The sequence below is a fragment of the Salaquimonas pukyongi genome, from assembly GCF_001953055.1.
GTDB classification, from domain to species: Bacteria; Pseudomonadota; Alphaproteobacteria; order Rhizobiales; family Rhizobiaceae; genus Salaquimonas; species Salaquimonas pukyongi.
This window is the reverse complement of record NZ_CP019044.1, coordinates 2,836,688-2,950,000: the sequence shown is the minus strand read 5'-3', so window position 1 is coordinate 2,950,000 and position 113,313 is coordinate 2,836,688. Positions and strand designations below refer to the sequence as shown.

106 protein-coding genes, 3 tRNA genes, 2 rRNA genes and 5 pseudogenes (2 of these 116 only partly in view) are annotated in these 113,313 nt (G+C 58.9%); 77 read left to right on the top strand and 39 right to left on the bottom strand.

The window, feature by feature from the left end:
* The 3 genes from BVL55_RS14210 to BVL55_RS14200 form a co-directional block, all read left to right on the top strand.
* Positions 1 to 1,165: ribosomal RNA gene (locus tag BVL55_RS14210) — 23S ribosomal RNA — on the top strand (it extends 1,641 nt beyond the left edge of the window).
* A gap of 114 nt (positions 1,166 to 1,279) precedes the next feature.
* Positions 1,280 to 1,394 (top strand): 5S ribosomal RNA (gene rrf, locus BVL55_RS14205).
* Positions 1,395 to 1,609: 215 nt separating this feature from the next.
* A tRNA-Met gene (locus BVL55_RS14200) sits at positions 1,610 to 1,686 on the top strand.
* A 278-nt stretch (positions 1,687 to 1,964) separates the two neighbouring features.
* On the opposite strand, the gene BVL55_RS14195 is transcribed toward BVL55_RS14200, so the two are convergent.
* Positions 1,965 to 2,378 carry a nuclear transport factor 2 family protein gene (locus BVL55_RS14195; RefSeq protein ID WP_075997452.1) on the bottom strand — a complete coding sequence of 138 codons (414 nt, stop codon included), beginning with the start codon at positions 2,376 to 2,378 and terminating at the stop codon, positions 1,965 to 1,967.
* A gap of 102 nt (positions 2,379 to 2,480) precedes the next feature.
* Positions 2,481 to 3,071 (bottom strand): TetR-like C-terminal domain-containing protein, encoded by a 591-nt coding sequence (locus BVL55_RS14190; RefSeq protein ID WP_075997451.1) that lies wholly within the window; start codon positions 3,069 to 3,071, stop codon positions 2,481 to 2,483.
* A 48-nt stretch (positions 3,072 to 3,119) separates the two neighbouring features.
* Between BVL55_RS14190 and BVL55_RS14185 the strand changes: the two genes are divergently transcribed.
* The 3 genes and pseudogenes from BVL55_RS14185 to BVL55_RS17340 all read left to right on the top strand — a co-directional run.
* Positions 3,120 to 3,566 (top strand): VOC family protein, encoded by a 447-nt coding sequence (locus tag BVL55_RS14185; protein ID WP_075997450.1) that lies wholly within the window; start codon positions 3,120 to 3,122, stop codon positions 3,564 to 3,566.
* On the top strand, positions 3,563 to 4,000 hold the full coding sequence (locus BVL55_RS14180; protein ID WP_075997449.1) for a cupin domain-containing protein: 438 nt from the start codon (positions 3,563 to 3,565) through the stop codon (positions 3,998 to 4,000). Before BVL55_RS14185 ends, BVL55_RS14180 begins: the two co-directional genes overlap by 4 nt.
* A gap of 143 nt (positions 4,001 to 4,143) precedes the next feature.
* Positions 4,144 to 4,188 (top strand): annotated as a pseudogene (locus tag BVL55_RS17340) (hypothetical protein); the annotation flags it as partial.
* A gap of 77 nt (positions 4,189 to 4,265) precedes the next feature.
* Here BVL55_RS17340 and BVL55_RS14170 read toward each other — a convergent pair.
* The 6 genes from BVL55_RS14170 to BVL55_RS14145 all read right to left on the bottom strand — a co-directional run bounded on the left by BVL55_RS14170 (position 4,266) and on the right by BVL55_RS14145 (position 7,216).
* Positions 4,266 to 4,958 carry a DNA alkylation repair protein gene (locus BVL55_RS14170; RefSeq protein ID WP_075997448.1) on the bottom strand — a complete coding sequence of 231 codons (693 nt, stop codon included), beginning with the start codon at positions 4,956 to 4,958 and terminating at the stop codon, positions 4,266 to 4,268.
* A 58-nt stretch (positions 4,959 to 5,016) separates the two neighbouring features.
* Positions 5,017 to 5,187 (bottom strand): hypothetical protein, encoded by a 171-nt coding sequence (locus BVL55_RS14165; RefSeq protein ID WP_428977263.1) that lies wholly within the window; start codon positions 5,185 to 5,187, stop codon positions 5,017 to 5,019.
* 101 nt (positions 5,188 to 5,288) lie between these two features.
* On the bottom strand, positions 5,289 to 5,669 hold the full coding sequence (locus BVL55_RS14160; RefSeq protein WP_244530527.1) for a DUF1801 domain-containing protein: 381 nt from the start codon (positions 5,667 to 5,669) through the stop codon (positions 5,289 to 5,291).
* A gap of 54 nt (positions 5,670 to 5,723) precedes the next feature.
* Positions 5,724 to 6,131, bottom strand: coding sequence for an SRPBCC family protein (locus BVL55_RS14155; RefSeq protein WP_075997445.1), 408 nt, complete (start codon positions 6,129 to 6,131; stop codon positions 5,724 to 5,726).
* A complete protein-coding gene (locus BVL55_RS14150) occupies positions 6,128 to 6,451 on the bottom strand; it encodes an ArsR/SmtB family transcription factor (RefSeq protein WP_075997444.1) in 324 nt (107 codons plus the stop codon). Before BVL55_RS14150 ends, BVL55_RS14155 begins: the two co-directional genes overlap by 4 nt.
* A 120-nt stretch (positions 6,452 to 6,571) precedes the next feature.
* Positions 6,572 to 7,216 (bottom strand): TetR/AcrR family transcriptional regulator, encoded by a 645-nt coding sequence (locus tag BVL55_RS14145; protein WP_075998182.1) that lies wholly within the window; start codon positions 7,214 to 7,216, stop codon positions 6,572 to 6,574.
* A gap of 42 nt (positions 7,217 to 7,258) precedes the next feature.
* Here BVL55_RS14145 and BVL55_RS14140 point away from each other — a divergent pair, with 42 nt between their 5' ends.
* Entirely contained in the window at positions 7,259 to 7,852 is a 594-nt protein-coding gene (locus BVL55_RS14140; RefSeq protein ID WP_244530526.1) for a GFA family protein, read from the top strand.
* Positions 7,845 to 8,168, top strand: a complete 324-nt coding sequence (locus tag BVL55_RS14135; protein ID WP_075997442.1) for a DUF6958 family protein — start codon at positions 7,845 to 7,847, stop codon at positions 8,166 to 8,168. Before BVL55_RS14140 ends, BVL55_RS14135 begins: the two co-directional genes overlap by 8 nt.
* Positions 8,169 to 8,203: 35 nt before the next feature.
* Here the strand turns inward: BVL55_RS14135 and BVL55_RS14130 are convergent, their stop codons facing one another.
* Positions 8,204 to 9,067, bottom strand: a complete 864-nt coding sequence (locus tag BVL55_RS14130) for an alpha/beta fold hydrolase (protein ID WP_156892633.1) — start codon at positions 9,065 to 9,067, stop codon at positions 8,204 to 8,206.
* Entirely contained in the window at positions 9,063 to 9,254 is a 192-nt protein-coding gene (locus BVL55_RS14125; protein WP_075997440.1) for a hypothetical protein, read from the bottom strand. Before BVL55_RS14125 ends, BVL55_RS14130 begins: the two co-directional genes overlap by 5 nt.
* An 87-nt stretch (positions 9,255 to 9,341) precedes the next feature.
* On the opposite strand from BVL55_RS14125, the gene BVL55_RS14120 reads away from it, so the two are divergent.
* Both BVL55_RS14120 and BVL55_RS17335 read left to right on the top strand, forming a co-directional pair.
* A complete protein-coding gene (locus BVL55_RS14120; RefSeq protein WP_075997439.1) occupies positions 9,342 to 9,848 on the top strand; it encodes a winged helix-turn-helix transcriptional regulator in 507 nt (168 codons plus the stop codon).
* 244 nt (positions 9,849 to 10,092) lie between these two features.
* On the top strand, positions 10,093 to 10,356 hold the full coding sequence (locus BVL55_RS17335) for a HipA N-terminal domain-containing protein (RefSeq protein WP_075997438.1): 264 nt from the start codon (positions 10,093 to 10,095) through the stop codon (positions 10,354 to 10,356).
* Positions 10,357 to 10,434: 78 nt separating this feature from the next.
* Here the strand turns inward: BVL55_RS17335 and ygiD are convergent, their stop codons facing one another.
* From ygiD to BVL55_RS17130, 3 genes are all read right to left on the bottom strand, one after another.
* A complete protein-coding gene (gene ygiD, locus BVL55_RS14110; RefSeq protein ID WP_075997437.1) occupies positions 10,435 to 11,259 on the bottom strand; it encodes a 4,5-DOPA-extradiol-dioxygenase in 825 nt (274 codons plus the stop codon).
* A 103-nt stretch (positions 11,260 to 11,362) separates the two neighbouring features.
* On the bottom strand, positions 11,363 to 11,578 hold the full coding sequence (locus BVL55_RS17135; protein WP_244530525.1) for an NAD(P)-binding domain-containing protein: 216 nt from the start codon (positions 11,576 to 11,578) through the stop codon (positions 11,363 to 11,365).
* 65 nt (positions 11,579 to 11,643) lie between these two features.
* Complete coding sequence (locus tag BVL55_RS17130; protein WP_244530524.1) at positions 11,644 to 11,895, bottom strand: NAD(P)-binding domain-containing protein; 252 nt, start codon at positions 11,893 to 11,895, stop codon at positions 11,644 to 11,646.
* Positions 11,896 to 12,068: 173 nt separating this feature from the next.
* Between BVL55_RS17130 and BVL55_RS14100 the strand changes: the two genes are divergently transcribed.
* Positions 12,069 to 12,965: a LysR family transcriptional regulator gene (locus tag BVL55_RS14100; protein WP_075997436.1), complete on the top strand. Its 897-nt coding sequence runs from the start codon at positions 12,069 to 12,071 to the stop codon at positions 12,963 to 12,965.
* Positions 12,966 to 13,420: 455 nt separating this feature from the next.
* On the top strand, positions 13,421 to 14,008 hold the full coding sequence (locus BVL55_RS14095) for an ester cyclase (protein WP_075997435.1): 588 nt from the start codon (positions 13,421 to 13,423) through the stop codon (positions 14,006 to 14,008).
* Positions 14,009 to 14,238: 230 nt separating this feature from the next.
* Here the strand turns inward: BVL55_RS14095 and BVL55_RS14090 are convergent, their stop codons facing one another.
* The gene (locus BVL55_RS14090) at positions 14,239 to 15,108 is read right to left on the bottom strand and encodes a LysR family transcriptional regulator (RefSeq protein ID WP_083649556.1); all 870 of its coding nucleotides are present in this window, start codon (positions 15,106 to 15,108) and stop codon (positions 14,239 to 14,241) included.
* 104 nt (positions 15,109 to 15,212) lie between these two features.
* On the opposite strand from BVL55_RS14090, the pseudogene BVL55_RS14085 reads away from it, so the two are divergent.
* The 5 genes and pseudogenes from BVL55_RS14085 (at position 15,213) to BVL55_RS14065 (ending at position 21,562) form a co-directional block, all read left to right on the top strand.
* Positions 15,213 to 16,663: pseudogene (locus BVL55_RS14085) on the top strand (aldehyde dehydrogenase family protein).
* Positions 16,660 to 17,679, top strand: coding sequence for a membrane dipeptidase (locus tag BVL55_RS14080; protein ID WP_075997434.1), 1,020 nt, complete (start codon positions 16,660 to 16,662; stop codon positions 17,677 to 17,679). The pseudogene BVL55_RS14085 and the gene BVL55_RS14080 overlap by 4 nt, the downstream one beginning before the upstream one ends.
* The gene (locus BVL55_RS14075) at positions 17,630 to 19,375 is read left to right on the top strand and encodes a hypothetical protein (RefSeq protein ID WP_244530523.1); all 1,746 of its coding nucleotides are present in this window, start codon (positions 17,630 to 17,632) and stop codon (positions 19,373 to 19,375) included. The genes BVL55_RS14080 and BVL55_RS14075 overlap by 50 nt, the downstream gene beginning before the upstream one ends.
* Positions 19,372 to 20,112, top strand: coding sequence for a DUF3726 domain-containing protein (locus BVL55_RS14070; RefSeq protein WP_083649555.1), 741 nt, complete (start codon positions 19,372 to 19,374; stop codon positions 20,110 to 20,112). The genes BVL55_RS14075 and BVL55_RS14070 overlap by 4 nt, the downstream gene beginning before the upstream one ends.
* Before the next feature lie 175 nt (positions 20,113 to 20,287).
* Positions 20,288 to 21,562 (top strand): NAD(P)/FAD-dependent oxidoreductase, encoded by a 1,275-nt coding sequence (locus tag BVL55_RS14065; RefSeq protein WP_075997433.1) that lies wholly within the window; start codon positions 20,288 to 20,290, stop codon positions 21,560 to 21,562.
* Between the two features lie 6 nt (positions 21,563 to 21,568).
* Here the strand turns inward: BVL55_RS14065 and BVL55_RS14060 are convergent.
* Positions 21,569 to 22,551 (bottom strand): annotated as a pseudogene (locus tag BVL55_RS14060) (zinc ABC transporter substrate-binding protein).
* A 221-nt stretch (positions 22,552 to 22,772) separates the two neighbouring features.
* Between BVL55_RS14060 and BVL55_RS14055 the strand changes: the two are divergent.
* The 8 genes from BVL55_RS14055 to BVL55_RS14020 all read left to right on the top strand — a co-directional run bounded on the left by BVL55_RS14055 (position 22,773) and on the right by BVL55_RS14020 (position 33,472).
* The gene (locus BVL55_RS14055) at positions 22,773 to 23,648 is read left to right on the top strand and encodes an ATP-binding cassette domain-containing protein (RefSeq protein WP_075997432.1); all 876 of its coding nucleotides are present in this window, start codon (positions 22,773 to 22,775) and stop codon (positions 23,646 to 23,648) included.
* Positions 23,641 to 24,480: a metal ABC transporter permease gene (locus tag BVL55_RS14050; protein ID WP_075997431.1), complete on the top strand. Its 840-nt coding sequence runs from the start codon at positions 23,641 to 23,643 to the stop codon at positions 24,478 to 24,480. Before BVL55_RS14055 ends, BVL55_RS14050 begins: the two co-directional genes overlap by 8 nt.
* Positions 24,473 to 24,880: a Fur family transcriptional regulator gene (locus BVL55_RS14045; protein WP_075997430.1), complete on the top strand. Its 408-nt coding sequence runs from the start codon at positions 24,473 to 24,475 to the stop codon at positions 24,878 to 24,880. Before BVL55_RS14050 ends, BVL55_RS14045 begins: the two co-directional genes overlap by 8 nt.
* A gap of 128 nt (positions 24,881 to 25,008) precedes the next feature.
* Positions 25,009 to 27,414 carry a GcvT family protein gene (locus BVL55_RS14040; protein ID WP_075997429.1) on the top strand — a complete coding sequence of 802 codons (2,406 nt, stop codon included), beginning with the start codon at positions 25,009 to 25,011 and terminating at the stop codon, positions 27,412 to 27,414.
* Positions 27,415 to 27,485: 71 nt separating this feature from the next.
* Positions 27,486 to 28,955, top strand: coding sequence for a trimethylamine methyltransferase family protein (locus BVL55_RS14035; RefSeq protein WP_244530522.1), 1,470 nt, complete (start codon positions 27,486 to 27,488; stop codon positions 28,953 to 28,955).
* A 4-nt stretch (positions 28,956 to 28,959) separates the two neighbouring features.
* Entirely contained in the window at positions 28,960 to 29,655 is a 696-nt protein-coding gene (locus BVL55_RS14030; RefSeq protein WP_075998178.1) for a TetR/AcrR family transcriptional regulator, read from the top strand.
* Positions 29,652 to 30,959: an NAD(P)/FAD-dependent oxidoreductase gene (locus BVL55_RS14025; protein WP_075997427.1), complete on the top strand. Its 1,308-nt coding sequence runs from the start codon at positions 29,652 to 29,654 to the stop codon at positions 30,957 to 30,959. Before BVL55_RS14030 ends, BVL55_RS14025 begins: the two co-directional genes overlap by 4 nt.
* Before the next feature lie 89 nt (positions 30,960 to 31,048).
* A complete protein-coding gene (locus BVL55_RS14020) occupies positions 31,049 to 33,472 on the top strand; it encodes a heavy metal translocating P-type ATPase (RefSeq protein WP_244530521.1) in 2,424 nt (807 codons plus the stop codon).
* A 42-nt stretch (positions 33,473 to 33,514) separates the two neighbouring features.
* Here the strand turns inward: BVL55_RS14020 and BVL55_RS14015 are convergent, their stop codons facing one another.
* Positions 33,515 to 33,856 (bottom strand): ArsR/SmtB family transcription factor, encoded by a 342-nt coding sequence (locus BVL55_RS14015; RefSeq protein WP_075997426.1) that lies wholly within the window; start codon positions 33,854 to 33,856, stop codon positions 33,515 to 33,517.
* Positions 33,857 to 34,003: 147 nt separating this feature from the next.
* On the opposite strand from BVL55_RS14015, the gene BVL55_RS14010 reads away from it, so the two are divergent.
* The 4 genes from BVL55_RS14010 to pyc all read left to right on the top strand — a co-directional run bounded on the left by BVL55_RS14010 (position 34,004) and on the right by pyc (position 38,725).
* Positions 34,004 to 34,429, top strand: a complete 426-nt coding sequence (locus tag BVL55_RS14010) for a YeeE/YedE family protein (protein ID WP_075997425.1) — start codon at positions 34,004 to 34,006, stop codon at positions 34,427 to 34,429.
* 3 nt (positions 34,430 to 34,432) lie between these two features.
* The gene (locus tag BVL55_RS14005; protein ID WP_075997424.1) at positions 34,433 to 34,867 is read left to right on the top strand and encodes a DUF6691 family protein; all 435 of its coding nucleotides are present in this window, start codon (positions 34,433 to 34,435) and stop codon (positions 34,865 to 34,867) included.
* Positions 34,868 to 34,962: 95 nt separating this feature from the next.
* Positions 34,963 to 35,039, top strand: a tRNA-Pro gene (locus tag BVL55_RS14000).
* Positions 35,040 to 35,263: 224 nt separating this feature from the next.
* A complete protein-coding gene (pyc, locus tag BVL55_RS13995; protein ID WP_075997423.1) occupies positions 35,264 to 38,725 on the top strand; it encodes a pyruvate carboxylase in 3,462 nt (1,153 codons plus the stop codon).
* A gap of 8 nt (positions 38,726 to 38,733) precedes the next feature.
* Here pyc and BVL55_RS13990 read toward each other — a convergent pair whose 3' ends face one another.
* Complete coding sequence (locus BVL55_RS13990; RefSeq protein ID WP_075997422.1) at positions 38,734 to 39,171, bottom strand: Lrp/AsnC family transcriptional regulator; 438 nt, start codon at positions 39,169 to 39,171, stop codon at positions 38,734 to 38,736.
* A gap of 158 nt (positions 39,172 to 39,329) precedes the next feature.
* Here BVL55_RS13990 and rocF point away from each other — a divergent pair, with 158 nt between their 5' ends.
* The 6 genes from rocF to BVL55_RS13960 all read left to right on the top strand — a co-directional run bounded on the left by rocF (position 39,330) and on the right by BVL55_RS13960 (position 44,684).
* Positions 39,330 to 40,259 (top strand): arginase, encoded by a 930-nt coding sequence (gene rocF, locus BVL55_RS13985; RefSeq protein WP_156892631.1) that lies wholly within the window; start codon positions 39,330 to 39,332, stop codon positions 40,257 to 40,259.
* Between the two features lie 35 nt (positions 40,260 to 40,294).
* A complete protein-coding gene (locus BVL55_RS13980; RefSeq protein ID WP_075998176.1) occupies positions 40,295 to 41,374 on the top strand; it encodes an ornithine cyclodeaminase in 1,080 nt (359 codons plus the stop codon).
* A gap of 108 nt (positions 41,375 to 41,482) precedes the next feature.
* Positions 41,483 to 42,295 (top strand): ABC transporter ATP-binding protein, encoded by an 813-nt coding sequence (locus BVL55_RS13975; RefSeq protein ID WP_075997420.1) that lies wholly within the window; start codon positions 41,483 to 41,485, stop codon positions 42,293 to 42,295.
* Positions 42,296 to 42,349: 54 nt separating this feature from the next.
* On the top strand, positions 42,350 to 43,126 hold the full coding sequence (locus BVL55_RS13970; protein WP_156892560.1) for a transporter substrate-binding domain-containing protein: 777 nt from the start codon (positions 42,350 to 42,352) through the stop codon (positions 43,124 to 43,126).
* Positions 43,127 to 43,242: 116 nt separating this feature from the next.
* Complete coding sequence (locus BVL55_RS13965; RefSeq protein ID WP_083649554.1) at positions 43,243 to 43,986, top strand: ABC transporter permease; 744 nt, start codon at positions 43,243 to 43,245, stop codon at positions 43,984 to 43,986.
* A complete protein-coding gene (locus tag BVL55_RS13960; protein WP_075997417.1) occupies positions 43,986 to 44,684 on the top strand; it encodes an ABC transporter permease in 699 nt (232 codons plus the stop codon). Before BVL55_RS13965 ends, BVL55_RS13960 begins: the two co-directional genes overlap by 1 nt.
* 11 nt (positions 44,685 to 44,695) lie before the next feature.
* On the opposite strand, the gene BVL55_RS13955 is transcribed toward BVL55_RS13960, so the two are convergent.
* Complete coding sequence (locus BVL55_RS13955) at positions 44,696 to 45,415, bottom strand: aspartate/glutamate racemase family protein (protein ID WP_075997416.1); 720 nt, start codon at positions 45,413 to 45,415, stop codon at positions 44,696 to 44,698.
* Between the two features lie 110 nt (positions 45,416 to 45,525).
* On the opposite strand from BVL55_RS13955, the gene BVL55_RS13950 reads away from it, so the two are divergent.
* Positions 45,526 to 46,821 (top strand): NAD(P)/FAD-dependent oxidoreductase, encoded by a 1,296-nt coding sequence (locus tag BVL55_RS13950; protein ID WP_244530520.1) that lies wholly within the window; start codon positions 45,526 to 45,528, stop codon positions 46,819 to 46,821.
* A gap of 93 nt (positions 46,822 to 46,914) precedes the next feature.
* Here BVL55_RS13950 and BVL55_RS16645 read toward each other — a convergent pair whose 3' ends face one another.
* Positions 46,915 to 47,424: a hypothetical protein gene (locus BVL55_RS16645; protein ID WP_205410807.1), complete on the bottom strand. Its 510-nt coding sequence runs from the start codon at positions 47,422 to 47,424 to the stop codon at positions 46,915 to 46,917.
* On the opposite strand from BVL55_RS16645, the gene BVL55_RS13945 reads away from it, so the two are divergent.
* The 5 genes from BVL55_RS13945 (at position 47,393) to BVL55_RS13925 (ending at position 52,030) form a co-directional block, all read left to right on the top strand.
* Positions 47,393 to 48,364: a TRAP transporter substrate-binding protein gene (locus BVL55_RS13945; RefSeq protein WP_075998174.1), complete on the top strand. Its 972-nt coding sequence runs from the start codon at positions 47,393 to 47,395 to the stop codon at positions 48,362 to 48,364. The two genes, BVL55_RS16645 and BVL55_RS13945, sit on opposite strands and share 32 nt — an antisense overlap.
* Positions 48,365 to 48,420: 56 nt before the next feature.
* Positions 48,421 to 48,936, top strand: coding sequence for a TRAP transporter small permease (locus tag BVL55_RS13940; RefSeq protein ID WP_075997415.1), 516 nt, complete (start codon positions 48,421 to 48,423; stop codon positions 48,934 to 48,936).
* A 10-nt stretch (positions 48,937 to 48,946) separates the two neighbouring features.
* Positions 48,947 to 50,260 (top strand): TRAP transporter large permease, encoded by a 1,314-nt coding sequence (locus BVL55_RS13935; RefSeq protein ID WP_075997414.1) that lies wholly within the window; start codon positions 48,947 to 48,949, stop codon positions 50,258 to 50,260.
* A 100-nt stretch (positions 50,261 to 50,360) separates the two neighbouring features.
* Positions 50,361 to 51,071: a sulfite exporter TauE/SafE family protein gene (locus tag BVL55_RS13930; RefSeq protein ID WP_075998173.1), complete on the top strand. Its 711-nt coding sequence runs from the start codon at positions 50,361 to 50,363 to the stop codon at positions 51,069 to 51,071.
* A complete protein-coding gene (locus BVL55_RS13925) occupies positions 51,068 to 52,030 on the top strand; it encodes a hypothetical protein (RefSeq protein WP_075997413.1) in 963 nt (320 codons plus the stop codon). Before BVL55_RS13930 ends, BVL55_RS13925 begins: the two co-directional genes overlap by 4 nt.
* Before the next feature lie 16 nt (positions 52,031 to 52,046).
* On the opposite strand, the gene BVL55_RS13920 is transcribed toward BVL55_RS13925, so the two are convergent.
* Positions 52,047 to 52,997: a GlxA family transcriptional regulator gene (locus BVL55_RS13920; protein WP_083649552.1), complete on the bottom strand. Its 951-nt coding sequence runs from the start codon at positions 52,995 to 52,997 to the stop codon at positions 52,047 to 52,049.
* Between the two features lie 84 nt (positions 52,998 to 53,081).
* On the opposite strand from BVL55_RS13920, the gene bcoG reads away from it, so the two are divergent.
* The 10 genes from bcoG (at position 53,082) to BVL55_RS13870 (ending at position 63,402) form a co-directional block, all read left to right on the top strand.
* On the top strand, positions 53,082 to 53,993 hold the full coding sequence (gene bcoG, locus BVL55_RS13915) for a 3-dehydrocarnitine:acetyl-CoA trimethylamine transferase BcoG (RefSeq protein WP_075997411.1): 912 nt from the start codon (positions 53,082 to 53,084) through the stop codon (positions 53,991 to 53,993).
* Between the two features lie 81 nt (positions 53,994 to 54,074).
* A complete protein-coding gene (locus BVL55_RS13910) occupies positions 54,075 to 54,611 on the top strand; it encodes a cytochrome b/b6 domain-containing protein (RefSeq protein ID WP_075997410.1) in 537 nt (178 codons plus the stop codon).
* Positions 54,612 to 54,651: 40 nt separating this feature from the next.
* Complete coding sequence (locus BVL55_RS13905; RefSeq protein ID WP_075997409.1) at positions 54,652 to 56,082, top strand: carnitine 3-dehydrogenase; 1,431 nt, start codon at positions 54,652 to 54,654, stop codon at positions 56,080 to 56,082.
* 14 nt (positions 56,083 to 56,096) lie between these two features.
* Positions 56,097 to 56,474 (top strand): hypothetical protein, encoded by a 378-nt coding sequence (locus BVL55_RS16640; RefSeq protein ID WP_156892558.1) that lies wholly within the window; start codon positions 56,097 to 56,099, stop codon positions 56,472 to 56,474.
* Between the two features lie 87 nt (positions 56,475 to 56,561).
* Positions 56,562 to 57,737 (top strand): acyl-CoA dehydrogenase family protein, encoded by a 1,176-nt coding sequence (locus tag BVL55_RS13900; RefSeq protein ID WP_075997408.1) that lies wholly within the window; start codon positions 56,562 to 56,564, stop codon positions 57,735 to 57,737.
* Positions 57,738 to 57,744: 7 nt separating this feature from the next.
* The gene (locus BVL55_RS13895; protein ID WP_075997407.1) at positions 57,745 to 58,434 is read left to right on the top strand and encodes a DUF2161 domain-containing phosphodiesterase; all 690 of its coding nucleotides are present in this window, start codon (positions 57,745 to 57,747) and stop codon (positions 58,432 to 58,434) included.
* Positions 58,431 to 60,524 (top strand): acetate--CoA ligase family protein, encoded by a 2,094-nt coding sequence (locus BVL55_RS13890; RefSeq protein ID WP_075997406.1) that lies wholly within the window; start codon positions 58,431 to 58,433, stop codon positions 60,522 to 60,524. Before BVL55_RS13895 ends, BVL55_RS13890 begins: the two co-directional genes overlap by 4 nt.
* Positions 60,521 to 61,462, top strand: coding sequence for a MaoC family dehydratase (locus tag BVL55_RS16290; RefSeq protein WP_083649551.1), 942 nt, complete (start codon positions 60,521 to 60,523; stop codon positions 61,460 to 61,462). Before BVL55_RS13890 ends, BVL55_RS16290 begins: the two co-directional genes overlap by 4 nt.
* 27 nt (positions 61,463 to 61,489) lie before the next feature.
* A complete protein-coding gene (locus tag BVL55_RS13875; protein ID WP_205410880.1) occupies positions 61,490 to 62,272 on the top strand; it encodes a carnitinyl-CoA dehydratase in 783 nt (260 codons plus the stop codon).
* A 14-nt stretch (positions 62,273 to 62,286) separates the two neighbouring features.
* A complete protein-coding gene (locus BVL55_RS13870; RefSeq protein ID WP_075997404.1) occupies positions 62,287 to 63,402 on the top strand; it encodes a glycerate kinase type-2 family protein in 1,116 nt (371 codons plus the stop codon).
* A gap of 59 nt (positions 63,403 to 63,461) precedes the next feature.
* Here BVL55_RS13870 and aroQ read toward each other — a convergent pair whose 3' ends face one another.
* Positions 63,462 to 63,899: a type II 3-dehydroquinate dehydratase gene (gene aroQ, locus BVL55_RS13865; RefSeq protein ID WP_075997403.1), complete on the bottom strand. Its 438-nt coding sequence runs from the start codon at positions 63,897 to 63,899 to the stop codon at positions 63,462 to 63,464.
* A gap of 217 nt (positions 63,900 to 64,116) precedes the next feature.
* Between aroQ and BVL55_RS13860 the strand changes: the two genes are divergently transcribed.
* The 4 genes from BVL55_RS13860 to BVL55_RS13845 all read left to right on the top strand — a co-directional run bounded on the left by BVL55_RS13860 (position 64,117) and on the right by BVL55_RS13845 (position 67,376).
* The gene (locus BVL55_RS13860; protein ID WP_075997402.1) at positions 64,117 to 64,764 is read left to right on the top strand and encodes a glutathione S-transferase family protein; all 648 of its coding nucleotides are present in this window, start codon (positions 64,117 to 64,119) and stop codon (positions 64,762 to 64,764) included.
* A gap of 606 nt (positions 64,765 to 65,370) precedes the next feature.
* Positions 65,371 to 66,237, top strand: a complete 867-nt coding sequence (locus tag BVL55_RS13855) for an N-acetylmuramidase domain-containing protein (protein ID WP_075997401.1) — start codon at positions 65,371 to 65,373, stop codon at positions 66,235 to 66,237.
* 60 nt (positions 66,238 to 66,297) lie between these two features.
* On the top strand, positions 66,298 to 66,933 hold the full coding sequence (gene eda / locus BVL55_RS13850; RefSeq protein WP_075997400.1) for a bifunctional 4-hydroxy-2-oxoglutarate aldolase/2-dehydro-3-deoxy-phosphogluconate aldolase: 636 nt from the start codon (positions 66,298 to 66,300) through the stop codon (positions 66,931 to 66,933).
* Positions 66,930 to 67,376 carry a GNAT family N-acetyltransferase gene (locus tag BVL55_RS13845; protein WP_075997399.1) on the top strand — a complete coding sequence of 149 codons (447 nt, stop codon included), beginning with the start codon at positions 66,930 to 66,932 and terminating at the stop codon, positions 67,374 to 67,376. The genes eda and BVL55_RS13845 overlap by 4 nt, the downstream gene beginning before the upstream one ends.
* A gap of 20 nt (positions 67,377 to 67,396) precedes the next feature.
* On the opposite strand, the gene BVL55_RS13840 is transcribed toward BVL55_RS13845, so the two are convergent.
* From BVL55_RS13840 to BVL55_RS13830, 3 genes are all read right to left on the bottom strand, one after another.
* On the bottom strand, positions 67,397 to 68,566 hold the full coding sequence (locus BVL55_RS13840) for a pyridoxal phosphate-dependent aminotransferase (RefSeq protein ID WP_075997398.1): 1,170 nt from the start codon (positions 68,564 to 68,566) through the stop codon (positions 67,397 to 67,399).
* A 21-nt stretch (positions 68,567 to 68,587) separates the two neighbouring features.
* Positions 68,588 to 69,607, bottom strand: a complete 1,020-nt coding sequence (locus BVL55_RS13835) for a LacI family DNA-binding transcriptional regulator (protein ID WP_075997397.1) — start codon at positions 69,605 to 69,607, stop codon at positions 68,588 to 68,590.
* Positions 69,608 to 69,763: 156 nt separating this feature from the next.
* Positions 69,764 to 70,285 (bottom strand): MarR family winged helix-turn-helix transcriptional regulator, encoded by a 522-nt coding sequence (locus BVL55_RS13830; RefSeq protein WP_162841514.1) that lies wholly within the window; start codon positions 70,283 to 70,285, stop codon positions 69,764 to 69,766.
* Positions 70,286 to 70,429: 144 nt separating this feature from the next.
* On the opposite strand from BVL55_RS13830, the gene BVL55_RS13825 reads away from it, so the two are divergent.
* The 13 genes and pseudogenes from BVL55_RS13825 to BVL55_RS13765 all read left to right on the top strand — a co-directional run bounded on the left by BVL55_RS13825 (position 70,430) and on the right by BVL55_RS13765 (position 85,527).
* A complete protein-coding gene (locus BVL55_RS13825) occupies positions 70,430 to 71,788 on the top strand; it encodes an 8-oxoguanine deaminase (protein WP_075997395.1) in 1,359 nt (452 codons plus the stop codon).
* Positions 71,785 to 72,609, top strand: a complete 825-nt coding sequence (locus BVL55_RS13820) for a creatininase family protein (protein WP_075997394.1) — start codon at positions 71,785 to 71,787, stop codon at positions 72,607 to 72,609. Before BVL55_RS13825 ends, BVL55_RS13820 begins: the two co-directional genes overlap by 4 nt.
* Before the next feature lie 93 nt (positions 72,610 to 72,702).
* Positions 72,703 to 73,818, top strand: a complete 1,116-nt coding sequence (locus tag BVL55_RS13815; protein ID WP_075997393.1) for a CobW family GTP-binding protein — start codon at positions 72,703 to 72,705, stop codon at positions 73,816 to 73,818.
* Between the two features lie 11 nt (positions 73,819 to 73,829).
* Positions 73,830 to 74,839 (top strand): annotated as a pseudogene (locus tag BVL55_RS13810) (WD40 repeat domain-containing protein).
* 56 nt (positions 74,840 to 74,895) lie between these two features.
* Positions 74,896 to 75,789, top strand: coding sequence for a LysR family transcriptional regulator (locus tag BVL55_RS13805; protein ID WP_075998171.1), 894 nt, complete (start codon positions 74,896 to 74,898; stop codon positions 75,787 to 75,789).
* Positions 75,790 to 75,807: 18 nt separating this feature from the next.
* The gene (locus tag BVL55_RS13800; protein WP_075997392.1) at positions 75,808 to 76,503 is read left to right on the top strand and encodes a DUF1007 family protein; all 696 of its coding nucleotides are present in this window, start codon (positions 75,808 to 75,810) and stop codon (positions 76,501 to 76,503) included.
* On the top strand, positions 76,476 to 77,552 hold the full coding sequence (locus tag BVL55_RS13795; protein WP_075997391.1) for a nickel/cobalt transporter: 1,077 nt from the start codon (positions 76,476 to 76,478) through the stop codon (positions 77,550 to 77,552). The genes BVL55_RS13800 and BVL55_RS13795 overlap by 28 nt, the downstream gene beginning before the upstream one ends.
* 246 nt (positions 77,553 to 77,798) lie before the next feature.
* Positions 77,799 to 78,893: a TRAP transporter substrate-binding protein gene (locus tag BVL55_RS13790; protein ID WP_075997390.1), complete on the top strand. Its 1,095-nt coding sequence runs from the start codon at positions 77,799 to 77,801 to the stop codon at positions 78,891 to 78,893.
* Between the two features lie 104 nt (positions 78,894 to 78,997).
* A complete protein-coding gene (locus BVL55_RS13785; RefSeq protein ID WP_075997389.1) occupies positions 78,998 to 80,017 on the top strand; it encodes a TRAP transporter small permease subunit in 1,020 nt (339 codons plus the stop codon).
* A gap of 11 nt (positions 80,018 to 80,028) precedes the next feature.
* Positions 80,029 to 82,683: an SLC13 family permease gene (locus BVL55_RS13780; protein ID WP_075997388.1), complete on the top strand. Its 2,655-nt coding sequence runs from the start codon at positions 80,029 to 80,031 to the stop codon at positions 82,681 to 82,683.
* Positions 82,684 to 82,773: 90 nt separating this feature from the next.
* Positions 82,774 to 83,856: a ferrochelatase gene (gene hemH, locus BVL55_RS13775; RefSeq protein WP_075997387.1), complete on the top strand. Its 1,083-nt coding sequence runs from the start codon at positions 82,774 to 82,776 to the stop codon at positions 83,854 to 83,856.
* 148 nt (positions 83,857 to 84,004) lie between these two features.
* Positions 84,005 to 85,060 (top strand): SPFH domain-containing protein, encoded by a 1,056-nt coding sequence (locus tag BVL55_RS13770; protein WP_075997386.1) that lies wholly within the window; start codon positions 84,005 to 84,007, stop codon positions 85,058 to 85,060.
* Positions 85,057 to 85,527: an NfeD family protein gene (locus tag BVL55_RS13765; RefSeq protein WP_075997385.1), complete on the top strand. Its 471-nt coding sequence runs from the start codon at positions 85,057 to 85,059 to the stop codon at positions 85,525 to 85,527. Before BVL55_RS13770 ends, BVL55_RS13765 begins: the two co-directional genes overlap by 4 nt.
* A gap of 3 nt (positions 85,528 to 85,530) precedes the next feature.
* Here BVL55_RS13765 and galE read toward each other — a convergent pair whose 3' ends face one another.
* Positions 85,531 to 86,526 carry a UDP-glucose 4-epimerase GalE gene (galE, locus tag BVL55_RS13760; RefSeq protein ID WP_075997384.1) on the bottom strand — a complete coding sequence of 332 codons (996 nt, stop codon included), beginning with the start codon at positions 86,524 to 86,526 and terminating at the stop codon, positions 85,531 to 85,533.
* A 163-nt stretch (positions 86,527 to 86,689) separates the two neighbouring features.
* Between galE and galU the strand changes: the two genes are divergently transcribed.
* Positions 86,690 to 87,592 (top strand): UTP--glucose-1-phosphate uridylyltransferase GalU, encoded by a 903-nt coding sequence (gene galU / locus BVL55_RS13755; RefSeq protein ID WP_075997383.1) that lies wholly within the window; start codon positions 86,690 to 86,692, stop codon positions 87,590 to 87,592.
* Positions 87,593 to 87,605: 13 nt separating this feature from the next.
* Here galU and BVL55_RS13750 read toward each other — a convergent pair whose 3' ends face one another.
* Positions 87,606 to 89,237 (bottom strand): outer membrane beta-barrel protein, encoded by a 1,632-nt coding sequence (locus tag BVL55_RS13750; protein WP_075997382.1) that lies wholly within the window; start codon positions 89,235 to 89,237, stop codon positions 87,606 to 87,608.
* A gap of 165 nt (positions 89,238 to 89,402) precedes the next feature.
* Between BVL55_RS13750 and BVL55_RS13745 the strand changes: the two genes are divergently transcribed.
* The 3 genes from BVL55_RS13745 to BVL55_RS13735 all read left to right on the top strand — a co-directional run bounded on the left by BVL55_RS13745 (position 89,403) and on the right by BVL55_RS13735 (position 93,223).
* The gene (locus BVL55_RS13745) at positions 89,403 to 90,383 is read left to right on the top strand and encodes a KpsF/GutQ family sugar-phosphate isomerase (protein WP_156892557.1); all 981 of its coding nucleotides are present in this window, start codon (positions 89,403 to 89,405) and stop codon (positions 90,381 to 90,383) included.
* Between the two features lie 108 nt (positions 90,384 to 90,491).
* On the top strand, positions 90,492 to 91,721 hold the full coding sequence (locus tag BVL55_RS13740; RefSeq protein ID WP_075997380.1) for a lytic murein transglycosylase: 1,230 nt from the start codon (positions 90,492 to 90,494) through the stop codon (positions 91,719 to 91,721).
* Positions 91,722 to 91,849: 128 nt separating this feature from the next.
* On the top strand, positions 91,850 to 93,223 hold the full coding sequence (locus BVL55_RS13735; RefSeq protein ID WP_075997379.1) for an SGNH/GDSL hydrolase family protein: 1,374 nt from the start codon (positions 91,850 to 91,852) through the stop codon (positions 93,221 to 93,223).
* 128 nt (positions 93,224 to 93,351) lie between these two features.
* On the opposite strand, the gene BVL55_RS13730 is transcribed toward BVL55_RS13735, so the two are convergent.
* Positions 93,352 to 93,816 carry an Hsp20 family protein gene (locus BVL55_RS13730; RefSeq protein WP_075997378.1) on the bottom strand — a complete coding sequence of 155 codons (465 nt, stop codon included), beginning with the start codon at positions 93,814 to 93,816 and terminating at the stop codon, positions 93,352 to 93,354.
* 293 nt (positions 93,817 to 94,109) lie between these two features.
* On the opposite strand from BVL55_RS13730, the gene BVL55_RS13720 reads away from it, so the two are divergent.
* Positions 94,110 to 95,123, top strand: a complete 1,014-nt coding sequence (locus BVL55_RS13720) for an alpha/beta fold hydrolase (protein ID WP_075997376.1) — start codon at positions 94,110 to 94,112, stop codon at positions 95,121 to 95,123.
* Positions 95,124 to 95,135: 12 nt separating this feature from the next.
* Here BVL55_RS13720 and BVL55_RS13715 read toward each other — a convergent pair whose 3' ends face one another.
* Positions 95,136 to 96,188, bottom strand: a complete 1,053-nt coding sequence (locus BVL55_RS13715; protein ID WP_075997375.1) for a threonine aldolase family protein — start codon at positions 96,186 to 96,188, stop codon at positions 95,136 to 95,138.
* An 883-nt stretch (positions 96,189 to 97,071) separates the two neighbouring features.
* Between BVL55_RS13715 and gltB the strand changes: the two are divergent.
* Both gltB and BVL55_RS13705 read left to right on the top strand, forming a co-directional pair.
* Positions 97,072 to 101,703, top strand: a pseudogene (gltB, locus tag BVL55_RS13710) (glutamate synthase large subunit); the annotation flags it as partial.
* 9 nt (positions 101,704 to 101,712) lie between these two features.
* Positions 101,713 to 103,161: a glutamate synthase subunit beta gene (locus tag BVL55_RS13705; RefSeq protein ID WP_075997374.1), complete on the top strand. Its 1,449-nt coding sequence runs from the start codon at positions 101,713 to 101,715 to the stop codon at positions 103,159 to 103,161.
* A 21-nt stretch (positions 103,162 to 103,182) separates the two neighbouring features.
* Here BVL55_RS13705 and BVL55_RS13700 read toward each other — a convergent pair whose 3' ends face one another.
* From BVL55_RS13700 to BVL55_RS13675, 6 genes are all read right to left on the bottom strand, one after another.
* Entirely contained in the window at positions 103,183 to 103,758 is a 576-nt protein-coding gene (locus BVL55_RS13700) for a DoxX family protein (protein WP_075997373.1), read from the bottom strand.
* Positions 103,745 to 104,425, bottom strand: a complete 681-nt coding sequence (locus tag BVL55_RS13695) for an HvfC/BufC N-terminal domain-containing protein (RefSeq protein ID WP_244530519.1) — start codon at positions 104,423 to 104,425, stop codon at positions 103,745 to 103,747. Before BVL55_RS13695 ends, BVL55_RS13700 begins: the two co-directional genes overlap by 14 nt.
* A gap of 165 nt (positions 104,426 to 104,590) precedes the next feature.
* The gene (bufB, locus tag BVL55_RS13690) at positions 104,591 to 105,502 is read right to left on the bottom strand and encodes an MNIO family bufferin maturase (protein ID WP_075997371.1); all 912 of its coding nucleotides are present in this window, start codon (positions 105,500 to 105,502) and stop codon (positions 104,591 to 104,593) included.
* A gap of 65 nt (positions 105,503 to 105,567) precedes the next feature.
* Entirely contained in the window at positions 105,568 to 105,873 is a 306-nt protein-coding gene (locus BVL55_RS13685; protein ID WP_075997370.1) for a BufA1 family periplasmic bufferin-type metallophore, read from the bottom strand.
* A gap of 182 nt (positions 105,874 to 106,055) precedes the next feature.
* Positions 106,056 to 106,817, bottom strand: coding sequence for a histidinol-phosphatase (gene hisN, locus BVL55_RS13680; protein WP_075998170.1), 762 nt, complete (start codon positions 106,815 to 106,817; stop codon positions 106,056 to 106,058).
* Positions 106,818 to 106,898: 81 nt separating this feature from the next.
* The gene (locus BVL55_RS13675; RefSeq protein ID WP_075997369.1) at positions 106,899 to 107,819 is read right to left on the bottom strand and encodes an N-formylglutamate amidohydrolase; all 921 of its coding nucleotides are present in this window, start codon (positions 107,817 to 107,819) and stop codon (positions 106,899 to 106,901) included.
* 226 nt (positions 107,820 to 108,045) lie between these two features.
* On the opposite strand from BVL55_RS13675, the gene cpdR reads away from it, so the two are divergent.
* Both cpdR and BVL55_RS13665 read left to right on the top strand, forming a co-directional pair.
* Positions 108,046 to 108,405, top strand: a complete 360-nt coding sequence (gene cpdR, locus BVL55_RS13670) for a cell cycle two-component system response regulator CpdR (RefSeq protein ID WP_075997368.1) — start codon at positions 108,046 to 108,048, stop codon at positions 108,403 to 108,405.
* Positions 108,406 to 108,559: 154 nt separating this feature from the next.
* Positions 108,560 to 108,634, top strand: a tRNA-Val gene (locus BVL55_RS13665).
* 133 nt (positions 108,635 to 108,767) lie between these two features.
* Here the strand turns inward: BVL55_RS13665 and BVL55_RS13660 are convergent.
* The 5 genes from BVL55_RS13660 to BVL55_RS13640 form a co-directional block, all read right to left on the bottom strand.
* Entirely contained in the window at positions 108,768 to 109,508 is a 741-nt protein-coding gene (locus tag BVL55_RS13660) for a lipase family protein (RefSeq protein WP_075997367.1), read from the bottom strand.
* Between the two features lie 204 nt (positions 109,509 to 109,712).
* The gene (locus BVL55_RS13655) at positions 109,713 to 110,333 is read right to left on the bottom strand and encodes a protein-S-isoprenylcysteine O-methyltransferase (protein WP_244530518.1); all 621 of its coding nucleotides are present in this window, start codon (positions 110,331 to 110,333) and stop codon (positions 109,713 to 109,715) included.
* Between the two features lie 339 nt (positions 110,334 to 110,672).
* Positions 110,673 to 111,872, bottom strand: a complete 1,200-nt coding sequence (locus BVL55_RS13650) for a hypothetical protein (RefSeq protein ID WP_075997366.1) — start codon at positions 111,870 to 111,872, stop codon at positions 110,673 to 110,675.
* Positions 111,873 to 111,966: 94 nt separating this feature from the next.
* Positions 111,967 to 112,512 (bottom strand): sarcosine oxidase subunit gamma, encoded by a 546-nt coding sequence (locus tag BVL55_RS13645; RefSeq protein ID WP_075997365.1) that lies wholly within the window; start codon positions 112,510 to 112,512, stop codon positions 111,967 to 111,969.
* Positions 112,505 to 113,313, bottom strand: partial view of a sarcosine oxidase subunit alpha gene (locus BVL55_RS13640; protein ID WP_075997364.1) — the 3' end only. It continues 2,185 nt past the right edge of the window; 809 of the gene's 2,994 nt are visible here — the last part of the coding sequence; its start codon lies off the right edge, out of view; the stop codon is at positions 112,505 to 112,507. The genes BVL55_RS13645 and BVL55_RS13640 overlap by 8 nt, the downstream gene beginning before the upstream one ends.

The window sequence follows — 113,313 nt, the reverse complement described above, 5'->3', positions numbered from 1 at the left end:
GGGATAAGCGTGACCTTGCAGGAGGCAACTCTTGTGAGGTGGCACAGACCAGGGGGTGGCGACTGTTTATCAAAAACACAGGGCTCTGCGAAGCCGCAAGGCGACGTATAGGGTCTGACGCCTGCCCGGTGCTGGAAGGTTAAAAGGAGGGGTGCAAGCCCTGAATTGAAGCCCCAGTAAACGGCGGCCGTAACTATAACGGTCCTAAGGTAGCGAAATTCCTTGTCGGGTAAGTTCCGACCTGCACGAATGGCGTAACGACTTCCCCGCTGTCTCCAACGTAGACTCAGTGAAATTGAATTCCCCGTGAAGATGCGGGGTTCCTGCGGTTAGACGGAAAGACCCCGTGCACCTTTACTACAGCTTCACACTGGTATTCGTATTGGCATGTGTAGGATAGGTGGTAGACTTTGAAGCGTGAGCGCCAGTTCGCGTGGAGTCACCCTTGAAATACCACCCTTGTTACTATGGATATCTAACCGCGACCCGTAATCCGGGCCCGGGACATTGTGTGGCGGGTAGTTTGACTGGGGCGGTCGCCTCCCAAACAGTAACGGAGGCGCGCGATGGTTGGCTCAGAGCGGTCGGAAATCGCTCGTCGAGTGCAATGGCATAAGCCAGCCTGACTGCGAGACTGACAAGTCGAGCAGAGACGAAAGTCGGTCATAGTGATCCGGTGGTCCCGCATGGAAGGGCCATCGCTCAACGGATAAAAGGTACGCCGGGGATAACAGGCTGATGACCCCAAGAGTCCATATCGACGGGGTTGTTTGGCACCTCGATGTCGACTCATCGCATCCTGGGGCTGGAGCAGGTCCCAAGGGTATGGCTGTTCGCCATTTAAAGCGGTACGTGAGTTGGGTTCAGAACGTCGCGAGACAGTTCGGTCCCTATCTGCCGTGGGTGTAGGAATATTGACAGGATCTGTCCCTAGTACGAGAGGACCGGGATGGACGCACCACTGGTGGACCTGTTGTCGTGCCAACGGCACAGCAGGGTAGCTATGTGCGGACGGGATAACCGCTGAAGGCATCTAAGCGGGAAACCCACCTGAAAACGAGTATTCCCTGAGAATCGTGGAAGACTACCACGTTGATAGGCCGGGTGTGGAAGCGCAGCAATGTGTGAAGCTTACCGGTACTAATAATTCGATCGGCTTGATCGTTCTCATTACCCATGTTCATTTTGGCCTCGCGCCAGTCAGCTTTTGACGGCTGCGACGGACTTCATGTTCAGGACAACGGCTCGAAAGAGCGAAAGACCCGATGCATTCCGCCGACCTGGTGGTAATTGCGAGGTGGCTGCACCCGTTCCCATTCCGAACACGGCCGTGAAACGCCTCAGCGCCGATGGTACTTTGTCTTAAGGCACGGGAGAGTAGGTCGCTGCCAGGTCTGCCGAATGCATCCACAGTTTCACGAATTCTTCTCTTTTCGAACCCGGATTGAACGGCCGTCTGCCATGCATGCGTTTTGGCCGGCGGCTTTGTTGTTTCAGCAGAACAGTTTGCCGGAACAGCAGGCATGAGCGCCGGTTTGTTTCCTATTTCGCTTCGCGAATTAGCTGGCAGGGCGCTTACATTTCAGCTGTGCTGAAGTGGCAGGATTAACGCGGGGTGGAGCAGCCCGGTAGCTCGTCAGGCTCATAACCTGAAGGTCGTAGGTTCAAATCCTACCCCCGCAACCAAACAAGTCTTTGATGTTAAATTACAAAAAGCCCGCCTCCTGGCGGGCTTTTTGCGTTCAAGGGAAACGCCAAGGATTCCAGCAAGATCGTCCCGCACATTGATGGGCATTTCCTCCTCTGCCGGTGTCAGGATGATCTCGTCAATCAGGGAGCGAAGGATTTCGCCAGCTTCGAGACGCCTTGCTGTCGGCCTCATCCTGTAGGGAGCTATGCAGCTTTTCCACCTGTGAGCGACTTCCACCGTGCCATGGAGTGAAAGCGCCAGGTCACGAAAAGTATCACTGGTCACCAACTACGGGTTTTCTTCCTTCCGGCTCACCAAGGGCCGGTGTGAGATGCGTCAGGATGCATCGCCATCTGCCTTCCACCCGGAGATAGACGTCCGTGACCCATTCGTCTGCCGTGATGGGGGCGCCCTGAAACTTGCCTGAATTCTGGCAACGGCCCGTAACCGTCGCAACGTCGCCCAGGATGTGGGTGTGATGTGTCGTCTTCGTCATCGTATCGTGTGTAAGGGTGCCGGACGCGATCAGGGCCAGCATTTTCTCAGCGGGCACGGGGCCGCTTTCCGGTGTAACGAGCACCCAGTCCTCCGTGATGCACTTTCGGATCGCGTCCGGATCGTTGCTGATCATCGCCGCGTTGAAAGTCTGTTCGGCGGCGTCAAGCTGCGCCTTGATATCGTCGTTCATCGAACATTCTCCTCTTTCCAGCGGTGCTGCACTTCGTTCCGCCCGATCATCAAGGCGACATTGACCGCGAGACATGGCGCAACGGCTCTGGCCACCAGCCGCTCACTCTAGAATCTTGAGAGCCGCGGCGACGAGATGATCCGCAAAGGTCTGATCCAGTGGCTGATGGCCGACCAGCAGGCGATAGAAAACCGGGCCGTAGATGACGTCCAGAACGACCTCGATGTCGTTGGGTTGAGCGATGTTGCCCTTTTGGACGGCGCTCTCGATCAGGCCGCGCCCCGCCTCCCGGCTCGACAGGATTACCTGATTGCGGAACGCCTTGGTCATCTCGCTTTCCGGGTCCGCAGCCGCCAGTGCCATGGTGATCTGCCGGCCCCGTGTCGTCGCGAAGGCTTTGACCAGCGTTCTCATCTGCGCGGTCAGGCTGGATTTCAGCGAGCCGTCCTGCTCGGACGGTTTCTGCGGTTCGGCCATCATCAGCGCCGCCATGGCGAGTTCGCAGGCATTCGACCAGTTCCGATAAATTGTGGGCTTGCCAACGCCTGATTTCGCGGCCACAGCCTCGATCGACAACCGCCCGAATCCCTCTTCCATGAGGATGTCATGCGCTGCCGACAGCGCCCGTTTCCGGGCGGCCTGGCTGGGTGGGCGGCCGCGAGGCCGTTTCCGGGGTTTGCTCTCTTGACTCATTATATTACGAATCGTAACGTAAATAAAACAGATAAGCAAGGATGAATCATGTCTTCGATAACAACGGTCATTCCCTACATCGTCGCGAAGGATGCCAAGGCTGCCATCGCGTTCTACATTGCGGCCTTCGGTGCTACGGAAGAGTTCCGCATGACCGATCCGTCCGATGGCAGGATCGGTCATGCGGAGCTGAAATTCGGTGACAGCATCGTCATGCTCGCCGACGAGTATCCCGATTTCGGCGCCCTCAGCCCCGACACGATCGGAGGCTCGCCGGTCACGTTGCACCTGTCGACAAAATCCGTCGATGACGACCTGGCCCGTGCCGTCAATGCCGGCGCGATCGTCCTGCGTGCCGCGACCGATCAGAGTTTTGGCGAACGTAACGCCATGGTGCTGGACCCGTTCGGCCACAGATGGATGCTGTCGCAAACCATCGAGAAACTGAACCCCGACGAGATGCAGCGCCGCTGGAATGAGGAAACCGGCGCATGAGCGACGCACAAATCCTCGACAACGGGCGAGCCACCGCCGCACGCGACGTCATCGCCCTGCCTGCAAATGGTGGCCGCCGCTACGAAATGGGCGGGTTGACGGCGCTGTTCAAAGCCGATGAGGCGGAAACCGACAGCCGGTATTGCGTATCCGAATGGATACTTGAGCCGGGACAGGAGGGCGTCGGTGCACATAGCCATGAGACGAACGACGAAATCTTCTACGTCCTGGAGGGAATGCCAGAAATTCTCCTCGGCGAAACGTGGCGAATGTTCAAGGCCGGTGCTTTCGTTCGAATCCCCGCGATGGTCGTCCACGATTTCCGCAATCCGGGCAATGAGGCGGTTCGCCTCCTGAACTTCTTCATCCCCGGCGGCTTCGAGCGCGAAATGCCCAAGATTGTCGCGTGGTTTTCCGACGGCGGCGAGCAATGAAAGCCTATGTCATCGCAAATCTCCAACAACTTCAAATGCGCCCGCCGATCGCGGGATACTTCCAGAGCGTCGACGCGGCGCTGTAACTCTTCGGAGGGCGTTTTCTCGTTCATGGCGGCGAAAAGACCGCTCTCGACGGGGATCTGCCGGGTTTCCAGATCGTCGTGAAATTCCCGGATGTGAAAAGCGCGCGCCAATGGTACGCGTCCCCGCCTTATCAGGATATTCTTCACCTGCGCCGGGACTTCGTAGACTCCGCAAGTCGTCAGGATTGCAATTCCGTCCTGACGTCCGGCGGCAGCCGTTTGGAAGCGGCTGTGATGGTCGGTCTGGGCAATTGGGCTTTGTGGTCCATCAGGAAGCGAACAAGGGCGTCTTCATCTCGCTTGCCCGCCTCTCGCGTCCAGGACGCAATGGCCTTCTGCACATATTCATCGTCGTCATCCGCGAGTATCCCGGCAATCCGAAACGTATCCGCCACCTCATTGCGCTTGATAAAGGCATGGGTGGCGACAATGGCTGTGCGACGCTCATGCGGGTCATCCGAACGGGCCAGCCGGTCCAGCACGGAACGATCCTTGTCTACCAGATATTCGCCGATGACATGCGGTGCAGCGCGGTCGACCAGGTCCCAGTTGTTGATCCGGTCGTGCTTGCGCAGATAGAGGTCGAACAGCGCCTGCCGGTGTGCGGGCTCCAGATTCTTTTGCCTGGCCTGAAAATCGAGGATTGCAACCGCGGCCATCCGAACCTCATAGCGGCGGTCATCGAGCAGGGTTTCGATTTCCTCCAATCCCATCTTCGCAAACCGCTTGGCTACCGGGAACACCTGCCCGATTGGCACGCCCAACGCCGCGTTGTCCGGGTCTGACCCACGGAAAAACCGGCTGACCCGCTTCACCTCGGAGGGATCGGCAATATCTTCCAGCGCCGCTACGAGGTCCATGGCTTGCGTCATGGGATCATGCCGAGCAGACTCCGTGACCGGCACGGCTCGTATCTGGCCACCATCACCATCACTCGGCAGGCTTGTGCCGCTGCTTGGCGGTATAGGGCAGCGCGAACAGGTACAGACCGGTGACAAGCATCAGCGCCAGCGGGGCCAGGGGCAGGAAATACACCCATTCGGCGGGTTCCTTGCCCAACCCCAAGGCACCAAAGATGCCAAGCACGATCAAGGTGAACACAATGGACAGCCAGCGATGGCATTGTCTTATCAACTTGCTCCAATTCAATTGCGGCTCCTTTCAATTGCAGCGGATGTGGAAAGAGTGCCTGACCTGGTGGGTCAGGGTGCGTTCAACGCTACCGCAGCCCGGATGAGGGCCTTCAACGCATCCCCGTCAATGTCGTCGCCTTCGTGAATGTCGATGGCGCGGCGAACATTGCCGTCGAGGCTTGAGTTGAAAAGCCCTGCCGGGTCCGGCAGCAAAGCGCCTTTGGCAAAGGTCATCTTGACCTTGTCCTTGTAGGTTTCGCCAGTGCAGATCATGCCGCCGCGATACCAGGTGGGGACACCGCGCCACTTCCATTCCTCCACCACGTCGGGTTCGGCTTCCTTGATGAGCGTCCGGATACGCGAAAGCGTGTGGCCCCGCCAATCGGCCAGTTCGGCGATCTTCCCGTCAATCAACTGCGACGGAGATTTTTCGGTTTGCGCGTCATGCATTCCCATTATCCTCATACGCTTCCTTGCCCGGGCACATGGCCTGGGCCCGATTCACTACATCTCGGCCAACACCTGCTCCAGTTTGTCGAAAAAGCGTGGCCATCCGACTCTTGCGCCGCCGTAGTAATTCGGCTGATCCATCCGGAAACCGGTTTGCTCCATGCGCAGCCGTGTTCCCTTGCCGGTCGGCGTGAGGGTCCAGGTGACGATTGACTTCAGATCACCGGCATCCCAGCTGTATTCCAACGCCTTGTGTTCTTCGACCGTCCGTACCTCACAGGAGACCTCGCCCCAATCCGCCATGAACCGGAAATGGTGCCCGATTTCCGGCCTGAACTCGGTTTTCATCAGCCATTCTGCGATCAGATGGGATTGGGTGAGGGCACGCCAGATCTTCTCCGGCGGATGCGGCAGGTCCCGTTCGACAATGACGGTGCGGGTTTCGGTCGAGGTCTCGGTCAATTGTCCATCCTCTTCAGCAGGTCCTCGAGGTCGTCGAAGCGTTGTTCCCAGAACGCGGCCATCCGTTCCGTCCAGTCTGACAGCGGTGCCAAGGCGTCGAGTTGCGGGCTGTAATGTGTCTGGCGGCCATTCTGGCGGTCGGCGACGAGCCCGGCCCGTTTGAGCACGCCAAGGTGTTTTGAGACGGCCGGCTGGGAAATCCCGGCGTGGCCGGTCAGCGCTTTGACCGTCTGGTCCCCCTTGCGGCACAGGCGCTCGAAGATGGCCCGGCGTGTTGGGTCCGCAAGCGCTCGGAACAGGATATCGTGAGGCTGGATCATTGTAACGCATAGCCCTTTGGTTATGATTTATTGATAGCCATGGAGTTATGATTTTTCAAGCTAAATCCTTACCGATGCGATCAGCACCTTGAGCCGGCCGGGGCGATCATGCCTCGAGACTTACTTTTCGTTGGTGTGTTCCATGGCATAGGCGCACAGGAATATCCGCACGGCTTCGCGCGCATGATTACGCAACTCTTCTTGACCGGGAATGCCATCGTCACCAAGCAGCATGGCGGCATTGGTCGGTGCGCCCATGACGATCCAGTTGAATTGGATTGCTGCCTTCTGCGGATCAGGCGTGTTGAGTTCACCGGTGCGGGTGTAGTGCTCACAGGCGCGAGCCAGCCTGTCGATGGATCGTTTCGGACCGTTCAGATACAGCGACTTCCCCAACTCTGGAAACCGCTCAACTTCACCGATAACCATTCGGCGGAGTCGCATGAGCCGCGGTGTCAACACGATCGTCAGCTGATCGGCAGCAACCTCCAGCAAATATTCCGCCACAGGCCGGTCGCCGAAGCTATCTTCCAGATACTCTCCGATTTCTTGGGCAGCCCCGCCCGTCATCGCTTCAACGACTTCGATGAACAATGCTTCCTTCGATTTGAAGTGGGCGTAAACCGTCTGTTTGGAAACGCCCGCCTTGTCCGCGACGGCGTCCATGTTGGTGCCGAGGAACCCGTGCCGCAGGAAAACCTCCTCGGCAGCCGCAAGTATCTTCTCGCGGCTCCGGCGAATGCGGGTTTCTGCACCATTGGACATGCCTGGCTCCTCCTGGTTCCCGCGCAGCATAGCTGCGTCGTCTTGACAAATCAAACTGGACGGTCCAGTCTAATCAACGAAGAATTCAAGGAAGGCGAAATGACCAGGAAGCACAATGTGGCCTGCCATTGCGGGCAAGTGACCGTAGAGGTGGAGGGGCCGCATATTGCGGTGACCGAATGTCTGTGCAGCAGCTGCCGGAAAGCAGGTGCGGTCCTGAGCACGTTGCCGGGTGCCCCGGCGATCCTGGATGAGAAGGGTGCAACCCCGTTCGTCATGCACAGGAAGGACCGGGTGCGGATTTCCTCCGGCAAAGATCGGCTGCGAGCCTATCGCCTGTCGCCGGATGCAAAGACCCGGCGCGTGGTCGCAACCTGCTGCAACACCCCGGTTCTGCTGGAGTTTCAGGGCGGACATTGGTTCAGCCTCTATGGGCAGCTTTGGCCGAAAGGCACGCTGCCGCCGCTCGAGTTTCGCACCATGACCGGCGATCTGGAGGATCCGGGCGTGCTGCCCGACGATGTGCCGAATCTCAGGCAACACTCACTCGCATTCTACAGACGTCTTTTGGGGGCATGGGTGAAAATGGGGTTCCGCAATCCCAAACTTGTCGTGGAAGGAGAGTTGAATGTCTGACGCCGGTGACAGGATCGAAATCGAGAGCATCACATCGCCCCATCACAAGCAGCGCGTCGATCGCGTCAAATATACCGCCATGCGGGACGCTTTCCTGCCGGTCCTCCCGACCACGCCGCCCGGTATTACGGTGGCCGAGGCAAAGAAGGCGTTGCTCGAAAATCTTTCGGCAGACGTCTTCCCGGGTGGAGCCAAAGCGGGCTGGTGGCTCAAGGCCGTCCAACTCGATCTGGAAGCGAAAGGCGTGATCGCAAGAGGGGCGGTAAAACCGGTTCGTCTTTATCGCTTGAAGCACGAGTGCTTCCACTCAAGCTGATTGTGGCCGGGACAACAAGCTCCCGGTAATGAGCGTTAATGCGTCCTGGACCTCGCGGCCGGATCGCTATTCCCGGCAATTGCTCGAACGATCCGGCCCCAGTGACCGGGATGAAGTTCGTGGCCGCCGCCGTCGAGCTTCACCAGCTTCGCATCCGCAACTGTTTCGGCGAGCATCTCGCCGTGCGCGAGCGGGAAGACTGGATCGGCTGTTCCATGAATGACGAGAAGTGGCGGTTTCATCTCTTGCAACCTGCCTCGCCACCCATTGCCGGTGTCGAAGAGGACGCTGTGGTTGGTTGCGCTGAGATAGCCACCGGAGCGATCGAAGTCCCGTTCGATGAAGGCCCGGGTTCCGGCCTCATCGAATGGAAGCGCAGTACCGGCCACAAGACGGGAATCCTCGACCAGATAGGCGACGGCCTCCGAGCGATCGGCCCAATCCGGCTCTACCGACATATGCTCCATCCAGGCTTCGCCACTTGCCGGCAGCTGGGACGTGTCCTCACCCAATGGCGAGGTGCTGACCGCCGTCAGCGAGGGAACGCGGTCCGGATGCTTCAGGGCGGCACCCTGTCCGACCATGCCGCCGAGGGAGAAACCGACGACATGGGCCTTCGCAATCCCGTGGCCATCCAGCACGCGGAACACATCATCGACCGCGTCGTTGAACCTGTAGCCCGGCTGGCCGGGCGGATATTTCGTCGAAAGACCGGAGTCACGCTGGTCGTAGCGGATCACAAAGCGGCCTTGCCCTGCGAGCTGACGGCAGAATTCCTCCGGCCACCACAACATCGACGCCATCCCGCCCATGATCAGGATTACGGGCGGGTGTTCCGGGTCGCCAAACGCTTCAGTGGCGATCTCGACGTCATCGCGGCGTATCACACGCTGTTCAATCTGCATTTCGTTCTCCCTCATTTCCGTTCTCGAACAGTTGCAGGCCGGCATTGCCGCCATGACGCCATTCGGCAAGTCCGACCATCGGCCGGGCATCGGGTGCGCGCCCGAGCAGTTTATCGAACCAGGGCAGGCTTTTTGCCAGGTTGGAGCAGCTCAACCGGGCGTAGATCCTGACGATCGGCATCTCGGCCTCCTATTCTGTATGCATTTTGCAAGCAGTTGTGTTTTACCAAAACCGCATTTATATTGCAAGCAGTTTACGGAGAACCGCATGACCAAGCCCATCCGGTCCGGATGCCCGATCAATCTGACGCTAGAGACGCTCGGCGACAGTTGGAGTCTGATCGTCATCCGCGACATCATGTTCGGTAATCGCAGGCACTACCGGGATCTGCTCAACAACTCGCTTGAAGGCATCGCCTCGAACATCCTGGCGGACCGGCTGAAAAAGTTGGTTGCAGCCGGATTGCTGTCGACCAGCCCGGATCCCGATCATAAGCAGAAGACGATCTACAGTTTGACCGAAGCGGCCATCCAGTTGGTGCCAATGCTCGCCCAGATGGGCGCCTGGGGCCGGCGGTTCACCCCGGCGACGCGGGAATTGTCGATCCGCGCGCAGTTGCTCGAAGAGGGCGGGCCGGAGTTGTGGGAGGCGTATATGGCCGAACTGCGCAGCATCCATCTCGGGGAACAGAAGCCCGATCGATCCGTGCTGGCGGAATTGAAGGCGGCTTATGAGGCCGAGTGCGCGCTGACTGATGTCGGCCAGAAGGAATAGGTGATGGCATTCAATCGCGCCGATTTCCATGGCGCCGAACTGTGCTGGCACAATGAGCACATCCGGGCATTTGTGAATGTGGACTCAAAGGATCGCGTCCCGGATCCGACGATACCGGACTGTTGCTCGATCGGGAGACGCTGCCGAAACGTATCGACCGGAAAAGAGGCTCAAAGCCGACGGGGGTGACGAGGGATAGACCAGCCTCCGTTGACGGGGACGATGACGAAGGGGTTGGTTTCTAATGCCCGAAGCCATCGTTGCTCTCGGAGAAGTCAAGCGGGTGGTCGGGCGGTTGCGGTTCGAGACCGACGGTCGGCACCAGCATTCGCAGTTCGAATATGCCGCCGAGTGGCTGGCGTCGCCGGACCGCTTCGCGCTCTCTCCCGGCCTGCCTCTGCGCGAGGATGTTCTCCGCGCTCAAGGCGCTCGATCAATATCTCTCGACCTTTCGGCGTCAAACGGGCATTCTTGTGGATGTTCATTCGGTCCCTCTCCTGATCACTGATGGTTTGCAACTTCAGCTTTTCAGAATGGGATCGAGTGAACAACCTGGTGAGAACTCACATCTAGTGCCCCAAGCCATTCAGCGGCCGTGGAATACGAAGGAGCGCATCGACAACGAGCCGAGATCGATCGTATCGGTCATGAATGTCAGATCATCACGGGTATCAGACGCACCAGCGACGGTCAGGGCCGGCAAGTAATGATCCATCGACGGGTGGGCAGCCTTCAACAGCGAACCCAACGCTTCGCGATCGGTCAGTGCCGCGAAGTCACGGCCGGTAAGGCGATCTGCGAAAAGAGTATCGAATTCCAGCGCGAAATCCAGCGGCTTGCCGCCGGGACGGATGGCGCCCAGATTGTGAACCACATTGCCAGAGCCAAGGACCAGCACGCCGCGGTCACGCAGTTGCGACAGTGTGCGGCCAATTTCAAGCTGATAGTCGAGGTCCCGGCTGATATCAATGGAGACTTGGAAAACAGGAATATCGGCTTCCGGGTAAAGATGCTTCAACACCGTCCATGCGCCATGGTCAAGACCCCAGATTTCGTCCTCTTCGGCGTGGTGGCTGGCCAGTAGCGTCACAACCTCGCGGGCCAGATCGGGCTGGCCAGGCGCGGGATACTGCTGGTCATACAGGGCCTCGGGGAAGCCATAGAAATCATGGATCGTGCGCGGCATGTTCGACACGTTGACCAGTGTGGTTCTCCGGGTCACCCAGTGTGCGGAAACAACAAGGATCGCCTGAGGACGCGGTAGAGTGCGGCCAAGATCCGCCCAGGCGCGGCTGAAAGTAGTGTCTGTAATCGCATTCATCGGGTTGCCATGACCGAGGAACACCAACGGCATCCGGTCGGACGGCGACAGAGTGCTGCGAAGGTTGCTGAGTGTTTGTTCTGTATTCATTTGAGAGCCTTCCGGGATGAGCACCGGGCGGCCTTTCGACCGCCCGGAGTTTCAGGAAATTTGCCGGGCATGTGTGCCAGGGCCGGTCGTCTTGCGGGTCTTATCAGAGGCCCTGCCAACGGGGGGCAATTTCGACGCCCTTGCCAAGCACATAACCAAACTGGATGTTCAGGAAGCCGGCGGGCTCGAGATAGCGGGCGTTTTTGAGCGGACCCGCATCAACAGCGTCCAGGCCGATTTCTGCAGCCAGTGTTTTGACCTTGTCACGTGCGTCGTCGTCGTCGGATGCAACGAATGTCTGAAGCGCCTGCCCGTTCACGGTCAGTCCGTCACTGTAGTGTTGAGCAAAGATCGTGTTGAATGCCTTGACGACGCGGGCGCCGGTCAGCAGAGCAGCGATCTCTTCTGCGGCCGAGGTTTCATGGCCGACTTGAAGCCCGAGTAATCCGCGGTGACCGGATTGGACACATCGATTACCAGTTTGCCGGTGAAATCAGCCACTTTTGCCAGCTCGGCAGCGGCCCCATATGGCGTGGCCAGAATCACGATCTCGGCATCGGCAACCGCCGCGCCAAGGTCATCGTCACGGGCATGAGCGGCGACATTGTGTTGTGTTTGCTTCAGGACCTTGAGCAAGCCTGATCCGATGTTCCCATTTCCAATTATTGCGATATTCATGTCTAGTTCCTTTTCGAGTGCTGACCACCAAGGCGGTCGTTGCTGATGCCTGGAAACTAGGGCGAGGGAGTTATCAACGAAATAGCGAAGTTGTGAATTGACTATCGCTATTTTGTTCTCAATTATCCGGTATGGACATCATTGATCAACTCAAGGCCTTTATCGCCACTGCACAGAGCGGATCGTTCACGGCTGCGGCGGACCAATTAGGCGTGTCGAACCGCCTAACGTCGAAATATGTGGCCGAACTGGAAATGCGGCTGGGGGTTCGTCTGTTGCAACGGACCACGCGCAAGGTCGGTCTGACACCGGCGGGTGAGGATTTGCTCGCGCGTGCGCCCGCCTTACTCGACGAACTCGACGGCCTTCTGGCTCATGCCACAGAAAGCTCGCGTGGTTTGACCGGAATAGTTCGCGTCTCTGCCCCGGTCACGTTCGGTGAAATTTATGTAGTCGGGATGCTCGGCCGGTTCGCCCAGGAGCACCCTGACCTGACAGTCGATCTGCGGTTGAATGACAGCTATATCGACCTTGCGACCGACGGGATTGATCTGGCCTTTCGTATGGGACGCTCTGACCGGCTGTCGGTCATGACCCGTAAACTTTGCACATTTCGCAGCCTGGTTGTTGCCAGCCCCGATTACATTGCACGGCACGGTACCCCCCTGACACCTGATGATCTGTCCAACCACATCTGTATTGTTGACACAAACCGGCGGTCACCCCGCAGCTGGATTTTCGAACACAACGATACGGAGGTTGTTGCCAATGTCCGTGGTCGGTTTCACGTCAACTCTGCGCACGCCGTTGTCGAACTTGCCATCATGGGCATGGGCATCGCCTTTGTGCCCCGCTTTGCGCTGCATGATGCGATCGAGGCTGGGGAACTTGTACAACTGCTGGATGGCTATGTCGGCAGAAGCAACCCGCTTAGCGCTGTTTACCTGGAAGGCCGCGCGCTGCCCCGCAAGGTTCGCGCACTTATCGACTTTGCCGTAAAGGATATACGGATGGCGGATATTCTATAATGCGAGTGGAACTTGTCTTGATGGACTGTACTTGCTGTTTGTTGTGGATCACCTGGCGCGACGCTGTTTGTGAGTTCATGACCTAACTGGCCTGGAAAAGTTCAATTTCTGGAATAATTGCCAAAATAGCCACCTGAAGCAACATCCCGCGAGGGAACGGAAAGGCACTGCGGAAGATTGTCGGAACCCCGGCCGCCCGGCTGAAAGGCGCCATTTCCGCGGCGCCCCGGCATCGGCTGAGATCGTCTGCGTGGCATGATGTCAGCAGGGACAGGAAAAATTGCGTTTCAGGCCTGAGGCACACACAATGCCGTTCAATCAGCCGATCCAAATTTTCTATTTGGTACATATCGAAGATAGTAATCCTATAAAATCTCCATTTTGGTACAGATAAAACTCTCCTACGTTCCTGTCATCGTGATGCTGCAATCCCGCAGCCATTAGGAGAAACAACGATGACCAAACTACTGAAAACCATCACCGCCCTGTTCATTGCAGGCTTTGCAACCCAAGCGTTCGCGCAGGAAGGTTCGACATTGACGGTGGCAAACCCCGAAAGCGCCGGCATCGCCGCTGCCCTGTCCGAGCTGGCCGCCCGTCAGGCCAGCGATGCCCGGATTCAAACCAACCTGGACAATTTCGACACGCTCGACTTCGATGTGTACACCAATCAGAAATGGGACCGTCTGCACGAAAGCCATGCCGAAGACATTATCGTTCACTACCCTGACGGGCGAACGGTGCAAGGGATTGAACCGCACATTGAAGAGCTGAAGTGGATGTTCACTTGGGCACCTGATACCCGCATCGAAAAACACCCGGTCCGCATCGGCCAAGGCGAATGGACCGCTGTGGTCGGTGAGGTCGAAGGCACCTTTACCGAGCCCATGCAGACTCAAGACGGTGTTATCCAGCCGACCGGTAAAGCCCTGAAACTGACCATGGCCACCATTGCCCGCTGGAATGAAGATGGCACCATGGATGAAGAGTATCTGTTCTGGGACAACAAAGAGTTCATGCGCCAGATCGGCCTGGGCGAATAATCCTAGACTTACAAGCAGCAGGCGTTGGCGCCGCGCGACAATGGCTGCTGCACCATTTGCCGCATTTCCTCTGATCGAAACAGGAACTGAAAATGGGTGTCAGCCCCGGTAACCAGGCAAATTATTTAAATACAATGGTAAAAAAGCCCGCCAAATGGCGGGCTTTTTTCGTTTTGGCGGGCTGCTGATTTTACGTCTTCCAAAGAAGGCCTGTGACGGGGCTTTCAGGCTCAGTGCGGCGTCAGAATATTCCAGAACGCTAGCGCCACCGGGCTGAGACGCCGCTCTGTGCTGTGGATCTTGCGCAATTCGCGCTGTGCCAGCGGGTTGGCTGGGCGGATGAAGGCCAGCCCTTCCGGGCCGCTTGCCAGTGCACTGTGCGGCAGGATGGTGGCGCCCAGGCCGCCGCGCACGAAGGACAAAAGCGCGGTCGTGTTTCGTGCCTGCAGGTTGCAGCCTTCCACCAGTTTGCCAACCTCCGCATTGTCAACCAGATGACACAGCGGATTGACGATCAGCGGTTCGAGTGCCAGCAGTTCCCATGACAGCGACTCCCATGACAGTGCCCGGGACCGCTCGCGCAATGCGTGCCAGATCGGGCCGTCCTTGCGGTGAACGATGCCCAGATCATCGCACAATATGGTTTCACCTTCCCCCGCATCCCCCGGCGCTGCCGAAAGGATGCCGATATCGGCTTCACCGAAGCGTACAAGCCGGCGCACCGATGCGCTGTCGATATCGGAAATTTCCAGCCGCACATCGGGCCGCGAGCGGCGAAAGGTTGCAACGGCCGCCGGCAGCAGGCTTACAGTGGCTGAAGGGACGGCAGCTATCCGCACCGTGCCTGCCGCCGACATGAGATGGCGCCCGATGGCGCTGGTGCTGCGGTCAAACGCATCGGTGGCATGAGTGCTTTCGGCCAGGACAAGGCGGCCAAGCGCGCTCAACCGGTTCTTGCGGTCGGTCTCAAACAGCGCCGCGCCGAGATGATCCTCAAGTTGCTGCAGCATCATGGAAACGGCCGAAGGCGTGCGGCCAAGGATTTCGGCCGCCCCGGCCAGGGTTCCCTGTTCGGCAACAATGCGAAAAACGCGCAGCATTTCGAGCTTGATCGCTATTTCAGTATTCCTGAAATTTGCTTCAATTATTCCAGATTGCCTGAAGCTGCCATTGTTGTCTAGGCTTTGCAGATTGCGAGGGCACCATGACACAAAACACCAAGATATACATTTCCGGGCGCTGGGAAGACGGCGCTTCCACCGTTGAAAACCGCAACCCGTCCGACCTTTCAGATGTCATCGGGGCCTATGCCCAGGCCGGCAGCGGGCAACTTGCCGAAGCCCTTGCTGCCGCCCGCAAGGCACAGCCGCTGTGGTGGGCTGCAGGGGTCCAGAAGCGGCATGATGTGCTGATGGCGATCGGCACCGAACTGATGAACCGTGCCGGCGAGATCGGTGAAATGGTCTCCCGCGAGGAGGGCAAACCGCTTGCCGAGGGCAAGGGGAAGTCTACCGGGCAGGTCAGTTTTTTACCTATTTCGCCGCAGAGGCGCTGCGCCTGCATGGCGATCTGGCCGAAAGCGTGCGGCCCGGTATCGAGATCGATGTGCGGCGCGAACCGGTCGGTGTGGTGGCGATCATCAGCCCGTGGAATTTTCCGGTGGCAACGCCTGCCTGGAAAATTGCCCCGGCGCTGGCCTTCGGCAACGCAGTCGTCTGGAAGCCTGCCAATCTGACACCGGCCAGCGCGGTGTTGCTCACCGAAGTGATTGCACGGCAGGATATTCCCGATGGTCTGTTCAACCTTGTTGCCGGTTCCGGGAGGGATGTCGGCCAGCGCCTTGTGGAAAGCGCTGATATCGATGCCATCAGCTTCACCGGTTCCGTGCCGGTCGGCCGCGGTATTGCCGCTTCGGCGGTTGCCAACATGACCAAGGTCCAGATGGAGATGGGGTCAAAGAACCCGATGCTCGTCATGGACGATGCCGATCTTGACCTCGCTGTTGCCCACACCGCCAATGCAGCCTTTGGCGGCACGGGCCAGAAGTGCACCGCCGCCAGCCGGCTTATCGTTCATGAGAAAATTCACGATGCCTTTGTTGAAGGTCTGGTTGCAGCCGCAAAGGCATTGAAGGTCGGTCACGCCTTGCAAGAGGGCACACAGATCGGGCCGGTGGTCAGCGAAAGCCAGCTTTCCCAGAACCTTGATTACATCACTGCGGGCCGCCAGGAAGGCGCCGAACTGCTTTGCGGCGGTGAGCGGCTGGAGCGCCCCACCGAAGGTTATTACATGGCCCCGGCGGTATTTGCCGGAACCAGCAACGCCATGCGCATCAACCGTGAGGAGATGTTCGCGCCGGTTACCTGTGTCATCAAGGCGGGCAGTTATGAGGAAGCGCTGGCGACTGCCAATGACAGCGAATTCGGCCTGACAGCAGGCATCATGACGGGCTCGCTGTCGCGGGCGTCGCACTTTCGGGCCAACATGCGCGCCGGTTGCGTGATGGTAAATCTGCCGACGGCAGGGACCGACTATCATGTTCCCTTTGGCGGGCGGGGTGCCTCCTCCTTCGGTCCGCGCGAGCAGGGACGCTATGCTGCCGAATTCTACACTTCTGTAAAGACAGCCTATGTGGCAGCGGGGGAACCGCAATGAAGACACCGCTCATCGACGGCCTTCAATATGCCAACTGGTCGGAAAAAATCTTCCGCCAGATGCGCGACGGCGGCCTCGATGCGGTGCATGTGACGATCGCCTATCATGAGAATTTTCGCGAAACGGTGCTCAATATCGAACAGTGGAACCGGTGGTTCGAGCAATTTCCCGATCTGATTTTTCAGGGCCGTACGGCAGGTGATGTGCGTCTGGCTCAGGAGAGCGGCCGCACTGCGATCTTCTTCGGATCGCAAAATCCGTCCTGCATGGAAGACGATATCGGGCTGGTGGAAGTGCTGCACACCCTTGGGCTGCGCTTCATGCAGTTGACTTACAACAACCAGTCGCTGCTTGCCACGGGCTGTTATGAAGATGACGACACCGGACTTACGCGGATGGGCCGGGAGGTTGTGGCGGAAATGAACCGCGTTGGCCTGGTTGTCGACATGAGCCACTCGGGTGAACGCTCGACGCTGGAAGCCATAGAGCATTCAAGCCGGCCCATCGCGATTACCCATGCCAATCCGGCAAGCTGGCACAAGGCGCTGCGCAACAAACCGGATACCGTGCTCAAGGCGCTGGGCGAAAGTGGCGGCATGTTCGGCTTCTCGCTCTATCCGCATCATTTGAAGGGCGGCAGCGCCTGCCCGTTGCAGTCCTTCTGTGACATGATTGCCCGCACAGCGGAAATGATGGGCATCGATCATGTGGGCATCGGCACCGACCTTTGCCAGGATCAGCCCGACAGCGTGGTTGAATGGATGCGCATCGGACGGTGGACGAAGAAGATCGATTACGGAGAGGGAAGCGCTGCTGCACCCGGCTTCCCGCAAATGCCGGACTGGTTTTCCGGCAACCGGCATTTTTCCAATATTGCCGCGGGGCTGAAAGCAGCCGGAATGGACGAAGACGATGTGGCCGCCGTGATGGGCGGCAACTGGCGCCGTTTTTTTGAAAAGAGTTTTGGTGCTGAAGCGGAGTGGAAAATGGCCGGCGCAGCCGGAGCCGGAGCGTGAGGTGATGAGCGGGGCGATGCGCGTCAACACAGCAGACACGGACCGCAATACGGATCAAATCGGACCGCGCCCACCCCGTCAGGTGATGCGGCTGGCGCGCATGGGCTGTGCCCACCCCATGCGGCTTTCCTTCCTGCAGATCATGTTGAGGCGAATGAAGCAGGAGGGGTGGCGCTTCGACCGGCCGGTCTGGCAGATCAATGAAAGGGGCGTTGGCCGGGCTGTGTACCGGGCGACCGGCCCGCAGCGCACCTACAGCCTTGTGGCGTTTTCCCACGATCTGCCCGATCACATGCGCTCCGACCGGGTAATCGCAACGGCCTGGGATGCGACCTTTGCACTGTTCGATGGCGACCCGCAGCCAGCTGATCTTGACCGGCTGGAGGAAAATGTTCCGTTTCAGGAAGCAGGGCGGATCAGCCCGAAGGAATTGTCGCTCAGCCGGGCCAACCGCTCGGTGCGGCTGTTTGCCCATGTGGTCGAAAGCCTTGCCTGCGGCCGCCAGCCGGATACCGAACAGATCGATCAGGTTGGCTATCTGATGCGTACCACGGCGGTTTACGGGTCGGGCAAGTTCGGTGCAGCCGACCGGTCCGTCATTGCTGACCGCGAAGAATTGGCAGCTCCCTTTCAGGCGGAAATGCTGTCGGTGTGGCTTACCCGTGCCTTTACCGTGGATATCGCCGAGCATCTTGCTGAGGTTCGCGGCGGTAAGAAGGCGGTGCGGCTTGATCGAAAGATCAGACGGCGGCTGGGCGTCGGCAATTCAACCGGTCTTGGCATGGCGCCCTTCATCGTGCGCCATCCTGTTCTGCTCAACAACTGGATGGCAGCGCGAGAAACAGCGCTGGCGCGGGTGCGCAATCTGGATGTGGCCGGCGGGAAGGCCGTAAAAGCGCTTAAGGAAGCCCTGGCGGCTGCGCAACACAATGCCGCCAACTGGCGGTCGGAGCATCCAATTCAGATCGCCAAGTTGAGGGATTTGCGAGGCGATCTTGAAAAGATTTCCGGCCGCCTCAAGACATGGCCGCGTGAAGTGTCCCGTCCCTGGAATGCCTTGTGGCGCTGGGGTGAAGAGGAACTGTCCCTTGAAGGGCAGGAAGCGCTCCTGTCGGTGATGCTTGAACCCCATGGCGAAATTGTCGACGATCTGGCGGACAGGATGAGCGCCGATGAGAGCATCGCGTTCCGCATCGATGGCGCCATGCGAATTTCGGAGCTGCGCGATATCCTGGAGGAGCGCTATGACTGGGCACTAGAAGTAGATTTTTCAAAGCCGGAGAACCTGGCGCGATTTTGGTATGTGTCGGAGGAAAAGCTGGAGCCGAGGCTCGGCAATCGCTTTGAGGAAGAAGGCGCAGAACTGGAGCAGCCGCTTTGCGTTGCACGGCTGGCGAACGCCCTTTGGCAGGCGCTTGCAGCCTGGCCGGGTAAGGCGCCGGTGGCGGAATTCCTGCTTGCCCATCCCGAGCACCGTTTCATGGTGCGCCGGGCGCAGGCCGCCGCCGATTACCCCTATGCGGAAGTGCATGACAACCTGATCTCGCAGGACATGCTGCCGATTGACCTGATGCGGCTGAAGCTGGCCTTCTTCGGTGCCAGCCATTTCGATCCGCGGTCCGACAAGTGGGTAAGGATCAGCCTCTTTCAGGGCGATCCCTATCCCGATGAGTTCAACGCTGGCGCTCAGTCATGATGAGCGAACCCAACGATCCAACCCGCTCCGGTTCGCCTCTGCCTGCTGAAGGAAGCGGCAAGGTGGCGTTGTCGCGCAATGAGATCGAAGGCTTGTGCATGAAAGCGGCTAGGGCAGCCGGCATGAGTTGGGGCCTTGCGGAGGAAGCAGGGTTTGCCGCCGGATGGCTTGCCGCCAGCGGGTTGAACGGTGCAACGGCCCTGCTCCACCATTTGCGGACGTATCAGGGCAAGTCGTGGGAGGAGATCTCCCCGGTGGCCGGGGAGGGGCACTGGCGAACATCAGGCACGGTGCCCATGTGCCCGATCGCTCTCGGCGCGGCACTTTGTGATCATGCCGGTCTGCCGGAAAGCTTCCCCGATGCATCAGGGCTTGTGGTGGGACCGGTCAGCCAAGCTGTGCTGGTACTGCCCTTTCTTGCCGATATTGCGGGGCGGCTCGGGATGGAGATAACCGTAAAAATACAACCGGGGGAGTTCCAAACGGGTTCCATCTGCCTTTCTCCCGGTGGCTTGATCCCGGTTGAGGCGGAAGAACTGATTGGCGCTGATGCCATCGTGTTGACGATTGTCTCGGGACCGGCGAGAGCCGGCAGCACAAAGGGCGAAGACGTGGTCCTGGCCGAAATTGACCGCCCTACCCTTGCCGGTCTCAATGCCCTTGCCATGAAAATTACCGTGCCAGCCAGCGAACAATCGCGAGCCGGGGCAGGCGCTCAAGCCAGCGACAACGATTAGTCCCTGCACCAACTTCCACATTCGGCGAATGGGGGAGCGGCCGAATTTGCTTGAATTTCAAACCTGCCATGTGTCTGTATCGCAAACGATGGTTTGTGGAGTGCGGAATGGTTCATGCCGGTTTCGTTGGTAGTCGCCGCCTCTGGTTTACCGATTCCCGCTGCCGGGCGAAGCGATGACAAAAACAGACAGCAATCTTTGGCAATCGTCTTGCGAGGAAGTCGTTTCCGCGCTGCCCCTTGATGGCGATCTCAAGGTTGATCTGGCGATTGTCGGGGGCGGCTTTACCGGCTGTTCTGCGGCGCTCGAAGCGGCCAGCAGCGGTGCCAAAGCCTGTCTCATGGAAGCGCACGAGATCGGTCACGGCGGATCGGGCCGCAATGTCGGCCTTGTCAATGCGGGGCTGTGGCTGCCGCCGGAATCGATTGCGGAAATCCTGGGTGCTGCTGAGGGGAGCCGGCTGACCGGGCATCTGGCAAACGCGCCGAAGCGTGTTTTCGATCTCATCAGGCGACATGGCATTGCCTGCGAAGCGGTCAACAAGGGTACGCTGCATTGTGCCCATTCCGAAGTGGGATTTGAGGATATCGCGGACCGCTTTCGCCAGCAGGCGGCACTAGGAGCGCCGGTAAAACTGCTGGATGCGGCGGAGACGCAACAGCGCACCGGATCACCGGTTTTCCACGGCGCGCTGTTCGATGGGCGGGCGGGCACCATCAATCCGCTGTCCTATTGCCGAGGGCTGGCACGGGCGGCAGAGGCTGCCGGAGCGCGGCTTTGCGCGAATACACCGGCAATCGGCATCTCGCGGACCGGCGATGGCTGGAAAGTTGCAACGCCGGGCGGGGCGGTTACGGCCCGTGCCCTTTTGCTGGCGACCAATGCCTATCATGAGCCCGTGGAAGGGATTTCCACACCCCAAACCGTTCCGGTTCACTATTTCCAGGTTGCTACCGTCCCGCTCAAGGGCGGGCACTCTGACTGTATTTTGCCTGGCGGTGAAGGCTGCTGGGATACGGCGCTGGTCATGTCGTCCTTCAGGCGGGATGCTGCCGGAAGGCTGGCTTTGGGCGCCGTTGGCAATCTCGGGGGGGTTGGCGGCTCTGTCCATCGGGGATGGGCACAGCGGATGATCCGGTGGCTGTTTCCTGCCCTGGGCGATGTCGGCATTGAACATGCCTGGTGCGGACGCATTGCCATGACCGGCGATCACCTGCCGAAAATTCTTGCAATCGGGCCCAATGCCTATGCCTGTTTTGGTTATTCAGGACGCGGTATCGGGCCGGGCACCACATTCGGCACGCTCACAGCACAGGCCTTGTTGAAGGACGATCCGTCACTGCTGCCGCTCTCGCCGGGAGAGCATCATGGCGAATCGTTTTCAGGCCTTCGCTCTGCTTATATCGAAACCGGCGCGGTGCTGACCCACGCCGTAAAGGTACGTGGGTGAGGCGGCCTATCCGGTATTGGCAAGGCAGTCGCGCAGGGAAGCGGCCATGTTTTCGATCAGGGTGAAGTAGAGGCCGGGGCCTGCCTCAAGCTCCGCCCGAGCGGATCGAGGGTTCCGGTGCCGGCGCCGGTTTCCCCGGTGAGCGTCGTCACCAGTTTCGGCTCGAACTGCGGTTCGGAGAAGACACAGGCAGCGCCCAGTTCGCCAATCTTCGCACGGATCTCCCCGATGCGTTCGGCGCCGGGTGTGCGTTCCGGCGAAACGGTAATCGATCCGGCGGCGGGGATGCGGAAGCGGTTTTCAAAGTAATGATAAGCGTCGTGGAAGACGATGAAGGGCTTGTCCCTGACAGGAGTAAGGCGATCGGAAATCTCTGCGGTCAGGGCATCAAGCCTTGCAGCGACAGCCTTGGCGTTTTCGGCGTAAAGCTGTTTGTTTTCAGGGTCGGCTTCACTCAAGGCTGCCTCGATTGCGCCGACCATCGCCTTGGCGTTGTGGGGGTCAAGCCAGATATGGGGGTCGGTTTCGTCGTGGGCGTGTTCCTCTTCCCCATGCTCTTCATGGTCATGTTCTTCCTCGGCGTGCTCCCCATGACCGTGTTCATCCCCGTCATGTTTCTCGAAGGTGCCACCCTCCCGAAAATCCAGCCTGGTCAACCCATCCGCATCAATTAGTTCAACCGACTTTGCGCTGGCGGCAATCGTTTCGACGGGTTTTTCCAGAAAGGTCTCCAGCTCATGGCCGATCCAGAACACGATGTCCGCCTTCTCCAGCACGGCAGCCTGGGATGGTTTCAGGGAATAGTGGTGAGGCGAACCGGCCGGCAGCAGCAATTCCGGCGTGCCGGCGCCCTCCATGACAGCGGCGACGAGCGAATGAACCGGTTTGATTGATGCAACAGCGCGCAGTTCTGCCGACACGGTGAGGGCAGAGGATGCGAGAATTGCGGAGGTGAGCAGGGCGGTCTTCAGTTTTGCGGTCGGGTTCATGGGGGCTCCTTTTTCGGTCATATGCAGCCGGTAACACCTCAGGCCGGATCATTATCTTGTAATAATATTACATCGTTGCGTAACGATATAACGTATGGGATAAGTTGGCGCAAGACGGAATTATTGCCATAGGCAGGCTTTTCGGGGTTGCGCCGTCGCAAGGCGGCGCTGGTCCGGGCAGGTTTGCCGATGGACGGCTATCTACAAGGATATGCGGAGACGTGAAGGCAGCGGGCAATCATCAACTGGTGACACTTGAGAACGCCGGTATTTTTCGGGGTGGACGCTGGCTGGTGCGCGGCGTCGACTTGTCGGTTGGCCGGGGCGAGATCGTCACGCTGATCGGGCCCAATGGCTCGGGCAAGTCGACGACGGCGAAGATGGCGCTGGGTATCCTGAAACCTGATGAGGGAAAGGCGCAGCGGCAGCCAGGCTTGCGGGTTGGCTATGTGCCCCAGAAAATCGCCATCGACTGGGCCTTGCCGCTGACCGTTGGGCGGTTCATGCATCTGACGGGAAGGCCGGACCAGAGCGAAGTTGAAGACGCGTTGAAGGCGGCAGGCGTTGATCACCTTGAAACCGCCGAACTGCGCAATCTTTCCGGCGGGGAATTCCAGCGGGTGTTGCTTGCCCGGGTTCTGGCCGCCAGGCCGGCGCTCATGGTGCTGGACGAACCGGTGCAGGGAGTGGATTTTGCCGGCGAGGTGGCGCTTTATGACCTCATCAAGCGCATCCGCGACGAGCTTGGATGCGGCATCCTGATGATTTCCCATGACCTTCATGTCGTAATGGCGGCAACCGACCGGGTGATCTGCCTCAATGGCCATGTGTGCTGTTCCGGCACGCCAACGGCCGTTGCCGAAAGCCAGGCCTATCGCAGTCTGTTCGGCGCACGGGCGGGCGCCATCCTTGCCGTTTACGAGCACAGTCACGACCATACCCATCTGCCCGATGGCAGGGTGCGCCATGCCGACGGCACGATCACCGATCACTGCCATCCCGGCGATGGGCATCATCATGACCATGTGGGACATGATCAGGCAGGGCCGGACCAAGTGAGTGAAGCGGACGGGAAGGAGCGGGACGGGCATGCTTGACGACTTTTTCATCCGGGCGCTGGTGGCAGGCAGCGGGGTTGCGCTGATCGCCGGTCCTTTGGGCTGCTTTATCGTCTGGCGGCGGTTGGCCTATTACGGCGACACCCTTTCACATGCTGCATTGCTTGGCGTGGTGCTGGCGCTGTTGCTGGAAATCAACGTTGTGCTGGCCGTGTTTGCCATGTCGGCGGTTGTGTCGCTTGCCCTTTTGGCGCTGCAGCGCCGTTCCGCGCTGCCCTCCGACGCACTGCTCGGCCTGCTTTCCCATTCCGCTCTTGCTTTGGGCCTGGTGGCGCTCGCCTTCATGGTCCATGTGCGCATCGATCTGCTGGGCCTGTTGTTCGGTGATATTCTGGCGGTGTCCAGAAAGGATATCGCCATTATCTGGGCTGGCGGTGCGGTCGTGCTGGCCGTGCTTGCAGCGATCTGGCGGCCGCTGTTTGCAGCAACCGTCAACCGGGAACTGGCGGAGGCCGAGGGAATGAATCCGGCCCGCAGCGAGATCATCTTCATGCTGCTGATGGCAGGGGTTATCGCCTTGTCGATGAAGATCGTTGGCGTGCTGCTGATTACCGCCATGCTGATCATTCCGCCTGCGGTGGCGCGGCGGTTTGCCGGCGGTCCCGAGCAGATGGCGCTGATGGCCGCTGGCTTTGGCGTTGTCGCCGTGGTGGCGGGGCTTTATGCTTCCCTTGGGTGGGACACACCAGCCGGGCCGAGCATTATTGTGGCTGCGGCATTGCTGTTTGTTATCAGCCTTTTGCCACTGGCCGGACTTGCCGGCAGTCCATCTGGCGATCCAGGCAGGCGGGGAGATAATCAGGATGGCTGAACCACAAAGCCAAGACGGGCTCACCCGCAACCAGAACCTGGTTTTGATGGCATTGACGGAAGCCCGCTCGCCGCTGAGTGCCTACACCATACTGGACCGCCTCAGAGGCGATGGATTTCGTGCGCCGCTGCAGGTCTACCGGGCGCTCGACAAGCTGATTGAAATCGGCATTGTCCACCGGCTTGAAAGCATGAATTCCTTTGTGGCCTGCAGCCACGCGCAGTGTGAAAGCCATGGGCAAACAGCGTTCACCATCTGTCAGAACTGCGGCGAGGTAACCGAACTTGCCGATGATGAGCTGGACAGCCATCTGAAAGCAATGGCCGCCAGATCGGGATTTGACGTTCGTCATTCGACCATCGAACTGCGCGGATTTTGCCGCGATTGCGCCACAGGCTAAGGCATCCCAAACTCCAGTCTTTGATCTGGCGCAAGACGGACCGCGATCCCTGCCGCCGGGTAATGTACATTTCTGTCTAGACAGCGCCTGCAGTTTTCACTAGCGTTTGCGGTGAGGAGGAGACTGTCATGAAATCCCAGTACAGGGTTGTCGTCATCGGCGGCGGCGTGGTCGGCGCATCGGTGCTCTATCATCTGGCCAAATACGGCTGGAGCGATGTGGTCATGCTGGAACGGCGGCGGCTTGCATCGGGTTCGTCCTGGCATGCTGCGGGCGGCATTCATGCGCTCAATGCCGATCCCAACATGGCTGCGCTTCAGGCCTATACGATCGACCTTCTCAGCGAGATCGAAGAGGAATCGGGTCAGAACATCGGACTGCACATGACGGGCGGCCTTACCCTTGCCGGAACACCGGAACGCTGGGAATGGCTGCAGGCCAACTATCGCATATTCCAGTCCATCGGTATCGACGATTGCGAGCTGTTGACGCCGGAGGAAGCGCAGAAACGCTGTCCGATCATGTCAACCGATGGCGTGATCGGGGCCATGTGGGCCGACCGGGAAGGCTATATCGATACAACCGGTACGGTGCAGGCCTATGCCAGCGCCGCGAAAAAGCGCGGCGCGGAATATCATGAAGGCATCAAGGTCGAATCCCTGGAACAGACCGCCGATGGCTGGAAAGTTGTGACCGACAAGGGCGTGATTGACTGTGAGCACGTGGTCAATGCCGGCGGATTGTGGGCAAAACAGGTGGGCCGCATGGCTGGCATCGAACTGCCTGTCTCGCCGCTGAAGCACCATTACCTCATTACCGACTCGATCCCCGAGGTTGCTGCGGCGGACTTCGAGATGCCGATGACGGTCGATCTGGAGGGCTTCACCTATATGCGGCAGGACCAGAAGGGTGTGTTGGTCGGCATTTATGAAATCGATCACGAGCACTGGGCGATGGACGGTGCGCCATGGGACTATGGCGAAGAGCTGTTCCAGGAGCAGCTCGACCGGATTGAAAACGAACTTACCCTCGGCTTCGAGCGCTATCCGGCCATTCAGGATGTGGGCATCAAGACCTGGGTCAATGGTGCTTTCACCTTCTCGCCCGACGGTAATCCCCTTGTCGGGCCGGTTCCGGGCAAGCCCGGCTACTGGTGTGCCTGCGCGGTCATGGCCGGCTTCCTGCAGGGTGGCGGTGTCGGAAAGACGCTGGCTGAATGGATGATCCATGGTGAGCCGGAGGCCGATGCCTGGCCAATGGACGTGGCACGCTACGGCAAGTTTGCCGAGAACAAACGCTATATCCGCGAGACGACCGGCCAGTTCTACAGCCGCCGCTTCGTCATGACCTATCCCAATGAGCAATTGCCGGCGGGACGGCCGCTGAAGATGGCCCCTGCCCATGACGCGATGACGCAAGCAGGATGCAAATGGGGCGTCAGCTGGGACCTGGAAGTGCCGCTCTATTTTGCGCCGAAGGGATTTGAGGAAACACCGACCCTCAAGCGCTCGAACGCTTTCCCGATCGTCGCGGAGGAATGCAAGGCGATACGCGCGGGGGCAGGGTTGCTCGATATTACCGGTTTTTCCCGCTACGAGGTGACAGGGCCCAATGCCGAAGCGTGGCTCGACAGGATGATGGCTTCCAAACTGCCCGGGCCGCGCCGCGCCAAACTGGCGCCAATGCTGGGTGAAACCGGACGCCTCAAGGGTGATCTGACAGTGCTCAACTGGGGCAATGGCACCTGGTGGATCATGGGCTCCTACTATCTTCGCGCCTGGCACATGCGCTGGTTCCTCGATCACCTCGACGATGGTGTTGAGGTTCGCGATCTTGGCGAGGAAATCTGTGGTTTCGGTGTGGTCGGCCCGAAATCCCGCGCCGTTGTGGAGAAACTTGCCGAACAGGATATTTCGCACCTCACGTTCATGGGCTGTGGCGAGTTCGATATCGGGCTGGTGCGTGCCCATGTGGCGCGCATGTCGGTCACCGGTGAAATGGGCTACGAGATCAACTGCCGTTATGGCGATCACATCACGCTGCGCAGGATGCTTCTGGAGGCGGGGGCAAGCGAGGACATCCGCGAATGCGGTTTCAATGCCATGCTGTCGACACGGCTGGAAAAGAGCTTTGGTATCTGGTCGGCTGAGTTCCGGCAGGAATATACCCCCGCCATGACCGGCATGGACCGCTGGATAGACTGGGAAAAAGGCGATTTCATCGGCCGAAAGGCGGCGCTGGCCGAACGCGACGGGAACGGCCCGGCAAAACTTCTTGCAACGCTGGAAGTGGATGCGGACGACGCCGATGCCAGCGGATATGAACCGGTCTGGGCGGACGGCAAGCTGGCTGGTTTTGTTACCTCCGGCGGGTACGGCCACACAATCGGAAAATCACTCGCCATGGCGCTGATCGACCGCGAGCATGCAAAGGAAGGCACCGAACTGTCCGTGCATGTGGTGGGCGTCGCGCGCGCTGCCAGGGTGATCGGGCCATCACCTTACGACCCGCAGGGTAAAGCGATGCGCGGCTGAAGATGGAAGAAGGCCGGCAAAGACGAGGCCGACGGCGCCAGCAGGGTGCAGCAAAACACGCACAGCGGGTCGTGGACTATCACAATCTGCGCAACCCGTTTCCGCCAATGCCGGTGTTCAGCGATGATCGCGTTAGTGCCATTCATGAGGCGGCTCTGGATGTGCTCGAAAAGCTCGGCATCAAGGTGCTGGAGGATGAGGCCCGCACGCTTCTGCGCAAGGCAGGAGCCGTGGTCAACGAAACCGACCAGATGGTGCGGATCGGGCGTGAGATGGTGGAGGCCTGCCTTGAAACGGCGCCGCGATCATTTCTGGCAAAGGCAGGCGTTCGGGAAAAGGACATCCTGATCGAGCCGGGGCGGATTATCTTCCAGCCTGGCGCCGGGGCGCCCAACGCCACGGACCTTGTGCGTGGGCGCCGGCCGGGAAGCCTGCGGGACTTCCGCGAACTGGTGCGGTTGACCGATCATTTCGATGTCTTTCAGATGGTGCCCACGCTGGTCGAAGCGCAGGACGTGCCGACCCATCTGCGCCACTACGAGATGGTCAAGGCGCAGATCGAATTGTCGCGGAAGGTGCCGTTCTTTTATTCACGTGGCAGAAAGCAGGCCGAACAGTCGTTCGAGCTGCTTAAGCTGGGCCGGGGAATCAGCGACGAAGATTTTGCCGCCAATCCTCATTGTTATACCGTCATCAACACCAACTCGCCGCGGCAGATCGATATCCCGATGGCCCGGGGGTTGATCGACTTTGCCCGCGCCGGACAAATGTCGATTGTCACGCCGTTTACCCTGATGGGAGCAATGGCGCCGATCACCGTGGCTGGCGCTTTGACACTGTCCCATGCGGAGGCACTGGCCGCCATTGCCCTGACCCAGCTTGCCGCGCCCGGCGCGCCTGTGTGCTACGGGACCTTTACCTCGAATGTCGACATGAAATCGGGCGCGCCCGCGTTCGGAACGCCGGAACACTTCAAGGCCAGCCTTGCTGCCGGGCAGCTTGCACGGCTGACCGGTCTGCCCTGGCGGAGCGCGGCAGGCAGCGCCGCCAATCTGAATGACGTTCAGGCCGCCAACGAAAACCAGTTCGGGCTGTGGGGGTGCATGCTGGCCGGTGCCACCATAACGCTCCACTCTGCCGGCTGGATTGAGGGCGGTTTGTCGGTTTCCTATGAGAAACTGATTTGCGATGTGGAAGTGCTGCAGATGATCGCCGAACTGTGCCACGAGGCAGCGGCAGGTGAAGCGGAAATCGCATTCGATGCCATCAGCGAGGTAATGCCCGGAGGACATTTCTTTTCCGCCGGCAACACCATGGAGCGCTATCGCACTGAATTTTATTCGCCAATTCTGCATAACTATGCAAATTTCGGGACCTGGGAGGAACAGGGAGGCGTGGATGCCAGTCATCGCGCAGCACGAATGTGGCAGGAGATGATCGACCAGCCTGCGCCGGGCCATTGCAGCGCGGAGCAGGTGGAAGCGGTAAACCGGTACGTGTCAGAGCGCAGTGCAGAAGGCGGCGCTCCGCCGGAAAGTTGATGCGATGACCAAACCGAACGTCACCCCATTGCTGCACCGCAACGATCCCCAGCGCGCACCGCTCGCCGGTAATGTGAAAGTTACGCGCGAGGACTGGCTGAACGTGGCGCTGGACGTGCTGATTTCCGATGGTGTCGATCAGGTGAAGGTGCTCAACATCGCCGAGAGAATGAGCGTTTCGCGGTCGAGCTTCTACTGGTATTTCAAGAGCCGGCAGGACCTGCTTGATGCGCTGCTGGCCCATTGGGAAGAGACCAATACAGCGATTTTGATACGCCATACCGAGGCGCCGACGAAAACCATTTCCGAGGCGGTGCTGTATTTCTTCCGCTGCTTCATCGATCCTGGACTGTTCAACACGCGTCTTGATTTCGCGGTGCGCGACTGGGCGCGGCGTTCGGGCAAGGTGCGGCGCATTCTTGACCGTTCCGACGCAGCCAGAACAGCGGCTATCGAGGAGATGTTTGCCCGCCATGGCTATGACAGGGAGGAAGCACACATCCGCGCGCGCATCCTGTATTACATGCAGATCGGCTACAACATTGCCGACCTCAACGAGACGCTGGAAGAACGCACCGCGCTGGCCGCGCCCTATGTTATCGGGTTCACCGGACAGCGGGCGACGGAAGAGGAAATCCGGGAGCACACCGAATATTCCAGACAACTTCGATCAAAAACCCATACCGGGAGTAAGACATGAGCAGCACACCCGACGTCATCATCATCGGCACCGGCGTCATCGGCACCGCCACAGCCTTTGAGCTTGCCAAGAACGGCTTGAAGACGCTTTCCCTCGACCGCAACCGGCAAGTTGGCCACGGTTCAACGGCAGGTTCATGTGCCATTATCCGCATGCATTATTCGACCTTCGACGGCACAGCCTTTGCATGGGAAGGTTATCATTACTGGCGTGACTGGGCCGACTATCTGGGGCTGGGCAAAGATGCCGATCTGGCGACGTTTCGCGAGACAGGCTGTGTGGTGATGAAGACAGAGGCCAACGGCCATCTGGAAAAGCACATGGAAAACAGCCGCAAGCTCAATTGCCCGTTCGAGGACTGGAGCGCGGAACAGGTTACCGAGCGTCTGCCGATATTCTCGCTGGAAAGCTATACCCCGCCGCGGGCGATGAGCGACCCCGATTTCGGCAAGCCGAATGGCGGGTATCTGCGCGGCGGTGTTTTCTGGCCCAATGCTGGCTATGTCACCGACCCGGCCCTGTCGAGCCAGAACCTGGCCGACGCAGCCCGGCAGCATGGTGCGGAGTTCCGCCTTGGCGTAACGGTCACCGAAATTCTGCAGGAAGGCGGCAAGGTCAAGGGCGTCAAACTGGATACCGGCGAGGAAATCCACGCGCCTGTGGTGATCAACGTTGCTGGCCCTGGTTCCTCGATTGTCAATCGCATGGCAGGCGTCACCGGTGACATGACCATCGAAACCCGGCCGCTGCGCCAGGAAGTCGTGCATGTTCCCTCGCCCGAAGGCTTTGATTTCGAAACCGACGGGATGATCGTCTCTGACAGCGATATCGCCTGCTACAGCCGGCCCGAGCACGGCAACAACATTCTGGTGGGCTCAGAAGATCCTGAATGCGATCCCCATTACTGGGTCGATAGCGATACCGATTATGACCGCAATTTCACCGATCAGTGGACGACCCAGGCAATGCGCTATGCCCAGCGGGTGCCGACGCTCGGCATTCCGTCGAAAACCCGTGGCGTTGTCGATCTGTACGATGCCTCGACCGACTGGATCCCGATCTACGACAAGTCGTCGCTGCAGGGCTTCTACATGGCCTGCGGCACGAGCGGCAACCAGTACAAAAACGCCCCGATTGCCGGCAAGCTGATGGCGGCACTGGTCGATTATTGTGAAAACGGCAACGACCACGATGCCGATCCGATGAAGTTCACCATGCCTTATCTGGATCTTGAAATTGATGCCGGGTTTTATTCCCGCAAGCGGCCGATCAACCAGGAATCGAGCTTCTCGGTACTGGGATAGCCTGCTGTGCAGTTGACAAGCTATTGACCTTCCAGTGACTGGAAGCACTATCTGCTGGCGAACACGCCGGCAGAAACGGGAATCGCATGATGGAACATTCGCATGGCAACCACGCCACGAAGGAAATGGTGGCAGACAGCTGCTGCAGCGGGCACGCCAATGGCGCGGAAGCGGCGCCCGGACCGGCAGAAATCCTGAAATCGGCAACGGTTGCGGTAGATGGCACGGTCAAGGATATCGTCTGCGGCATGACGGTGCCACTTGGCAAGGGCAAGCCCTCGCTGACCTACAAGGGCAAGGAATTTCACTTCTGCAACCCGAAGTGTCACGACCGGTTTGAAGCCGATCCCTATTTTTATCTTTCCGGCAACAAGGCGAAGAAAAAGACAGTTGTCGCCAAGGACACGAAATACACCTGTCCGATGGACCCTGAAATTGTTCAGGACGGCCCCGGGACCTGCCCGATCTGCGGCATGGCGCTGGAACCGATGGACGGGGTCGCCGAGGGTCCCAATCACGAACTGATCGATTTTACCCGCAGGCTTTGGGTAAGCGGGCTGGCAGCGATCCCGCTGCTTGTCCTGACCATGGGGCCGATGGTTGGTCTGCCGGCGCGCCAATGGATAGGCGAAACCTTCTCGGTCTGGCTTGAGTTTGCACTGGCAACGCCGGTGGTGTTGTGGGCAGCAAAGCCCTTCTTTCACCGCGGCTGGACGTCCATCAAGACGTGGAACCTCAACATGTGGACGCTCATCATGCTGGGTGTCGGCGCAGCCTATGCCTATTCGGTGGTCGCCACCTTCTTTCCCGGACTGTTTCCCGATTCCCTGAAGATGGCTGGCGGGCATGTGCCGGTTTACTTCGAGGCGGCAGTGGTCATCATCGCGCTGGTTTTCGTCGGTCAGGTGCTGGAGTTGCGGGCGCGAGAGCGAACAGGAGATGCGATCAGGGCCCTGCTCGATCTTGCCCCGAAAACGGCACGGCGTATCACACCCGAAGGCGAGGAATATGATGCGCCGCTTGAAAACATCATTGCAGGGGACCTGCTGCGGGTGCGGCCCGGAGAAGCCATCCCTGTTGACGGCGTAATCGCCGAGGGCGCTTCTTCCGTCGATGAAAGCATGCTGACGGGCGAACCGTTGCCGATTGAAAAAAACACTGGCGATCCGGTGACCGGCGGCACGCTGAACAAGAACGGCACGCTGGCGATCGAGGCCCGGCAGGTGGGCGATGAAACCATGCTGGCGCAGATTGTTGCCATGGTTGCGGGTGCCCAGCGCTCGCGTGCACCGATCCAGGGGCTTGCCGACCGGGTGGCGGCATGGTTCGTGCCGACGGTGGTCGCGGTGGCGGTGACCGCCTTTTTTGCCTGGCTTGTTTTCGGCCCGCAGCCTGCCTTTGTCTTTGCCGTGGTTTCCGCCGTCTCCGTGCTGATTATCGCCTGTCCCTGTGCGCTGGGCCTTGCAACGCCCATGTCGATCATGACGGCGACGGGACGCGGTGCGCAGGCGGGCGTTCTGGTCAAGGAGGCCGGCGCGCTGGAAGCCGTTGCCCGCATCGATACGCTGGTGGTCGACAAGACCGGCACACTGACGGAAGGAAGGCCGGTGCTGACCGACGTCGTCACCTTTGGCAGGACATCGGAGACGGCGCTGCTGGCGGCTGCCGGCGCGCTTGAAAAGGGCTCTGAACATCCGCTGGCCGAGGCAATCGTTTCCGGCGTTGCTGAGCGGGGCGTCAAAATCTCCCCGGCTGGCGCGTTTGAAGCGGTCACCGGCATGGGCGTTCGCGGCACGGTTTCCGGCAAGAAGGTGGCACTTGGCAATGCAAGAATGATGGCTGCCGAGGAGGTTGACCTTTCCAGCGGCAAGGAAAAAGCCGAACGGCTCCACCATGAGGGCAAAACGGCCATGTTTGTGGCCATCAACGGCCGTCTGGCCGGCATTCTAGCCGTGGCAGATCCGGTGAAGGAGAATGCAGGGGAAGCGATCGCAGCACTGCATGAAAAGGGTGTGCGCATCATCATGGCAACCGGCGATAATGAAACGACGGCGAAAGCCGTGGCGGAAAGGCTCGGCATCGACGACGTGCGGGCCGGCGTGCTTCCGGAAGACAAGAAAGCACTGATCGATGAGTTGCGCGCTGCCGGCCGCAAGGTTGCGATGGCCGGTGACGGGATCAACGATGCGCCGGCACTTGCTGCTGCTGATGTGGGCATCGCCATGGGCACCGGTACCGATGTTGCGCTTGAAAGTGCCGGCATCACCCTGCTCAAGGGCGATCTTTCGGCAATCGTGAGGGCGCGCAGGCTTGCCGAGGCAACCCTTTCCAACATCAAGCAGAATCTCTTCTTTGCTTTCGCCTACAACACGGTTGGCGTGCCGATTGCTGCCGGCGTGCTCTATCCGCTGACCGGCATGCTGCTTTCACCGATGATCGCTGCAGCGGCGATGAGCCTGTCTTCGGTTTCGGTGATTGCCAATGCGCTGCGCCTGCGCGGGCTGAAGCTGTAGGGTGCTTCCGGCAGTCTCGTTTCAGTCGAAACGTGGAATGCTCTAACCCTTCGCTTCTGCCTTCACGTCTACCTCAGCCGGCGCATCCACGGCGCAGTAGATTGCGTGCAGCGTGTCGAGGACGGCTTTCACCTCGATGCCCTTCAGGGAATAGTAGATCGTCTGGGCGCTGCGGCGTGTTTCCACCAGACCGGATTCCCGCAATTTGCGCAGATGATGCGACATCGCCGGCTGCGACAGCCCGGCTGCATCGGCAAGTTCCAGCACGCTGCGCTCCCCCTCCTGCAGCAGGCAGAGGATTTTAAGCCGAGCAGGCTGCGACAACATCTCCATCAACTGGGCTGCTTCGCTGATTTTGGGTTCGAGTTCTTCCAGGGCAGACATTTAATAAAACCTCTTGAATATAAGAGATTATTTACATACACTATTCACCGGAGCATTGCAAACAGGCCGCAAAATGGCCTTTCGGGGCGGGTGTCCGCCCGGTCTGACCAGAGGGTTTTGACCCCAACCAGAGGGAAAGAGATTGTCATGATCACCGAGTTTACTCCCTATTCTTCGCTGCTGGGGGGCGTTCTGATCGGCGTGGCGGCCACGCTGCTGATGGCTTTTCACGGCCGTGTTGCCGGCATGACGGGTATTCTGCAGGGCGTATTGCCGCCGCTTTCTGCCGATTGGCAATGGCGGGCCGTATTTCTGGCAGGCGCCATCGCTGCCCCCTTTGTCTTCGTCAATCTGGGCGGGACAGTCGATTTCGCCGTGCCGGTGGCAACCCTGCCGTTGATCGCCGGTGGCTTTGTGGTCGGCATTGGCGTTTATTTCGGTTCAGGCTGTACCAGCGGCCACGGGGTCTGCGGCATGGCCCGGCTGTCACCGCGCTCGATTGTTGCAACGCTTGTCTTCATGGCGGCGGCTTTCGTCACCGTTTATGTCACCCGTCATGTAATGGGAGGCTGACCCATGAAGCTGTTGACCGCATTCATCATCGGTTCCGTTTTCGGCCTTGGAATCGCCATTTCCGGCATGGCCAATCCGGCCAAGGTGCTCAATTTCTTTGACATTGCCGGAAGCTGGGACCCAAGCCTGCTGTTTGTCATGGGCGGGGCGCTCGTTATCACCGCCATCGGCTACCGCCTTGTCTTCGGCCAGCGTACGGCGCCTCTCTTCGACAAGGGTTTCATGGTGCCGACCAGCACCCAGATAGACAGATATCTGGTTGTTGGGTCCGCGGTGTTCGGCACCGGCTGGGGAATATCGGGGTTTTGTCCGGGCGGCGCCATTCCGGCGCTCGGCCTTGGCTATGTGGAAGCCATGCAGTTCGTTGGCGCGATGATCGCGGGCATTGTCGTGGGGCGGCTGATCAATATGCGCTTTCTCAAGCCTGCGGCGGCCTGAGGACGGGAAAATTTTTTCCACCCCGTTTACGGCGGGCGAGCGCGGGTCTATAACCCGCACGCTCCGCACGGGCATTGTGCGATGGCGGACAAAATCGGAGTGTGGCGCAGCCTGGTAGCGCACCTCGTTCGGGACGAGGGGGTCGCAGGTTCGAATCCTGCCACTCCGACCAGTAATTCAGCACAAAAACCGGACAACAAGCAGTTCTTGCCTATACCGCCCTGCCATCGCCCGGCGCGGCGCAATCGGGCATTTCAGCGCCGCTCCTGCTGGCGCTGACCGGCTGATCTGACAATAGATGTCGCATTGCGGCATGCTGGCGGTGGAAATTGCAGGCAGGCTGTAATAACAAGACAGCAAACCTCCGCCCGTCCCCGTTTTTCAGAAACCGGCCCCATGAAAAATATCAAGAAAGTCCTGGTCGCCAATCGCGGCGAAATCGCCATTCGCATTCTGCGAGCCTGTAATGAGCTGGGCAAAAAAACCGTCGCTGTCTATGCCAAAGAGGACCGGCTCGGGCTGCACCGGTTCAAATCGGATGAATCCTATCTGATCGGAGAAGATCTGGGTCCGGTGGCGGCCTATCTGTCCATCGAGGAGATCATTCGCGTTGCCAGGCAGTCCGGCGCCGATGCGATCCATCCGGGCTACGGGTTGCTGTCGGAAAACCCGGATTTCGTCGATGCATGCGAGGCTGCCGGCATCATCTTTATCGGTCCGAAGGCCGAAACCATGCGGCAATTGGGGGACAAGGCTTCGGCACGGCGCATTGCGATTGAGGCGGGTGTGCCCGTCATCCCGGCGACCGAGGTTCTGCCCGACGACATGGACGAAGTGCGCCGAATGGCCGATGAAGTCGGCTATCCCTTCATGCTGAAAGCCTCATGGGGCGGTGGCGGGCGCGGCATGCGGCCGATCATGAACCCGGATGAACTGGAACAGAAGGTGCTGGAGGGCCGCCGCGAGGCGGAGGCTGCGTTCGGCAATGGCGAAGGCTATCTGGAAAAACTGGTCCAGCGTGCGCGCCACGTGGAAGTGCAGGTGCTCGGCGACAGGCATGGCAGTCTTTATCACCTGTGGGAGCGGGACTGTTCGGTCCAGCGGCGGAACCAGAAGGTCGTCGAGCGCGCGCCTGCACCTTACCTTACCCAGGAACAGCGCGAGGAGCTGTGCGAACTGGGGCTGAAGATCTGCCGCCATGTGGGCTATGAATGCGCCGGCACGGTCGAGTTCCTGATGGACATGGAAACCGGCGCTTTCTACTTCATCGAGGTTAATCCGCGCGTTCAGGTAGAGCATACCGTTACCGAAGAGGTGACGGGCATCGACATTGTGCGGGCGCAAATTCTGATCAGCGAAGGCAGGCCGATTGCCGAAGCAACCGGGGCCGAAAGTCAGCAGGAGATCGTGCTGAACGGTCATGCGCTGCAGTGCCGGGTGACAACCGAGGACCCGCAAAACAATTTTGTGCCGGATTATGGCCGCATTACCGCCTATCGCTCGGCAACGGGCATGGGCATCCGGCTCGATGGCGGCACCGCCTATTCCGGTGCGGTAATCACGCGCTACTATGATTCACTGCTGGTGAAGGTGACGGCCTGGGCGCCGACGCCTGAAATGGCGATTGCCCGCATGGACCGCAGCCTGCGCGAATTCCGTATCCGGGGGGTTTCGACCAATATCGCCTTTGTCGAGAACCTGCTCAAGCATCCCACATTCCTCGACAATTCCTATACCACCAAGTTCATCGATACCACGCCGGAACTCTTCCAGTTCAAGAAACGGCGCGACCGGGCGACCAAGATTCTGACCTACATCGCCGATATTTCGGTCAACGGGCACCCCGAAACCAAGGGCAAACCGCTGCCTTCACTGGGGCATGAGGGCGGGTTGGAAGTGCCGCGCGCGCCGAAACTGCGCGGTGATGCGCCGGCGCGCGGTGTGCGCAACCTGCTGGAGGAAGAGGGCCCGCAGGCGGTCGCCGACTGGATGCTGGCGCAAAAGCAGCTTCTGATGACGGACACTACCATGCGCGATGGCCATCAGTCACTGCTGGCAACACGCATGCGCTCCATCGACATGGTCAATGCAGCGCCCGTCTATGCCCATAACCTGCCGCAGCTTTTTTCCGTCGAATGCTGGGGCGGCGCGACTTTCGACGTGTCCTACCGCTTTTTGCAGGAGTGTCCCTGGCAGCGGCTGCGCGATCTGCGTGAGCGCATGCCCAACCTGCTGACGCAGATGCTGCTGCGTGCGTCCAATGGCGTTGGTTACACCAACTATCCCGACAATGTGGTTATCAAGTTTGTCGATCAGGCGGCAAAAACCGGTGTCGATGTCTTCCGCGTCTTCGATTCGCTCAACTGGGTTGAGAACATGCGGGTTGCAATCGACGCGGTACTGACATCGGGCAAAATCTGCGAGGCGGCGATCTGCTATACCGGCGACATTCTCGATCCGGGCCGGCCGAAATACGATCTCGACTACTACGTGAAGATGGCGCGTGAGCTGAAGGCGGCGGGAACCCACATTCTCGGCCTTAAGGACATGGCGGGGCTTTTAAAGCCACCGGCAGCCTATGATCTCATCAAGGCGCTGAAGGAAGAAACCGGCCTGCCGGTTCACTTCCATACCCATGACACGAGCGGAATTGCTGGCGCGACGGTGCTTGCGGCAAGTGCTGCCGGCGTTGATTGTGTCGATGCGGCGATGGATGCCTTTTCCGGCGGCACGTCGCAGCCGTGTTTTGGCTCCATTGTCGAGGCCTTGCGCCATACCGAGCGCGACACGGGCATTGACGTTGAAGCGGTGCGGGAAATCTCCGACTATTGGGAGCAGGTGCGCCAGCAATATACGGCGTTCGAAAGCGGGCTGGCGGCGCCTGCATCGGAAGTTTATCTGCACGAGATGCCGGGTGGCCAGTTCACCAATCTCAAGGCACAGGCAAAGAGCCTCGGTCTTGAGGACCGTTGGCACGAGGTTGCCAAGGCCTATGCCGACGTCAACCAGATGTTCGGCGACATTGTCAAAGTAACCCCCTCTTCGAAGGTGGTGGGTGACATGGCGCTGATGATGGTGGCCCAGGGGATCACCCGCGCGGAGGTGGAGGACCCTGAAAAGGAAATCTCCTTCCCTGATTCCGTCGTGGACATGCTCAAGGGCAATCTTGGCCAGCCGCCTGGCGGGTGGCCGCAGGCTTTGCAGGAAAAAGTGCTCAAGGGTGAAAAGCCGATCACCACACGGCCCGGCGCCGACATGGAGCCGGTCGATCTTGAAAAAACACGGAGCAAGCTTTCCGATGAACTGGAAGGCTTCCGGATCGATGACGAGGATCTGTGCGGCTATCTGATGTATCCCAAGGTTTTCCTCGACTATATGGGCCGTCACCGCATTTACGGGCCGGTGCGCACCCTGCCGACCCCTGTGTTCTTTTATGGCATGACCCCGCAGGATCAGATCTCGGTGGAGATTGATCCTGGAAAGACGCTGGAAATCCGACTGCAGGCGATTGGCGACACCAATGACGAGGGGGAAGTAAAGGTCTTCTTCGAGCTCAATGGCCAGCCGCGCACCATCCGCATCCCCAATCGTGCCATTGCTTCGAAGGTTGCAAAGCAGCGCAAGGCCGAGGATGGCAATGGCGATCACATTGGTGCGCCCATGCCGGGCACGATCGCCAGCGTTGCGGTGAAAGCCGGAACGACCGTCAATCCGGGCGATGTGCTGTTCACCATCGAGGCGATGAAGATGGAAACGGCCATTCACGCCGATCGCAAGGGCGTGGTTTTGAATGTTCACGTACAGCCGGGCGCCGCGGTGGAAGCAAAAGACCTGCTGCTTGAATTTGAGGCGGAGTAGACGGCTTCTTACACCCGCACCGAGGATGGATGGCGGGTGGCGAGCAGAATGCTCGTTTCGCTGGCCGCGATTCCCTCGATCTCACGCATGCGGGTGAGCGCCTCATCGATCTCCTCGATCGTTTCGGTTTTCAATTCCGCCACCAGATCCCATTTTCCGTTGGTGGCGTGGATCAACTGGACAGCGCTCAGGCGATAAAGCCGTGCGGTGACCAGGTCTGCCCGGTGCCCCTCGATGGCAATCATGGTGAGTGCGCGGATGCCGTGGGGCATGGCATCTTCGCGCAGGGTGACCGTGTAGCCGAGGATATGGCCTTCCTTTTCCAGCCGGGTCATGTGGTGGCGCACCGTGGTGCGCGAAACGCCAAGGGCCACAGCAAGATTGGCCACGGCCTCGCGGCCATTGCGGCGCAACAGGGCGATCAGGCGATCATCAAGATTGTCCATATTGCCGGTTCTTCTATGTAATCTGAAAAGCTATCTTGTCGTTTTGCTCACTTTTCCATCTATCAGTGTCCGCTATCGCCAGCAATAACAAAGGCGCTTCAGTCACGGTAGCGGTTTTTATGGAGGATGAAGTGGCCGCCGGCAGCTCAACAACCAGTTTGGCAGCTGATCGCTGCGTTTTCATTGGCGTGCCGGTTCAGGCTGGCGCCAGCCAGGCAGGCTGTGTGATGGGGCCCGATGCGCTGCGCACGGCGGGCATTTGCGATGCAGTGGCGGCGCTGGATTATGAAGTTTCCGACAGGGGCAACCTGTCTGCCAAGCCGGTTGCCGTAAGCGAGCACCCCAATCCCCATCTTCACGATCTGCAGGAAATCTCCGGCTGGATCGGGGCCTTGGCACAGGCCTCCTATTCCAGCGCACAGGATGCCATTCCCGTGTTCATGGGCGGTGATCATTCCCTGTCGGCCGGTTCAATTGCCGGCGTTGCCAAGGCGGCAGCACAAGCCGAGGCGCCGCTTTTCGTGCTGTGGCTTGATGCCCATCCTGATTTTCATACGCTGGAGACCACCGAAAGCGGTAATCTGCACGGCACGCCGCTTGCCTACCTGACCGGCGAAGCGGGGTTTGAGGGATATTATCCGCCGCTGGAGGTGGCAGTGGAGCCGGAAAATGTGTGCCTGATCGGGTTGCGGTCGGTGGATCGTGACGAGGGAAAGAAGCTGCTCGAGCGCCGCTTTGAACTCTATGACATGCGGGCGGTGGACGAGTTCGGTATCGTCACGCTGGTACGCCGTTTCATCGACCGGGTAACCGCTGCCGGCGGCTGGCTGCATGTCAGCCTGGACGTCGATTTCCTCGACCCGCAGGTGGCGCCTGCTGTTGGAACCACCGTGCCGGGCGGGGCAACGGTGCGTGAGGCGCATCTCATCATGGAAATGCTGCATGAAAGCGGCTGTGTCCGTTCGCTCGATCTGGTTGAACTCAATCCGTTTCTCGATGAGCGCGGGCGAACGGCGAAATTGCTGGTTGATCTGACCTGCAGCCTGTTCGGAAAACGCATTCTCGACCGCCAAACCCGCAGTTATTGAAATGAACCTTAGTGACTGAGACGAAGATGAACACCATGAAATCCAACCTCAACCAGGTTCCCTTTGTCAGCGTGGAGAACATGATGCGGCTGGCGCTCGATGTGGGTGTCGAGCAATGCATGGTTGAGCTGACAGCCCATATCGAAGAGGATTTCCGCCGCTGGCCGCTGTTCGACAAGACGCCGCGGGTCGCTTCCCATTCAACCGACGGGGTGATCGAATTGATGCCGACCTCCGACGGTATCGATTACGGCTTCAAATATGTGAACGGCCATCCCAAGAACATGAAGGAGGGCCTGCAGACGGTGACCGCTTTCGGCCTGCTGGCCTCCGTCGATACGGGCTATCCGGTTCTGTTGACCGAAATGACAATATTGACGGCGCTCAGAACGGCAGCGACATCAGCGATGGCGACGAAGTATCTTGCGCGCGAAAACCCCCGGACGCTTTGTCTGGTCGGCAATGGCGCCCAGGCCGAGTTCCAGGCGCTTGCCCTCAAGGCGGTCAATGGCATCAGCCGGGTAAACCTCTACGACATCGACCGGGAAGCGTCGGAAAAATGCGTGCGCAACCTGAAGGACAGCGGGCTGGAACTGACGATATGTTCGACTGCGGAGGAGGCAATCGAGGGTGCCGATGTTGTAACCACCTGCACGGCAGACAAGAACTACGCCACCATTCTGACTGACAACATGATCGGCTCCGGCCTTCACATCAACGCAATCGGCGGCGATTGCCCCGGCAAGACCGAACTGCATCGTGACGTGTTGCTGCGCTCCGAGATCTTTGTCGAATATCCGCCGCAGACCCGAATTGAAGGGGAGATACAACAGTTGGAGGAAGACTATCCGGTGCGTGAATTGTGGCAGGTCATTACAGGAGATGACAAGGGCCGGAGTTCAGCCGGCGAAGTGACCCTGTTCGACGGAGTCGGCTTTGCCATCGAGGATTTTTCCGCGCTGCGGTGGCTACGGGCAAAGACCGGCGAGCGGCCGGCCTTTTGCCAGACGCTCGACATGATTGCCGATCCGGATGATCCGCGCGATTTGTTCGGCATGGTCCAGCGGGAAGCAGATCGCATGGCTGTGGGGGAGGCAGCGGGCGGGGCATTGTGAGGTGCCTGTCCGGCGCCGGATTGCCGGTCAGAACAGCGCAGCAGATCGTTTTAGGCTTGCAAAAAGTTTCCTTTGTGGTTCGATAAAGGGTGTAATGGGAGGAAGTCATTGAGTTCAAGCGTATCTTCGCACACGCAAAAGGGTGAATCGCCCGGCGATGTCCCTGCGGTGGAGGTTTTCGACATCCACAAGCGGTTCGGCGATCTGGAAGTCCTGAAGGGGATCTCGATGGAGGCCCACAAGGGCGATGTGATCTCCATCATTGGCGCTTCAGGATCGGGAAAGAGCACGTTTCTGCGCTGCATCAATCTTCTGGAACTGCCGACCAAGGGCGGCATTTCGGTTGCCGGCGAGCCGATCAAGTTCAAGGACGGCTCTGACGGCAATCTTCATCCTGCCGATGCCCGTCAGGTGCAGCGGCTCAGAACCAAGCTCGGCATGGTCTTCCAGAGCTTCAATCTGTGGCAGCACATGAACGTTATGCAGAATGTCATCGAGGCACCGGTGCATGTGCTTGGCCGCTCGAAGGCAGAGGCCACCGAACAGGCCGAGGATATTCTGCAGAAGGTTGGCCTGTGGGACAAGAAGGATCAGTATCCCGGCTTTCTGTCGGGCGGCCAGCAGCAGCGTGCGGCAATTGCCCGCGCGCTTGCGATCAATCCGGAAGTCATGCTGTTCGATGAACCCACCTCAGCGCTCGATCCCGAACTGGTGGGCGAGGTACTGCGGGTCATCCGCGAACTGGTCGATGAGGGCCGCACGATGATTCTCGTCACCCATGAAATGAAATTCGCGCGGGATGTGTCTTCCCACGTCATCTATCTTCATCAGGGAGTGGTGGAGGAGGAAGGCCCGCCGAAAAAGGTTTTCTACGAGCCGGACAGCGAACGCTGCAAGGCTTTTGTCAGTTCGATCCATTGATCGAACGTTTATCCGGGGCAAACCCAATTCAACTGTAACCAGGGAGAAATGAAAATGAAGAAGACGATCAACATTGTGATAGCGGCCGCTTTTGCAGCCGGTCTCGCCGCCACTCAGGCTTCGGCGGAAATCAAGCTGGGCCTCGACACCGCGCCCTATCCGCCGTTTGCCGATCAGGACGCCAGCGGCAACCGCACCGGTTTTGAGATCGAACTGGGTAACGCCGTTTGTGAAGCCATGGGCGAAACCTGCGTTTGGACGCCGATTGCCTGGGACGGCATCATTCCGGCGCTGACCTCAGGCAAGATCGATGCGATCTTCGCTTCGATGTCGATCACCGAAGAGCGCATGAAAACCATCGACTTTTCCGACAAGTACTACAACACGCCTGCGGCGCTTGTTGCGCCCAAAAGCATGGATGTTGACGGTTCGCCGGAATCCATGAAGGGCAAGGTTGTCGGTGCGCAGATTTCGACGATCCACGCCAACTATGCCGAAAAGTACTACAAGGACGTGGCTGACAGCATCAAGGTGAACTATCAGGGCTTTGATGAACACAACAACGACCTTGTCGCCGGCCGCCTTGACGCGGTTATCGGCGATTCGCTGGCGTTCTCTGACTTCCTCAATTCCGATGTCGGCAAGGATTTCGAGATCAAGGCGTATCTGAAGGACGAAGCGATCTTCGGCAAGGGCGTCGGCGTCGGCCTTCGCAAGGGTGACGACGAACTGAAGGCCAAGTTCAACGAGGCGATCGCCAAGGTTCGTGCCGACGGCACCTATGATGCTATCGCCAAGAAGTACTTCGACTTCGACATCTACGGCGAGTAATCGTTTTTCAAACCCCGGCGGGAAACTGCCGGGGTTTTTTCCAGCTTGGGTAATGCGCCCCAACAGGGGCGTTTTCCCCAAGTTGGCAAGACATGCCATTGTTCCCGGGGGAGGCTATGTGGGACAGTTTGCAACTGCTGGCATTTTCGCCACCCGGCTGGGGCGGTGTGCTGCTGCGCGGTCTGGTGTTTACCCTCATTGTTGCATTGGGCGCCTATGCGCTGGGCCTTGTCATCGGGTTTTTGGGCGCTGTGGGAAAGATCTATGGCGGGCCAATCCTGAAGACCTTGTTGGAGACCTACACGACCCTTATCAGGGCTGTGCCGGAACTGGTACTGATATTGCTGCTGTATTTTGCCGGCGAGGCTGCCATCAATCTTGCGCTGACAGCCGTGGGGTTGCCGACGATCAGCATCAACCCCATTCTTGCGGGGATACTGGTGCTCGGATTTGTTCAGGGAGCCTACACGACCGAAGTCATTCGCGCGGCCATGCTGGCAGTCCCCAAAGGGCAGGTTGAGGCGGCCTATGCCTATGGCATGTCGAGGACAAAGATGCTCGCACGCATCATGATCCCGTCGATGATCCCCTTCGCGCTTCCTGGACTTGCCAATCTCTGGCTGATCGTAACCAAGGACACGGCGCTGCTTGCGGTGATCGGTTCGGTCGAACTGGCGACCGTTACACGCCAGGCCGCCGGCAGTACGCGCAGCTATCTTTTGTTTTATTCGGCCGCGGCAGTGCTTTACCTGTGCTTGACGCTCGTTTCGACCTGGATATTCAGGCGCCTTGAGCGCCGCTACCGGCCCGAGTCGGGCGATGCGCTGAAGTTGAACGCTTTGGCGATCGGGAGGCGGTGATGGTCTGGGACTGGTTTCCGACATATTTCGATCAGCTTGTCGCCGGCCTTCTGCTGACGCTCGAACTGCTGGTTGTTTCCATCTTCTTCGGAATGCTGCTCGCCATACCCATCGGCCTGGTCCAGGTCACAGGGCCAAAATGGCTGGGAAGAATTGCGCTTGGTTTCTGCACGGTCATTCGCGGGACGCCGCTGCTCATTCAGCTCTGGCTGATCTATTATGGCATTGGTTCGGGTGTATTTCCGGAGATTCCGGCGCTGCGTGAAAGCATACTGTGGCCCTATCTGCGCGATGCCTATCCCTATGCCATCATGGCATTCGTCTTTTCAGTTGCCGGCTACAGCGGCGAGGTGATGCGCGGCGCCTTTGCCGGCGTACCGAAGGGTGAACTGGAGGCGGCGCGCGCCATGGGCATGAGCCCGTTCAAGGTGCTTTACCGTATCTGGCTGCCACGGGCGTTGCAGAATGTTTTCCCGACCCTTGCCGGTGAAATGGTTCTGACGCTCAAGTCGACCCCGCTTGCCGCCACCATCACCATTCAGGAACTGTTTGGTGTGGGTTATCAGATCCGGCAGGACACCTATCGCATTTATGAACCGCTCCTGCTGATTGCCGGCATCTACGTCATTCTGACGGGGGTCATCGTTCTTGTAATGCGATATCTGGAAAACCGGGTGCCCCGGCCCGCGGCGGCATAGCGGTTTGCCGCTCAAGGCTGGCTGACGACGGGTTCCAGCGGCCGATTGTGCCAGATTGCCTCAAGACCGGAATTGATCGAATAAACCGGCAGGCCGGTGGTTGCGGCGATGGCTGCCGCGTAGGGCGGCATGTTGGTGCATTCAAGCAGGATCGCGCCGAGTTGGGGATGCTCTGTCTGCATGGCACAAGCTGCCGCGACATGCTCACATTCTGATTTCTGCCGGTCGAGCGTAGTGCGGTTTTCCAGGATGCTGCAGCGAAAATGGCTTTCCGCTGACAGGCCGCCAATGATTGTGTTGGCCGGTATTGCAGCACAGCCAAGATGTGTTTCGCTGAGCGTGCCGGGGGAAATGGTCAGGATGCCCACCTGCTTGCCGGCATCAAGACTTGCCGCGATGCGGTGGTAGAGATGAAGCGATGAGGTCAGCACCGGAATTTGCACCGCCGCCTCCAGCGCTTCCTGAAAGGGCGCAAGAAAACCGCAACTGGTGGTGATCAGGTGCGCGCCCTGCTCCTCAAGCTTGCGGGCGGCCCGGGTAAAGGGCGGCAGCCAGTTGGAAGCATCTTCAAGCACGATCCTGTCAGGGTGAGCGCCGCTCACGATCTGCCTGCGGGTGGCGAAATCGAAGGTCGCCGGATTGCCGATATCGCCCGGCAGCCTTGGAAAGGCGGTGTCGAGCATCAAAATGCCCATGAATGCGCCGCCATCTGCCTTGCTTGTAGCCGTCATCTCCCGTTCCGTCTTTTCCTGTGCAGTCTGAAGTAAAAACCGGTTGGCTTGCCGGCGGGCGCTGATAAGGTCGCGCGAAAAAGATCGCGACAGTGATTTTGGAGCGCAAGGTGGTGGAAAAGTCCAGCGTAAAGCCCGCAAGCAGCAGGGCCGCAAAGGGGGGTCCCGGCAAGAAGGTGCTGGTAATCGGGGCGGGGATTGTTGGTGTCTCAACGGCGATATGGCTGCAGCGCGATGGTCATGACGTGACCATTGTGGACAAGGCAGGGCCCGGTGAAGCAACCAGCCATGGCAATGGCGGCATCCTGGCCAGTTGCGCCATCGTGCCGGTTACCGGGCCAGGGCTTCTCCACAAGGCGCCGTTGATGCTGTTTGATCCCGGTCAGCCGCTCTATTTGAAATGGCGCTATCTGCCGCGCCTTGCGCCATGGCTGGTAAAATATCTTTCCCATGCCAATGCAAAGGACACAAAGCGCATCGCGGCCAGCATGTACAATATCATTGGCGACAGCCTGGCCGATCATCAGGCGCTTGCTACCGGCACTGCCGGCGAACGCTATTTGCGGGCAACGGACTATCTTTATCTCTATGACAGGCGCAGGGCGTTTGAGCAGGACGCCTTCGGCTGGGAAATCCGCCGGCGGCACGGGTTCACATGGCGCGAGCTTGAAGGCGATGCGCTTGCAGAGGCGTTTCCGGGCCTGACCGCGCCGGATGCACTCGCCATTTCCATGCCCGATCACGGGCTGATCACCGACCCCGGCGCCTATGTCAAAGCGCTGGCAAGGCATTTTAAGGAGCAAGGCGGCGCCATCCTCCGCGGAACTGCCGACAAGATCGCGGTGGCGGATGGCAGGCTCAAGGGTGTGCGGATCGATGGTAAAGTGCAGCCTTTCGATGTTGCCGTGGTGGCGACAGGGGCCTGGTCGCAGCCACTGATGGCGGAACTGGGACTGAAGGTTCCGCTCGAAACCGAGCGGGGCTATCACCTGGAATTGTGGAACCCTTCCTGGACACCGGCAGCACCGTTCATGCTGGCCTCGGGGAAATTCGTGGTTTCGCCCATGGAAGGGCGCATCCGCTGCGCCGGGATTGTCGAGTTCGGCGGGCTGGAAGCGCCCCCTTCCGAAGCTCCATTCCGGCTGCTTGAATCGAAATTCCGCAAGGCGTTTCCCGGGGTGAGATGGGAGCGGACGGAACGCTGGATGGGCCATCGCCCGGCGACCACCGATTCCCTGCCGGTGATCGGGGAGGTGGAAACGGCCAAAGGGGTTTATGCCGGGTTTGGCCATCAGCATGTGGGCCTGACCGGGGGGCCAAAGACAGGCTATCTGTTGGCGCAGCTCATTAGCGGCAAGAAGCCGAACATGGACCTGGCTCCTTATTCTCCCTCACGCTTTCGATAATCTGGCTCGGCGTCCCTGTTCCGGCTGCAGCGTTTCGGCAGGCACGTGTTCATGCTGCCGGGATGCATGCGGCGATTTTAGAGCGTGTCCTGGTTAGCTGGAAGCAGTTTGAATGGATGGATTTTTCGCTTCTGGCAGGGAGAATACCACAGCAGGATGTTTATCCATCCTGCGAGGATTTCGACGAAGCCAGGGCGGAAAAGATACCACAGCTAATGCAATACCATGTTGAATAGCTTTTGTTTTCTGCAATCGCCTGAACCTGGTTCCCGGGCCTTCGGGCCGCGTTGCAAAACGCTGACAGTGCCTGCACTGCTGCGCTTTTTGCGCCTTGCCGAAGACCCGATTACCGGCGTTCAAACGATTCCATCCAACCAGGACACGCTCTAGCCGCAAGCCCGGTTGTAAGGCAGAGGAAAACACCGATTTTCCAGTTTCATCATTATTATATTGACAATTTATCGACAAATTATTAGTGATGGAAAGCCGGGTCTGAGCGGAGGAGCTTGCAGTTTTCGGACTTCCATATTTAATGATTCCCGGTGCACCAACGTTAATGGAGGAGATTATCATGAAACGTTTGACCCTGTTGTTGTCCGCCACCGCGCTGACAGCTCTCTCGGCTTCTGCAGCATCTGCCGAAAAATGGGATATGCCGATGGCCTATGCGGCCACCAACTATCATTCGGAAAACGGCGCCGAGTTCGCCAAATGTGTGACCGAAAAGAGCGGCGGTCTTGAAATCGTTACCCATGCAGGCGGTTCGCTGTTCGGCGGTGCCGACATCAAGCGTGCCGTGCAGACCGGCCAGGCGAATATCGGCGAACGGCTGATCTCTGCCCACGCCAACGAAAACCCGCTTTATGGTGTCGATTCCATCCCGTTCGTCGCCACATCGTTCGATGATTCCGAAAAGCTCTGGAAGGCGGCCGGCGACAAGCTGCAGGCAGCGCTGGCTGAAGAGAACCTGGTCTACGTCTATGCCGTGCCATGGCCGCCACAGGGCATCTACACCAAGAAGGAAATCAATTCAGCGGCCGATCTCGCAGGGCTCAAGTTCCGTGCCTACAACACCGCGACGGCACGCATTGCCGAGCTTGCCGGCATGGTTCCCGTTCAGATCGAGGCTGCAGAACTCTCCCAGGCGCTGGCAACGGGCGTGGCTGAGTCTTTCATCTCTTCCGGCTCGACCGGCTATGACCGCAAGGTGTGGGAGCAGTTGACCCATTTTTACGATGTTCAGGCCTGGCTGCCGCGCAACGTCGTTTTCGTCAACAAGGATGCCTGGGACGGGCTTGATGCCAAGGCACAGGGTGCCATCGCCGACTGTGGTGCAGAGGCTGCCGCACGCGGCCTTGCCAAGGCCAAGGAACTGACGGATTTCTATCTCAAGGGCCTTGCTGAAAACGGCATGACGGTGGCCCCGCCCTCCGATCAGCTCAAAAGCGATCTGAAGGGCTTTGGCGAGACGATGACCAAGGAATGGCTGGAAAGCGCCGGGGACGAAGGCCAGGCAATCATCGACGCTTACAAGAGCATGTAAAGAAGAAGCACCGGCGGTTGGCACTCCAACCGCCGGTTTTTTCTCCGGACTTCATCATGACAATTCGCCCATTCCTCGACCGGCTGTATCTGGCAAGCGGCATTCTGGCCGCGATCTGCCTTGTCGCCATTTTGTGCGTTATCGTGATGCAGATGGTGGCACGCTGGTCGCTGATCTCGCTTCCGGGCCTGTCGGAATATGCCGGTTACCTGATGGCAGCGTCCTCCTTTCTTGCCTTTGCCTATGCGCTCAATTCCGGCTCCCATATCCGGGTATCGCTGATCTTGTCGGCGCTGGGCCGGCACCGCTATTGGGCGGAACTGTGGTGTATGGTGATCGGAACGGTGGCTGCCAGCTATCTTGCCTGGTATGCCATCAAGGCCATCTACTGGTCGCTGAAATTCGGCGATATCAGCCAGGGCCTGGATGCCACCCCGATCTGGATCGTGCAGATCCCCGTCGGCATCGGGGCGGTTCTGCTTGCCGTTTCCTTCTGGGACAATCTCATTTCGCTCCTGCTGTATGGGCGTGACAACATTCGGGCCGAGAAGCTCGACGGCCCCGAAGTGTGAGCGGTTGATCATGGAACAGTTTTACGCAACCGGCATCTTTCTCTTCGTGCTGTTCTTGCTGCTCGGCTCCGGCGTCTGGGTCGGGTTGTCGCTGCTCGGCGTTGCCTGGGTGGGCATGGAGCTCTTCACGTCCCGGCCCGCCGGCGATGCGATGATGACGATCATCTGGTCGGCATCCTCCTCATGGACGCTGACCGCCTTGCCCCTGTTCATCTGGATGGGTGAAGTCCTGTTCCGCACGCGGCTGTCGGAGGACATGTTCAAGGGGCTGTCGCCCTGGATGGCTGGCCTTCCGGGGGGGCTGGTGCACACCAATATTGTCGGCTGCACGGTCTTTGCAGCGGTTTCGGGCTCATCCGCGGCGACGCTGACGACCATCGGCAAGATGTCGATCCCCGAACTGAGAAAGCGCAACTATCCCGAACACATGGTGATCGGCACGCTGGCTGGCGCTGCCACGCTGGGCCTGATGATCCCGCCGTCGCTTACCCTCATTGTCTATGGGGTGACGATCAATGAATCGATTACCAAGCTGTTCATGGCAGGGGTTTTCCCGGGCCTGGTGCTGGCTGCCATGTTCATGGCCTATGTGGCGATTCTTTCCAGGCTTTCTCCCTCCTACAAGCCGGACCCCGAGCCAAAAATGCGGTTTTCGGAAAAGCTCGCCAATTCGCGTTTTCTCATTCCGGTCATCCTGCTGATCCTGGTGGTCATCGGATCGATGTATCTCGGGTTTGCCACGGCGACAGAGGCTGCCGCCTTCGGCGTGTTGGGATCGATGACCCTGGCCGCCTTTCAGGGGTCGCTCAACTGGCAGACCTTCACCGCCAGCCTGATGGGCGCAACGCGCACGTCTGCGATGATCGCACTCATTCTGGCGGGTGCCGCCTTTTTGTCATTATCGATGGGCTTTACCGGGCTGCCGCGCGCGCTTGCCGAATGGATCGCCTCGCTTGGGCTTTCGCGTTTTGAACTGCTGATGGCACTGCTTGTCTTCTACATCGTGATCGGCTGTTTTCTCGATGGCATCTCCTCGGTGGTGCTTACCATCGCGGTGGTGGAGCCGATGATCCGCCAGGCCGGCATCGACATCATCTGGTTTGGCATCTTCATCGTCGTGGTGGTGGAAATGGCCCAAATCACTCCGCCGATCGGCTTCAACCTGTTTGTGCTGCAGGGCATGACCCATCACGAGATGAACTACATCGCGCGTGCTGCCCTGCCGATGTTCGCCATCATGGTGGTGATGGTGTTTGTACTGATCGCCTTTCCTGAACTGGCGACCTGGCTGCCGGAGAACATCCGTGCACGGCCTGGTGGTTGAGGGCAGGTTCAACCGATAACGGACAGGCTATGCCGCAGGACAGTCTCATCCCATGGATGGTTTTTTAGCCCCTTTCCAGGCAGCCTGGTCCGAGCATTCGATGACCGCGCTGCTGCTCGCCAATGGGGCGATTTTCATTGCTACGGCGGTTCAATATGCGCTTGGTATCGCCTTCGGGCTGATCGCCGCTCCCCTGCTGGCACTGATTTCCATTGCCTTCGTTCCGGTGCCGGTGCTCATGCTGACCTTTGTGACGGCGCTGATCTCGCTGGGCAGCGAATGGTCGAAAATCCACTGGAACGAGGTCTGGTCTGCGGTAGGGGGCAGGGTCATCGGCAGTATCATCGGTGTTGCGGTGCTGTCGGCCATTCCCGACGAAAAAACCTTCATGCTGGTGTTCGGCACGACCATCGCACTGGCGGTTGCCATATCACTGGGCGGTTTCCGCATCCCCTTCAATCTGTTTTCCGTCGGCACTGCAGGCATGTTTTCCGGCCTTTCGGCAACGATCACCAGCGTTGGCGGACCGCCCATGGCGGTGGTGTATCAGCGGCGCAGCGCTGCAGAGGCGCGGCCCAGCCTGCAGACCTATTTTGCAATGGGCGCCTTCGTCTCGCTGTTCGTTCTTTCCGTATCGGGTCATGTGCACAGCAGTGATCTTGCGCTTGCGGTGGCGTTGTTGCCCGGCCTTGCGGCAGGCTATCTGACCGGACCGTTTCTGCGCCACCGGATTGATCGCGGTTTCCGCATCCTGCTGCTGGCAAGTGCTGCCATATCGGCCTGCCTGCTGATCTGGCGGGGGCTTTCATGACGGTTCTGGAAAAGCCGCTGATCTGGTGCGCCCGCCATGGCCGCTACCTGCTGGTCGCAGGATTGCTGGCGGGCATTTTCATCGAACCAATGGCGCTTCTGCTGAAAGCCCATATTCCGGAAATGGTTGGCTTGATGCTGCTGGTTGCCGCCTTTCGCGTCGGGATGAGCGCCGCCATTGGCGCAGGACGGGATTTGCGGCTGACATTGATTGTCACACTGGCTTATCAGGTTGCGGTGCCGCTTGTTCTGATCGCCTGTTTTGCCTTTGCCGGGTTCGGGATTTCCGAAAACGGGGTAATCGGCTGGCAGGCAGCGCTGGCCGGGGCACTGGTGTTGATGGCAGCCGGGCCGTCGATTTCAGGCTCGCCCAACCTTGCCATTTTATGCGGGGCTGACCCGGCACCTGCATTGAGACTGATGGTGATCGGTACTGCCCTGCTGCCGCTGACCGTTCTGCCCGTGTTCTGGCTGATGCCGCAACTGGGCGGGGGCATGGCAGTGCTCGTCCCGGCAGCACGGCTACTGGTGGTAATTGGCTTCTGTGCGGCTGCCGGATTTACTTTGCGCAGAGTGTTGTCGCACCGTGTGACGCCATCCACCCTGCAAGCAGCCGACGGGTTGTCGGCGATATTGATGATGGTGGTGGTCATCGGGCTGATGTCTGCTGTGGGGCCTGCCCTGCGCGAAAACACGGGGCTTTTGATCGGCACATTGTTCCTGGTGTTTGTCTTCAATTTCGGATTCCAAGTTCTGGCATTTGTTGTGCTGGGACAGGTTCCAGGCATTGATACGGCCCGCGTTCCTGTTTCGATTGTGGCGGGAAACCGCAACATGGCGCTGTTTTTGACAGCGCTGCCTGCCGCCGTGACCGAACCGATGCTGCTGTTCATCGGTTGCTATCAGATACCGATGTATCTGACGCCGATCCTGCTTTCGCGGTTTTATCGGGCAGCCTAATCCTGAACGCCAAGGTCTAGTCCGCCAGCCGCATCTTGAGTGGGCTTTGGCCATAGCGTTTGCGGAAGCTGCGCGACAAGGCCGACTGACTGGAAAAACCCGTGCGCACGGCGATGTCCTGCATGGACAGGGCGGTATCGAGCACCATCTTGCGGGCAGCCTGCAGGCGCAGGGCGAGATAGTAGCTGCCCGGCGGCACACCCACATGGCGGGCAAACAGTATTTCCAGCATGCGGGCGGAAAGCTTGCTGCGCTTGGCGATGGCTGGCACCGGCAGCGGACTGTCGAGGGTCTTCTGCATGATGTTGATGGCCGTTGCGAGCCGCGGCTCGCGGGAAGCCAGTTGACCTGGAGAAACCACCGGCTGGGCATCCGTTGCAGGGTGGGCCTGATCATAGATGAAAACACTTGCCGCATCGAGCGCGAGTGAGGCGCCATGCCACTGGCGGATCAAATGCAACATCATGTCGAGGGCAGGCGAGGCACCGCCGGCTGTCCAGATACGCCCGTCAACGACGAACCGGTCTCGGCGGACTTCAAGATCGGGATAGGTGTTTTCGAGCAGTTCGAAATCCTCCCAATGGGTGGTGACCTGCTCATGGCGGATCAATCCTGCCCGTGCCAGCAGCCAGGTGCCGGCTTCCACGCCGCAGAGAATTTCGTAATTGCGCCCGGCAGCAGCGAGCGTACGCAGAAATTCCACGCTGGCGTTGGAATGCTGGGCGAATCCGGCGACAATGACCAGCGCCGCACCGCCGTCATCAGGCTTGAGCGCGCCGCTGACGGGAAATGGCAGATCGTTGGATAGCACTGGCGGTTTGCCATCTGCGGATAGAATACGCCAGTCGAACAGCTTCTGCCTGGCAAGGCGGTTGGCGGCGCGCACCGGATCAGCCGCCGAGGCAACGCTCATCAGTGAAGAACCTGACAGAATGACAATGTCGATAGGGCGGGGTGCTGATGTCATTGCGACATATGGCAAAAATCCTTCGTTAATTGTCAAGCATGTTCTGTGAAACCAGGCAGGATTAGTAAGTCAGGAGAAAATGCCATGCCCCTTCAAATGAGCAGTGAAGTCTTCATCACGTGTGCGGTAACCGGTTCGGGTTCCACCCAGGATCGTTCGCCACACGTGCCGCGCTCGCCAGAGCAAATCGCCAATGCGGCGATTGATGCTGCCAAGGCAGGGGCGGCAATCGTTCACTGCCACGTGCGCGATCCGCAAACCGGCGTGCCGAGCCGCAAGGTCGAATATTACCGGGAGGTCACCGAACGCATTCGCGATGCAGACGTTGATTGCGTGCTCAACCTGACCGCCGGCATGGGCGGCGATCTGGTGCTTGGCGGGATTGAAAAGCCGCTCCCCACTGTTCAGGGCACCGACATGGCCGGTGCGAGCGAACGCATGGAGCATGTGCGCCAGTGCCTGCCGGAAATCTGCACACTGGATTGCGGCACGATGAATTTCGCCGAGGCCGATTATGTGATGACCAACACGCCGGGCATGCTGCGCGCCATGGGCGGCATGATGACCGAGCTTGGTGTAAAGCCGGAGATTGAGGCTTTCGACACCGGGCATTTGTGGTTTGCCAAACAGCTGGTGAGCGAAGGTGTCTTGAAAGACGACGCGCTGGTGCAGCTCTGCATGGGCGTGCCGTGGGGTGCGCCGGATGATCTCAACACCTTCATGGCGATGGTCAATAATGTACCGGACAACTGGACCTGGAGCGGGTTTTCACTGGGCCGCAACCAGATGGCCTATGTGGCGGCTGCGGTGATTGCCGGCGGCAATGTACGGGTCGGGCTGGAAGACAATCTGTGGCTGGGCAAGGGCCAGCTTGCCACCAATGCGCAACTGGTCGAGCGCGCGGTGACGATTGTCGGGAATCTGGGTGCGAAGGTCATCGGGCCGCAGGAAGTGCGCCAGAAGCTGGGGCTGGAGAAAAGGGCGCCGGCGGCATGAGGGGGAAACGCGCCGTTTACGGTGAAACTTCCGTGTCATCAGCTTCGTCAGCTATAATGGGGGAACTGACGAGAGCGACCGATGAGCCGACTTACCCGAAGAAGCGTTTTGAAAATCGTGCACTGGACCATGCTTCCGCTGGTGATCTGGTTCGCCCTGATCGGGCCGCCGGAAGCCTTCGCGCTAGGCCCATGGGGGTTTCCGCTGCATTCCAATCTCGCGCTGTTGTTCGTTATTCTCTGCCTTGCCTGGACCATCGACTTTGTCGTGCGCGGCATGGCGACAACCCGCACACCGAAGCTGCCGCCCTGGGCCCAGCGCGTTCACTGGTGGATGCACCGTCTCATCGTATGGGGCCTGTTCGGCGTGGCAATCACCGGCTTTCTGCTGGGCCTTACCTCTTCGCGCCTTTTGAAGGCAGGCGGCTTTCTTCCCATCGCCCCGCCGCTCGACATGAAGGAAGCCAATGCATGGGTCGGGTTCGTTCATATCGTCGAGTTTTACGGGCTCATACTCCTGATTGCCGTTCACGCCGGTTTTCACATCTGGCGCCACTACCGGCTGAAGGACAATGCCCTGCGCATCATGGCGCCAAAGGGCCTGCACCGGTTTTTGTAGGCAACCGCCCCGGGCGGCGCTGGCCTGAAGGGGTTGCGGTATGACAAGAACAGCAGCCATTATCGGTGGCGGGGTGATTGGCGGCGGATGGGCAGCGCGCTTCCTGCTCAACGGCTGGAACGTTATCGTCAGCGATCCCGATCCGGAGGCTGAACGCAAGATCGGGGAAGTGCTCGACAATGCGCGGCGCTCCCTGCCTGCGCTCAGCGATGTCACCGTGCCACAGGAAGGCAATCTCTCCTTCGCCGGGTCGCTCGCCAAAGCCGTGGCCGATGCTGACTGGATTCAGGAAAGCGTGCCCGAGCGCATCGAGATCAAGCACAAGGTATTTGCCGAAATCCAGGCCAACTGCCGCAAGGATGCGCTGATCGGTTCGTCCACGTCCGGCTTCAAGCCGTCGGAACTGCAGGAAGGCGCCTCCCGGCCCGAACAGATTTTTGTCGCCCATCCCTTCAACCCGGTCTATCTGTTGCCGCTGATCGAGCTGGTCGGCAATGCCGGTACCACGGCGCGGGCAAAGTCCGTGCTGGAAGAAATCGGCATGAAGCCACTAATCGTGCGCCAGGAGATCGATGCCCACATCGCCGACCGGTTTCTCGAAGCCGTTTGGCGCGAGGCGCTGTGGCTGATCAAGGACGGTGTGGCGACGACGCAGGAGATCGACGATGCGATCCGTTTCGGCTTCGGACTGAGATGGGCGCAGATGGGCCTGTTCGAGACCTACCGCATTGCGGGTGGGGAAGCTGGCATGCGTCATTTCATTGCCCAGTTCGGGCCCTGCCTTTCCTGGCCATGGACCAAGCTGATGGATGTTCCCGAGCTGACCGAAGAATTGACCGGCAAAATCGCCGAGCAGTCCGACGCGCAATCGGGCCGGTATTCGATCCGCGAACTTGAACGCATTCGCGATGATAATCTGGTTTCCATGATGCGCGCCCTGAAAGCCCGCAACTGGGGCGCCGGCGCGTTGCTGAAAACCCATGACGAGCGCGTCAAGCCGGCATTGCCGACAGAACTCGACCAGCCGCTCAATACGCTCAACCGTGTCATTCCCATCGACTGGACGGACTATAACGGCCACATGAACGAAAGCCGCTACGGGCAGGTGTTTTCAGATGCGGGCGATGTGGTGATGCGGATGGTCGGTGCCGATGAAGCCTATATCGATGGCGGACTTTCCTATTTCACCGTGGAAAACCAGATCACCTATCGCGAGGAGACCCATGCCGGGGAAGCCATTTTCGTGCGCACACAAGTGCTCGAGGCGAAAGGCAAGAAGCTGCGCATGTATCATGACATGTGCCGGACCTCCGATGAGGCGCTGCTGGCGACCTGCAACCAGCTTTTGATCCATGTTTCCCTTGAAACCCGGCGCTCCTGTGAACCGGGGCCGGAAGTTTCAGCCAGGCTGGACGCGCTGCATGCTGCACAGTCCAAGCTGCCAGAACCCGAAAGCCTGAGGGAAAGCTAAAGGATGATTTGAAAGTGAGTTCCGATGATCTGCAATACAATACAACAGAACTTGTCCGAAAAATTCTTCGTGCAGGTATGCAAGCTGACAAAGTTGCTACTTTTGAACAGCTCGCACTAATCAAGGAAGTATCGAAAGATGCTGCGAAGCTGGACGACAGTGCATTGCTCTATTCTCTCACGAAGTCGAATTCCAATTTCCACATCAAACCGTATCAGGAACCCCTTGATGAATTGCGGGTCAATCTTGCTCAGGCAGCATGCTTGTATCTGATAGAGCGCACATGTGTGGACAATGCTGCCAAAGGACGGGCTGCTCGCGCATGGAAATCAGTTGAAACTGCTGTGGAAGAACTAGCTGAGTTTCGAACTGCGAAAAGAAGAAGAAGATAGTCATTCTCGGGCTTGTCCCGAGAATCCAGAACAAAACGCCAGATTAGGGCTGGGTCCTCGGGACAAGCCCGAGGATGTCTAATTCAAATGCACTTTGCACTTACCGAAGAACAACAGATGATCGTCGAGACCACGCGGTCTTTTGTCGAAAAAGAGCTCTATCCCCATGAACTGGAAATCGAGCGCAGCGGCCATCTGGAGATGGACCTTGTCCGCGAGTTGCAGAAAAAGGCGATCGGGGCCGGCCTTTATGCGGCCAATATTCCGGAGGAATTCGGCGGGGCGGGGCTCGATACGCTGACCTGGCTGCTCTACGAGAAGGAACTGGGCCGGGCAAACTATGCCCTGCACTGGACCTGCGTGGCACGGCCTTCCAACATCCTGTGTGCCGGCACGCCCGAGCAGCGGCAAAAATATCTTGAACCCTGCGTTGCCGGGGAGAAATGGGATTGCCTCGCCATGACGGAACCGGGCGCCGGATCTGATCTGAGGGGAATGAAGGCGACGGCAAAACAGGATGGCAGCGACTGGGTGCTTAACGGCACCAAGCATTTCATCTCCCATGCCGACATTGCCGATTTTTCCATCTGTTTCATGAAGTCTGGCGAAGAGGACACGCCCAACCGATCAGGGGGAGGAAAGCGCGCCCTGATCACTGCTTTCTTTGTCGACAAGGACATGCCGGGCTTTGCCGTGCGCGAGGGCTATCGCAACGTTTCCCACCGCGGCTACACCAATGCCGTTCTGGAATTCGACAATTGCCGGGTGCCGGCAGAAAATGTTCTGGGCGAGGTGCACAAGGGTTTTGAAGTGGCAAACACCTGGCTTGGCGCAACGCGCCTTCAGGTGGGCGCTACCTGTCTTGGCCGGGCCGAACGGGCTTTCGGCCACGCGGTCGACTATGCCGCCGAACGCGAACAGTTCGGCCAGAAAATCGGCAGGTTCCAGGGCATCTCCTTCAAACTTGCCGACATGGCAACGGAACTAAAGGCGGCTGAACTGATGATCCTGGAAGCCGGCTGGAAATACGATCAGGGTACGGCGAGCGACGCCGATATGGCGATGGCAAAACTGAAGGCGACGGAAATGCTCGCCTTTGTTGCCGACGAAGCGATCCAGATCCACGGCGGCATGGGGTTGATGGACGAACTGCCGCTGGAGCGGATCTGGCGGGACGCCCGTATCGAGCGCATCTGGGAGGGAACCAGCGAGATCCAGCGCCACATCATTTCCCGCGCCCTGCTGCGTCCGCTGGGAGCCTGAACCTGCCATGGCTAACCCCCGCCCGCGCGAAACCGATCTTTATGAGCCGGTCAAGCGCCTGCTGGAAGAGCAGGGCTATACGGTCAAGGCGGAAGTCGGTGCCGCCGATGTGGTGGGCTTGCGGGGAGATGAACCGCCGGTGATCGTCGAATTGAAGACCGGCTTTTCCCTGACTCTGTTTCATCAGGCGATCGAACGGCTGAAGGTAACCGATGCTGTTTACCTCGCCGTGCCGGAATGGAAGGGGCGCACCGGCTGGAAGGCGTTTGTTGCCAACCGCACGCTGTGCCGCCGTCTCGGCCTGGGGCTGATAACGGTGCAGGCTGAAAGCGGCAGGGCCGACGTTCATCTTGATCCCGGACCGTATGCTCCGCGGCAGTCCAAAGTGCGCCGCGAACGGCTCTTGCGCGAGTTCGAGCACCGGGTGGGCGATCCCAATACCGGCGGTTCGGCGCAGGTAAAGCGCGTAACGTCCTACAGGCAGGATGCGCTGCGCTGTCTGAAGGTTCTCAACGCAGGCGGGCCAACCAAGGCAGCCGAAGTTGCAAAGGCTGCCAGTGTGACCCGCGCCCGCGCGATCATGGCAGATGATCACTATGGCTGGTTCGAGCGCGTCGAGCGCGGCACCTACGCCATCACGCCCAAGGGCGCGCGTGCCCTTGGCGAATATGCCCATGTGCTGGAGGAACTTGAATGACCGGCAGGCTGTTGCGGTTTTTGCGGCCGAAGACGGTCGCCTATGTGGGCGGGTCACAGATTGCCGGGCCGATCCGCGCGGCAAGGCGTGCCGGCTTTGAAGGTCAGATGTGGGTGGTCAATCCGGTCAGGGATGAGATCGAGGGCATTGTCTGTCATAAATCGGTGGACGGGTTGCCATACGCCCCCGATGCGGCGGTTATCGGTCTTTCGCCGGAGCGGGCAATTGTTGCGGTGGCGGAACTGTCTGTGGCCGGTGCGGGCGGGGCGGTGGTCATGTCATCGGGCTTTGCCGAACTTGGCAGCGATGAAGGCCGCGACCGGCAGGCAAGGCTGAAAGCCGCAGCCGGTGAAATGCCCCTTCTCGGGCCCAATTGCATGGGCCTGATCAACCAGTTTTCCGGCGCCGCCGTTTGGGGGGATGACAATCACATCGAGCGTCAGGAGGGGCCGTCAGCGGCCTTGATATCGCAAAGCGGGGCGCTGCTGATCGGCATGACCAATGTGGAACAGGCCTTTCCGCTCGGCTATGCGGCAAGTGTCGGCAATCAGGCGGTGACGACGATCGCCGAACTCATCGAGGGCATGCTGGACGATGACCGCATCCGTGCCATCGGACTTTATCTTGAGGGGATGGAAGACGGCGAGGCGCTGGGCCACGCCTGTCTGAAAGCCCTCAAACAAGGGGTGCCGGTGGTTGCGCTGAAGGGCGGCGACGGAGCAGAAGGATCGAAGGTATCGCTCAGCCATACCGCTTCCATGGTGGTTGAGCGTGATGTCTGGGAAGCGTTCTGCCGCCGCTTCGGCATCGTCGAAGTAACCTCGCCCAAGGCGCTGGTGGAGACGCTCAAGCTACTCACCGTCGGCGGATTGCCGAAGGGCAACCGGCTGTCGATCCTGTCCTATTCCGGCGGGCTCAACGGGCTGGCGGCGGCGCGCTGTCCGGCGCTTGGTCTTTCCCTGCCCATGCCGGTGGCAGAAAACCTCGCCTTCATGCGGGACTTGCTGCCCGATACCGTGGCGCTCAACAACCCGCTCGATCTCAACATTCCCTTTTCAGCGAGCGATGGGAGCATTTCCATGCGCGACACAAAGGGCGTGACCGGGGCGATTATAGCCTTTGCAGAGCATGTGTCCGACCAGATCGTGTTTTTCATCGATGTGCCGAGGGGCGGGGCCGGCGGGCTCGACAAGGTATGGCAGGATTCCCTGGAAGCACTGATCGAGGTGCGCGAGAAGCTGCAAATACCGGTTTCGGTGGCCGGCATCATGCCGGAGGGACTTTCAGTGGATTTTCGCCGCCACATGCAGAAAAACGGCGTTGCAGCACTGCTCGGCTACAGCGAAACGATGGAAGCGCTTTCCGTCAGCGCCAAGCTGGCAGCAGCGTGCCACCGGCTGAAATCACTGAAAGCGCCACAGCCGCTTTATGCCCGTTCAGAACCGGTCAATCCGGTAATGCTGGACGAGGCGGCAGCGAAAGAGGCACTGGCGCAATACGGGCTCGTGACGCCTGATTTCAAGGCAGTAGCCGTGCAGGAAGCGCCGGCCGCAGCAGAAGCGCTCGGCTTTCCGGTAGCGGTCAAGGTGCTCAGTTCGACCATTGCCCACAAGGCAAAGCTGGGTGGCGTATGTTTGAACCTGACGGACGTTGGGTGTGTTGGTGAAGCCTGTAACCTAATGGCCGTCAATGTGGCCAAGGCCGATGGCGGCCATCCGGTGGAGCGGGTGCTGGTTGAAAAAATGGTGGAAGGGTCCGACACGGAGGTAATCGTCGGCATCAAGCGGCATCCAGCGACAGGGCTGGCACTGATGCTCGGCATGGGAGGCAGCAGGGCAGAGGCCATGGCGCAGTTCGTCACCTTGCTATTGCCGCTTGAGGAAGGAGCGCTTGCTTCAGCCATGAATGATCTGGGGCTTTCCGGCCATCCGGCGGCAGAAGCATTGACAAGAGCCTGCGAGGCGGTGGCTGCCTATGCCGCCGCCCGTAAAGACGAGTTGATCACGCTGGACGTCAATCCTGTCATGCTGACGAAAGACGGCAGGGCGATTGCCTCCGACGCGCTGATTGTGATGGGGGAAGCATCATGACGCCTGAAGAGCTAGTCGGCCGAAAAGGTCCCGACTATGAGGTGATGATCGAGCACGGCAAGATGCGCGAATTTGCCCGTGCGATGGGGGCGCCGCTTGATGTCTTCATGAAGGGCGAGGCGATCCCGGCGACGTTTCTGGTGTCGGCACCGTACATATGGGGCTACACGCTGGAGCGGCCGAGGGGCACGTTTTTCGGCGAGATCGAACATGATCTTTCCGTGCCCCTTCATGCGGAAGAAGCGTTTCGTTTTCACGGCCCGCCGCCTGCAGCAGGCGAGCGGCTGATTGCCCGGACAAGCCTTGAGAGTGTGGAGCGCAAATCAGGGCGTTCCGGTGGCGAAATGACCTTTCTGGTGATGCTGACGGAATATTTTGCGCCAGATGGTGCCTTAAGGGCAGAACAACGCTCCACCACGGTAACCACCGGGCAGACGCCTGATGATGGCACATGGGAAGCTGCGCCTCCCGATTATGATCCCGATTGCAGTCAACTGGAACGCGAAAGCCCGTTCGGGCAGGTTGCGCGACAGGGTTTTGACGATATTGCCGTGGGCGAGGCGCCGGCGCCGGTTGTCCTGCCGCCGCTGACGATCCACGACATAGTAAGATTTCAAAGTGTGGTTGGAGAGGATAATCCCCTGCATTACGATCTCGTCTGGGCGAGGAAGCAGGGCTATCCGCAGGTCTTTGCGCTCGGCATGCATCAGGCCAGCCAGATGGCGGGATATGCCGCACACTGGCTGCCGCCCCAGGCGGTGCGTGGCTTCAGGGTGCGGTTTCGAAACATCGGCTGGCCGGGGGATCGCTATGTGATTTCCGGCCATGTGACGCAGAAGGATGTGTCGGCACAGACGGCAGGTGTGCATCTGGCCTGTACCCGTACTGATGGCACCCTTGTCAATGAAGCATGGATGGACTTCAATTTCAGCGCATAGCAAGAGGAGAGCGGCATGGCCGACAAGATGGAAGGGCCCGTCAGGACCCGCACTAAAGGCCACATACTGGAAGTGGTGCTGGACAGGCCAAAGGCCAATGCGGTCGATCTTGCCACCAGCCGGATCATGGGTGAGGTGTTCCGGGACTTTCGCGACAATGACGAATTGCGCGTGGCGATCCTGACAGCGGCGGGCGAAAAGTTCTTTTGTCCGGGCTGGGACCTGAAAGCGGCGTCCGATGGCGATGCGGTGGATGGCGACTATGGTGTCGGCGGTTTTGGCGGGCTGCAGGAACTGCCGCATCTCAACAAGCCGGTTATCTGTGCCGTCAACGGTATCTGCTGCGGCGGGGGGCTTGAGATTGCCTTGTCCTGCGACATCATCCTGGCGGCAGATCACGCCACGTTTGCATTGCCGGAAATCCGCTCCGGCACCGTGGCCGATGCTGCTTCCATCAAGCTGCCCAAACGCATTCCCTATCATGTGGCGATGGAGATGCTGTTTACCGGGCGCTGGCTCGATGCAGAGGAAGCGCAGCGCTGGGGCTTCGTCAACCATATTCACAAACCCGATGAGCTGATGGACAAGGCCTGGGAGATGGCAACCCTGCTCGCCTCCGGGCCGCCGCTGGTTTTTGCCGCAATCAAGGAAGTGGTGCGCGAAGCCGAGGACACCAACTTCCAGGACATGATGAACCGCGTCACCCGGCGCCAGTTGCGCACGGTCGACACGCTTTACGGGTCGGAGGATAATCTCGAAGGCTTCCGCGCCTTTGCCGAAAAGCGCGATCCGGTGTGGAAAGGAAAATAGTGGGCCCCCGCAGGATGCTCGAAACAATCTGGCGGGCGGGGGTAGATCGCGTCAACGGGTATCGTGCCGTCAGGGAGGCGCTTTCTCATGGTCGGGGCGAGGGTATCACCCACATCGCCGCCGTGGGCAAGGCGGCTTCGCCCATGATGCGCGCTGCGCTGGAAACCTGCGGCACCAATCTTGCCGCGCTGGTGGTTACCAAGCATGGCCACGGCGAAGTGGGGCTTTCAAATCATCCCGCGCTCACCGTGATCGAGGCAGGCCATCCGGTGCCCGATGAAAAGAGCCTTGAAGCGGGATCGGCCCTGATCGATTTCGTTGCCGGTGCTGGCGAAAATGCACGATTGCTGTTGCTGGTTTCGGGCGGTGCCTCCGCGCTGGCAGAATCCCTGCCGGGCGACATGACGCTCGAAGACCTGCAGGCGATGACGGAGGAGATGCTCTCCCAAGGCCTCGATATTCACAGGATCAATGCCAGACGCAAGGAAATTTCCGGTGTAAAGGGCGGCAAGCTGCTGGCGCGTTTTGGCGGCAAAAGCGCGCTCGTGCTGTTAATCTCCGACGTGGAAGGTGACGACATCGCGGTCATCGGATCGGGGACCGGCATGGTGCCAGCCTCGCGGCAGGCCGACGATATGGAAACGCACATCATCGCTTCCAATGCGCTTGCGCGGGAGGCCTGCACCCAGGCGGCCGACGGGCTGGGGCTGGAGGTCATCGTCAGTTCCGAAAACCTTTATGGCGATGTTTATGACGTTGCTGCCGATCTTGCCAGAACGGTGAAATCCGGCGCGCCGGGGCTATATATCTTCGGCGGCGAACCGACGGTGAAACTGCCCGATGAACCGGGAGAAGGCGGGCGCAACCAGGCGCTGGCGGTTGCCTTTGCCCGGGAAATTGCCGGCGAGAGGAATATCCACGCGCTGGCTGCCGGCACCGATGGCAGCGATGGGCCGACCGGATCGGCGGGCGGTTATGTCACTGCCGAGGACTGGCAGCGTTTTGCAGGCGGCGCAGCGGCACTTGAAGCGGCCGACAGCGGCAGCTGGCTGAAAAAAACCGGCGGGCTGTTTGTCACCGGGCCGACCGGCACGAATGTGATGGATCTGATGGCAGTGCTGAAATGCTGAAGCAAATTCAGGAAATGTGGGCGCCGGTTTTCCGTCCGCAATTGCAAAAAACAACCGCTTCAGTCGCCGAGGGCTTCCAGCGCGGCCATGACGGCCAGGCGGTACCCCAGAATGCCGCAGCCGCAGATCACGCCATTGGCAATTGCCGATATATGGGAGTGATGGCGAAAGGTATCGCGGGCATGAATGTTGGAAATGTGGACCTCCCAGACGGGAATATCCACGCCCGACAGCGCATCGCGAATGGCGATCGAGGTGTGGGAATAGGCACCGGGATTGATGATGATGGCATCATGCTTGCCGCGAGCGGCATGAATGCGGTCGATGATCTCGCCTTCATGGTTGCTCTGAAAGCACTCTGCGGAAGCTCCGCCGGTGCGGGCAGCATCAATGGACAGCCGTTCCACGTCTTCAAGCGTCTGTGAGCCATAGACTTCCGGCTGGCGGGTGCCCAGCAGGTTGAGGTTCGGTCCGTTGATGATCAGCAGGCAGGCCATGGTCTTCTCCGTGGAATGCTTCGCCAGCCCTTAGATCGTTTCACCTTCGGGTGCAAACCGGAGTTCTCGCCAAGGTACTGAACCGGATAACGCATTCAGGGTTTTCCGATTTACGTCAAAACCCGAATCGCTCTAGCAATTATTGTCAGAGGGTGGAAGGCTTGAAGCCCTTTGTGCGTTGGTGATGCGATGCCAAACTGCTGCAGGATGAAGAACCATGTCTGAGCTGATAACGATCTGGACCATGGACTGGGTGCCGGAAGGTCCCCGTGGCTTCGTGCGCGACCTGCGGCTGAGATGGGCCTGCGAGGAAGCCGGGCTTGCATATTGTGTTCGCACGGTTCCTTTCAACGAAAGGGGACCTGGCCATCTGGCGCGGCAACCATTCGCCCAGGTTCCCTTTATGGACGATGGTGAGCTTGAATTGTTCGAGAGCGGTGCGTGTCTCCTGCACTTGGCGGAAAAAAGCGATGTGCTGATGCCCTGCGATGCCAAGGACAGGGCCGATACACTTCAATGGTTCATCGCCGCGCTCAACTCGATCGAGATGGTTTCGGTTCCCTGGTGGTTTCTTGAGGTGACCGGTGCAAAGGACAACGGTCTGACCGGCTGGATGGAAAGCCGTCTTGAGCACATGGAAAGAGTTCTGGGAGAGCGGGAATGGCTGGCTGCCGGCCGCTTCACCGTCGCGGACCTGCTTATGGCTGATGCTCTTCGCGTGGGAAAGGTTCGTTCCTTTGGAGACCGGCCGGCAACGGAGTCCTATGTGACGCGCGTTACGGAGCGACCCGCATTCAGGAAAGCCCAAGCTGACCAGATAGCGCATTTCGAAGCTGCAGATGCGGCCGGAAGTCAGGCTCGATAATAACGACCGGGGATAGCGTGCCCTTCCCCGGTTATCCCTGGCCCCTCTTCGTTATCCTCGGCCCCTCTTCGTCATCCTCGGGCCCCTCTTCGTCATCCTCGGGCTTGACCCGAGGAGCCAATGAATAGGGGTCGCTGGATCGCCGGTTTGAACCCGGCGATGACGAACGTTGATGGTTCGCTGAAAGAGGATAAATCACGCAATGGGTTCCCGGATCACGCCATCAAAAGCTGGCGGTCCGGGGATGACATCGGGTGCCTGAAATCTTGCGCATCCCTCTCTTCGCTGCGGTCTACGTGCGATTTCAGGTGAAAACTTATCCCCGCCCTCTTTTCCTTCCCTTATCCTTTTCCCGCCTGCATCGATTGAAACATCAGTTCGCGGCCGTGAGAGTGTGGCTGCGGGCAAGGCGGGCAAAAACCCGGCGGACACGTCTAGGGATGTCCCTCGCCAGTTCTTTTGATACCGCTGGTGCGAACGCATCGAACGAACGGCGAGGTGTGCACGATCTGCCTCCACCCTCATCCTGAGCCTCCTGTGCTTGTCGAAGGGCGAAGGAGGAGGTGGCCCCGGAAGCCCCACCTCCAACGAAACAAAGGAGCCGCCGTGCTCGAAGCAGAAACTAGAACCGAGCTTTCCCGGATCGCCAAGGCTGCAAACCACGATCCGGCAGCACTGATGGCGGTGGTGGATGTGGAAAGTGGCGGCAGGGTCTTTGCCAGGGTTGAGGGCCGTGCCGAACCGCTGATCCGTTTTGAGGGACATTATTTCTACCGTCTTCTGGCCCGGCAGAAACGCAATCAGGCAGTGGTCAACGGGCTGGCCCATCACAAGGCGGGCAGGGTGCGCAATCCGCGCAGCCAGCGCGGGCGCTGGAAACTGCTCAAGCGGGCCTGCGGGCTCGACCGGGATGCGGCCTTGCAGTCGGTGTCATGGGGCGTGGGACAGGTCATGGGCGCCCATTGGCGCTGGCTTGACTATGCCAGCATAGATGCCCTGGTTTTCAGGGCGCGCAGCGGGCTGGAAGGGCAGGTTGAACTGATGTTGCGTTTCATTGAAAAGGCGGGGCTGGCCGATGAACTGGTGCAGCAGAACTGGCGCGCCTTTGCCCGCGGCTATAACGGGCCCGCCTATGCGCGTCACGGCTATGACCGGAAGCTTGAAAATGCCTATTCAAAGTACCGTGCGATGTGCGGGCCGGCTTTGAGAAAGGACCCGTCAAAACGCCATCAGCCCTTGTTGTTGCGGTTCGGGGACCGGGGCGCACTGGTTGCCGGGTTGCAGGGACAATTGAACCGGCACGGGTTTGCACTTTTTGTCGATGGGGATTTCGGCTCGCTTACCCGTGCCGCGCTTAAAGCCTTCCAGGCCCGGAACGGCCTTGCAGCCGACGGGATTGCCGGACCCAAAACCTTCATAGTGCTGGAGCGGCCTGTTTTGGCATTAGACGGCGCTGCCCTGCCGGCGGCATGAGTTTGCATGTCTTGCCGCCTGTTGTAGGAAGACCCTAAACCGGCAGCAGGAAGAAACGCCATGACCAAGACAGAAAGCTTGAACGCCATCATGAATGCCGCACCGGTCATTCCCGTCGTGGTGATCGATAGTCCGGGGCTGGCGGTCAAGCTTGCCAGGGCGCTGGTCAGGGGTGGGCTTCCCGCCATCGAAATCACGCTGCGCACGCCGAACGCAATCGACTGTATTCGTGCGGTTGCCGCCGAAGTCGAAGGCGCGTTTGCCGGTGCCGGCACCGTGCTTGACCACGAGCAGATCGCTGCCGTTGAAAAGGCCGGGGGCCGGTTCATGGTTTCGCCCGGCGCAGCGCCTGACCTGCTGAAAGCGGCTGGGGATTGCCCTGTGCCGCTATTGCCGGGTTCGGCCACGGCATCGGAGATGATGCGGCTCGGTGAAGCCGGCTACACCCATCTGAAGTTTTTTCCGGCGGAGGCAGCAGGCGGTGCGGCTTACCTGAAATCCATTGCCTCGCCTCTGCCGCAGTTTACCATCTGCCCTACAGGCGGCATTACCCCCCAGAGCGCCCGGGACTATCTGGCCCTGCCGAACGTGCCTTGTGTCGGCGGTTCCTGGGTGGCACCGGCCGATCTGACCGGAAAAGGCGAATGGGCGGCAATCGAGGCGCTGGCGCGCAAAGCCTGCGAACTTACCGGATGAAGCTGATCGAGGTAGCGGGCGGCGATGATGTACTTGCCACCTGTCAGCAGGCCTATTTTTCTGAAATCAGCGAGCGGTTCGGTGTCTCCTTCGACCCCCATGCAGGCGACATCGCCGATGCACAGGATGTACGGCAATGGCATGTTCTGGCGATGGACGCAGATACAGCATTGGGATGCGGCAGCTTGCGTGATCTTGGTGGCGGGATTGGCGAGGTAAAGCGGGTGTGGGTGTCGGGCAAGGCCCGGGGCAGGGGCGTTGCCAGCGCTCTGATGACCTGGCTTGAAGACAGGGCTGCCGGCGAAGGATTTACAGCAGTGCGGCTCGATACCAATGGGACGCTGGTTGAGGCGCAGGCGATGTACAAAAAGCGCGGCTACAGGGAAATTCCCCGCTACAACGACAATCCCTATGCCGAACACTGGTTCGAGAAGGAATTGTAGAAAGGGTCGGGTTGCTGTTGTCAGCCGGCCAGGAAGTTGCCGATTCGCTTAAGGGCACGGGCGATGTTTTCTTCCGAATTGGCATAGGAAAGCCGGAGATAGCCCTCGCCCAGAATGCCGAAATCAGGGCCGCCAATGGTGGCGGTACCGGTTTTTTCCAACAGCGCGGAAGCCAGTTCCTTCGCCTTCCATCCGGTTGCCGAGATGTTGGGAAAGGCATAGAAGGCGCCCTTGGGGGTGCGGCAGGAAAGGCCATCGATGGCGTTAACCTTTTCGACCACCAGCATGCGGCGCCGGTCAAAGGCGGCCATCATCGCTTCGACATCGTCCTGTGGCCCGTCAATGGCCGCGATGCCGGCATATTGCGCCGGGGCATTGACGCAGGACCAGCAATTGACGGCGAGTTTGCGCACCTTGTCGCAGATGGCATCCGGCCAGATCGACCAGCCCATGCGCCAGCCGGTCATTGCCCAGGTTTTCGACCAGCCGTTCAAAACGATCAGCCGGTCGCGGAGTTCCGGGAAGGTCAGCAGCGAGACATGTTCCTCGCCGTCATAGGTCATCGAATCGTAGATTTCGTCGGAGAGGACAGCAGTGCCGGGAAAACGCTCAAGCCCGGCGGCGAATTTTTCGATCTCGGCGCGGGGTGTGACACCGCCGGTCGGATTGGCCGGTGAATTGACAATGACAAGCCGCGTCTTCTCGGTGATCAGCGACAGGGCTTCGTCGGCGGAAAAAGCAAAGCCGTTTTCCTCGCGGACCGGAATTGGCACCGGTGTTGCGCCGGTAAACTCGATCATCGAGCGATAGATGGGAAAGCCCGGATCGGGATAGCAAATTTCTGCCCCCGGCTCGCCAAACATCAAAATGGCGGCAAACATTGTCACCTTGCCGCCCGGCATGATCATGATGTTTTCAGGCGAAACATCAACACCGGTGGTTGCCAGCGTGCGGCGGGCAACCGCTTCCCGGCAAGGCAGGATGCCATTGGCCGGCGTATAGCCGTGATGGCCGTCGCGCAGCGCCTTTACCGCTGCTTCAACGATGTGCGGCGGCGTTGGAAAATCCGGCTGGCCGATGCCCAGATTGATGACGTCCATGCCGCCGGCTGCAAGTTCGGTCGCTCTGGCAAGCACGGCGAATGCGTTTTCCTCGCCGATGCGCTCAAAGCCGGGAGTGGTGTGCAACATGGTGCTTCCCAAAATTGCTTCTTAGGCGATCTTCTCGCCGCTCGATTCGCGAATGCGCAGTTCGGGTTCAATCAGGCGGTCTTCGCCGATTTCCGTTTCGCCGTCGAGAATGCGCAGCATCGCCCGGGCCGCGAGTTGTCCGGCTTTCTGCTGACCATTCCAGACCGAGGTAAGGGTCGGAGCGGAAATCTCTGCCTCGGCGATGTCGTCATAGCCTGTCACAGCGACATCGCTGCCGGGCTCCAGACCGAGCGAGCGCAGCCCGCTCATGGCGCCGATCGCCAGAAGATCGTTAAAACAGACAATGGCCGTTGCACAGCCGGGCTTTTCGGTAAAGAGTTTGCGGACGCTGTCATAGCCGGCCTTGCGGGTGCGCTCGGTGCCGACCTGCAGCGAAGGATCGGCCTCGATGCCGGCCTGTTCAAGCGCGGCAAGAAACCCGCCGCGACGGTCATGCCCGGTCGAGGTGCCGCGGCGCCCGCCGATGAAAGCAAGTCTGGTGTGGCCAAGATCCAGCAGGTGACGGGTCACCATGTAGGTGCCCTTTTTGTCGTCGCCGCGATAAACCGGCGCACGCGCGCCCTGGACCCAGCGTGCCACCATGACGACGGGAAGGCCGGTATTCTCGATCGCCTTGACGTCTTCGGCGGTGGTGCCGATGGCAGGCGATACGATTACCCCGTCGGCCCCGAACTGCAAAAGGGTTTCAAGGAAGTGTTTTTGAACGGCGATGTCATCGCGGTGATTACACAGGAAAAAGGTCTGGCGTTTGAGGCCGAGTTCTTCCTCGATGCCCAGCAGGATTTCGGCAAAGAACGGGTTCATGATGTCGGGCACAAGGACGCCGACAATGCCGGAACGCGAGGTTCTCAGGCTCGCTGCGCGGCGGTTGTATATATAGCCGGAGAGGGCAGCGGCCTGCTTGATCTTGTCGCGCGTTGCATCGGCGACCAGCGGGCTGTCGCGCAGGGCAAGGGAAACGGTTGCCGTGGAAACGCCAAGGGATTCGGCAATGGTTGATAAGGTAACCTTGTTGCCCAAACGGCATTCTCCCCGTTGATCCGCGGACGGCCTGTTGCGCCTGGTCCGCCGGAATGCAGCCGGACGGCATAAGCGCGGTGTGTGACGCCCTATTTTGGATATTGGGGTTGCAGTTGCAAGAAAAAAGCCGTTGCCCACAGGCAGCCGGTCAATCGGCTATTTGGCCTTCTTCTGCTTTTTCGGCTTTTTCTTGCCGTCCTTCTTGCCGTCGGAACGCTTCTTTTTGCCGGCCTTTCTGGGTTTTTTGCCAACTGGCTCGTTCCGGCCTTCAAGCCGGTCGAGGATGGCCATCAAGCGGTCGGCATCCTTGCCTTTCAGCCGGCTGACGAGCTCGGCGTCGTAATCGCCATGGCCGATGGCGATATCGTTTACCATTTGCGTGCCGTCATCGGTAAGAAAAGCGTGGTTTTGCCGGCTGTCGATCCGTGAAGCTTCCCGGCGCACCAGTCCGAGCGCCTCCAGTTTGGTGGCGATCTTGGTGGTCGAGGACGGGCTGATTTCCAGCAGGGAGGCGAGGTCGCCCATGGTAATTCCCGGATTGCGGTGAATTGCCATCAGGTAGCCGTCATGGCCTTCCGAGAGATTTTTTGCCGAAAGGTCGGCGGCCCGCTTGCTGCGAATCCTTCCGGCAACGGCCAGCAGACGTGCGGAAAGGGGAGGAATTTTACTGACTGCCATGATCCCGATTCTGTAGTGTTTGCGCGGCCTCTTGCAACCTGCCGGACTGTTTTCGATCCGCTTATGCGACAAAAACATGACAGTTTTGTTGCATGCGCCCCTGCGGTATGCTGACAGGCTCAAAAGCATCGGGCAAGTGGCAGGATGAGCGCAAACACCAAAAGAACCTGGCTGAAGGAGCCGCTGGCCATACTGGCTGAGGGATCGGATGGCGGTGTGGTCGTCGAGGGCTCGCGGATTGTAGAGCTGGTGCCGGCCGGCACCCATCCGGCAGGGATTGCAGAAACGGTGGATTGCAGCCGGCTGGTGATGATCCCCGGGCTCATCAACACCCATCATCACTTTTATCAGACGCTGACGCGGGCACATCCCGATGCGATCAACAAGGAACTGTTCGACTGGCTGAAGGCGCTTTACCCGGTCTGGGGCAAGGCGCTCAACCGGGAGAGTTTCCGGCTGGCGACGCGGCTTGCGCTTACCGAGCTTCTCATGTCCGGCTGTACGGCGGCTTCCGATCACCACTATGTTTTTCCTGCCGGTCTTGGCGATGCCATGGATATCCAGGTTGAGGAGGCGGAGCGGCTTGGCATGCGCATCACCCTCAACCGGGGAAGCATGGATCTGTCGCAAAAGGATGGCGGGCTGCCGCCCGACAGCGTGGTGCAGACGACAGAGGAAATCCTGAAAGACTGCGAACGCGTGATAAAGGCCTGGCACGATCCTGCCGAAGGCTCGTTCAACCAGGTTGCCCTGGCGCCGTGCTCGCCCTTTTCGGTGACCACGGAACTGATGAAGCAGACGGCAAAAATGGCCAAATCCTGTGACTGCCGTCTTCACACCCATCTTGGGGAAACCCACGATGAGGACGCCTATTGCCTTGAAAAATTCAAATGCCGTCCGGTGGACTATCTGGAAGAAACCGGCTGGCTGGCAGACCGGACGTGGCTTGCCCATGGCATTCACTTCAATGATGAGGAAGTTGAGAGGCTGGGCAAAGCGAAGGTGGGCATTTGCCACTGCCCGACCTCGAACATGGTGCTTGCCTCGGGCATCTGCCGAACGCGGGAACTGGAAACCGCCGGCGTGAAGGTGGGGCTGGGTGTCGATGGTTCTGCCTCCAACGACAACTCCAATATGATGGAAGGTGTGCGGCATGCGCTGATGATCAACCGGCTAAAATACGGGGCTGCGGCGGTTACCCATGCAGATGCCCTGCGCTGGGCAACGGAAGGGTCTGCAGCCTGTCTCGGGCGCACGGATATCGGCCGTATTGCACCGGGCATGCAGGCGGACATCGCCTTCTACGGGCTGGACGAGTTGCGCTTTTCCGGTGCAGGGGATGCGCTGGCAGCGCTGGTATTATGCGGCGCGCACCGGGCTGAAAAAGTGATGACCGGCGGCAAATGGTGCCTTGAGGAAGGCTTGCCGCTTGGTGTGGATATTGAAAAACTGAGGGCTGAACACGGGGCGATTGCCCGCAAACTGGCCGGGGCCGTAACATGAGTGAAGAACGGCTGCTGCCCGATCTGGATTTTGCCGCAATCGATTTTGGTGCGCTTGAAGGTGAGGATCTTTCCCACTGGATTGCGGTACTGCCACTCGGCGCAACCGAACAGCACGGGCCGCATCTGCCGGTTGAAACCGACACGCTGATTGCCGGGGGCATTTCAGCACGGTTGAGCAAGAAGGTTTCGGGCAAGCTGCCGGTGACCTTTCTGCCGGTACAGGAAATCGGCTATTCGCCCGAACACATGGACTATCCGGGCAGCAAGTCGCTCACCTATGATGAGGCCATTGAAAAATGGACCGCAATCGGCGGGATGCTTGCAAAACGCGGTATCTGCAAACTGCTGCTGCTCAACGCCCATGGCGGCAACTCGCCACTGATGACGATTGTGGCGACGGAATTGCGGGTGCATAAGCAGATGCTGTGCGTGGCAACGTCCTGGACCCGTTTCGGCTATCCGCAGTCCGTGATCGGGCCGCAGGATGCAGCCCTCGATATCCATGCCGGGCTGATTGAAACGTCGTTGATGCTGGCGCTCCACCCGAACAAGGTGTCCATGGAGAAGGCGCAGCATTTTTCCTCCCGGCAGGCGCACTTTATAAGCCAAAACCGGCATCTGGCCGCTTATGGCAAACATGCATTCGGTTGGAAGATGCAGGATCTGAATCCGCTGGGCGCGACGGGGGATGCTGCTTCCGCGACCGCGGAGAAGGGCCAGAAGCTGCTTGATCATGCCGTCTGCAGCCTTGCTGATCTGCTGGCCGATATCGACCGCTTTGATCTTTCAGAGTTTGAACGGCAGCCTGATGTTCAATGAAGGTAAAACCACGTGCGGGCTCGTAATTGCGCGCTGCCGGTTCTATATCAATTTGTTCCCGTCGGGAGCAGCAAACAGCGTTTGGAGACAGAAATGCCTGATACGGCAGAGGCCAGCCGGCAGATTCCCGTGACCGTTCTCACCGGCTATCTGGGTGCGGGAAAGACAACCTTGCTCAACCGCATCCTGACGGAGGATCACGGACGCAAATATGCGGTGATCGTCAACGAATTTGGAGAGATCGGCATCGACAATGATCTCATCGTGGAAACCGATGAGGAAATCTACGAAATGAACAATGGCTGTATCTGCTGCACGGTGCGCGGCGATCTCATCCGTGTCGTGCAGAACCTGATGAAGCGGCCAGGCCGGTTCGATGCCGTTATTGTCGAAACCACGGGGCTTGCCGACCCGGCGCCCGTTGCCCAGACCTTTTTCATGGATGACGAGGTGCGCGCCAAGTCGCGGCTGGATTCAGTGATTGCGTTTGCCGATGCCAAGCACCTCCCGATGCGTCTGAAGGACAGCCCGGAAGCTGAAGACCAGATCGCGTTTGCCGATATCGTGCTGCTCAACAAGACCGATCTGGTGGCAGAAGACGAGTTGGCGAAAGTTGAATCGGTGATACGCCAGATCAACCCTTCGGCCCGGATTTTCCGCACCAGCCGGGCCAATGTGGCACTCAAGGAAATTCTCGAACAGGGCCGTTTCGATCTGGCCCGTGTCATCGAAAGCGATCCGCAGTTTCTCGAATTCGACGACAGTCACGTTTGCGGGCCGGACTGCGATCATGATCACCATGGGCATGACCATGATGGGCATCATCACGGCCACGATCACAAGCACGATCATCAGCGCGGGCATGAACACGGGCATCAGCACGGGCATGGCGGGCTGGATGAGAAAATTCATGATACCACCATCGGCACGGTGTCGCTGTCAGCCGGGGAAGTCGATCCGCAAAAGTTTTTTCCATGGATACAGGCCATCACCCAGTCTGATGGGCCGGATATTCTCCGTCTCAAGGGCATTGTCGCCTTCAAGGACGACCCTGAACGCTATGTGGTGCAGGGCATTCACATGATCATCGAGGGCGATCATCAGCGTGCCTGGAAGCATGACGAAACACGCCGAAGCCGTATTGTCTTTATCGGGCGAAACCTCGACCGTGAAAAGCTGGAACGCACGTTTGCAGCCTGTGCCGGGTGACCTTTGACATCATGCCTACCGTTGCCCCGCTCGAAACCGACCCGGAAAACCTTGGCCATGTGGAGTGGGCGGGGTTTGTCGGCGATAACCCTGTGTTTGCCGGAGCAGGCGGCACGGTGCATGTGCTGTCGGATCGCCATCGGGTTATTGAAGTTCATGAAGGCCTGCTGGCAGCTTGTTCAAGCGTTGCAGCAGACAGGCTGCTCACCGGTGGTGAAGACGGCAAGGTCTGCAGTATTGACGGTGAGGGCAGGCTTTCGACCTTGAGCGAAAACAAGGGCAAGTGGATCGACCGTCTGGCAGCGGGCCCCGGCGGTGCCATTGCCTGGGCTGCAGGCAAGTCGGCCACCGTGCTTACAGATACGCTCAAGGACACGCAAAGCAGGGAAATCGCCTGTGAGCGCAGCATTGAAGGGATTGCCTTTGCACCCAAAGGGATGCGGCTTGCCATTGCCCGTTATGGCGGGGTGGAACTTTTCTGGATCAACACGGCCGGCGCTACGCAGTTTCTTGAATGGAAGGGCGCGCATACGGGGTTATATTTTCTCCCGACGGGCGTTACGTGGTCTCGCAGATGCAGGAAAACGCGCTGCATGGCTGGCGGCTCGGTGACGGCAGGCACATGCGCATGACGGGCTATCCGGCAAAGGTGCATTCGCTTTCCTGGTCGGTAAAGGGGAAATGGCTTGCGACCTCCGGTGCGCCGGCAGCAATCACCTGGCCGTTTTCCGGCAAGGACGGTCCGATGGGCAAGGCGCCGAAGGAACTGGGCTCGATGGGCAATCTGCTTGTGACGCGCGTTGCCTGCCACCCGCAGGAAGAGGTCGTTGCCATCGGCTATGAAGACGGCATGGTGGCGGCAGTGCGCATTGGCGATGGCAAGGAAGCGGTGTTGAAGCGCAGTGGCAAGGGCGCCGTCTCTGCGCTCAACTGGGATGACAATGGCAACCGGCTTGCCTTTGGCAGCGAGGCGGGGGAAGCCGGGATTATTGATCTTGGCAGGCAAAAGGCAGGCAGCTAGCCTGGGTGCATGCCCCAAAGTTCTGGCGGTATTTCCGTAAAGCGCATGAGGAAAAAGTGGACACAATAACCCGCATGAAGGCCTATATCGAGGTTGTAGAAAGCGAGGGGTATTCCGCTGCCGCCCGCAAGATGGGCAGATCCAAGGCCCTGCTGTCCAAATATGTGCGTGAGCTGGAAGATGACCTGGGCGTTCTGCTCATCAACCGTACCACGCGGCAGTTTTCGCTGACCGAGTCCGGTGAGAAATACTACCGTTCGTGCCTGGAAATCCTCAGGCAGATCGAAGACGCGCGGGAAAACGTGCGGGATGACGATGGGGAGGTGGACGGCACGCTTCGCATTACCGCGCCACGTTCGCTTGGCGCCGTCGAATCAATGCTGCCGCTGGTTGAATTTGCCAAGGCTTATCCGGCGGTCCGAATGATCGTCTCGCTGGATGACCGGGTAACCGATCTTGTGGAAGAACGGTTTGATGTGGCGATCCGGGTGGGCGTTCTGGCCGACTCTTCCCTCATCGCCAAGAAGCTGATGGGCAACCGGTTGCTGTTTTGCGCCACCCCGGCTTTTCTGAAAAAACATGGCGTACCCGATCACCCTTCGCAGATTGCGGACTGGCCCAACATCATCGACACCAATTGGCGCGGCCGTAACACCTGGCCCTTTGTCGATGAAAACGGCACTGCGTTTACACAGACCGTGCGGTCGGTGATGGATGTCAACGATCCGGAGGTGTGCAAACGGGCGGCACTGGCCGGTCTGGGGGTGACGATGGTGCCGGAGTTTTGTGTTAAGGACGAACTGGCGGATGGAAGCCTGGTGTCGATCCTGGAGGATTTCGTTCCGGAAGGTTCTGCTTTCTATGTGGTCTATCCCGACAGGCGTCACATTTCAGCCAAGGTGCGTGTGTTTGTCGACTTCATGGATGCCTGGTTCAAAAAGGAACGCTGAACGGGCGAGGTGATGATAATGAGCACTCCTCTGCTGCAACAGACCGGACCGTTGACGGTTAGATCAACCCTGATCGCAGGGCTGGCTGCAAGTCTTTTACTTTCTTCGGGAATGCCCGGCGCGGCGCATCCCCATGTTTGGATCGAGGCCAATCTGGAAGTGGTGCGCAACGAAAAGGGCGAAGCGACCGAAATCCGCCATGTGTGGCGGTTCGACGAGATTTTTTCTTCCTCGCTGGTGCTCGACTTTGACGACAATGGCAATGGCGAGCTTGATCCGGAAGAACTTGAGACCATCGGCAAAGAGACCAGGATCTCGCTGGCTGAATACAATTTCTACACCGAGATACGCAGCGGCAGCAAAGTCATCGATTTTTTCGAGCCGGAACCCTACATCGTCGACTACAAGAACGGCCAGCTGATGATGATCATGGCAATGGAACTGACCGAACCGCAACCGATGGGCGCAGAAGGCTTCAAGGTGGCGGTGTCCGACCCTACCTATTATGTGGCGGTGGAACTGCCGGACCCCACGGCGGTCATTGTGTCAGGCAACGGAAAGTCCTGCACCTCCCAAATCGTCGTGCCGGATTGGGATGCACTTTATGCCCGCGATGCCGATCGCCTTGCCGACCTGTTCACCGCAGGCCCCGATGAAAAGATCGATGCCAGCGAAGATTACCTGACATGGGTGGAATTCAGTTGCCCTGCCTGACACCGCCGCGCCGCCTTCCTGCTCTGATGTTGCTGGCAATGCTGGCGCTGGCTGCCACAATAATGCTGCCGGAGACGGCAAGCGCCCAGAACTCCCTGGGAGTGGGGCAGGCGGAACAGGCGATCAAGCCGCAAGGGCCGTTCGCGGGCATTCTGTTCTGGATCCAGCAGCAGCAGAAAGCCTTCTACAAGGCCATGACCGAGGCGCTGAAGGTTATCCGTTCGGGTGATGGGGGCATGTGGGTTCTCATCGGGCTGAGTTTTGCCTATGGCATCCTTCACGCTGCCGGGCCGGGGCATGGCAAGGTGGTGATTTCATCCTACATGGTGGCAAACGAGGTTCAGCTGCGCCGGGGTGTTATGCTGTCCTTTGCCTCCTCCGCCATGCAGGCGCTGGTGGCCATCGCGGCCATCGGCTCGATTGTGCTGTTTCTGCGCGGGCTGGGCCTTCGGCAGGCAGACCTTGCGCGCAACCTCGAAATTGCCAGCTATGCAGGCGTGATGCTGCTGGGCACCTGGCTGTTGTGGCGCAAGGTATTTGCGCGGCAGCAGGTACAACCGGTTGCAGCTGCCGCAGCCGGCAAAGGCGCACCGCATACTCGCCACCATGCTCACGGCCACAACGGTGCTGGCGCCCATCACCACAGTCATCACAACGATCATGATCACGATCATGCCTGCCCGCAATGTGGCCATGCTCATATGCCTGCCCCCTCCATGCTTGGAGGAGACATGGGCCTGAAGGAAGCGTGGACTGCGGTGTTTGCGGTTGGCTTGCGGCCATGTACCGGTGCACTGATCGTGTTGACGTTTTCCTTTCTCAACGGGTTGTATCTCGCCGGCATTCTTTCAGCTTTCGCCATGGCGATGGGCACGGCGATCACCGTTTCGGCAATTGCGGTAATCGCGGTCACTGCCAAAAATGCCGCCTTGCGGCTGAGTTCCGCCAGTAAAATGCGCGATGGTATCTACCGGGCAATTGAAATTGGCGGCGCTGCGCTGATCTTTGTCATGGGGCTGACACTTCTGGCTGCAGCGCTTTATGCGTGATGGAGAAGGCCCTACGGGCAGCTGTTTCACCTAATTGCACAACAATCAGGCAAGGTGCCTGTTTGACAGGCAGCAAAACCGCCGATGGCGGCATTTCTTTTGCCGGAAAGCCGTGCGGCACTTGCACCGCCCAAGAATTTGTACTGTATTGCAAGCCACGCGGGCCGGTTCGGGAGGAAGCGACAAGCCCGGGTCCGGTCGGGCACGAATTTTTTATTCCCGCAAGTATCCAAGGAGGAAAACTATATGGATCGTCGTTCGTTTATCAAGAAAGCCGGTTTGGTCGGTGGTGGTGCGGCAGCATCGACACTAGCTGCACCCGCAGTGGCGCAGAGCAAGAAGGAAATGGTCATCGTTTCCACATGGCCGCGCGACTTTCCCGGTCTGGGAATTTCCGCACAGCGCCTTGCAGAGCGCATCACGGAACTGACCCAGGGCGCAATCACCACCCAGTATTTTGCTGCCGGTGAGCGTGTTGGCGCGCTGGATGTCTTCGACGAAGTGGCCTCCGGCAACTCGCAGGCCTATATCGGCGCCGACTATTACTGGACCGGCAAGCATCCTGCCCTGGCCTATTTCACGGCTGTTCCTTTCGGCATGACCTTTGCCGAGTGGAATGCCTGGGTTCTTTATGGCGGCGGCATGGCGCTTTGGGAAAAGGTTCAGGACCAGTTCGGCCTGCAGCCGCTTCCGGCCGGCAATACCGGCACCCAGGCCGGTGGCTGGTTCAACAAGGAAATCAACTCCGCCGACGACCTGAAGGGTCTGAAGATGCGTATTCCGGGCCTTGGCGGCCAGGTCATGGCAAAACTCGGCGCTTCCACCATTTCGGTGCCCGGCGGCCAGATTTACGAGAACCTCGTTTCCGGTACGATCGATGCAACGGAGTGGGTTGGTCCATACAATGACTACTTCATGAAGTTCTATGAAGCCGCAAAATACTACTATACCGGCGGCATGCACGAGCCGGGTTCTGCACTTTCGCTGACTTCGAACAAGTCGTGGTGGAGCAGCCTGAGCGACTGGGAGCGTTCCTGCATCACGGCGGCGGCGCTTGAGGAAAACACCAACGCTTATTTCGAGAACATGGCGCTCAACGGTGAATACCTGAAGAAACTGGTCGACGAGCAGGGTATCGAAGTGCGTTCGTTCAACGAAGACGTCTGGGATGCCTTCGGGGAAGCGGCTTCGGAAGTGTTTGCCGAAACGCGCGACCACTCGCCGCTGGCTGCTGAAGTCGATGATGCCGCGCAGGCGAAACTGCGCGAAATCGGCACCGGTATCGCGCTGTTCGAGGGACAGTTCGTGAACCAGCGCAACCGCGTGCTTGGCATCGGTTAATTGTACGGGAAACCGTAACAGCAAATAAGAGCGGGACTTCGGTTCCGCTCTTTTCCTGTATTGCGGCCTTGGGAGGGGCTGCCGGAAACCGGCAGGGAAGGTTGATGACGGGCAACGAAGAACAGCAAGCAAACCATCTGCAGAACGCTATTGAAAAGGAAGGCGACAGGGCTTTCCTCAGCCGTATATTCGGCTGGTCGATGCTGGGCCTGCTGGTGGCGTTTCTGATCAACAACGTATTGGATGTCGGGTACGATTATCCCGGAGTTTTCGCAGCTTTCGGTGAAGCTGCCAGCGCTGCCGCGTGGTTGCAGGTTGCCATCTGCCTCCTCGGTATTGCGGCAGCCGTTGCCCTTGTCATGGCGTATCCGCGCCGGTCGTTGCGCTATGAGGCGCATCTCATTCATTCCTTCAACGTCTATTTCATCCGCGCGCTTTACTGGTCGGTGTTTCTGGTCGGCGTGGTGGATGCCACGCTTTCCTTCATGCGGGTCGAGTCGTTTATCGAGCCGCTGATGGGGGAAGCCGCAGCGCGCAATCTGGCCCGCGCAAACTGGATTGGTACCTGGATTCACATGCCCCTGATCGTGCTCGGCTTTATCATTGCCTATTTTACCCGGACACTGGGTTTTGTCTGGCTGGCCCTGCTGATCGTTGTCGCTGAACTGCTGATCGTGATTTCACGGTTCGTCTTCTCCTATGAACAGGCCCTGATGGGCGATCTGGTTCGCTATTGGTATGCAGCGTTGTTCCTGTTTGCATCCGCCTACACGCTGTTTGACGAGGGGCATGTGCGTGTCGACATTCTCTATGCCTCCTTCCAGCGAAGCAAAAAAGGCGTCATCAACGCCATTGGCACCATTCTTCTGGGCATTACCACCTGCTGGGTCATTGTGGGGATCAGTTTCAACGGCAAGCAATCCATTGTGAATGCGCCGGTGATGAATTTCGAAGTATCCCAGGCTGGCCCCTTCGGCATGTTTACCAAATACCAGATGGCCGCTTTCATTGCCCTTTTCGGCATTACGATGCTGATCCAGTTTGTCAGCTATTTCTTCGATGCAGTGGCCGACAAGCGGGGCGAACCCGGTCACCGTGACGTCGATACGTCTGCGGCGCATTAGGGGGCAGGATCATGGAACTGTATTTTCTCGCACTGCTGATCCTGATCATGGCGGCGGCCCTTGGGTCCGGCTATCCTGTCGCCTTCGCGCTGCCGGGCGCTGCGATCATCACGATCTTTGCCGCTGCCGTCAGCGGCTGGCTGTTTGCCGGCAATACCGATGCCTTCTTCCATAGCGGCGGACCGCAGCAATGGCTGTCTGCAGGGGTTACCAACCTGCGAGGGGTCTATTGGGAGGTTGAACGCGATACGCTGATCGCCATTCCACTGTTCATTTTCATGGGGATCACGCTGCAGCGTTCGAAGATTGCTGAGGACCTGCTTGTCACCATGGCGCAGCTTTTCGGCCCGGTCCCTGGCGGGCTGGGAATCTCCGTTGTTTTTGTCGGGGCACTGCTTGCTGCCACGACCGGCATTGTCGGCGCGACCGTTGTCGCCATGGGCCTGATTTCGCTTCCGGCCATGCTGCGCAACAAGTATTCGCCTTCGCTGGCGACCGGAACGATCGCGGCCTCCGGAACGCTGGGGCAGATCATTCCACCCTCGATCGTGCTGATCATCCTGGCAGACCAGCTGGCTTCGGCGGTTGATCAGGCAAGCACTGCCCGCAAGGCGCTTTACAAGGATACGACCGGCGAACTGACCATGCCATCGGCTTTCGATGTCGTATCCACCAGCGCTGGCGAGATGTTCCTGGGAGCGTTCGTGCCGGGTCTGCTGCTGGTGCTGCTCTACATGATCTACATTCTGGTCTATGCCCTGTTGCGGCCTACGGCGGCACCTGCCGTTCACTATGCCGGCAAGTTCGACTTCGCCTTCTGGCGGAAGGTTTTTTTGACCCTGGTGCCGCCCTTGACGCTGATCTTTCTGGTTCTGGGATCGATCATCGCCGGCATCGCCACCGTCAATCAGGCAGGCGCCATTGGCGCTGCCGGAGCCATGGTCATGGCCGGCTACCGGCTTGGCGACTACGGCCGCTGGACCTTCGTTCCGGCCATCCTTTCACTGATCGGTCTCGGCATTCTTGCCTTTGCTATTTCAAACTTCGAGATGAACCTGAAATCGATTGACAACACCCATGACTGGATCGGCATTCAGCTCGGCATCCTGGGTACAATCATCCTTTCAGCGGCGTTGATATGGAGCGGATGGCGGACCATGCGGGTCGAAGAAACGCTCAACGGCATCATGCTGGAGACCGCCAAGACGACCGCGCTGGTATTCGTCATTCTGCTTGGTGCAGCGATGCTTACGGCCGCCTTCCGCGCCTTTGGCGGAGAAGACCTGGTGCGCGATTTCCTCAATTCGCTGCCGGGCGGGTTCTGGGCGAAGTTCATCATCGTCATGGCAGTGATTTTCGTACTCGGCTTTTTCCTGGACTTCATCGAGATCGCAGTGGTGGTCGTGCCGATCGTTGCGCCCATTTTGCTTGCCGACCCCTCAGCCAACGTAACGGCGGTGTGGCTCGGCGTGATGATCGGTCTCAACATCCAAACCTCTTTCCTTACACCGCCATTCGGGTTTGCCCTGTTCTATCTGCGTGGCGTGGCGCCTGCGGTGGTCAAGACGATCCAGATGTACAAGGGCGTTGTTGCCTTCATCCTGCTGCAGTTGCTGGCGCTGTTCATTGTTGGGCTATACCCGCAAATGGTGAACTACCTGCCAAACCGGGTTTCGCTTTTGTCGGAGACGGCACCGCCGCCGCGCAATCCGAAGCTGCAATATTGCCTGGAAGAATACGTGGCAGAACAATTTGCCGCCAATGGCACGCAATTGCAGGCGGCTCATGAAACAGCGCGCAACATTGATCTTTCCTTCCTGCCGGGTGACCTGGCCAGCAGCTTTGCCGAAGGCGTGGACAAGGCGTCCAACGCCCAGGCCCTGCTGGGTGAAGCACAAACTGCCCGGCAGGCGATCAATGATGCCTCGCCGCAATACCGGGTCCTTCATACCAAGGTGCGCGATCTGCAAACCGTCATGCGGGGCATTGATTCGCATATCGCCGAGCTGAGAGCAGATGTGAACCGGCTGCCTGGTGACGCCAATGCTGAAGCGCGTGAAAAGCGGCTTGCCGAAATCGAAAAACTCGAGGCCGAGAAGGAAGGCCTGCAGGCACAAATTCCCGCCGAATGGGACAGCACATTCAAGACGTACAATGATCTGGTGAAAGCGGAGGAGAAGGCGCTGAACACCTACCGCCGCAACTCCGATTCCGCCTATGGCGAAATTTCCGAGGTTGTCGCCACGCTGAAGGGCAGTGCGCGCTTCCTGGAGCTTGAAGACGGGCTGCGGACGCAAGCTGGCCGTATTGGCAATGAGGATGCCGAATCCCTGGCAGCGGAGATCGACGTGCTGGCTGACGAGTTTGGCGAAGTGGAAGGCGCCTCGAAGATACGCTCCGAGGTTTCCAAGGCCCGCCGTGCGCTGGAAGCCAAAACGCCTGATCCTGACAAGGCTGCAACCGCCATGGCGAATGCAATCGACCTTTATGAAGAGCAGAAGGCGTGGCGTGAGAAGGCGGGTTCCGTCCTGCCAGATCTGGAAACATATGACGCAACAATCCGCAATACGATCGGCGCTCGTGTCCAGGATCGCATGCCCAGGGATGTTGCCCTGTTTGTTGCCAGCTGCAGCGCCGACCACCGGGATATTTCGCTCAACTTCTGACGGATATTGCTGTGGAGTGTCCCTGGCTGCTTGACGTTTTCGGGCGGAACCCTAGAACCATTCCAGACTGACTGCAGAGGTTTCCGGTTCATGAACGCTTCCCTCAAAAGCGGGAAAGCAGGCGACAAAGCTGCTGGCGGCTATCGCCGGCTGGGTCCGCTTCCTGAAAATCATCCACCCGTCAAAACCGGCAAGGTTGGTGTATTGCTGGTCAATCTCGGTACGCCCGATGGCCATGACAAGAAGAACATGCGCAAATATCTGGAAGAGTTCCTTACCGATGCGCGGGTGATCGAATGGCCCAAACTGCTGTGGTATCCGGTCCTGTACGGAATTGTGCTCAATACGCGGCCGAAGAAGTCCGGTGCAGCCTATGAAACGATCTGGAACCGGGAACTCGATGAATCGCCACTGCGCACCATAACCCGGTCGCAAAGCGAGAAGCTGGCAGCAATGCTTGCAAAACATGAGGAAGTCATTGTCGATTGGGGCATGCGATACGGCAATCCGTCGATCGCTTCGCGGCTGGAAGCTCTGCGGGCGCAGGGTTGCGAGCGCATTGTTGTGTTTCCGCTCTATCCCCAATACAGCGCCGCGACCACGGCAACGGTCAACGACAAGGCATTCGAATATCTGATGCAGCAGCGCTGGATGCCGGCAGTGCGGACCGTACCGCCTTATCACGATGATCCCGTCTATATCGATGCGCTGGCGGTTTCCATCGAACAGCATCTGGCCAAGCTCGGCTTTGAGCCGGAAAAGGTCATTGCATCCTATCACGGCATTCCGGTCAGTTATTTCAACAAGGGTGATCCCTATCACTGCCATTGCCAGAAGACTTCCCGTCTGCTTGCCGAGCGGCTGGGCTGGAAGGAAGGGCGCCTGCTAACCTGTTTCCAGTCACGATTCGGTCCGGAGGAATGGCTGCAGCCTTATACGGATGAAACCATCGGACACCTGGCAAAGGAAGGTGTGAAAAACCTTGCCGTATTCAATCCGGGCTTCGTGGCGGACTGTCTGGAAACGCTGGAAGAGATTGCCGGAGAGGGAGAGGAGATCTTCCACGAAAATGGCGGGGTAAACTTCACGCATATTCCCTGTCTCAACGACAGTGCGGGAGGCATGAAAGTCCTGGAGACGATGGTACGGCGTGAGCTGTCCGGCTGGATTTGAGCCAGGCTGACCGTCCTGGCGAAGGCTGGCTCCGCCGCCCGGTTTTCTTTGTAAAGACCGGGCGAAAATCCTATATATGGAGCATAAGCTTTTGTCCTGCGGTGCCTTTTGATTTCATAACAAGGCCCGCACCATCGGAGGAATTTACATGCCGGAACTGTTGGGTTTTGACCTGTGGGTGATTGCCGCTGCCATCGTCCTCATCATCATTCTGATTGCCGGCGTAAAGCAGGTGCCACAGGGCTACAACTACACCGTGGAGCGTTTTGGGCGTTTCGTGCGCACGCTGAAGCCCGGCCTCAATCTCATTGTTCCCGTTGTCGACCGGGTCGGGGCAAAAATGAACATGATGGAGCAGGTGCTCGACGTGCCGACCCAGGAGGTCATTACCCGGGACAACGCCACCGTCAGCGCAGACGGGGTTGCCTTCTATCAGGTGCTTGATGCGGCTCGCGCGGCCTATGAGGTGCGCGGGCTTGAGAATGCCATTCTAAACCTGACGATGACCAATATCCGCTCGGTCATGGGCTCCATGGACCTCGACGAACTTCTCTCCAAGCGGGACGAGATCAATGAACGGTTGCTGCGGGTGGTCGATGAAGCGGCATCTCCCTGGGGTGTGAAGATGACCCGCATCGAGATCAAGGACATCAACCCGCCGGATGATATTGTCCAGGCGATGGGCCGGCAGATGAAGGCTGAACGCGACAAGCGGGCCAACATTCTCGACGCGGAAGGCCTGCGCCAGTCGGAGATTTTGCAGGCGGAAGGCGAAAAGCAGTCGCAAATCCTCAAGGCCGAAGGCGAAAAGGAAGCGGCATTTCGCGAAGCCGAGGCGCGTGAACGGCTTGCCGAAGCCGAGGCAAAGGCAACCACAATGGTGTCTGAAGCCATCGCCAAGGGGGATGTTCAGGCAATCAACTACTTTGTTGCCCAGAAATATGTGGAGGCGCTCGGCAATATTGCCACCGCCGGCAACCAGAAGGTTCTGATGCTGCCGATGGAAGCATCCAGCCTGTTGGGTGCGCTTGGCGGCATCGGCGAAATCTCCAAGGAGGTTTTCGGCAATGGCGGCAGTGAAGGCGGTGGAAGCACCAAGCCTGCAAGGGGCAAGCAAAGCACCGTGAGTGCGGCCAACCCGGCAGAGAAGACTTCGCAGCCGGTCCAGCCCTGGGGCTCCGGTGATGAGGGAGCCACGGAATGATTGTTGAACTGGTCCGTGATCTTGGCGGCTGGTCGTGGTGGGTTCTGGGCGCGATCCTGATAGGGATTGAAGTGCTGGCGCCTGGCACGTTTTTCCTGTGGCTTGGGCTTGCAGCCTTCGCAGTCGGTGCCGTCAGTCTCATCGTTGGTCCTGAAGCCGGCTTCTGGGCATGGCAGGTTCAGTTGATGGCTTTTGCCATCCTGTCGCTGGTTTTCGCCTTTGCAGGCCGTTCGCTGATGCGCCGCAAGGACTGGGACCGAAGCGAAGCGCCCGATCTTAATGAGCGTGGAAAGCAGCTTGTCGGTTCCATGGCGGTACTGACCCAGCCGATCGCCGGCGGGCGCGGACGGGCCAAGATCGGCGACACCACCTGGCGCGTCACCGGCCCCGATCTGCCGCAGGGGGCAAAAGTGAAGGTGGTTGGCGCTAATGCTGAAACACTGGAAGTGGAAGCTGCCGGGAAATAGACCTCAGGCAGATTTGCGGCGGCTGTCCAGCGCGTTTTCCCAGGCGAGCGCATCGGAGATGATCTTGTCGAGATCGTCATGGGCAGGTTTCCAGGAAAGCCGCGACATCAGCCGGTGGGCGTTTGCCGTCAGCGATGGAATGTCGCCCGGCCGTCTATCTTCGTAGACCACTGGAAAATCATTGCCGCTGATGCGTTTGACCGCATCGACTACCTGTTTGACCGAATAGCCTTTCGAATAGCCGCAATTGGCGGTGAACTTGAGCCCGCCCTGACGAAGAAAGTTCAGTGCGGCGTAGTGGGCGTTCACCAGATCGCTGACATGGATGAAGTCGCGAATACAGGTGCCGTCGGGCGTGTCGTAATCATCACCGTAGATCGACATTGACGGGTGACGGCCCAGGGCCGTTTCACATGCGATTTTGATAAGATGGGTTGCGCCCTTGGTGGCCTGGCCCGTGCGCTGCATGGGGTCACAGCCGGCAACGTTGAAATAACGCAGCATGACATAGCGAAGATTACTGACCAGCGCGGTGTCGCGCACCATGATCTCCGTCATCAGCTTGGAGGATCCGTAAGGCGACATCGGGTTGAGCATGGCATCCTCGCGGATCGGCCCGGTGGTCAGCGGTTCGCCGTATACCGCGGCAGTGGAGGAAAAGATGAACTTGTCGATGCCGTTCTTCACCACCGCTTCCAGCAGGTTGCGGGAGTTGGCGGTATTGTTGTCGTAATATTTGAGCGGGTTTTCCATCGATTCGGGCACAACGACCGAACCGGCAAAATGAATGACCGCTTCCACGTCATGGTCGCGAATTACCTTGTCGACGAGATCGATGTTTCCCACATTGCCCACGACCAGCTTGGCACGGTCTGGAACCGCCCAATCAAAGCCGGTTGTCAGATTGTCGAGAACCACGACGTCTTCACCATGGTCGAGCAGTTCCCATACCATGTGACTGCCGATATAACCGGCTCCGCCGGTGACCAGAACTGACATGCTACAACCTTCCCGTTGACGGTTTGTTTCAGCTTTATGGGAGAAGATAGCGTGAAAGGTTTAGAGCTCTGCGAATTGTACCGCGCCAATTAGAGCAAGCGCATTAGGAAAACGTTAAGGAATTCCGGCAAAACCGGTACGTTACGCAACGACAGGATATGCGATGACCCACACTCCAAAACCCGTCCGCAAGGCGGTTTTTCCGGTGGCAGGCCTTGGAACACGGTTTCTGCCTGCGACGAAAGCGGTACCCAAAGAGATGCTGACAGTCGTGGACAAGCCGGTCATCCAGTATGTGGTGGATGAGGCGCGCGAAGCGGGAATTGAACATTTTGTCTTCGTTACCGGGCGCAACAAGGGAGTGATTGAGGATCACTTCGACCTGCAGGTTGAACTCGAACACACGCTGCGGGAACGGGGCAAGAAAGATGCGCTGGATGTTCTGGCTGCCGCATTGCCCCAGCCGGGACAGACAAGTTTTACCCGCCAGCAGGCGCCGCTCGGTCTGGGACATGCTGTGTGGTGTGCCCGCGATATTGTCGGTGATGAACCGTTTGCCCTGCTGTTGCCGGACATGATCATGCAGGATGAACGCGGCTGTATGAGCCGGATGATGGAAGTCTACCGGGAAACCGGCGGCAACATCATATCCACCGAGGAAGTGGCGTGGGAGGAGACCCACAAATACGGCGTTGTGGAAAAGGGTGATGCGGTCGCCGGCGGGTTCAAGATTACCGGCATGGTGGAAAAACCGCCCCAGGGCAGTGCTCCCTCCAACCTGTTCATCAATGGCCGCTATATTCTTCAGCCCGAGATATTCTCCATTCTGGAAAATCAGGCATCGGGTGCGGGCGGGGAAATCCAGCTGACCGATGCCATGCTCACGCTGGCACAAAGCCAGGATTTTCACGGTTTCACCTTTACCGGGCGAACCTTTGACTGCGGTTCCAAGGAAGGTTTTATCAAGGCCAATCTGGCCTACGCCATGTGGGACCGCAACATGGCAGCGTCGCTTGGGCCGGAACTGCGCCAATTGCTCGACGCCATCAAACCGGCGGGCAGTTGAACCTTGTATTGGCTCAGCGCTGCAGGCGGATACCGGCGCGCACGGCGGTGGCCTCATATGTAAGGGACGAACTCTCGCTCTGCTGGTTGGTGTGTTCTACCGAACCGGTAATAGCGATAAAGCGGTTTAGCCAATAGCTGAAACCTGCACCGGCCGTCCACAAGGTCTGCGTTGCATCGCCATTGTCCGGTGCGGTGTGCTGCACGCCCCCATTGGCGGTAAGGGTGAGGCGATCATTGGCGCGGCGCTCGATCTCAATGTTGGCGCCGCGGATCACCGAGCCGTTGTCGCCGGCGGTGGTAGCCCCCGAGAAAGAGGTGTTTGCCGACAGGGATACTGTCGTGTCGCGGTAGGGAGACCAGGAAAGGCTGCCATCCAGCGTGAGTGCTTCCAGATTGGCAAGGTCCGGGTCCGCGTAATCCTCAACGCGATAGCCTGCGCTTACTTCGCCGGTCAGTTTTTCACCGATATCCAGTTCCACCCCGCCGCGTGCAGCAAGGATGGTGCTGTTGCGGTCATCGCCATTGCGATCCACTTCCTCATCGTAACGGCGAATGCCGCCTTCCACCTCGACAAAGGGTGTGAGTGCCGGGGTAGCCTCATATCCTGCCCGTGCGGTTGCGGTGTACAGCGTGTTGTTGCGATCATCCTGCGAGGCGGTGCTGCCGTCTTCCAGCTCGATGCGTTCATGGTCACTGCGCTGGGCAAGGCCACGCAGGGAAAACTGCAGTTTGCGGTCTGTACGGCTTATGGAGGCAGTCGCGGTGGTGGTGTGAAATCCGGTGCGTGACGCGGCAGGAGCGGTGATTGCGGTGCTGGAAGCTGATTCGGTGTCATATTCATAGGCAAGACGCGTATTGGTCTGCCAGCCATCGACCAGGTCCAGAGTCAGTTCGCCGGAAAGGCTGGCTTCGGGAATGATTTCATCGCTGCCATCGTGGTTTTGCTGCACGGTACCATCGGCGTCGATGCGGGCAGCGTGGCGTGCCCAGTCCGATTGCAGGGAGAGGGAGACATCCGTGCGGGAGAACGCGCCTCCATCGCCGCCGGCCGCGCCATCGATGTTGTCTGAATAGCCGGCAGTTTGCTCCAGCGTGCCGAAGGCGCGCCAGGAGCCGATGCGCAAGCCGAGCGGTTCGAAAGGATCATCCCGGGTAACGGCTCCGGTGCCATCCTGTTCTTTTGGCTGGCGAATGTTGGAACGGCTGCTTGATGTCGTCGTGACCAGAGGGTCGACAATGGCAGGCTCTGGTTGAACACGCCGTGCACGCCCCTGTTCCTGACGGGGACGGGGGGCCGGTATTTCTTCCGCGCCTTCCAGATCAGAGGAGGAACCGGAAGTTTCCTGCCCATCGGCGGAAGTTTCGCTGGACGTTGAGAGTGAACCTGAAAAAACGGTTTGCTGGGAGCCACTGCCCGTGGTTCCCCTCAGCAGAATGGGTGCGGATGCCGGGCTGGTTATGCTGTCCGGCTGTTGTCGCGGGGTGATGGCGGTCTGTGCACTGGCGTGGGAGATACTCGCAACCAGCGCCAGGACGGCCAATCCGCCGGGGTAAAGGGCGCCGGAAACCGGCCACCCGGCCATGCGGCGGGCAGGCTGTATCCGGCGAGGTGCCGCCAGAAGATTTGGCAGGTCGGATTTCATGGGTATCCCGGCCGCATTGGAATCGTTACCAGACCGTAAAGGGCGACGGTTAACGCAAGGTTTCAAGCCGCGCCTTTTGTGCGGCAAAGTGCGCTTTCCCTGCCTGGCAAAAACCGGTAGAAAGCGCAGGCTTTCCGCCCGTCCGACATGATGGTTGCCAACCCGATGAACGCTGCTGAAGAAAATTCCGATATTGCATCCGCGATGCGAACGCTCCGCGTTCTCTCTGACGGGCTTGCCGCCCTGCCGCAATCGCTGGAAGGCCCGCTTGGGGCCGCATTCGTGAAAGCGGTGGAAGCCATACGGGCGATTGAGGGGCGGGTAATCGTTACCGGTGTTGGCAAAAGCGGGCATATCGGCGCGAAGATTGCAGCAACGCTCTCTTCGACCGGAACACCGGCCTATTTTGTTCATGCGGCAGAAGCAAACCATGGCGATCTCGGCATGATCACACGGAACGATGCCGTGCTGGCACTTTCGTGGTCCGGGGAAACCGTCGAGTTGAAAGGCGTATTGGCGTATGCGAAGCGGTTTTCCATCCCGGTGATTGCCGTTACCTGGAATGAACAGTCAGCGCTTGGCCGGGTTGCCGATATCTGCCTGACGCTGCCGAAACTTGAAGAGGCCTGTCCGCACGGCCTGGCTCCCACCACTTCGTCGGTATTGCAGCTTGCCCTGGGTGATGCGCTTGCCATCGCCCTGCTGGAAGGGCGGGGTTTTACGTCGTCGGATTTCAAGACATTTCATCCGGGCGGCTCGCTGGGGGCAAGCCTTACCATGGTGCGTGAAATCATGCATTCTGGCGATGCGCTGCCGCTTGCGACCCCCGATACCGGCATGGAAGAGGCCGTTGCGACGATTTCCCAGAAGCGCTTTGGCTGTGTGATCGTCGTTGATGAAGAGGGCAGGCTGGCCGGAATCGTTACCGATGGCGATCTTCGGCGAAACCTGACACAGGCCCTCAACACGCTGAAGGTGCGTGATATCATGACCGCCGATCCCGCTCAGGTGACGCCCGACACGCTGGCCAGCAGCGCCATTGCCGAACTGAATGCACGGGCCATCACCAGCCTGGTGGTTTGCGAGGACGACAAGCCGGTTGGCCTGGTCCATATGCATGATCTGCTGAGAATCGGCGTTGCCTGAGCGGCTACAGGCTGATTGCCATAATTTCTCCCTGCCGCTTGGTTAACCAAGTCTCAATAGGCAGGCGGTAGCTTTGCGATTCGTGTTTTTTGCGAACTGGAGCAAGCCATGGGCAAGGCCATGCAATTCATGAATACACTGAAAATCGGCCTCGCCGCGGCCGGCGTGTCCGCCATGCTGGCAGGTACAGCTTACGCCGATGCCGGCTTCCGGAAGTGGATTTCGGATTTTTATTCGGTTGCGGCGAAAAACGGCATTTCGCGCAACACCTATAATTCGGTGTTCGAGGGGGTTCGCCAGATCGACCCGCTGGTGCTGGAGCGCGCCAATTACCAGCCCGAATTTACTTCCAAGGTCTGGGATTATCTGGATGCAAGGGTAACCAAGTTCACCATTGCCGAAGGGCAGCGTCTGCGCCGCAAATACAAGCGCTGGTTTGATGTGATCGAAAAGCGTTTTGGTGTCGACCGCGACATTCTTCTGGCGATCTGGTCGATCGAGACCATCTATGGCGACTACCTTACCCGTCCCAACTCCACCCATCATATTGGCCAGGCGCTGGCGACGCTTGCCTACAAGGATCGCCGCCGCTCAAAATATGCGCGCACGCAATTGGTCTCCGCCCTGAAGATTGTCCAGAATGGCGATATTTCGGCCAAGGGGCTCAGGGGATCGTGGGCAGGCGCCATGGGGCACACCCAGTTCATTCCAACCAGCTATCAGGCCTGGGCGGTCGATATCGATGGTGACGGACGGCGCGATGTATGGAATTCGCCGCCCGATGCACTGGCATCGGCAGCCAATTTGCTGCGAAAAAACGGCTGGGTGAATGGTCAGACCTGGGGGTATGAGGTGGTTGTTCCCAAGGGATTTAACACCAAACTGGCCGGCCGGGACGGTTACAAGATCCGTGATTTTGAGAAAATGGGCGTCAAACGGGCCAATGGCCGCCCGTTCAGAAACCGCGGTTCCAAGGCTGTCTTGAAGTTTCCTGGCGGTACGAACGGGCCGGCATTCCTGATGATGCGCAATTTCTATGTGCTGAAACGCTATAACAACGCCGACAAATATGCGCTTGCCGTTGGTCATCTGGCCGATCGCATTGCGGGATACGGACCGATTATCCAGCAATGGCCGCGCGGCTATGTGCCCTTGAACGATGATGAGCGTTTCGAAGCGCAGAAACATCTCAAGCGGCTGGGATTTTATGACGGCGAGATTGACGGAAACATCGGTTCGGGGTCGCGGGCTGCAATCCGCGAATTCCAGGAGCGGGCCGGCATGAAGGCTGACGGCAATCCGTCGCGCAAACTGCTGAAACGCCTGCGAAAGAGCTGATCGCGCAGCCGGCGAATTGCGCGCCCGTTCGGGGCTGAGTGTCTTCAAATCGCCGCAGAGCGGTTCCATAGAAGCCTGCAATATTCTAGAATTGCGGCATTGCAGTGCTTTTTGGTAACCGGACCGGCATGAAAACTGTTCGCCGTATCATCATTGTGTTTCTGGTTGTGGCCGTGGCGGGGTTTGCCCTGCCTGAGTCAATGCCGTTTGGTGTTGACCAATCCTATGCCCAGCAGACAAAGGGCAAGCGCAAAAACCTGTTTGAACTGCTTTTCGGCAAGGCACTGAAACAGCAGCGTGAGCGCAAGAAGCGCGCTGCGGCCAAACGGGCGGCAAAACAGGCAAAGAAAAAGGTGAAGCAAAAAAACAGCAGTTCAACCACTGCTTCGCGCACCACGCGCAGAAAAACTGCCAGGAAGACCGCTGCTGCAGCGCCTGCCGTAAAGGTTGTTGAGAAGAATGAGGATGCTGCCAAGGTACTTGTCATTGGCGACTTCATGGCAGGCCAGCTGGCGCTGGGTCTTGAACAGATGTTTGCCGAAAACCCAGGACTGGTTACGGTCGATAAATCCGTGGCGCTTTCCGGCCTGGTGCGTGACGATGTTCAGAACTGGCCATCGGTTATCGGCGATCTCATCGAGGAAACCAAGCCGATTGTGGTGGTAACGCTGGTCGGCATGAACGATCGCCAGCAGATGAGAACCCAGGGCGGGCGCCTGGCGAAACTCAGTGATCCGTGGAAAGCCGAGTACAAACAGCGCGTCGATGGGCTGGCTGAAGCGGTGCGAAGCAAGCGCCTGCCGATGATATGGGTCGGTTTGCCGCCGGTTTCCAAGAACAGCATGAACGCCGATTATCTGGTGTTCAACGAATACTACCGGACTGCGGTCGAGTCGGCGGGCGGCGCCTTTGTGGATGTCTGGCAGGGCTTTGTGGACGAAGAAGGACGCTATGTGCGTTCAGGCCCCAACATCAACGGCCAGATCGTTTCGCTACGGCGTTCCGACGGCATTAACATGACGGCAAGCGGCTATGAGAAGCTCGCCTTTTTTACCGAGAAGGCGATCAAGCGCATGACCGGGTTCGGCAAGGACGCGCTGGTCAGTTCCCTCGTCTCGGTTGGCCTTCCCGATGGCTTTAAACAGGACCAGTATGACCCTGCCGGTACGGGCAAGACCGTGGTGATCGCGCTTGGCAACCCGGCGGCCGATGGCGCCAATGCGCTTGAGGGGGGCGAAGGGTTCCTCACGGCAAGCGATGCACGCCAGAGCACGAGTTTCGAACTGGTTGCCAAAGGGTTGGGTACGAGCCCGAAGGATGGGCGGATTGATTCTGCATGGGGCAAACCGTCGTTCAGCCTGCCAAAGGGAGAAACCCCCGAACCGGTGCTGGCAAATATTCGCGGGATCAGCCTCAAATCCTATCTTGATGAACCAGCTCCGGCTTTGGAAGGTGCCGTGGAACAGGGTGCAGAGACCGGCGGCGAACCCAAAACCAACTGATGCAACGCATGTAACGGTCGCCAGGAATAGCTTTTTCTGACGGGCAAACCGGCATTCGAAGATGGAATAACCCGCCTCTCGGGTGAGAAGCGGGTCCGGTTTGTGGTTACACTTGCCAGTGGGCAGGATCAGGCGTCGATCTGCTTGACCTTGCCGTTCTTGCCGTTTGCCTTGCTGATCGAAATGCGGCGCGGCTTCATGGCTTCCGGAAGCTCACGGATGAGATCGATGTGAAGCAACCCGTTTTCCAGGTTGGCCGACTTCACTTCCACATGCTCTGCAAGCTGGAAACGGCGTTCAAAGGTACGTGAGGCGATGCCCTGAAACAGGACTTCGCTTCCTCCGTTGCTTTCGCTCTCACTGCGCTCACCCTTTACGGTCAGGGTGTGCTCCTTGGCTTCGATGGTCAGATCATCTTCCCCAAAACCGGCAACGGCCATGGAGATGCGGTAAGCATTTTCGCCAGTCCGTTCGATGTTATAGGGAGGATAGGTCTGGGCGCTTTCGGCTGGCGACATGTTGTCCAGCATCGAAAACAGGCGGTCGAAACCGATCGTGGAACGATAAAGGGGTGCAAAGTCTACACTACGCATGGTTGTCCTCCTTGAAGCGACGTTTGCGTTATGGTTGTTCTTTCTGCCTCCGTTGCGCGGCAGGCAGAAAGCGGTTTACCGGCCCGTTTGGCGCCGGCAGGATTGATCTGGGTATTTCGTTTTCCAATTTCAAGGGGGCGGTGAAGCCCGGATTTTCAGGCGAAATCGGCGGATTTGAACAAAAGTACGGCCTGTTAAACACCGCTGGCTTGCCGTAGAAAAAGCCAACAGCTAGACCCGATTGTCCCGACCGTTGCATACGGCATGGCCGTTGCCCTAATGGAAAAACACCGATGGAGCTTGCCAGCCCGCCCTACAACCCTCTTCCGCCCGACCCGGTCTGCGGTTTTGCCGTGACCGAGGACGGCTTCAGGCTGCGCTACGCGCATTGGCGGACGACGGCGCCCCCCTGCAAGGGAACGGTGCTCTTGCTGCATGGCCGGGCTGAATACATCGAAAAACTCTACGAGACGACAGGGGATTTGCGGAAGCTTGGCTATGATGTTCTGACTTTCGACTGGCGGGGACAGGGAGGATCGGACCGGCTGCTCGAAGATCGAAGAAAGGGCTATGTCGAACATTTCGGCCAATACGTCATCGATCTTGAGACCATTGTGACCGAGGTAGCATTGCCCGACTGCCGTGGGCCGTTTCATGTTTTGGCCCATTCCACCGGTTCTCTGGTGGCACTGCTTGCAGCCCCGCATATGGGCAACCGGTTGCGCCGAATGGTGCTGTTGGCGCCACTGCTGGGCTTCGGGTCAATCCCGATTGCCAAGCGGACGCTGAAATGGCTTTGCGGGACCTTGCATGTTACCGGGCTGGGCACCCTTTACTTGGCCGGTGGGCCAAGGCCGGACGAAAACCGCGCCTTCAAGGGCAACCGGTTGACGTCTGATCTGAAGCGGTTTCAGCGCAATGCCAAGCTTGCCGGGGAGTTCAGCGACCTGACAATCGGTGGGCCGACGGCAACCTGGCTGTTTGCAGCGGGACGGGCCATGGAACGTGTTTCGTCAACGGAGTTTCACAGCCAGGTGACCATTCCCACCCTTGTGATCTGTGCCGGCAATGACGAGGTTGTGGACAACCGTGCTGCGGAGTTGCTCTGCAGGCGATTGCGTTCGGGCTCCTGCCTTACGATATCGGGTGCCCGGCATGAAATGCTGCAGGAACGCGATGCGGTGCGCGAACAGGTTCTGGCAGCGTTCACAGCCTTCGCCCCCGGCGGCCGGGAGCTTGATGAATCCCGCGCAACACCAAGATCCAGGGACACGGGCGCAGCCGTGCCTGACAAGTCGGTTTCCTGATTTTTCCAAAATTCAACCGTTCAGGACTTCCCCGAATGCATCCACCTCCTCCGGGCTGGTGGCAAAGGAAGTAACCAGCCGGTAAAGGTCTTCCGTGTCATCCTGCAACATGTCCTGATGGGAGAGCGGGAGCCGCCATTCGAAGAAGACCGCCCCCTTGTTGCGCAGTTCTTCTGCCTGCGCCTTTTTCAGAACCACGAAGGATTCATTGGCTTGGGGCGCGAAGGCCAGCCGTGCATTGGGGCTTTTTTTTATGTGCCCGGCGAGCCGCCCGGTCATTGCATTGGCGTGCCGCGCCATGTCGAGCCAATGATCGCCTGCAAGATATCCAGTGAATTGTGCGGCAATAAACCGACTCTTTGAGAAAAGCTGGCCTGCCCGCTTGTGGTGGAATGCGAGTTCTCCGGCAAGCCTGGAATCAAAGCAGATCAGCGCTTCCGCACACCAACAGCCGTTCTTGGTGCCGCCAAAGGACAACAGGTCGACACCCGCCTTCCATGTCATTTCCGCCGGTGTGGTTTTAAGGCTGACCAGCGCATTGGCAAAACGAGCACCATCCATGTGGAGTGGCAGTGCATGCTCTCTGGCTATTGCGCTGATCTGCCGGATTTCCTCGACGCTGTAGACGGTGCCGGTTTCCGTAGCCTGGGTAATGGAGACGGCACTGGGCCTGCCGTGGTGAACGAAATCAGCCGGGTACCGGCCGATGGCTGTTTTCAACACATCAGGGTTCATTTTCCCCAACTCGCCTGATACCGCGCACAGGCGGCTGGCGGAAAAGAACTCCGGCCCGCCGCATTCATCGGAGATGAGGTGGGAATCCTCATGGCAGAACGTAACACCGCCTGCTTTTGAAACACTGGCGATGGCGATGGAATTGGCTGCCGTGCCGGTAGCAACGAAGAACACCGTAACGTCGCGTTCGAAAATCCGTGACAGTTGTGCTTCAACCTGGCGGTCGAGTTCGCCATTGTTGTAGCCGCTTTTGAAACCACTGCCGTGGTCTGCGATTGCCTGGTTGATCCTGCTGTCGGCTCCGGCCCAGTTGTCACTGGCAAAAAACACGTCGCTCTCCCCTTGCTGTAACCGGGAATTGGTTACATGGCGGGAATGGCCTGTCCAGCACGCTGAACCGGGTTTTGCGCAGAAAAGCAAACGGATAGAGCAACAATTGCGGGAATTGGAACCCGGCTCCGCCAAGGCGGAGCCGGGCATCAGAGCCAGATCACTTTCTAAGAAGGTTTGCCAACCGGTTCGTCAGTCTGGGGGCGACAGCGCTGACGCCGTGCAGAAAAACCACCTTGAGACTGGACTCCAATCACAAGCCAATTATTGCCAGGGATCATGTACGTTTCCCGGAACTACAGGTTTGTACTTCCCTTCATGTCTGTAAGGGTTCTTACATGCCCCAACGAAAACCTATTGACTTGGCAAATGATATGCAAGCGGTTTCAGCGTGACGGTCGATCTCCGGTGACAGAATTTCCCTTATTCCAGCGGGGTTTACCTTAGGTCATTGCTTGGGGTTTGGGCGCTGTGACGGTTTGTGTCATGTGAAGTTTTCCTTGCGGTTTGCCTCAGATTCTGGCAGGTGAGAGCAGCAAAAAGGACAGCATTACTGTCCTATTGCCTGCGGTTGAACCTTGATGCCCGAAGCGGCGGTTTTCAACGTGACGCATAGTTTGCTAAACAGGGCCTAACGGATGTGCCCAGGGCAATCCGGACAGCACTCACAGGCAGCGTATGAACGGAACCCCGCAAACGGTTACAGGGGGTTGCCCTCACGGCGCGCTCCGGCAAATGGCGGAATGGCCATGGGTGCAGGCAAATCGGGAAGGAGACAGGCATGTTGAAGGACGTTGCACCGGGTTTACAGCGGGGCGTTTCAACGAACGTCCATGCAAAAGACCCTGCAGGCGTTTGCCTGCCTGCATCCGGTCGCACGGCTCCCGCGGCGCAGGGTCTGTATCATCCATCCAACGAGCGTGATGCCTGTGGTGTCGGTTTCGTTGCCGACCTTACCAACAAGCCGTCCCACAAGACCGTCAAGGACGGTCTGTTCATGCTGGAGAACCTGACCCACCGCGGGGCAGTCGGGGCCGACCCCCTGATGGGGGATGGCGCGGGAATTCTGGTTCAGATCCCGCACAGGTTCTTTTGCCGGGAAATGGAAAAGCAGGGCATCACCCTGCCCGAACCAGGACATTACGCAGTCGGGCATTTCTTCTTGCCCCGCGATGAGACCATTCGCGAAGCATCGATCAAGATTCTTGAAGAGTGTGCACAAGCCGAGGGGCTGGAGCTGATCGGCACCCGGGATGTGCCGGTCGACAATTCTTCGCTCTCCAAAGCGCCTGAAATCATGGCGAGCGAGCCGGTCCATCTGCAGGTGTTCATCGCCCGTCCGGGCACCATTGACGACCAGAACGTGTTCGAGCGCCGGATATTCCTGCTGCGCAAGGTGATCTCGAATCGGGTCCACAAGGAGACCCAGGGCCGCGACAACGGCTTTTATCCGGTTTCCATGTCGTCCCGTACCATTGTCTACAAGGGCATGTTCCTGGCTTACCAGGTCAGCAAATATTACCTCGACCTGCAGGATGAGGCATTTGAATCGGCCATGGCGCTGGTTCACCAGCGTTTTTCAACCAACACATTCCCGTCCTGGAAGCTGGCCCATCCCTATCGCATGGTCGCCCATAACGGCGAGATCAACACCTTGCGCGGCAACAACAACTGGATGGCGGCGCGGCAGGCATCGGTGGATTCCGAACTGTTCGGCAACGACATCGCCAAGCTGTGGCCGATTTCCTATGAGGGCCAGTCGGATACAGCCTGTTTCGACAACGCGCTCGAATTCCTGTTTCAGGGCGGATATTCGCTTGTTCACTCGATGATGATGCTCATCCCCGAGGCCTGGGCGGGCAACCGGCTGATGAGCGATGACCGCAAGGCATTTTACGAGTACCACGCCGCGTTGATGGAACCATGGGACGGCCCGGCAGCGGTTGCCTTCAGCGATGGCCGGCAGATCGGTGCCACGCTGGATCGCAACGGACTGAGACCCGCCCGCTACATCGTAACCGACGACAACCGCGTCATCATGGCATCGGAAGCCGGCGTTCTGCCCGTTGCTGAAGAGAACATTGTCAAGAAGTGGCGGCTGCAGCCCGGCCGCATGCTGTTGATCGACCTTGAAGAAGGACGCATCATCTCCGATGCCGAGATCAAGTCCCGCATCTCCGCCAAGCACCCCTATGGCGACTGGCTGAAGAACACCCAGCTCATCCTTGAGGACCTCAATCCGGTGGAGCCCCGGGCACTGCGGGGCGATGTCTCCCTGCTCGACCGCCAGCAGGCCTTTGGATACACCCAGGAAGACACGAAGCTGCTGATGGCGCCCATGGCGACCACCGGGCAGGAAGCCATCGGTTCCATGGGCACCGACACGCCGATCTCGGCAATGTCGGACAAGCCGAAAATGCTGTACACCTATTTCAAGCAGAACTTCGCCCAGGTGACGAACCCGCCGATCGACCCGATCCGCGAAGAACTGGTAATGAGCCTGGTGTCCTTTATCGGTCCGCGCCCGAACATCTTCGATCTGGTTGGTTCCTCACGCCGCAAACGCATGGAAGTGCGCCAGCCGATTCTGACGAATGCGGATCTGGAGAAAATCCGTTCGATCGGCCACACGGAAGACCGCTTCGATACCAAGACAATCGACATGACCTATGCGGCCACCGAAGGCGCCGGCGGCATGGAGGGTGCGCTGCTTCGCCTTTGCGAGCGTGCGGAGGCTGCGGTCGCCGGCGGTTACAACATCATCATTCTTTCCGACAGGCAGATCGGCCCGGACCGGATTTCCATTCCCGCGCTGCTGGGTACGGCTGCTGTCCATCACCACCTCATCCGCAAGGGATTGCGCACTTCTGTCGGGCTGGTTGTTGAATCAGGTGAACCACGCGAAGTGCATCATTTTTGCTGTCTTGCCGGATATGGCGCGGAGGCGATCAACCCCTATTGCGCCTTCGAAACTCTTGCAGACATGCACGCCAAGGGGCTGTTTCCGCCGGAGGTCGACCGCCATGAAGTCGTCGAGCGCTATATCAAGGCGATCGACAAGGGCATTTTGAAAGTGATGTCCAAAATGGGCATCTCCACCTATCAGTCCTATTGCGGGGCACAGATTTTTGACGCCATCGGCCTGTCGAGCGAGTTTGTCGGCCGCTATTTCACAGGAACGGCTTCAATGATCGAAGGAGTTGGCCTGCCGGAGGTTGCCGAGGAGACAGTGCGCCGTCACCGGGGAGCCTTTTCCAGTGACCCGGTTTTGGCCAATGCGCTCGAAATTGGCGGGGAATATGCGTTCCGCAAACGTGGCGAGCGCCACGCCTGGACGCCCGACAACGTGGCAGCCCTGCAGCATGCCGTGCGTGGCAATTCCAAGGACAGATACAAGGATTTTGCCGATGACGTGAACAACGCTGCCAGGGAGCTTTCAACGATCCGCGGCCTGTTCAACGTCAAGCTGGCTAAAGCCGATGGCCGCAAGCCGGTCCCGATTGAGGAAGTGGAACCGGCAGAAGACATCGTCAAACGGTTCTCGACCGGGGCCATGAGCTTCGGCTCGATTTCCCGAGAGGCACATACGGCGCTGGCACGGGCGATGAACCAGATTGGCGGCAAGTCGAATACGGGGGAAGGCGGCGAAGAACCAGACCGTTTCCACCCGCTGCCCGACGGTGCGCCCAATCCGGAGCGCTCGGCCATCAAGCAGGTTGCTTCCGGCCGTTTCGGCGTGACGACGGAATATCTGGTCAATGCCGACATGATCCAGATCAAGGTGGCACAGGGGGCCAAGCCCGGCGAGGGCGGCCAGTTGCCCGGCCACAAGGTGAATGCCACGATTGCCAAGACGCGCCATTCTACGCCGGGGGTTGGGCTGATTTCACCACCGCCCCATCATGATATTTATTCCATCGAGGACCTGGCGCAGCTCATCTACGATCTGAAGAATGTGAATGAAAAAGCCGACATTTCGGTAAAGCTCGTTTCCGAGGTGGGCGTGGGCACGGTTGCCGCGGGCGTTGCAAAAGCCCGTGCCGATCACATCACCATTTCCGGCTATGACGGGGGTACCGGTGCTTCTCCGCTGACGTCACTGAAACATGCCGGCAGCCCATGGGAAATCGGGCTTGCTGAAACCCATCAAACCCTGGTGCTCAACGGGTTGCGCAGCCGGGTTTGCCTGCAGGTCGATGGCGGCCTGAAGACAGGGCGCGATGTTGTCATCGGTGCCTTGCTGGGAGCAGATGAGTTCGGCTTTTCCACCGCGCCGCTGATCGCTGCAGGCTGTATCATGATGCGCAAATGCCATCTCAATACCTGCCCGGTTGGCGTTGCAACCCAGGATCCTGTGTTGCGCAAGCGCTTCAAGGGCACGCCCGAACACGTTATCAACTACTTCTTCTATGTGGCCGGGGAAGTGCGCGAACTGCTGGCCGCCATGGGCTACCGCACGCTGAACGAGGTGATCGGCGAAAGCCAGCTTCTTGAAAAACAGGACATGGTCGATCACTGGAAAGCCAAGGGGCTCGATTTTTCCAGGGTTTTCTTCAAACCGGAAGCTGAAAAGAAAGCCATCTACTGGACCGAGCGCCAACAGCATCCCATTGACGATATTCTCGACCGCAGGCTGATCGAGCAGGCCGCACCGGCGCTTGAAAAGGGAGAGGCTGTTCGCATCGAAATGCCGATTACCAATGTGGACCGCTCCGCAGGCACCATGCTTTCGGGCAAGGTGGCCGAGAAATACGGCCATGAAGGCCTGCCGGAAGATACCATCGCCGTTTCCCTGACCGGCACAGCCGGGCAGAGCTTTGCGGCGTTTCTGGCGCATGGTGTTTCCTTCGATCTGGAAGGGGATGCCAACGACTATGTGGGCAAGGGCCTTTCCGGCGGGCGGCTGGTGGTGCGGCCGGCAAAGCAGTCGAAGATCGTGCCGGAAGAATCCATCATCATCGGCAATACCTGTCTTTACGGTGCGATTACCGGAGAAGCCTATTTCTGCGGTGTGGCCGGTGAACGTTTTGCAGTGCGCAATTCCGGCGCCATTGCCGTTGTCGAGGGTGTTGGCGATCATGGCTGTGAATACATGACCGGCGGCATTGTGGTCGTCATCGGCCAGACGGGACGGAATTTTGCGGCCGGCATGTCGGGCGGCATCGCCTATGTGCTCGATGAAGCGGGCGATTTTGCCGAACGCTGCAACATGGCAATGGTGGAACTGGAGCCGGTGCCCGAGGAAGACGATCTTCTTGAGAAGCTGCACCACCATGGCGGCGATCTCGACCACAAGGGCAGGGTCGATGTTACCTCGGACATGAACCATCATGACGAGGAACGGCTTTATCAGCTCATCTCCAATCACATGCACTATACCGGCTCGGAACGGGCGAAAGCGATCCTCGACAACTGGGACGACTACCGGCCGAAATTCGTCAAGGTAATGCCGGTCGAATACCGCCGGGCGCTGAAGGAGATGGAAGAAATGCGCTACGGCACGGCGGCGGAGTAGGGGTTTTCGATGGGCAAGGTAACGGGTTTTCTTGAGATCGACCGCCAGACGCCGAAATATGAGCCGGCGTCCGACCGGGTGCGTCACTACCGGGAATTCTCGATTCCCATGTCGGATGAGGAAGTGGCCAAACAGGCCGCGCGTTGCATGGATTGCGGCATTCCCTATTGTCACGGGGATACAGGCTGTCCGGTGCACAACCAGATTCCCGACTGGAACGACCTGATCTATGCCGGCGACTGGGAAGAGGCCGCGCGCAACCTGCATTCGACCAACAACTTTCCGGAGTTTACCGGACGCATCTGTCCGGCACCTTGCGAAGAGGCCTGTACGCTCAACCTCGAAGACGTTCCCGTCGCCATCAAGACGGTGGAACAGGCGGTTGCCGACAAGGCGATTGCAAACGGCTTTCTTGCTCCTCAGCCTGCGGCAGAAAAGACCGGAAAGCAGATTGCGATTATCGGTTCGGGCCCTGCGGGCCTTGCGGCAGCGCAACAGCTTGGACGGGCCGGCCACGACGTTCATGTCTTTGAACGCGAAAGCCGGGCGGGGGGCTTGCTGCGCTACGGGATTCCCGATTTCAAAATGGAAAAGCACCATATCGACCGGCGCATTGGGCAAATGCAGGGCGAGGGCGTGACCTTTCATTATGGCGTCAACATCGGTGCCGGAAAGCCTGCGAAGGAGCTGATGGACGAATTCGATGCCGTGCTGATTGCTGCGGGCGCAGAAAACCCGCGTGACCCCGGTATTCCGGGGTCCGATCTTGCCGGCGTTCATGCTGCAATGCCCTATCTGGTACAGCAGAACCGGCGCGGCGGGCAGGAGCCCCTGGAAAATCCGGGCTGGCCGTCGGAGGAAATCTGGGCGGGTGCGAAACGGGTTGTCGTTGTCGGCGGCGGGGATACGGCTTCCGACTGTATTGGAACCGCTTTTCGCCAGGGGGCGACGGAAGTCACCCAATTGGACATTCGCCCCGAACCGCCTGAAAAGGAGGACAAGCTTGTTGTCTGGCCTTTCTGGGCGACGAAGATGCGCACGTCCTCTTCACAGGCTGAAGGAGCAAGCCGCGAATTCGCCGCAGCGACGCTGGAATTCGTCGGCAAAAACGGCAAGCTTACCGGTGTCAAATGCGCCCGCGTCAACGAAAAGCGCGAACCGATCGAAAATACCGAGTTCATCATCAAGGCGGACCTTGCCTTCATCGCCATCGGTTTTGCGGGGCCGCTGGAAGAGACTTTTGTTGCCGAGCTCAAGCCGGAGATGGATACCGACTGGCGCGGGGGGCGTTCGATTCACGCAGATGAAACGAATTACCGCACATCGGTGCCTGGCCTTTACGCAGCTGGTGATGTCCGGCGTGGCCAGTCGCTGGTTGTTTGGGCCATCCGGGAAGGCCGGCAGGCAGCGCGCGCCATCGATCTCGACCTGATGGGCAAAACCGTTCTGCCCGAATAGATCTGGCGCCGGATAACGAGGTCAGCTGGTTCGGTTTTCCCACCATCTGCCAAGCAGCCGGTCGACAGACAGACTGCCGGCACCTTTGAGAACCAGCACCGCCAGCAGAAACACCCAAAGCGCGCGCTGATCCATGATCAGCGAGTCGGAATGACGGTCGAACAAGGCGCCTACGGTTCCCGCATCGACCTTGTGCACGGCGATGTCCACATAGCTTTGCACGAAGATGAAGATGATCATGCCGATGGCGGCAATACGGGTAAACAGGCCGAGTACGATCGCCACCGGCAGAAGAAATTCCATATAGGTGCCGAGCGCGACTACCAGATCGACATACCAGGGAATGTTTGCGGTATCGAATTCGTACGCCAGCATGCCTTCCTCGCCGAGAATCTGGAAATAGGCGCTGTCCTGTATCTGGAAAATGCCGGCAAAGCCCGCACCCAGCTTCGTTGTGACCGAGTTAACATAGTAGAAAAACAGCACGGCCAGAAAGGTGAGCCGGGCAAGAAGGCCGGTTAGCCAGCCGGATGTCAGCCTGTTAAGCGTTGCGAAGAAGGTATCGTGAAGTTGCTTTAAGGTCTCAATCAGCTTCATTGTCATCATCCTCAGGCTGGCGGTTTGGAGTGGGGCTGTCGCGGTACGGAGCTTTAACGGAACAAAAGGCACCAGTGCTGATGGCCAGATTGATGGCTTGTGCCGGTGCAAAAGTTTCATCGGCTTCCATTGCCGCAGTGATGGCGGCCTCAAGGGTAGTGCCGTCGAACAGTGACCCGAAAAATGCCAGGTCCGTGCTGTCGAGGCGGGTAATCATGCAATGCAGGAAGGGCCGTGTGATCAGGACACTTTGCGCTGTGCCAAGATCGATACCGGGGCAAGGCCAGACTTCCCTGGCGTTGAAAAGGTCGAACAGCGGGAAGTCAGAGTACAACAGGCATGCAGCCGGGTGGACGCTTAAGGCAAGCTCCGAAGGGTCGCTTGCAGCGGCCAGTTCCTGCGGCGCCAGCACAGGCCAGTCAACGGCGTGATAAGCGGCCAGCCAGGCGCGCTCTGCGCGGGCAACGCCTGCAACAAAGGGGGACTTTGCCAGTGGTTTGTAGCTTTCCAGAAATTCGGGGAACTCTGTGCCATAGGCCTGCATCATTGCCGAGCGGGGCGGATGGGCGGAAATGAAATGGCGGGCCACCCTGGAGAAGTTGTCTTCGCCCATGATGGCAGCAAGCGAGGGATAAGCCTGCTTCATTGCCTCGATCAGGCTGACCACCACGTTGTTGCGGTAAATAGCAAACCGCTTGGGTGCCGCCGTACCCTTCCTGCCGACCCCTTCGGGGGGGCTGTTTCCGGATTGAGCAGGGCATCGGCGAAATTTTCCACGCGCCGGGTGTAAGAATGCCGGGTCGTGCTATCGGGTTCGCCTGAAGCCATCAGATCAGGCAACCTGGGGCCGGATTCGGTTGCTCCCCAGGATCTGCTCGGTGGCAGCAGCTTCTGCTTCCAGCACTTCCCATTCGGGCACCTCGTTGTCCCATTCCACAAGGCTTGGCAGCGGGCCTGTGCGTGACAGTGTCTGCCGGTAGAGCGCCCACACATCGCGGCAGACCGGGCGGTCATGTGCGTCGATCAGCAGCGGATTGCCGTCGTCATCGCTGTCGCTGGCATGACCGGCAAGGTGGATTTCCTGAACCAGTTCAGTGGGGTAGGCATCGATATAGGCTTGCGGGGAAAAGCCATGATTGGTGGCGGACACAAAGACGTTGTTGACGTCAAACAGCAGGCCGCAGCCCGAGCGCCGGGCGATTTCCTTCATGAACTCGAATTCGCTCCAGTCCGACTCAACAAAGGTGACGTAGGTTGAAGGGTTTTCGATCAGGATCCGGCGGCCAAGGGCGCTCTGCACCTCGTCGATATGTTCCACCACCGTTTGAAGGGTTTCATCGGTGTACGGCAAGGGAAGCAGGTCGTTGTAAAAAACATCATCATGGGTCGACCAGGCAAGATGCTCCGACACCATGCCGGGCTCATAGCGATCCACTACCGCTTTGAAGCGGGCGAGATGATCTTTGTCGATCGGCTGGGCTCCGCCGATGGACATGCCGACACCATGGATGCTTACCGGATAGCGCTCGCGAATGCGGCGCAGTTGGTCATGGGGCATGCCGCCCGCGCCCATGTAGTTTTCCGCATGGACCTCGAAAAATCCAACGTCGGCCCCCTTGCCATCATTGGCGGCAAGAATGGCATCGACATGCTGTGTCTTCAGGCCGACGCCGGAACGCGGCGGCAGCGATGCGGGTTCAAACGAGGAAGGGGGCAGGTTTGCCGACAATATGGTCGCGCTCATGATTGCCTCCTTCCTTCCAGGTCAAGTTACCGGCCTTCCCAGACAAGATGCCGGATGGTGGGCGCTTAGCTCGGCAGATCGCGCTCAAGGGGATCGGATGAACCCATGCGGTCCTCTTCGCCATCGACCTTGATAACGATGTCATCGCAGGACTCGGCCTCGACGTAAGCCCAGGCATTGCCCTGATAGTCGACCTTGGACGTGCCGGCACAGGTAGTGCCAGGGCCTGCGGCACAGTCGTTTTTACCAGCTTCGGACACGCCATAGCATTTGATTTTGGCAGCCTGGGCCGGCTGGACGGCAACGCCCATGGCGACCGCTGCAGAAACGGCACCGGCAATCATTGCGGCGGTGGTGGCTTTCTTGGACATTTCAGATCTCCTCTTGTTGATCGGGTCGGGCTGAGGGGTTTGGCTAGATAACCAGGTTCACATCGTTTGGCACGCAAACCACCCCGTCGGGCTGTGTTGTTTTCCCGCCTGCCGGTTTCAAATGGAAATCAACATTATGTCAAAGTTAGGTGATCGGCGCATCAAATGCGATGCCGGCGCCTTCAGGCAAGCAAGGCCAGCGCCTGTTTGTGAAGCTCAGGATTGGCCGCAGCGACGATATCGCCGCCATCGGCTGCAGGACCTCCATCCCAGGTGGTCACCAGGCCGCCTGCCTGTTCAATGATGGGGATGAGTGGGACGATATCGAACGGCTTCAACCCGCATTCGACAACAAGGTCGATATTGCCTGCCGCCACCATGGCATAGCCGTAACAATCAAAACCGTACCGGGTCAGGCGAACGGCTTTACTGACGGCTGAGAACCTGGCATGGCGTTCGCCGGCAAAGAGTTCGGGTGCGGTTGCCATCAAAATAGAATCGGAGAGCTTCTGCGTGCTGCTGGTGGCAATTCTGCCGTTTATTCCCTTGTGAATCAGGCTGCTGCCATTGCCGAGCGCCAGATAGGTTTCTCCGGTAAATGGCTGGTGCATCATGCCAGCTACAGGGAGACCGCCTGCTTTCAGGCCGATGAGACAGCCCCAGCTCGGCAGGCCTGAGATGAAGGCGCGCGTGCCATCAATGGGGTCGATCACCCAGCAGTAATGGGCTTGTGTGTTTTCATCGCCATGTTCTTCGCCGATAATGCCATGGCCGGGAAAACGCTCGGTAATCAGTTGCCGGATAATGGCCTCGGCGTTCTTGTCGGCTTCCGTTACCGGGTCGAAACCGGCATCTTCCTTGTTGGTGACATCCGGTCGTTGTCTGAAATACCTCAGGGTTTCCTGGCCGCAAGCATCTGCGATTTCAAGAAAAAATGCCTGCATGTCGCTTTCGCCAGACGGAAGATCGGCAGTGCGGGCGGCGCTGCCGGCAGGCAGGGTCTCGTGGTTCATGGTGATGTTCCGTTATTCGGCTGCCAGCGGAGAAGAGGCGGCAAATGCGTGGGCGTGCTCATTTTCGATTTCAGCAGACAACCGGCTGATGAAGGTTTCAATGTCCCCGGACACGGCGGCAAAGTTGGCGCTTTTTACAAGCCGTGTCTCGTCCATATAGAGCGCCCGGTTGATCTCGATTTGCAGTGCATGAAGCCCGTTGACCGGGCGGCCATAATGCTCCGTGATGAACCCGCCGGCATAGGGTTTGTTCACGGAAACCCGGTATCCGAGCTCTTGCAGAATTTGGGCGGCGTGATGGGTCAGAACCGGCGAGCAGGCGCTGCCGTAGCGATCGCCAAGGACGAAATCTGCGCGCAGCGGCTCAAGTTTGCGGCCGGAGAAGGCAATGGCGCCAATGCGCGATACTGCCTGGGCCGATGGCATGGAATGGCAGTCGATCAGAATGCCGTATCCCTGCTCGACGATGGTTTGCGCCAGCAGGCCGCGCAGGGCGGCGTGATAGGGCTTGTAGACATGATCGATGCGTGCCAGCACCTCATCAGTGTCCAGTGGCCGCGAATAGATTTCTGCATTTTCCGCAACGATCCTTGCAATGGTACCCAGCCCGTTGGCTACCCGGGCAGACCGGGTATTGGCAAAGGCAGGAAGGGGTGTTGCGAACATGGCCGGATCGAGTTCGTAGGGTTCGCGGTTGACGTCGAGCCAGGCCCTTGGAAAGCGTGCTTTCAGCATTGGTGCGCCATGGCTTGCGGCTGTAGAAAACAATTCGTCGACCAGAAAGTCTTCAGAGCGCCGCAGGGTCAGGCTGTCGAGCCTTGAGGAGCGGACAAACTGCAAAGGGTAATCGCGCCCGGAGTGGGGCGAGTTGAATACGAAAGGCCCGTGGCGGGTTTCGGGATGGTCGATCGTAAAGAACCTGCTGTCCTGCATGAAAGCCACGTTAACCGGGAACTCTTGCGGTATCAATTGCCGCCTGTGCGGTGATTTTCACCGCTTGTTTACCATAATGGTGTCAGTTTACGGTAAACTATGAACGGAACCGCAGACGACAGCATGGCTCCATGCCGGATGTCAGGTCTCGGTGCTGCAAACCGAAGCATTTTTCTTGCGATGCTGCTGGTGAGAACGTGGCCTGGACAGACAGGAAAAAGACCCGATGAACAAGATCTTGCTTGCTGAAGACGACAACGACATGCGCCGGTTCCTGGAAAAGGCGCTGGACAATGCAGGATATCAGGTCATCGCCTATGACAATGGCGCCAGCGCCTATGACCGGCTGCGCGAAGAGCCGTTCAACCTGCTGCTGACGGATATCGTCATGCCGGAAATGGACGGCATAGAACTGGCCCGCCGGGCAACCGAAATCGATCCCGATCTGAAGGTCATGTTCATCACCGGCTTTGCCGCCGTGGCGCTGCATCCAGATTCGGATGCTCCAAAGGATGCCAAGGTGCTTTCAAAGCCCTTCCATCTGCGCGATCTCGTTGACGAGGTCGAAAAGATGCTGGCTGCCTGAGTGATTCAAGATATGCGGGCGTTGCATGGATAGCCCGATTTCACCTTTCCCAGCATGTTTGAGCCTTGACGCAAAAGTGCTTTCATGGTGTATGCGGCTGTCCGCATGACACCCGTGCTGCGGCGCGGCCCTGACACGATCAGCAGGCCAGGATGGGCGATTAGCTCAGCGGGAGAGCACTACATTGACATTGTAGGGGTCACTGGTTCAATCCCAGTATCGCCCACCATCATTTCCGGTTTAAAATCAATAACTTGCCAAAACTTCCCAGCATGGTCTGTACGGCAGAAAAAAGCCCGGGCAATGCCCGGACCTGCCTAATTGATATTTGCCCTGGACAAACCTGCCGGGCTTCCGGCCCGTCAGCCTGAGACGTGCAGCGCGCGGCGGTTCTTGGCAATCTTCTTGTTGGAAACCTTGCGGGTAATCCGCATGGCATGGGCAATCGACTGGTTCTGCAAGCGCGTGTTCTTCTCCACATTGACATGCTTGATGTCCGGGATGTGATCCACGGTGATGTTCTGCAGCTTGCCCTTGAAACCGGAGGTCCTGGCAAAGGTGTTGCGGCCGTTGGGCAGGTAGTAGTTGACGACCGAGCCGATGTTCTTGCCCACTACCTGGGGCTCGGTCGGGTCGAAGGCAACCACGAGAGAGGTTTTCACCCCATGGGCAGCAAGATAGTTGGCCATTTTCGGTGCTTCATTACCGCCCAGTGAGTGGCCCATGATGATGATGGGATAAGAAACCTGTTTCTTCTTGGAGCGGGCAATGATGTCATCGGCAAAGGGGCGCCAGTCCGCATGGTTGAAGGAAATGGCGTCGAAACCGCGTGCCCGCATCCGCCCGGCGAGCGTATCCATGCCCCGCGAAAATACGTTGAGCAGGCCACGCATGAGATAGACTTCCCCGGTCCGCTTGACATGGGAAAGGTTGCGATAAGCGCGGGCGGGAACCTGCTTCTTCTTGGCCTCCGGCTTGGCTGCCGTTTCCGCTGACGGCGGATTGGAGGACGACGTTCCGGTCGAAGAACAGCCGGTGAGCGCCAAGGTTGCAGCTACGGCAAGGATGCCAGTGGTTTTGATCGCAGATTTGAAAATCATCATGGCCTCAGGACGAAAAACACACACAGGCTTCATAAACTTCACTTATGGTGAAGGAAAGGTAAACATGCAATTGGAACAAGGACTTCGCCCAGCAAAAATCCCGCTGCCAGTTACCTTTTGCAACTCAAGTGTTGCAAATTTGCAATCTTCCGCCACGTAAGGACCATTTCTTCGCCAGAGAAATTGGCGATTGGGGGTGCGGCGTCAATAGATTTTGGGGATGATTCGCTTGGTGCGGGCCTTGTAGCGGCGGTACTCTTCGCCGAACTCGGCCTCCATCATTGCTTCTTCCTGGCCAACCCGCAGAAAATACAGCGTTCCAAAGCCGACAATGCCGGCAAATCCTGCAACCCAATTGGCAAGCAGGAAGGGTGGCGAGACTGCCCAGAGCCAGAAAGCCGAATACATGGGATGGCGTACTTTCTCGTAGATTCCCCTGGTGACCAGCTTGTGATTTTCGCGCAGATCGAGTGAATGAGACCACATTTTTCCCAGCGCCTTGTGGGTTCTGCGGAAAAGATAGAGGGAAAAAAGGAACAGGCCGGTCCCGATGGCGATGCTCAACGGGCCGATGGCGTGGTCGAACTGCTCAGGAAACCCCGTGAACACCCAGATGGCAGGCACAATGCCGAGGCCGAGCTGGGAGGCGAACATCGAAAAGCGCTCAATGGGCGGTCTTTTGGTTACCGAGACGCGGGTCTTGCGCGCCTTGATGTTCGGGCGGAAGCGGATGATGCCCCATGCGACGACGCACAAGCCCCAGATGATTTTGCCGGCAAGTTCCCAGTCCATGGTTGCGATCCGGTTGATGATTGAAGCCAGCACCTAGAGCCTTTCACGCTCATATGGAAGCTGTTTGAACGGCAGGAAAAACTCCCATAGCCGAAAGTTTGACCTGTTGAAACACCTGTCGTTCCTGCAATCGTTTGAACCTGGTTCTTGGGCCTTCGCACAGCGTCGGAAAATACTAACAGTGCCTGCACTGCGCCGCATTTTCCTCCTTGCCGAAGACCAAAATCCGCCGCGTTCTGCAAGAACAGGGTGAAAGTCGCCCACTTCAGCGTCGCGGAACCTCGAAAGGATAGCGACCTGTCATCGGTCCCGCTCCTGGAATTGAACGATTTTCCCCCGTACCGCGCTCCAAATCCTGAATGTCGATACAGCCTAGGCCAGTCTGCCATCCTTATCAATGCGGCCGGTGGCATCGTCGTCCAAAGCAAGGGTTTTTACCGAGAACGGGCCAAACAGGCGCAGCATGTAATCGAAGGATACCCGTTTGTCGTAATAGAGAATGTACTGGCGGTGTGTGCGGTAAGGGGATTTGCGAACCGCACGATACCGCTGTTTGGCAACGCCCTTGGAAAAGCGGATGCGGGTGATCTTGTAGTCAGCTTCCGGGTGGGTGATCCCCGCCTGCTCGAACGGGTCGCTCTTGTAAAAGGCGATAAGATCATCCTTGGTCTGGATTTCATGCCAGAACAGTTCAGGCTGCGCCATCAGGCGCTGCCAGTGAACCCGGATATGGCTTGCAGCAGGCGCCAGGGCGATTTTCAGCATGCTGGAGCCGAGGGCCAGAAAACGGATGGATTTGCCCTCAAGGAGTGCCGGGTCCTTTTCAAGGGCAAGAGAAAGGGCGGCGACCGCCCACAGGCTGCCGAAGGAATGGCCGACAATGACGATCTCATCATGTTTTGAAGCAGTGATCTCCGCAGCAACGGTTCTGCCAAATTCCCTGAAGCGTTCTTCAATCTCCGGATTCTCGCGATTGACCATGTCGCGGGCAAAGCCCCAATCGGCAATGGTCAGCGGTACGTAGAGCTTGTCGCCGGGCCATTTGCACAAAAACAGGGTTGCGGCCAGCGATATGGCAGCATTGAGGATCAGGCTGCCGGTCAGCCACCAGATCAGGCCGAAAATTATCAGGAAGGAAAGTGCGGCCAGCAGGAGCGGATAGATTGTGAACGCCCAATAACGCCAGCTTGCCTTCCGGTACCGGCGAACCGTGCCATCGGCAAAGAAAGCAAAATACTTCTTCAGGTTTTTGAGAAAGCCGCCGGGAAAGCCATCTTGCTCATAGGCGTGAACGATGTCGTTCCAGCGAAACTGCACCAGGCGCACATCGGTTTCCCAATTGCCGCCCCTGGCGTGAAACCCGGCGATGGTATGGTGGGTGCCTTCCTCGTGAAGCAGATCGTCCTGGGTGATTTCAAATCCCCAAATTTTACCGGTCTGTTCGGCGCCGTAGCGCAGGCGCCCGAGCTGGGCTACCGAATCGGTCTGTTCAAAACCGGGGAAGTTCAGCACCAGCCGGGATTTTACTTCCTGGCCGGCTGGCGCGCCGCGATTTCCCGTTCGTTTGGCCATTTCGTCCCGCCGAGTGTGCTATTGTGCCTCAATAGCGGGGCAGCTTGCCGGTATGCAAGGCGCATGTTGGACAGGCGGCCGGGCTTGCGCCGGTTTATGCCGCCTTTGCCGCATCCGTCAGGAAAGTCCATACATAGTTGGAGAAAGACCGCCAGCATTCAACGCGGAAAGCATGTTCGCCGGTGCGGTAGAGAACGATTTCCGATTTGCCGAGAATGGTGCGCGAGCAGGCGCCAACCGGGAACACGGCAGAGGACAGATCCTGCGGACAGCCCGAACGGAGGGCATCAACAGCCTTTTGTCCGCTTACCAGCACAGCAGTGTTGCGGTGAGAGACATCGACTGCCGACAGTTTCGAATTGCCGGCTTTGGCAAATTTCCGGGGCAGCGCCGAACCGTCCTCATCGATAATCAGCCATTCATCCGGGCCAATCCACAGGCACTGGATGCTGCCCTTTGCGGCAGATGTTTTCGGTTCTGCCGGCAAGGCAAAACCGAGGATTTTCCTGGCTTCTGCAAGTCCGCCGGTGCGGGCACGAAGGCTTATGCGGGTGGCAGGGGAAGCTGGCGACAGGGTGATGCCATCGGTGCCGAAATTGCGCCCATCGAGCGGTCCAGTGCGTTGAGCGGTGCTAGACATTGAGCCGTGCTCCTTGTTTGTCGAGGAATACGGTATCGCAAACCTCGACCGCGATGGTCTCGTTCTCCATGGGGACGTAGAGCGTGTCGCCCGTGCGCTCAAAGCCCCCTTCCACCAGCGCCATGGCGATTGAATGGCCAAGGGTTTCAGACCAGTAGGATGAGGTGACGAAACCGATCATTTTCATGGGAACGGGCTGGTTGGGGTCGGCGACGATCTGCGCGCCTTCCTCCAGCACGATCTTGGGGTCCTTGGTCTTCAGGCCCACCAGCTGGCGGCGGCCCTCTGCTACCAGATCGGGCCGCTTGAGGCCGCGTATGCCGACAAAATCGGACTTCTTCTTGCCCACAGCCCAGCCGACGCCCGCATCGTACGGCGTTACCGTACCGTCGGTGTCCTGGCCGACGATGATGAAGCCCTTTTCGGCGCGCATGACGTGCATTGCCTCGGTGCCATAGGGTGCCATGCCCATTGGCTCGCCGCGCGCCCAGATGGCATCCCACACGGCCTGGCCGTAATCGGCGGGCACGTTGATCTCAAAACCCAGTTCGCCGGTAAAGGAAACGCGCATCAGGCGGGTGGGAATCCCGCAGATCGTGCCTTCGCGGATTGCCATGTGCGGCATCGCCTCCAGCGACAGGTCGATGCCCTCGACAAGCGGCTCGACGATTTCGCGCGCCTTCGGGCCCTGAACGCCGATGACCGCCCATTGCTCGGACGTGGAGGTCAGCCAGACTTTCCAGTCGGGAAACTCTGTCTGGAGATAATCCTCCATCATGTTGAGAACGCGCGGCGCACCGC

Bases quoted from the DNA above. Each gene is read 5' to 3' on its own strand.
- BVL55_RS14195 (WP_075997452.1), bottom strand. From the start codon at position 2,378: ATGAACGACGATATCAAGGCGCAGCTTGACGCCGCCGAACAGACTTTC.
- BVL55_RS14190 (WP_075997451.1), bottom strand. From the start codon at position 3,071: ATGAGTCAAGAGAGCAAACCCCGGAAACGGCCTCGCGGCCGCCCACCC.
- BVL55_RS14185 (WP_075997450.1), top strand. From the start codon at position 3,120: ATGTCTTCGATAACAACGGTCATTCCCTACATCGTCGCGAAGGATGCC.
- BVL55_RS14180 (WP_075997449.1), top strand. From the start codon at position 3,563: ATGAGCGACGCACAAATCCTCGACAACGGGCGAGCCACCGCCGCACGC.
- BVL55_RS14170 (WP_075997448.1), bottom strand. From the start codon at position 4,958: ATGACGCAAGCCATGGACCTCGTAGCGGCGCTGGAAGATATTGCCGAT.
- BVL55_RS14160 (WP_244530527.1), bottom strand. From the start codon at position 5,669: ATGCATGACGCGCAAACCGAAAAATCTCCGTCGCAGTTGATTGACGGG.
- BVL55_RS14150 (WP_075997444.1), bottom strand. From the start codon at position 6,451: ATGATCCAGCCTCACGATATCCTGTTCCGAGCGCTTGCGGACCCAACA.
- BVL55_RS14145 (WP_075998182.1), bottom strand. From the start codon at position 7,216: ATGTCCAATGGTGCAGAAACCCGCATTCGCCGGAGCCGCGAGAAGATA.
- BVL55_RS14135 (WP_075997442.1), top strand. From the start codon at position 7,845: ATGTCTGACGCCGGTGACAGGATCGAAATCGAGAGCATCACATCGCCC.
- BVL55_RS14125 (WP_075997440.1), bottom strand. From the start codon at position 9,254: ATGCCGATCGTCAGGATCTACGCCCGGTTGAGCTGCTCCAACCTGGCA.
- BVL55_RS14120 (WP_075997439.1), top strand. From the start codon at position 9,342: ATGACCAAGCCCATCCGGTCCGGATGCCCGATCAATCTGACGCTAGAG.
- BVL55_RS17335 (WP_075997438.1), top strand. From the start codon at position 10,093: ATGCCCGAAGCCATCGTTGCTCTCGGAGAAGTCAAGCGGGTGGTCGGG.
- ygiD (WP_075997437.1), bottom strand. From the start codon at position 11,259: ATGAATACAGAACAAACACTCAGCAACCTTCGCAGCACTCTGTCGCCG.
- BVL55_RS14100 (WP_075997436.1), top strand. From the start codon at position 12,069: ATGGACATCATTGATCAACTCAAGGCCTTTATCGCCACTGCACAGAGC.
- BVL55_RS14095 (WP_075997435.1), top strand. From the start codon at position 13,421: ATGACCAAACTACTGAAAACCATCACCGCCCTGTTCATTGCAGGCTTT.
- BVL55_RS14090 (WP_083649556.1), bottom strand. From the start codon at position 15,108: ATGCTGCGCGTTTTTCGCATTGTTGCCGAACAGGGAACCCTGGCCGGG.
- BVL55_RS14080 (WP_075997434.1), top strand. From the start codon at position 16,660: ATGAAGACACCGCTCATCGACGGCCTTCAATATGCCAACTGGTCGGAA.
- BVL55_RS14070 (WP_083649555.1), top strand. From the start codon at position 19,372: ATGATGAGCGAACCCAACGATCCAACCCGCTCCGGTTCGCCTCTGCCT.
- BVL55_RS14065 (WP_075997433.1), top strand. From the start codon at position 20,288: ATGACAAAAACAGACAGCAATCTTTGGCAATCGTCTTGCGAGGAAGTC.
- BVL55_RS14050 (WP_075997431.1), top strand. From the start codon at position 23,641: ATGCTTGACGACTTTTTCATCCGGGCGCTGGTGGCAGGCAGCGGGGTT.
- BVL55_RS14045 (WP_075997430.1), top strand. From the start codon at position 24,473: ATGGCTGAACCACAAAGCCAAGACGGGCTCACCCGCAACCAGAACCTG.
- BVL55_RS14040 (WP_075997429.1), top strand. From the start codon at position 25,009: ATGAAATCCCAGTACAGGGTTGTCGTCATCGGCGGCGGCGTGGTCGGC.
- BVL55_RS14030 (WP_075998178.1), top strand. From the start codon at position 28,960: ATGACCAAACCGAACGTCACCCCATTGCTGCACCGCAACGATCCCCAG.
- BVL55_RS14025 (WP_075997427.1), top strand. From the start codon at position 29,652: ATGAGCAGCACACCCGACGTCATCATCATCGGCACCGGCGTCATCGGC.
- BVL55_RS14020 (WP_244530521.1), top strand. From the start codon at position 31,049: ATGGAACATTCGCATGGCAACCACGCCACGAAGGAAATGGTGGCAGAC.
- BVL55_RS14015 (WP_075997426.1), bottom strand. From the start codon at position 33,856: ATGTCTGCCCTGGAAGAACTCGAACCCAAAATCAGCGAAGCAGCCCAG.
- BVL55_RS14010 (WP_075997425.1), top strand. From the start codon at position 34,004: ATGATCACCGAGTTTACTCCCTATTCTTCGCTGCTGGGGGGCGTTCTG.
- BVL55_RS14005 (WP_075997424.1), top strand. From the start codon at position 34,433: ATGAAGCTGTTGACCGCATTCATCATCGGTTCCGTTTTCGGCCTTGGA.
- pyc (WP_075997423.1), top strand. From the start codon at position 35,264: ATGAAAAATATCAAGAAAGTCCTGGTCGCCAATCGCGGCGAAATCGCC.
- BVL55_RS13990 (WP_075997422.1), bottom strand. From the start codon at position 39,171: ATGGACAATCTTGATGATCGCCTGATCGCCCTGTTGCGCCGCAATGGC.
- BVL55_RS13980 (WP_075998176.1), top strand. From the start codon at position 40,295: ATGAAATCCAACCTCAACCAGGTTCCCTTTGTCAGCGTGGAGAACATG.
- BVL55_RS13970 (WP_156892560.1), top strand. From the start codon at position 42,350: ATGAAGAAGACGATCAACATTGTGATAGCGGCCGCTTTTGCAGCCGGT.
- BVL55_RS13965 (WP_083649554.1), top strand. From the start codon at position 43,243: ATGTGGGACAGTTTGCAACTGCTGGCATTTTCGCCACCCGGCTGGGGC.
- BVL55_RS13960 (WP_075997417.1), top strand. From the start codon at position 43,986: ATGGTCTGGGACTGGTTTCCGACATATTTCGATCAGCTTGTCGCCGGC.
- BVL55_RS13955 (WP_075997416.1), bottom strand. From the start codon at position 45,415: ATGACGGCTACAAGCAAGGCAGATGGCGGCGCATTCATGGGCATTTTG.
- BVL55_RS13945 (WP_075998174.1), top strand. From the start codon at position 47,393: ATGAAACGTTTGACCCTGTTGTTGTCCGCCACCGCGCTGACAGCTCTC.
- BVL55_RS13940 (WP_075997415.1), top strand. From the start codon at position 48,421: ATGACAATTCGCCCATTCCTCGACCGGCTGTATCTGGCAAGCGGCATT.
- BVL55_RS13935 (WP_075997414.1), top strand. From the start codon at position 48,947: ATGGAACAGTTTTACGCAACCGGCATCTTTCTCTTCGTGCTGTTCTTG.
- BVL55_RS13930 (WP_075998173.1), top strand. From the start codon at position 50,361: ATGACCGCGCTGCTGCTCGCCAATGGGGCGATTTTCATTGCTACGGCG.
- BVL55_RS13925 (WP_075997413.1), top strand. From the start codon at position 51,068: ATGACGGTTCTGGAAAAGCCGCTGATCTGGTGCGCCCGCCATGGCCGC.
- BVL55_RS13920 (WP_083649552.1), bottom strand. From the start codon at position 52,997: ATGACATCAGCACCCCGCCCTATCGACATTGTCATTCTGTCAGGTTCT.
- bcoG (WP_075997411.1), top strand. From the start codon at position 53,082: ATGCCCCTTCAAATGAGCAGTGAAGTCTTCATCACGTGTGCGGTAACC.
- BVL55_RS13910 (WP_075997410.1), top strand. From the start codon at position 54,075: ATGAGCCGACTTACCCGAAGAAGCGTTTTGAAAATCGTGCACTGGACC.
- BVL55_RS13905 (WP_075997409.1), top strand. From the start codon at position 54,652: ATGACAAGAACAGCAGCCATTATCGGTGGCGGGGTGATTGGCGGCGGA.
- BVL55_RS13900 (WP_075997408.1), top strand. From the start codon at position 56,562: ATGCACTTTGCACTTACCGAAGAACAACAGATGATCGTCGAGACCACG.
- BVL55_RS13895 (WP_075997407.1), top strand. From the start codon at position 57,745: ATGGCTAACCCCCGCCCGCGCGAAACCGATCTTTATGAGCCGGTCAAG.
- BVL55_RS13890 (WP_075997406.1), top strand. From the start codon at position 58,431: ATGACCGGCAGGCTGTTGCGGTTTTTGCGGCCGAAGACGGTCGCCTAT.
- BVL55_RS16290 (WP_083649551.1), top strand. From the start codon at position 60,521: ATGACGCCTGAAGAGCTAGTCGGCCGAAAAGGTCCCGACTATGAGGTG.
- BVL55_RS13875 (WP_205410880.1), top strand. From the start codon at position 61,490: ATGGAAGGGCCCGTCAGGACCCGCACTAAAGGCCACATACTGGAAGTG.
- BVL55_RS13870 (WP_075997404.1), top strand. From the start codon at position 62,287: ATGCTCGAAACAATCTGGCGGGCGGGGGTAGATCGCGTCAACGGGTAT.
- aroQ (WP_075997403.1), bottom strand. From the start codon at position 63,899: ATGGCCTGCCTGCTGATCATCAACGGACCGAACCTCAACCTGCTGGGC.
- BVL55_RS13860 (WP_075997402.1), top strand. From the start codon at position 64,117: ATGTCTGAGCTGATAACGATCTGGACCATGGACTGGGTGCCGGAAGGT.
- eda (WP_075997400.1), top strand. From the start codon at position 66,298: ATGACCAAGACAGAAAGCTTGAACGCCATCATGAATGCCGCACCGGTC.
- BVL55_RS13845 (WP_075997399.1), top strand. From the start codon at position 66,930: ATGAAGCTGATCGAGGTAGCGGGCGGCGATGATGTACTTGCCACCTGT.
- BVL55_RS13840 (WP_075997398.1), bottom strand. From the start codon at position 68,566: ATGTTGCACACCACTCCCGGCTTTGAGCGCATCGGCGAGGAAAACGCA.
- BVL55_RS13830 (WP_162841514.1), bottom strand. From the start codon at position 70,285: ATGGCAGTCAGTAAAATTCCTCCCCTTTCCGCACGTCTGCTGGCCGTT.
- BVL55_RS13825 (WP_075997395.1), top strand. From the start codon at position 70,430: ATGAGCGCAAACACCAAAAGAACCTGGCTGAAGGAGCCGCTGGCCATA.
- BVL55_RS13820 (WP_075997394.1), top strand. From the start codon at position 71,785: ATGAGTGAAGAACGGCTGCTGCCCGATCTGGATTTTGCCGCAATCGAT.
- BVL55_RS13815 (WP_075997393.1), top strand. From the start codon at position 72,703: ATGCCTGATACGGCAGAGGCCAGCCGGCAGATTCCCGTGACCGTTCTC.
- BVL55_RS13800 (WP_075997392.1), top strand. From the start codon at position 75,808: ATGAGCACTCCTCTGCTGCAACAGACCGGACCGTTGACGGTTAGATCA.
- BVL55_RS13795 (WP_075997391.1), top strand. From the start codon at position 76,476: ATGGGTGGAATTCAGTTGCCCTGCCTGACACCGCCGCGCCGCCTTCCT.
- BVL55_RS13790 (WP_075997390.1), top strand. From the start codon at position 77,799: ATGGATCGTCGTTCGTTTATCAAGAAAGCCGGTTTGGTCGGTGGTGGT.
- BVL55_RS13785 (WP_075997389.1), top strand. From the start codon at position 78,998: ATGACGGGCAACGAAGAACAGCAAGCAAACCATCTGCAGAACGCTATT.
- BVL55_RS13780 (WP_075997388.1), top strand. From the start codon at position 80,029: ATGGAACTGTATTTTCTCGCACTGCTGATCCTGATCATGGCGGCGGCC.
- hemH (WP_075997387.1), top strand. From the start codon at position 82,774: ATGAACGCTTCCCTCAAAAGCGGGAAAGCAGGCGACAAAGCTGCTGGC.
- BVL55_RS13770 (WP_075997386.1), top strand. From the start codon at position 84,005: ATGCCGGAACTGTTGGGTTTTGACCTGTGGGTGATTGCCGCTGCCATC.
- BVL55_RS13765 (WP_075997385.1), top strand. From the start codon at position 85,057: ATGATTGTTGAACTGGTCCGTGATCTTGGCGGCTGGTCGTGGTGGGTT.
- galE (WP_075997384.1), bottom strand. From the start codon at position 86,526: ATGTCAGTTCTGGTCACCGGCGGAGCCGGTTATATCGGCAGTCACATG.
- galU (WP_075997383.1), top strand. From the start codon at position 86,690: ATGACCCACACTCCAAAACCCGTCCGCAAGGCGGTTTTTCCGGTGGCA.
- BVL55_RS13750 (WP_075997382.1), bottom strand. From the start codon at position 89,237: ATGAAATCCGACCTGCCAAATCTTCTGGCGGCACCTCGCCGGATACAG.
- BVL55_RS13745 (WP_156892557.1), top strand. From the start codon at position 89,403: ATGAACGCTGCTGAAGAAAATTCCGATATTGCATCCGCGATGCGAACG.
- BVL55_RS13740 (WP_075997380.1), top strand. From the start codon at position 90,492: ATGGGCAAGGCCATGCAATTCATGAATACACTGAAAATCGGCCTCGCC.
- BVL55_RS13735 (WP_075997379.1), top strand. From the start codon at position 91,850: ATGAAAACTGTTCGCCGTATCATCATTGTGTTTCTGGTTGTGGCCGTG.
- BVL55_RS13730 (WP_075997378.1), bottom strand. From the start codon at position 93,816: ATGCGTAGTGTAGACTTTGCACCCCTTTATCGTTCCACGATCGGTTTC.
- BVL55_RS13720 (WP_075997376.1), top strand. From the start codon at position 94,110: ATGGAGCTTGCCAGCCCGCCCTACAACCCTCTTCCGCCCGACCCGGTC.
- BVL55_RS13705 (WP_075997374.1), top strand. From the start codon at position 101,713: ATGGGCAAGGTAACGGGTTTTCTTGAGATCGACCGCCAGACGCCGAAA.
- BVL55_RS13700 (WP_075997373.1), bottom strand. From the start codon at position 103,758: ATGAAGCTGATTGAGACCTTAAAGCAACTTCACGATACCTTCTTCGCA.
- bufB (WP_075997371.1), bottom strand. From the start codon at position 105,502: ATGAGCGCGACCATATTGTCGGCAAACCTGCCCCCTTCCTCGTTTGAA.
- BVL55_RS13685 (WP_075997370.1), bottom strand. From the start codon at position 105,873: ATGTCCAAGAAAGCCACCACCGCCGCAATGATTGCCGGTGCCGTTTCT.
- hisN (WP_075998170.1), bottom strand. From the start codon at position 106,817: ATGCAGGCATTTTTTCTTGAAATCGCAGATGCTTGCGGCCAGGAAACC.
- BVL55_RS13675 (WP_075997369.1), bottom strand. From the start codon at position 107,819: ATGCAGGACAGCAGGTTCTTTACGATCGACCATCCCGAAACCCGCCAC.
- cpdR (WP_075997368.1), top strand. From the start codon at position 108,046: ATGAACAAGATCTTGCTTGCTGAAGACGACAACGACATGCGCCGGTTC.
- BVL55_RS13660 (WP_075997367.1), bottom strand. From the start codon at position 109,508: ATGATGATTTTCAAATCTGCGATCAAAACCACTGGCATCCTTGCCGTA.
- BVL55_RS13650 (WP_075997366.1), bottom strand. From the start codon at position 111,872: ATGGCCAAACGAACGGGAAATCGCGGCGCGCCAGCCGGCCAGGAAGTA.
- BVL55_RS13645 (WP_075997365.1), bottom strand. From the start codon at position 112,512: ATGTCTAGCACCGCTCAACGCACTGGACCGCTCGATGGGCGCAATTTC.